An 85,223-nucleotide genomic window follows, 5' to 3' on the forward strand; every position below is an offset into this window, starting at 1 on the left:
CCGCCGTCGTCGCCGCGTGGGCGTTGGACGTCGGCTCGCCGATCTGGGCCGTTTTCGGTGGTGTCGCGGTGACTCTGGTCCTGACAGCGATCAGCGCGGCTGCCGAGAAACGACAGCCGCGCTGATCCGGACAGCTGCTACCCGCGGTAGAAGTTGCCCTGGGTCTGCACGTTCAGCTCGTCCGTGCGGAAGAACTTCGCCACGAACGTGCGCGGGTCGCGCATGTCGATGACGTCGAAGCCGCGGCCCATCTCCGAGGAGTAGATGTAGCCGTTGTACCAGTAGGTCGACCACGTGCCGCCGCCCGCCTTGTTCGGCATCGGGCCGCGCTCGAAGAAGCCGATCTCACGCGGCTTGCTCGAGTTCGTGAAGTCCCACACCGAGACGCCGCCCTGGTACCAGGACTGCACCATGATGTCCTTGCCGGGCACGGGGATCAGCGAGCCGTTGTGGGCGACGCAGTTCTCCGAGTCGGCCTGCATGCGCGGGATCTTGTAGTAGGACTTGAAGACCAGCTTGCGGTCCTTGCCCTTGCCCACGATGTCGTAGATGCCGTTGGCACCACGCGTCTGGCCGATCTTCTCGTTGCAGGTCGCGGCGCCACCGCCACCGAGCTCGTCGGTGAAGACGACCTTGGTGCCGTTGTTGTTGAAGGTGGCCGAGTGCCAGAACGCGAAGTGCGCGTCGTCCTGGACGCGGTTGATCTCCACCAGGTTCTCCCGGTTGGAGATGTCCCACAGCACGCCGTCACCCATGCACGCGCCGGCCGCGAGGTCGAGCTGCGGGTAGACGGTGATGTCGTGGCAACCGGAGGTCGCCGTGACGTAGCCGGTCTCGATGCTGCCGGTCTTGCCGGGGTTGCCGCCGTCCGGGAAGAGCACCGGAGCCTTGAGCAGCGACGCCTGCGCCGGGTTCTTCACGGGGACCTTGACGATCGAGATCTTGTCGTGCGGCGGCTGGCAGTCCGGGAACGTGGCGTTCGGCGAGTAGGACGAGATGTAGAGGTAGACGCTCTTCTTGTCCTTGGCCGGCACCAGCGTGTGGGTGTGCGAACCGCAGTCGGTCTCGACGGCGGCGACGTACTTCGGCGCCGACTTGTCGCTGATGTCGAAGACCTTGATGCCTTCCCACGACGACTTCTCGGTCGCCGGCTGGGACACGCTGTTGCACGAGTTGTCGTTGCGCGACGAGTCGGTCGACAGGAACAGCAGGTTCCCGTACACCGAGACGTCGTTCTGCGAGCCGGGACAGAGCACCGAGCTCTTGATCTTCGGGGACTTCGGGTTGCGGATGTCGTAGATGGTGAAGCCGTTGTAGTTGCCGACGAACGCGTAGTTGCCCTGGAACGCGATGTCGGTCTGCGTCTGGTCGAGCGGAGCCACCTTGTCCAGGTGCGACACCAGGACCATGTTGCGGCTGCGGCTGATCTCGTTCTCACCCGGGATGCCGTTGACCGGTTCCGCCTGGGCCTCGAGCTGAGCCTCGCTCAGTCCAGCGCCGTCGGACGGCAGGTCGGGTTCGGCGAACGCGGGCGCCGTCAACGTTGACAGCGTCAGCGCGAGCGCCCCCAGAACCGCGAACGGCGTTCTGCGCCGCCGGGCCGTTGCGCGTGAAGTCACAGCTTTACCCCCTCAGTACGGGTTGGTGGGGGGAGTATGACCCTTTCGCCTTGCTAAGGGCCAGCGTCTTTCGGAGGGTATTGTCCGGTCCATGCGATCTGGGGTTGTGGTCATCGTGGCGGCGTTCGCCCTGTTGGCGGGCTGTACATCGGAGCCTGATGCAGCGCCGATCATCGCGCCGGACACACCGGGGGGCTCGGCGCAGACGTTGTCACCGTCGGACGCTTCCCGTGCGATTCCGGCGCCGCCGAACGACGCCGACCGCAAGTACGTGGCGATGATGATCGTCCACCACGAGCAGGCGCTCGCGATGACGCGGTTCGCGCCCGACCGCGCGGAGAACGCGACCGTGAAAGGCCTGGCGGACCGCATCCGGTTCAGCCAGGAGCCCGAGATCGGTGCCATGAAGCAGTGGCAGCGGACGTTCAACGCGGCGGGTGGGCACGAAGATCACGGTTCGATGCCGGGCATGGCCACGCAGGACCAGCTCAACGCCCTCGGAGCCGCGCGCGGCAAGGACTTCGACCGGATGTTCCTGGAGCTGATGATCAAGCACCACGAGGGTGCGATCACGATGGCGACGGACGTGAAGGGCGCCGGCAGCAACGTTCAGGTCGAGGAGATGGCCGACGACGTGATCGCCGTGCAGACCGACGAGATCAACCGGATGAAGGCCCTGCTTCCCACGCTGTGAGACGGGCCTGCTCGGTGCGTTGCCGCGGCAGGACCATGTCCTCCGCGTGCGTGAACCTCTCCGGTTCATTGCCCGTGACCAGGCGTGCGATCGTGCGGTGGCCCTTGTGCGCCTCGCGGAACGCGTCGGACGCGACCCACGCGCGGAAGGCCTCTTCCGACTCGAACTCGTTGACCGAGACGTACGGCTGGTCGTCCTGCGTCGGCTTGAGCAACGTGCTGCGCAGCAGGCCGGGGACTCCGGGCAGGTGGGTGCGCATGTTGCCGCGGAAGTAGCGCTCGAACTCCTCGGACATCTCCGGGTTCACGAACATCCGGTTGGTCGCGATGAACATGCTGGCCTCCCGATCCCGACGCTCTGTCGGAAACTATTCCAACTCCCCGTCGGGAAAGCAAGGCGCGATACGATCCCGCTGTGCCGAGGATCAGCGCCGACACCGTGGCCGAGCACCGCGCCAACCGTTTGCGCGCCCTGCTGGACGCCGGGCGCGAGATCGTGGCGACCGAGGGGGCGGAGGCGCTGACGCTCGCGTCGCTCGCGAGACGCGTCGGGTTGTCGCGGCCGAGCCTCTACGAGTACTTCCGGTCCCGCGAGGAACTGGTCGCCGCGATCGTGTCGGACGCGCTGCCCGAGTGGGCGGACAAGCTGGAGGACGCGGTCAACAGCGCCGGGTCCGTGCCGGAGAAGATCGAGGCGTACCTGCGCACCGAGCTGGCGATCATCACCGACGGCAGCCACGGCGCCGTGGTGGCCCTGTCCGCGCACACGCTGCCGGACGCGTCGCGCGAGCAGATCAGGGCCGAGCACGAACGGCTGCTGGCGCCGTTGGTCGGTGTCTTCACCACGGCCGGGGTGCGGCGCGCGCACCTGCGGGCGATGCTCGTGCACGCGATGGTCGAGGCGACGTCACGGATGATCACGCCGGGGCGCAGCGAACACAACGAAGCTGTCATCCAGACGTTGCTCGACCAGGTGGTGCACGGGCTGGACCAACCCATCAGCTGAACGGCACCACCTCGCCGTGACGCACGAGCTCGCCGTAGTGCTCCGGTTCGACCGGGTCGAGGGCGAGGTCGAGCAACGCCTTCGCGGCCTGTGCGGGAGTCGGGGCGGTGCTGACGTCCCACCACAGCGCGGACGTCGGTGTGTTGATCATTCCGGGGCACGCGGAGGCGATCAGGATGCCGCGCTCCGCGTCTTCTTCGCGCCGTTGGGCCGCGAGGACGCGGACGGCGGCGACCTGGCCGATCTTGGACGGGATGTTCACGAAGCCGGGCCAGGCGCCGGTCCTGTTCTCCTTGATCTCGTCGCGCCAGCGGGCGATCTGGTCGTCGATCTCGTCCAGAGTGGACGGTGCCGTGAACCGTGTGTGGAGGACGGGCGCCAGGTGGTGGAGCGTGCCGAGCGAGCTCGCCACGACGATCAGTCTGCCGTTGTCGTTGAGCAGTGGCGCGAACTCCCGCAGGAGTCTCGTGGTGCCGAAGTTGTTGACCTGGGTGTACTCGTCCGCGATCTCGCGCGGGTCGTCGTCGGGGCCGATGCGCATCACGGCGTTGCCGAACACGATGTCGACGCCGCCGTGCCGTTGCTCCAGCTGTTTCGCCAAGTCGTGTGCGGAGTTCGGTTGTGCCACGTCGAACAGCTCGCCGCGGACCTGTGCGCTGCCCTGGATCGACTCGACCGCGGCGGTGATCCGGCCGGTGTCGCGGCCGGTGAGGTAGACGGTGTCGGTGGGCTTCAGGCGTTGCGCGAGCCCTTCTGCCAGTGCGAGGCCGAGTCCCTGCGTGGCGCCGGTGACCAGTGCGATCGTCATGACTTCGACGCTAGGACGGTTCTAAGCATGCGGGTAGCGAAAGAATGTCAACCGGGGTATGCGTAGATGTCATGGCCTTCACCGATGCGTCGCTGGTCGCTCTGCGGGTGTTCCGCGAGGTGGCCGAGCGCGGGACGTTGACCGCGGCGGCGACCGCGTTGGGCTACACGCAGTCTGCGGTGTCCCGGCAGATCGCGGCCTTGGAGCGTGCAGCGGGCGTCGTGTTGTTGGAACGGCGCCATGACGGCGTGCGGCTCACTGCGGCCGGACGGCTCGTGTTGAAGCGTGCGGCCGTTGTGGTCGATCAGGTCGATGCAGGCGCACGGGAGCTTGCAGGGCTGCCGGAAGAGGACGAGAGCACGGTCCGGCTCGGCTGGTTCGCCACGGCTGGTGCGTGGTTGGTGCCTGCCGCGCTTGTGGCGTTGAGGCGCACTCATCCATCCATCACCGTCGTCACGCGCGAGGGGAGCACACCGGCGTTGGTGCGCGCGTTGCGTGCGGGCACATTGGACATCGCGTTGATCGCGTCGTCACCGCCGTTTCGCGCTCCCGACGACGAGGTGCCCGCTTTGGAGATCGACACGCTCACGGAACGCAGTCTGCGTGTTGCTGTGCCGTCGGCGCATCCGTTGGCGCGCAACGACTTCATCGACATCGCGGACCTGCGGGACCAGCGCTGGATCTCCGGGCCGGGCGATCCGCTGGTGATGGGCGTGTGGCCGGGACTGGACGAACGGCCCGTCGTCGCGCACACCGCCCGTGACTGGCTGGCCAAGCTGCAGCTCGTCGCGGCGGGACTGGGCATCACGACCGTGTCGGCCGCGCTCGCCTCGGTCGTGCCCGCCGGGGTGCGGGTGCTGCCGGTGCGGGGCGGGCCGTCCGAGCAGCGCCGGGTGCTGATCGCGCGGGTGCCGGGGCCTGTCGCTGACCCCGTGTCGCGACTGGCGGCGGCATTGCGCGCGGCCGTGCTGGAGCATCAACCGATCGGTTGATCAGGGTGTCGCTCGTTGTTCGATGATCTGCTGTTCGTGCTCCACGATCGTGGTGGCATGGCAATCGTCGAAGTGCGCGAGCTGGGGAAGCGGTACGGGCCCCGCGTCGCGGTGGACTCGGTGTCGTTCGAGGTCGCCGAGGGGGAGATCTTCGGAATTCTGGGGCCGAACGGAGCGGGCAAGACCACGACGGTCGAGTGCGTGGCGGGGCTGCGGAAGCCGGACCGGGGGAGCGTGTCGGTGCTGGGGCGGGCACCGGGGGACGTGCGGTCCGCGATCGGGGTGCAGCTGCAGGCGTCCGAGCTGCCCGAACGGATTCGGGTGGGCGAGGCGCTGTCGCTGTTCTCGTCGTTCTACCCGTCGCCGGCCGACTGGTCGTCGCGGCTGGGGCTGTCCGGGCACCTGAAGGCGGAGTTCGGGCAGCTGTCCGGCGGGTTGAAGCAGCGGTTGTCGATCGCGCTGGCGTTGATCGGGTCGCCGCGGGTGGCGATCCTCGACGAGCTGACGACGGGACTCGATCCGCAGGCGCGGCGCGACACGTGGTCGGTGATCGAGGAGGTGCGGTCGGCCGGCGTGACGATCCTGCTGGTCACGCACTTCATGGAGGAGGCCGAACGGCTCTGCGACCGGGTCGCGGTGTTCCGCGACGGGCGCATCGCGGCGTTGGACACGCCTTCCGGGCTGGTGTCGCGTGTGGACGGTGCCACTCGGGTGCGGTTCGTGCCGTCCGCTTCGCTGGACGTCGCCCTGCTGCAGGCGCTGCCGGAGGTCACCGAGGTGTCGTCGGTGGGTTCGCAGCTCGTGGTGAGCGGGTCGGAGAACCTGCTGCACGCGGTGACTTCTTTGCTGGCGCGCAAGCAGATCGTGGCGCGGCAGCTGCGCGTCGACCAGGTCTCGCTGGACGACGCCTACGTCGAGCTGACCGGGGGTAGTCGTGCGGAAGATCATTGAGGTGGAGGCTCGGCTGTTCGTTCGCGATCGGCTGAACTCGGTGTTCGCTCTGGTGTTCCCGGCGGTGTTGCTGCTCGGGCTGGGGGCGGTTCCGGCGTTGCGGACGCCTGATCCGCAGTTCGGTGGTCTTCGGTTCATCGACAGCTACCTGTCGTCGATCGTCGTGTTCACGTTGGTGTTCATCGGGTTGCAGCGTCTGCCGACGGTCGTGGCGACGTATCGGGAGAAGGGCGTGCTGCGCCGGCTGTCCACGACGCCCATGCACCCGGCGCGGTTGCTGATCGGCCAGCTGGTGGTCAACTTCGGCGCGGCGATCTTGTCGGTGCTGCTGACTATCGTGGTGGCGTACGTCGTTTTCGGCGTCGACCTGCCCCACCATCCACTCGGCCTGGCGTGTGCCGTGGTGCTGGGAGGGGCTGGGACGTTCGCGCTGGGACTGGTGATCGCCGCACTGGCCCCGACCGCGCGGGCGGCCGGTGGCTGGGCGACGGTGGTGTTCATGCTGCTCATGTTCTTCGGCGGCGTGTACCTGCCGCGGTTCATGCTGCCCTCGGTGATTCAGACGATCGGCTCGTACTCGCCTCCCGGAGTGGAGGCGTTGCAACAGGCGTGGCTCGGCACCGCGCCGGATTGGAGGCATCTCGCGGTCATGGGGCTGGTGAGCCTCGTGGCGGGTGCTGTGGCGGCCAGGACGTTCCGCTGGGACTGACCCTGTTCGCGGCCGTACCCGCGCTCCACGGTCGGTTGCGTCGTCCGCCTGCCCGGCGGCCGGCGCGGTGCCGGCGGCGTTGCCGGACAGCGGTTTCGGCCCGGCCGGCCGTCGCAACGGCTAGGGTCCGGACATGTCGCCGATTCGGTGGCAGCTGCGCCGTTCACCGTGCTGCGCCGGTACGTCGAGCAGCAGGGCTCGCTCGATCATGACCGGCCGTCACCACCGGGCAGGGGCCCGGCGCATCAGCTCGCTGGGGGTTGCTCGTGGACATGGCCGCGTTGGACAGGTGGGAGCGCAGGCTCGCTTTCGTCGCGCACACGATCCCGTACTTCGTGCTGACGGTGACGACGGTGATGTACTCGATCTTCACCGCGCACTCGACCTCGGAGCGCTGGGTCACCTACGGCCTGGTGGCGTTCGGCTACGCGTGGATGGCGTGGTGGTTCACGCTGCACCCGCGGTGGCACGCCCGTGCGGAGCTCATGGCCGTGTTCATCGGTGGCATGGTCGTGTTCTACGCGGTGCTGGGCATGCGCGAGCACTGGTTCGGTGCGGTGTCGTACGCGGTGTACATCTACGCGAGCGAACTCCTGCGTGGCCGCTGGATGTTCTTCGTGGTGGCGCTCACCGCGGCGCTGGCGACGCTGTCGTTGTTCGGCGGCTATCCACCCGCGGAGGCCCGGCCGGCCTTCTGGTTGCTGCTGCTCGTGTTCGTGGTGGTGGCGTGCACCTTCACGTTCGTCGGCCACGTGACGACCGAGCAGGCCCGCCTGCGCAAGGATCTGCTGGAGGAGAACGAGGGCCTCCACGCCCAGCTCCTGGTGCAGGCGCACGAGGCGGGCGTGCAGGACGAGCGCCACCGCCTGGCGGGCGAGATCCACGACACGCTGGCCCAGGGCCTGACGGGCATCATCACGCAACTCTCGGCGGCCACCACCGACGACTGGGAATGCCGCGTCTCGGTGGCGGCCGACCTGGCCCGCGCGAACCTGGCCGAGGCCCGCCGTTCGGTGCACGCCCTGCGCCCGCCGGCCCTGGACTCCGCGGCCCTGCCGGAAGCGTTGGACGAGGTGGCCTCCGGCTGGTCCACGGTGTACGGCGTGCCGGTCTCGGTGACGCTGACCGGCGCCGTCCGCGTCATGCACCCGGAGGTCGAGGTCGCCCTCCTGCGCACGGCCCAGGAAGCGCTGGCGAACGTGGCCAAACACGCCTCCGCCTCCCGCGTGGGCCTGACCCTGTCGTACATGGAGGACGTGGTGACGCTGGACGTGCGCGACGACGGCGTGGGCTTCGACCTGGCACACCCGTCGGCGGGGTTCGGCCTGCCCGCGATGAGGCACCGGTTGCACCGGCTGTCGGGGGCGCTGTTCGTGGAGTCGGAGCCGGGGGCGGGGACGGCGATCTCGGCACGGGTGCCGGCGTGAGTGGCGGAGACTGGTTCCGTTGGCCGCGTGCACGTGGACAACACGAGTGCTTGGGGGCGACGTGGTTCGTGACGTGAGCGGAGCGTCGGCGGTCCGCGGCTGCCAGGCAGGGCCGGGCTCCGGCACCGCGAGGAGGCCGACGTGATCCGGCTCGTGATCGTCGACGACCACCCGGTCGTCCGCGACGGCCTGCGCGGCATGCTCGCCGCCTCCGACTTCGAGGTGGTCGGCGAGGCCGCCTCCGGTGACGAGGCGGTGGCCGTGGTCGCGGCGGTGTCGCCGGACGTCGTGCTGATGGACCTGCGGATGCCGGGTTCCGACGGGCTGTCCGCCATCGAGCGCCTGCGCACGCACCCGTGCCGCGTGCTGGTGCTCACCACCTACGACACCGATCGGGACGTGCTGCCCGCCATCAAGGCCGGCGCCACCGGTTACCTGTTGAAGGACACCCCGCGCGACGAGTTGCAGCGGGCCGTCCGGGCTGCTCACGCCGGGGAGGCCGTGCTGTCGCCCGCGGTGGCCACGAGGTTGCTGGGGCAGGTCCGGGAGCCTGCGCTGGAGCCGTTGTCGGCGCGGGAGCTCGACGTGCTGGCGCTGGTGGCGAAGGGATCCACGAACCGGGCGGTGGCGGCGGCCCTGTTCATCTCCGAGGCGACGGTGAAGACGCACCTGCTGCACGTCTACGCGAAGCTCGGCGTCTCGGACCGGGCCGCGGCGGTCGCGGTGGCGTACGAGCGCGGGCTGCTGCGAGGACGTGGACGCTGAGCTGGGTCGAGGAAACCCGGCAGCGGCGTTGATGCGGCCGGCGGCGACGTGGCGGTGCCCCGGCGGAGGTGCCCCGGCGGAGGTGCCCCGGCGGAGGTGCCCCGGCGGAGGTGCCCCGGCGGAGGTGCCCCGGCGGAGGTGCCCCGGCGGGCGGTGTCTGGCTGCGGTGCCCCGGCGGCGGGGCCACTTCGGTTGGCCCCGCCGCCTGCGGCAACTCCCCCTTGCCAAGCGGCACCCCCCGATGCCGCTCCCTCACCCCTCGCGTTGTAGGAACTCCCGCCAGTCGCCCAGATACGAGATGTCCTGAATGTCACCCGATTGGAGTAGTCCGTCCACCACGGCGTCGCGCAGCACGGTGGCCAGGGCGGCGCTGCCGTCCTCGAGCTCGATGACGCCGATCTCCAGCTCCGGGGGCTCTGCCGGGACGAGGTGGTCGCGCAGGATCTTCAGCGGCAGGTCGTAGAGCTCACCGACCACCGAGGCCGAGCCCGACTCGTGCATCGCGGGGAACTTGCCCCGCACCGAGAAGTACCGGTACTTGGCCGCACTGCGCGCCCGGCACACCATCGGCGTGCCCTGCAGCTGGGAGTGCAGCGGGCCGTCCTTCATGCCGCCGCCGTTGAGGAAGATCAGTGCCATGACTCTCCTGGGTCCGGTGGATGGGGGTCGACAGAACCGACAGCGGCAGGCCGCTGCCACCGTGCCGCACGGCCACCAGCTCGGCGGCGATCGAGACGGCGGTCTCCGCTGGGCTGCGGCCGCCGAGGTCCAGGCCGATCGGTGACCTCAAGCGCGCCAACGACGATTCGGGCACGCCCTCCGCACGGAGGCTGTCGAGGCGTTCGAGATGTGTGCGGCGCGAGCCCAACGCGCCGACGAATGCCAACGGCCTGGACAGCGCCTCACGCAGCACTGGGATGTCGAACTTCGGATCGTGCGTGAGCACCACAACGGCCGTGGAGGCATCGGTGTGTGTAGAGGCCAGATAGCGGTGCGGCCAGTCCACCACCACCGAGTGCGCTGCGGGGAAGCGCTCCGGAGTCGCGAAGATCGGCCGTGCGTCGCACACCGTCACGTGGTAGCCGAGGAAACGCCCGATCTCGGCGACCGCGGCGGCGTGGTCGATCGCGCCGAACACCAGCAGGCGCGGTGGCGGCATCCAGGACTCGGCGAACGTCCGGCCCTCGGCGCTGAGCAACACCGACACCGGATGACCGTCCACAGAGGCCTGAAGGGCCGCACGCAACGACGGGCTGTCCCGCTGCACCAGCACGTCCAGCGAACCGCCGCAGGTGAGGCCGACCGCGAACGCCGTGTCGTCGGAGTAGCCGAACGTGGCCAGCTCCGGCTCACCGGTCTCCAGCACCGTGCACGCCAGGTCGTAGACCTCGGCCTCCACGCAGCCGCCGGACACGCTGCCGATCACCTCGCCGGACGGGCCGACCGCCATCGCCGCGCCGACCGGGCGGGGCGCGCTGCCGCGCACGGCCACCACCGAGGCGACCGCGAAACGGTCCCACGACAGCAACGTCGGTGCCAGGTCACGCATCGAACCTCCCTCGGGCGGAGAGGCTCGGCCGGGTGGCCGCCCGGCCGAACCTCACCGCGTCACTTGCCGGTGATCAGATCCACGCCGAAGTACACGGCGAACATCAGGGCGAGGCCGGTCATCAGCCAGCCCGGCCAGCGGCCCTTGCAGATGCGCAGCACCACGTACGACACGAGGCCGGCGCCGATGCCGTTGGTGATCGAGTAGGTGAACGGGATGATCGCCACCGTCAGGAACACCGGGATGGTGAAGTCCGTGTCCTGCCACGGGATCCGGCGGATCTGGGTCATCATCAGCCCGCCGATCACCACCAGCGCGGGCGCCGCCGCCTGTGCGGGCACGATGGCCGCCAGCGGCGTGAAGAGCAGCGCCACCAGGAACAACCCGCCGGTCACCACCGAGGCCAGGCCGGTGCGGGCGCCTTCGCCAACGCCCGCGGCCGACTCCAGGAACACGGTGTTCGGGGCTGATCCCGTGACGCCGCCCGCGATCGCGCCGGCACCGTCGACCATCAGGATCTTGCCCATGCCCTCCACGCGACCGTCACGGGCGAGACCCGCCTCGTCGGCGACGGACGTGATCGTGCCCATGGCGTCGAAGAAACCCGACAGCACCAGCGTGAACAGGAAGATCGTCGCCGCGATCACGCCGGCCGACACGAAGCCGCCGAACAGGTCCACCCGGCCGAACAACCCGAAGTCGGGCGAGCCGACCACCGACGTCGGCAGGGAAGGCGTCACCAGGCCCCAGCCCTCGACGTGGAACACGGCGTTCACCAGCACGGCGACGACCGTGGCCACCACGATGCTGATCAGGACGGCACCGGGCACGCCGCGCGCCAGCAGGACGATCATCAGCAGCAGGCCGAGGCAGAAGATCGCGATCGGCCAGCCGCTGAGGTGGCCGTCGAGGCCCATGCGCACCGGCACCGTCGAGTGCGCCGCGTCCGGCGTGCGGGTCACGAAACCGGCGGAAACCAGTCCCACCAAAGCGATGTAGAGCCCGATGCCCACGGTGATGGCGATCTTCAACGGTCCGGGGATCGCGTTGATGATGCGTTCACGGACGCCGGACGCGGCCATGATCACGATGCACAGGCCCTCCAGCACCACCAGCCCGAAGGCCTGGGCCCACGTCATGGTCGGCGCCATCTGGAACGCCACCACGCCGTTCACGCCGAGGCCCGCCGCTATCGCCAGCGGTGCGTTGCCGACCAGTCCCATGAGGACGGTCATCACGCCCGCGGCCAGCGCGGTCGCCGTGGTGATCTCGGCGATGGTGAGCTTGGCGCCGGTGATGTCCGCGGACGCGCCGAGGATCAACGGGTTCAGCAGCACGATGTACGACATCGCGACGAACGTCGTGATGCCACCGCGCACTTCGCGGCCCAACGAGCTGCCACGTTCGGTGATGCGGAAGAACTGGTCGAGCGACGAAGACGTCGGTCGGCTCCGTAACTGGGTCATTGAAGGACGGCCTTTCCCATGCCGGTGGGCGCGTTCCATCGCCGGAACGCGTTTAGACAAGTGCAAGCTCCGGTCAGCTGAGGCTTTTGGCCGCTTTAGTAGTCGATACGAGTTGCGAGTGACATCCACGCGGTGAACGGGGCGTTGTCCTCGCCTGTGGAGATCTGGTGCACCGGCAAGTCCCACTCGCTGCGGGGCTTGCTGAAGAGTTCGTAGAACTCCCGGTCGTCGAACCCCGCCGCGGCCGCGTCGTCGCGGTCAGCGGCGTAGATCACCTTGTCCACGCGCGCCCAGAGCGCGGCGGACAGGCACAGGGGACACGGCTCGCACGAGGAGATCAGCGTGCAGCCGGTCAGACGGAAGTCACCGAGCGCCTGGCAGGCCGCGCGGATCGCGACGACCTCGGCGTGCGCGGTGGGGTCGAGCGTTGACGTCACCTGGTTGACGCCGGTGGCGATGACCTCGCCGTCACGGACGATCATCGCGCCGAACGGGCCACCTCCCGAGGCCACGTTGCGGGTGGCCAGGTCGATCGTGGCGAGCAGATGTGCGTTCACAGCAACAAACTCCAGAAACTCAGGTACCGGTGAGGTGTTCCGGGCGGACCGGGACGCGGGTGAGCGCCAGGCCGGTCGCCGCGCGGATCGCCGCCACGATCGCCGGGGTCGACGAGATGGTGGGCGGTTCGCCGACGCCGCGGATGCCGTACGGGGCGTGGGGGTCGGCGAGCTCGAGCACGTCGATGCTCATCGGCGGCATGTCGAGCACGGTCGGGATGAGGTAGTCGGTGAACGACGGGTTGCGCACCTTGCCGCCGGAGGTCTGGATCTCCTCCATCACCGCGAGGCCGAGGCCCTGGGCGGAACCGCCCTGGATCTGGCCGACCACGGCCTGCGGGTTCAGCGCCTTGCCGACGTCCTGGGCGCAGTCCAGGGCGACGACGCGCACGAGACCGAGGTCGACGTCCACGTCGACGACCGCGCGGTGAGCGGCGAAGCCGTACTGGACGTGCGCGTTGCCTTGCCCGGTAACGGGATCGATGGCCTCGGTCGCACGGTGACGCCACTCGGTGGTCTCGTCGATCACCTCGTCGCCGATGTCGGTGCGGCCGGCCAGCTTGTCGCGCACCAACGCGCAGGCGGCCTTCACCGCGCCACCGGTCACGTACGTCTGGCGCGAGGCGGAGGTCGAGCCACCGTTGCCGATCGTCGTGTCCATCGGCAGCACGGTCACGCGCTCGATGCCCAGCTCGGTCCGCACGATCTGCTGCATGATCGTCACCAGGCCCTGGCCGACCTCGCACGCAGCGGTGTGCACAGCGGCGGACAACGAACCGTTGACCATCGAAACGCGCACACGTGCGGTCGAGTAGTCGTCGTAGCCCTCGGAGAAGCAGATGTTCTTGATGCCGACGGCATATCCGACTCTGCGCACGACACCTTCGCCGTGCGTGGTGTTCGAGACACCACCGGGCAGTTCACGGATGTCCGACGACGTCCCTGCGGGCAAAGGCTTGTCCTGCACCAGCTTCAGCAGCTGCGCGACGGGCGCGGCCGAGTCGACCACCTGGCCGGTCGGCATCACGGAACCCTCGGTCATCGCGTTGCGCACCCGGACGTCCACCGGCGACATGCCCAGCGCCTCCGCCAGCTTGTCCATCTGGGACTCGTAGGCGAAACCTGCCTGCACAGCACCGAATCCGCGCATCGCACCGCACGGCGGGTTGTTCGTGTACACGCCGTACGCGTCCACGGTCACGTTGTCGACCTCGTACGGCCCAACGCCGAGCGTCGCCGCGTTGGCCACGACCGCAGGAGTCGACGACGCGTACGCGCCACCGTCCAGGTACATGCGAGTGCGGACGTAGACCAGCTTGCCCGTGTGGTCGGCGCCGTGCTCGTAGTACAGCACGGCCGGGTGCCGGTGCACGTGCCCGTAGAACGACTCCTCGCGGTTGTAGACCATCTTCACGGGCTTGCCGGTGTGCAGCGCCAGCAGACACGCGTGCACCTGCATGGACAGGTCCTCACGGCCACCGAACGCGCCACCGACACCCGAGAGCGTCAACCGGACCTGCTCCTGCGGCAGCCCGAGCGCGGCCGCGATCTGGTCGCGGTCGACGTGCAGCCACTGCGTCGCGATGTACAGGTCGACGGAACCGTCGGAAGCCGGCACCGCGAGCCCGGATTCCGGCCCGAGGAACGCCTGGTCCTGCATGCCGACCTCGTACCGGCCGGTGACCACGACCTCGGCCGTGACGTCCTGCGAGCCGCGCCGGATCGGCACGTGCCGCACCAGGTTCCCGCCGGGGTGCAACGGCGTGTCGTCCACCGCCGTTTCCATGTCCACAACGGGTTCGAGCACCTCGTACGTCACGACGATCTTCTTCATCGCCCGCAGCGCGGTCTCCGGGTGGTCGGCACCGACCAGCGCGATCGGCTCGCCCTGGTAGCGCACGACGTCCACGGCCAGCACCGGCTGGTCCTTGTGCTCCAACCCGTACAGGTTGCGGCCGGGTACGTCGTCAGCAGTCAGCACCGCGTACACGCCCGGCACCTTCAACGCCTCGGTGATGTCGACCGACGTGATGCGGGCGTACGGGTGGGGCGAGCGCAGGGTCGCGCCCCAGATCATGTCCTCGTGCCACAGGTCGGACGCGTAGGCGAACTCGCCGCGCACCTTCAGGTTGCCGTCCGGGCGTTGCGGCGACGTCCCGATGCCACCCGACACCGCGGAGGTCAGTTCGGCGGGAGTGAGGGTCATCGCGCAGCCTCCTGGAGCTTGGTGCTGGCGGCGGAGAGGTCACGCGCCAGCTCGTCGGTCGACGCCGTGAGCAGAACACCGTCCCGCACCACGACCTCACCGCCCACGATCAACAGTTTCAACGGCGGGGGAGTGCCCAGCACGAGCGCCGCCACCGGGTCCGCGATCCCCGCGTAGTCCATTCCGGACAGGTCCCACACGGCCAGGTCCGCGACCTTGCCCGGCTCGATCGAGCCCAGCGAGTCCGCCCGGCCGAGCACCTGCGCGCCGCCCATCGTGCCCATCCACAACGCCTTGCGGGCGTCCAGCGCACGTGGCCCACCGCGCTGACGGGCCTGGTACAGTGCCGAACGCAGCTCGACGACCAGTCCACCGTCCTCGTTGGACGCCGCGCCGTCGACCCCGAGCCCGACCGGTGCACCCGCGTCCAGCAGGTCCCGGACCGGCGCGATCCCGGTGCCCAGACGCCCGTTGGACGTCGGACAGTGCGCGGAACCCGTTGAGGTCGCCCCGAGGCGCTTCACCGCGTCGGCGTTGAGGTGCACGGTGTGCGCGAGCCACACGTCCGAACCCAGCCAGCCGAGCTGCTCGGCGTACTCGGTCGGCGTGCACCCGTTCTCCGCCAGGCACTGCTCTTCCTCGTCCAGCGTCTCGGCGAGGTGCGTGTGCAGCCGGACGCCGTGCCGGCGGGCCAGGGAAGCAGCTCCGGTCATCAGCTCCTTCGACACCGAGAACGGCGAGCACGGTCCGACGGCGACCCTCACCAGCGCGTCGTCCGCGGTCGAGTGGTAGTCGCCGATCGCCTGCTCGGTCGCGACCAGCGCGGCCTCGGTGTCCTCGACCAGGTTGTCCGGCGGCAGTCCGCCGTGGGACTCGCCGCGGTCCATCGACCCGCGGATCGCCTCCAGCCGGATCCCGATCCGCCGCCCCGCCGACACGAGCGCGTTGAACACGTCACCGCCGCCGGACGGGAAGACGTAGTGGTGGTCGGCGGCCAGCGTGCAGCCGGTCAACGCCAGCTTCGCGAGGCCCGCGGACGCCGCCGCGTGCGTCACGGTGTCGTCGAGCCCGCGCCACACCGGGTACAGCGTGGTCAGCCACTCGAACAGCGTCGCGTCCTGGGCGAGGCCCCGCGTCGCCCACTGGTACAGGTGGTGGTGCGTGTTGATCAGCCCCGGCGTGACCAGGCACGACGACGCGTCGACGTACGTGTGCGACTCGGACGGCCGAGGCGCGGGACCCGAACCGACGGACTGGATGCGCCCGTCGGCCACGACCACGTGACCGGACAGGTGCTCGGTCCCGGCCGAGTCCACGGTGGACACCGCACAGCGGTCGAGGACGATCATCGGCGCGACGCCGCCAATCGCACGGCGTCCAGGATCTTCTCGTAACCCGTGCAGCGGCACAGGTTCCCGGCGAGCGCCTCGCGGATCTCCGGGTCGGACGGGTTCGGCACGCGGTCGAGCAGGTCGTGCGCCTGCACCACGAGACCGGGCGTGCAGAACCCGCACTGCACCGCGCCCGCCTCGACGAACGCCTCCTGCACCGGGTCGAGCTGATCGCCCTCGGCGAGCCCCTCGACCGTGCGAACGGAACGGTCCTGCGCCTGCCCGGCCGCGACCAGGCACGCGCACACCGGCACGTTGTCCAGGTAGACCGTGCAGGAACCGCACTCGCCCTGCTCGCAGGCGTTCTTCGAACCGGGCAGCCCGAGCCGTTCACGCAACATGAACAGCAGCGACTCGCCCTCCCACACGTCGTCGGCCTGCCGCTGCTCGCCGTTGACCGTCACGTTCACGCGCATGGCCGCTCCTCGCTTCCATTCTTTTTGGCTAGAAGTTCCTGCCAGGCCCAGCCCAGCGTCCTGCGGGCCATCACGGCCAGAGCGTGCTTGCGGTAGGCCGCAGACCCGCGCACGTCGTCGATCGGTGACGCGGCCCGCGAGACCAGTTCCCCGAACTCGCGCTTCACCGAGTCCAGCAACGGCTTCGGGTTCTTGAAGTCCAGCGCCGAAGCCAGGAACTCCTCGGCCTCTGGCGCCCGGCGCGGCGTCGGAGCGGCCGACCCGACCGCGGCGCCCACCCGGTTCTCCTGCGGGAACAGCGAGATCGCGAACGAGCACACCGCGATCACCATGGCGTTGCGGGTGCCGACCTTCGAGAACTGTTGTGGCCCCTTGGCAGGCGTCAGGTGGACGGCCACGATCAGTTCGTCCGGCTCCAAGGCGTTCCGCTTGACCCCCAGGTAGAACTCGGCGGCCGGGATCATCCGCGTCCCGCGCACGGAGGCCACCTCGATGACCGCGTCCGACGCCAGCAGCACCGGGTGCGTGTCGCCCGCGGGGGAAGCCGCGCCGAGGTTGCCGCCCACCGTGCCCCGGTTGCGGATCTGCGGCGACCCGACAGTCCGCGAGGCCATGGCGAGGCCCGGCAGCTGAGCACCCAGCTCGTCGATGATCCGCACGTACGGCACGCCGGCACCGACGCGCAACCCGTCTTCCCACTGCTGGAGCTCGGGGATGCGCGTCAGGTCCAGCAGCGCGGCCGGCCTGCGGTGGTCGTAGTTCAGCTCCACCATGACGTCGGTGCCACCGGCGATCGGCACGGCGTCGGGGCGCTCGGCCTTGATCTCCAACGCCTCGGCGAGCGTTTCCGGTCGAAGGAAGTCCATCGTCAGCTACCTCGGTAGGTGGAGTAGGCGAACGGCGACAGCAGCAGCGGCACGTGGTAGTGCTGGGCCGGATCGGAGTAGTCGAAGGTGAGCACGACCTCGGGGAAGAACGGCGCCGCCTGCGAGGTGTCGAAGACCAGCCGGTACACGCCGGCCTCCAGACCGTCACCCCATCCGGTGATTCGTCCGTCGGCGTTCGTCTCGGCTTTCGCCACCTCGGTCCCGTCGCGGCGCTGCAGCGACACGGTGATGCCCGTGAACGGCCTGCCGCGTGCCGCGTCCAGCACGTGCGTGGAGATCGTCACTCGCCCTCCCATCTGGTTGTGAGCCAGTACACAGACCCGATGTGTCCCTGAGCTACGGCCGGATTACATGAATCAGCAGGCTCCTACACGTAACGAATTTGTGCTTTCCTACAAACACGAATGGACGAAAGTGACCTCCCATGTTGCTGCTGCGGACGTTGCTGCAGATGCCGGAACTGCGCCTGAGCCTGCACACCGGCTCCGACCAGCTCGACCGCACCGTCACCCGCGTGTACGGAACGGAGCTGCCCGACCCCAGCCGGTACCTGTCCGGCGGGGAGCTCGTGCTGTCCGGCCTGCTCTGGCACCACGGCCCGCAGGACTCCGAGACGTTCGTCCGCTCGCTCGCCTCCGCGAAGGTCGCGGGACTGGCCGCCAGTGAGACCGAGAACCGCGCGCTGCCCGGCGACCTGGTCGACGCTTGCGTTCGCCACCACGTGCCGTTGCTGGAGGTGCCGGTCGACCTGTCGTTCGCGACGATCACCGAGCGCGTCTCGATGGAGCTCGTCGGCCTCTCCCGGCACCGCCGCCTGCTGAACGTCGTCGCGGAGGGCTCCGGCCTGCCCGCGTTGCTGCTGGCGGGCAGCCACGAGCTGAGCGCGCAGTGCTGGGTGCTCTCCACGACCGGCAGGGTCGTCGCGGGCGGCGAACTGCCGGAGCGGGTGAGCCTGGTCAAGGAGTTCCTCCAGGCCGACCGTCTGCCGAAGACGGTCAGGGGCGTGACGCTCGTGCCCGTCTCCGAACGCGGCGGCAGCCGGCTCACCAGCTGGATCCTCGTCGTGGGCGGCGAACCGCAGCTGGAGGCCGCCGCCGAGCTCGCCTCGCTCGTCGCGCTGGAACGCCTGCGGCAGGCCCAGGGCCGTCAGATCGAGAACCGCACGGCCGCACCGCTGGTGGCCGCGGTGCTGAGCGGGTCGGCGGACCTGGAGTCACGTCTGGCGGCGGCCGGGCTGGAGGACGCCCGGCTGCGGGTGATCAGCGCCGTCACGTCCGACCAGCGCACGGAACTCGCGGCCGCCGTGCTGGAGGAAGCGCTGCCCCAAGCACTGGTGACGCCCGTCGCGGACACGGTCTGCGCCGTGGCGAAGGCCGACGACGCGGTGCCCGACGACGTGCGTGAGGCGATGCGCGTGATGGAACCGGGCCTCGGCTCGTCCCGCGTGCTCGTCGGCATCAGCTCACCGGTCGTCTCGCGTGGACTGCGTGGCGCTGCGGAGGAGGCAACGCACGCGCGCAGGCTCGGCGAACGGCGTGGAGGCCGCACGTGTGTGGTGGCGGGCGAGGAGATCGCACTGCACCAACTGCTGCTCGCGGGCGTGCCGGAGGAGTTGCGCGGTTCGTTGCGCAGGCGCCTGCTCGGCCCGGTGCTGGACTACGACGCCGAACACGGCTCCGACCTCGCCGGGACGTTGAAGGTGTTCCTGGACTGTTCGGGCTCCTGGACGACCGCCGCCGCCAAGCTGCACGTCCACGTGAACACGTTGCGGTACCGGGTGGGGCGCGTGGAGGAGCTGCTGGGCGTCGACCTGGCCGAGTTCGAGGCCCGCGTGGACCTCTTCCTGGCGTTGCAGGCGGGGTAGTTTGAAGGGGTGCCCTTCAGCCTGATGGAGGCGCTGCGCCGGCTGCGTTTTCAAAGCCCTCCCGCTCGTGTGTCCCCGCATCGGCCGATCGAACGAATCGCGGCCGACCTTCGTCGTGTGCGGCGGACACGGGCGTGCTTCGAGCCGGGGGCCTCGGCGGTCAAGAAGATCGCCGCTCGTCAGGCGTACGACGCGTTGCTCGTGCAGGCGTGCAAGGCGCTGGACGTCGACCATCGGTTGCGGGTCCTGCCTGAAGGGATGGACCGGGAGATCGAGCGGATCCGCGTCGAGGAAAGGCTGAGGGATCTCGGGTTGTCACTCTGACGGCTGATGCTGTGTGAGCCTTCAGGCTGATGTATCCGCGCCTGCTCGCTTCCTACTGTTCCCACCATGAAGACGGCCTTACTCGTGGGCCTGCTGCTGGCCGGGAGCACCGGCTGCGCGGCAGCGCCCAGCATCCGCGTGGTGGTGGACGGTTCGGGCACGACCGACCGGCTCACCTACGCCATTCCCGGTGAGGAGGAACGAGTCCTCCGCAACCCGGACATGCCGTTCGAGCGCATGAGCAAGCGCAAGGGCCGGATCGCGATCCGGCTCGAGGGCGTGCACGGCGAACTCACGTGCAAGATCATCATCAACGGACGTCAGGTGAAGTCCTCGACGTCGAACACGGGTGCCGCACTCACGTGCGATCACTCTATGGCCGTCTGACGCAAGAAGAAGAAAGCCCGTAACTTCGATGTGTTGGGGAGGTACGGGTGATGAGTGACGTACTGGCGATGACCACCACAGGGGTCATCAGGGGCAGGAACGACGTGCCGCCGCACTTCCGGCCGCCCGCGCCGCCGCGGCACTTCGTCGGCAGGGAAGCGGAACTGGCGGGCATTCGGGCCGGCGGGGTGACGGTGCTGAGCGGGGCCGGCGGGGTGGGGAAGACGGCGCTGGCGCTCAAGTGGTTGCGGGAGAGGGGATCCGGCGACCAGCTCTACTTCGATTTGGCCACGCACGACCTGGACGCGCTGCTGCGGGCGTTCCGTCTCAACCACGTGTCCGCGGACGACAGAGCCGCGCTGTTCCGCAGTCTCGTGAGCCGGCGGCAGTTCACCCTGTTGCTGGACAACGCGGACTCGGCCGACCAGGTGACGCCGCTGCTGCCCGCACAGGGGACGGTGCTGATCACCAGTCGTACCAGGCTGAATCTCCCACAGGCGGGCGAGATCGACGTCGCGCCGCTCACCGACGACGGACGCCTGCGGCAGCTCCTCGATCTGTCCTATGTGGAGCTTCCGGAACGGCAGGCGCGGCTCTACCGGCTCTGCGCGTGGCAGTCCGGTGCGTTCGACGTGCCGGTGGCGGCGGCGATCGCGGGAGAACCCGAGTGCGACGTCGAGGACGCGCTGGACGACCTGGTCGAGAAGTCGTTGCTGACCGAGGTCGGCGACTACGCGTTCAGGTTCCATGAGCTCGTGCGTGCTCATGCGCGCACGAAGAGCTAACGGCTTGAAAAGCACCAACGGCCGTTTAAGATGAAGCACTCCGCTGAACCGGAAGCGTTGGCGTTTAACGGTTATCAACACCGGGTGCTCCATTCGGGAATCTGAATTGGTCATATCCTTCTCGTCATGCCGAAGGATTTCCGCGCCACGACGCTCGAACGCGCCATCGGGCGGCAGCTGGCCGGGTGGCGCGCCGAGCGCGAGCTGAGCCTCGCCGAAGCGGGTCAGCGCGTGGGTTTCAGCGGTGCCAAGCTGTCCATGATGGAGAACGCGGTGCAGCCGTCGGCGCCCGTGGACGTCATGGCGCTCGGGTACGTCTACAAGGTGCCGACTCCGGAGTGGCAGGCCGTCGTGTTGCGCGCGCAGTACGCGGAACAGGTCCGTACGCGCGCGCTCGGCAACGCGGTGAACTTCGACCCGGCGGCGGACTTCGCGAACCTGGTGTTCGAGGCGACGCTGCTGCGGGTGTTCACGACGGATCTCGTTCCCGCGGTGTTCCAGCTCCCCGGCTACACCGACGCCGTGATGCAGACCGATGATCCGGTTCGGACCGCGCGGTTCGCGATGGTGCGGGAGGCGTGGTCCACGCGCCTGGGCGACAAGGATCCGCTCGCGGTGGAGGTGGTCTTCCCGGAGGCGGTGCTGTGGCAGGTCGTCGGCGGGCCGCGGGTGATGAAGGCGCAGCTGCTGCACCTGATGGAGGTCAGTGAGCACCCGACGGTGAGCGTTCAGGTCGTGCCGCGCACCGCCGGGGCCTATCCGGCGATGGGGTCGCCGTTCACGTTGCTGGGCTTCCCGCACCGCCAGCACAACGACGTGGCGTACCTGGAGACGTTCATCAGGGGCGAGTACGTCGAGGAGCCGGGCCTGACCGCGCAGTGCGCGCAGCGGTTCACGGGCCTGCGGGAGCTCGCGCTGGGCCCCGGCGAGTCGTTGGAGCTCATCGCCGAGGCCGCCGCCGAGCTGTGAGGGTCAGGGCGGGTCGATGCTGAAGACCACCCGGTGTCCGGTCCACTCGTTCAGGCCCCACAGGCGCCCGGACGCACGGCTGTAGGAGAGGTTCTGCGTGAGGCTGGGGGACTTGGTGAGGACGGAGGGCGCGCTGCCGGGGCGTGCGCGGTGGATGCACGAGTAGGCGCCGCGGGCGGTGGGGTCGGGGACCCAGCTCTCGGGGCACTCGCCGGACATGTAGTACCAGGTGCCGTCGGTGGCCACGCCCTGCATCTGGAAGACCGGTGTGCTGTAACCGGCCGTGGCGGAACTCGTGTTCACCGCGTCGCCGTTGTCCGCCCTGGGCATGTCGTGGGTGTCGCTCAGCGGCCAGCGGGCGATCCGGCCTCCTGCGCCTGCCGCGGAGCTGCGGTACTCGCCCGAGACCAGTGCGTGCGGGGTGGTGCTGCGGTCGAGGCTCAGCGAACCCAGGCAGATCGGTCCGCTCGCTCCCGCGCAGGCACGAGGATCGGCTGAGCGTTCTCCCGTGTGATAGCGGGCCACCAGCGGTAGCGCCCACTGGTGCCAGCGCGCTGACGAGACGCCGGCGCGGATGCCGGTTTCCTCGCGCGACGTGGTGCTCATCTTCCACAGGTACTGCAGGTCGAAGACGAGAAGTTCGCCGCCGTTGGCCACGAACAGCTTGTTGCCGTACCAGACCATGCCGTCGGCGTGGACGTTGGTCACGGGCACGAAGTTCCCGGACGTGGCGTTGCCGGTGGGCTGGACGAGCATGACGTGGCCGTAGGTGACCCGGCCGCCGGTGGACTCGGCGATGGTGACGCGCCCGAACTTGTTCTGGCCCGCGGCGGCGGTTCCGAAGAACCACGACGCCAGGTAGAGATGGTGGCCGTGGTACGACGTGCCGTCGAAGTCGTGCGAGGCCGTGAACCCCTGGGGGTGCCAGCCACCTTCCGAGGAGTAGGCGCTGGTGTTGTCGTCCCCCGAGTCCCAGCAGAAGCCGTCGTACCTGTAGGTGCCGTTCAGTCCCGTGTCGTGACACAGGGCCGACCGGCCGACGTGCTGCGCGGACTGTGCCACCTGCAACGGCGTGACCCTCGTGACCGCGCCGGACGCCTCGGCGCCCCTGATGGCCGCGCCGTAGGCACGCCAGTCCGCCGTCGGGTCGATCTTGAGCTTGAAGTCCCTGGAGGCGTTCGGCAGCACGGTCAACGCCGCCGCGGCTGAGGTCGGCTGCACCCACGTCAGCGAAGCGGCGAAAGCGATCAGCACGACCAGCAGCCGTCGACGGCCTCTTCCGGTGATCATCAACTCAGGCTAGCCACCGCTGAGCAGTGGAGATGTCGGATTCCTGAGAAAACTCCGGTTCGGCCGCTCACCTGGAGAAGGATCGAGGTGCACCCCAATCCGAGAAGGAGGCGGCATGTACCGCAGATTCGGTGTCCTGCTCGCGGCGGTCCTGGGCGTCACGCTCACCGCCGCGGCGCCGGCCACCGCAGACGGGTCCCTGCACGATCCAACAGGGCGGTTCCCGACGGAGTTCTCCCTGCCGAACGGGTGGCAACCGGAAGGTATCGCGATCAGCGGCACCACGGCCTACTTCGGGTCGCGGGCCGACGGGTCGATCTACGCGGCGGACCTGCGCACCGGCAACGGCAAGGTGCTCGCGAAGGGGTCTGGCACGCCGTCGCTCGGCATGAAGGTCGACGCACGCAAACGGCTGTGGGTCGCGGGCGGCACGGGCGGCGACGCACGCGTCTATGACACCCGCACGGGCGCATTGCTGGCGAAGTTCCAGTTCGCGACCACGGACACGTTCGTCAACGACGTCGTGCTGACCGAGAGGTCGGCGTGGTTCACCGACTCGCGCAAGGCGGTGCTCTACGAGGTGCCGCTGAGCCTGAAGCCGCACCGGACCCTCGCGTTGACCGGTGACCTCGTCATCACGCCCGGCGCGGTGAACCTCAACGGCATCGTCACCGGGCTCGACGGCGGCCTGATCGCGGTGCAGAGCAACACCGGCGTGCTGTTCAAGATCGATGCTCGGACGGGCAACACCACGAGCATCAATTTGCACGGTCAAACACTTGCGAATGGTGACGGCCTGTTGCGTGAGGGACGCCAGTTGTTCGTGGTGCAAAACAGGTTGAACAAAGTCGCGCGATACACGCTCGGCCGCGATGGCGCGACTCTTGCCGCGGAACGCACGGACCCGCGGTTCGACGTTCCCACGACCGTGGCCGCGTTCGGCAAGCGCCTCTACCTGCCGAATGCACGCTTCAGCACGCCGCCGACTCCGGAGACGACCTACACCGTTGTCTCAGTAGAGCGCCCATAGTGAAACGTGCATGAGAACTAGCCCGTACGGGGGTTCTTGCCTTGTGAGAACCCTCGTACCGGGTGTTGCTCCGCTCACTCGACTGGGTAGCCTGCCAACCGCGCACTGCGTGTGATCGCTGTCATTGGGTAACGATGATCTTTGCTTGTTACCTTATTGCAGCCGAAGGAGTGACCCAGGTTACGGAGACCGTGAGAGCGCTGTGAACGAGAAGAGCGGTTACACACCGACCAACTACCGGACCATTCGGTCCCGGCTGGCGGGTGTCGTGGTCGTTCCCAGTGTCGTTCTCCTGGTGATGTGGGCGGTTTTCTCCTCGTACACCGTTTTCGACGGTTTCTACATGCGCTCGATCGCATCCGGTGTGAAGGACGTGACGACCCCGTCCGCCGAGGCGTTCGTCGGGCTGCAGAAGGAACGCCAGCTGAGCCTCGTCCTGCTGAGCAAGGCGGGCGGTGTGGACGCGGCCGCGTTGAAGAAGCAGCAGGAGTCGACCGACGAATCCGTCCGGAAGATGAAAGACGCTTTCGCGGACCTTTCGGACAACTCGCCCCAGGACGTGGTCGACCGCATCAACGCCCTCAACTCCGTGCTGAACGAGCTGCCGCAGCAGCGCGCGCAGGTCGCGTCCGGCAACGCGAACCCGCAGGCGGTCTACGACTACTACAACAGCGTCCTCGACGCCGGTGTCGCGCTGTTCGCCCGGCAGGCGCGTCTGGTGCCGGACGCGGAGGCAGGGCAGGCGAGCGTCCACGCGGTCACGATCTTCCAGGCAGCCGACTGGTTGTCGCGCGCCGCCACGATCGGGTCGCGCGGGTTGCTCAACGGCAAGTTCACCCCGGCCGAGCGCGTCGAGTTCGCCCGGCTCGTCGGCGCCTACCACTCGGGCGTCGACTCCACGATCCCGTACGCCCTGCAGCAGTCCCGTCAGCGGTACGACGATCTGCGCGCGACCACGGAGTACCGGTCGTTGCTCGACCTCGAGGGCCGGATCATCAACGGCGACACGTCCGTCACCGAGCAGCAGTGGCGTGCCGCCGCCGGTCCGGTGCACGAGAACCTCGTCGGGATCGCGACCGGGCAGGCGCAGGCCGCGGCCGACCTCGGCCTCGACAAGGCGAACACCCGGCTCACCGCGGTGCTGATCGGCAGCCTCATCGCGTTGCTCGCCGTCGTCGTGGGCATCGTGCTCGCGCTGCGCATCTCGAACCGCCTGGTCAGCAAGGCGCTGGTCACGCGGCTCACCTCGTTGCGGGAGGACACCCTGCGGCTGGCGCAGGAACGGCTGCCGCACATCGTGGCGCGCCTGCGCGGTGGTGAGCAGGTGGACGTCCACCGCGACATGCCGCCGCTGGACTACGGCAACGACGAGATCGGCCAGGTCGCGGACGCCTTCAACACCGCCCAGTACACGGCCGTCGCGGCCGCGGTGAAGGAGACGCAGGCCCGTGAAGGCGTGAACCGGGTCTTCCTCGACATCGCGCACCGCAACCAGGGACTCGTCCACCGCCAGCTCAAGATCCTCGACAAACTCGAACGCGAGGAGGAGCACCCCGAGCAGCTCGACTCGCTCTTCCAGCTCGACCACCTGGCGACACGGGCCCGCCGCAACGCCGAGAACCTGATCATCCTCGCGGGGGAGCAGCCGGGCAGGCAGTGGCGCAAGCCGGTGCGGCTGAGCGACATCATCCGGTCCGCGGTCGCCGAGACCGAGCAGTACGTCCGGGTGAAGGTCAACCCGGTGCCGGACCGCGCCCTGGTCGGCGTCGCCGTCGCCGACACCATCCACCTGCTCGCGGAGCTCGTCGACAACGCGACGGCGTTCTCGTCGCCGCGCTCGGAGGTGATCGTCCACTCCAGCGCCGTGCCGCACGGGATCGTGATCGAGATCGAGGACCACGGTCTCGGCATGACGCAGGAGGAACGCCTCCAGGCCAACGCGAAGCTCTCCAACCCGCCGGACTTCGAGACGATGGCGTTCCGGGGCGAGTCGCGCCTCGGGCTGTTCGTCGTCGCCCGGCTCGCCGCACGCCGGGGCATCAAGGTGGAGCTGCGCGACTCGCCCTACGGCGGCACGGTCGCGTTGTGCGTGCTGCCGCCCAACATCGTCGCGCCGCACAACACCGCGGGCGACATCACCGAGACCACGCAGATGCCGGTGCGGTCGTTCCGCGACCAGCACCACGCCGCGGACCACCCGAGCTTCCCGCTGAAGGTGACCCCGGAATTCCAGGCGGCCTTGAACGCGACCGCGCCCCCAGCCGTTTCCGAAGCAGACGCATCGGTGGACGAACCAACCCCTGCGGCACCTCCGACGGACGGGAAGGCACCCCTTCCCCGCAGGAAGAAGCGGCAGAACCTCGCGCCGCAGCTCGTGCAGTCCTCGGAGGAGCCTTCGCACGCCGAGCCGGTGAGCAGCGATTGGTCGGCCGAACGGACCCGAGACGGGCTCGCCGCGTTCCAGCGCGGCACCCGTGACGCCCGGCTGACCGACGACTGGAGATCAGAAGGAGCCCCCTCGTCATGAAGGACAACACCAGCCAGCACGGCGAACTGAACTGGTTGCTGGAGGACCTGATCCAGCGCGTGGTCGGCGCCCGTCACGCGGTCGTGCTGTCGGCGGACGGACTCCTGCTCGGCCGCTCGGCCGGGCTGTCCCGCGACGACTCGGAGCACCTGTCCGCGATGGCGTCGGCGTTCCAGTCGCTCGCCCGCGGCACCGGCCGGCACTTCGGCGGCGGCGCGGTGCGGCAGACCATCGTGGAGATGGAGCACGCGTACCTGTTCGTGACGGCGGCGGGCCACGGCGCCTGCCTGGCCGTGCTGGGCGAGGAGGACGCGGACATGGGCATGATCGCGTACGAGATGAACATGCTGGTCAAGCGGGTGGGCACGTACCTCTCGTCGGCCCCGCGCACGGAAACGGCCACAGTTCCTTCGGCGCGTGAGTCGCGCTGATGACCGCGCGGGAGGACTGGTGGTACGACGAGGCCGCGGGGCCGCTGGTGCGGCCCTACGCGATGGTGCGCGGCCGCACCCGGCCGAACGCGCCTGATCTCCACCTGGTGACGCAGGTCCGCGCCTCCTCCTTTGCGTCCGACCAGACGTCGCTGACGGTCGAGCATCGCGAGATCATGGCCCTGTGCGCACGCCCGCTCTCGGTCGCCGAGGTCGCCGCCTACCTCGACGTCCCGCTCGTCGTCGTGAAGGTCCTGCTGTCGGACCTCATCGAGCGCGGTGACGTGATCGTGCAGAACTCCCCTCCCCAGATTCCCGACAGGGATCTCCTGCAGGCCGTACTGGATGGTGTTCGTGGGATCTGACGACCAGCTGACCGTGCCCACCGCGGTCAAGATCGTCATCGCAGGCGGGTTCGGCACCGGCAAGACCACGATGGTCGGGTCGGTGTCCGAGATCGCGCCGCTGAGGACCGAGGAGCTGCTCACCGAGGCGGGTGTGCACGTCGACGACCTCGCCGGCATCGAGGGCAAGGACACGACGACCGTCGCCCTGGACTTCGGGCGCATCACCATCAACACCAAGGTGGTGCTGTACCTGTTCGGGACGCCGGGCCAGAACCGGTTCTGGTTCATGTGGGACGAGCTCGCGACGGGTGCGATCGGCGCGGTGGTCCTCGTGGACACGCGGAGGCTCGACTCCTCGTTCCCGTCGATCGACTTCTTCGAGCACCGCGGCATCCCGTTCGTCGTCGCGGTGAACTGCTTCGACGGCGCGCAGCTGTACACGGTGGACGAGGTGCGGCACGCGCTGGACCTCGACGACTCGATCCCGGTGGTGCTGTGCGACGCGCGGGACCGGGAGTCGTCGAAGGCGGTGCTGGTCGGGCTGATCCAGCACTCGATGAACCGGCTCGAGGCGGCGGTTTAGGGGTTCTTGCGGACCAAGCCGGTGAACCCCGCGACGAACAACGTCGCGAACGCCCACGCCAGCAGTTGCAGGATCCACGTCGCCACGACCACGAACTGACCGGACGTCGTCGTCGTGGCGACCTGGCACCGTTGCACGGCGTCGGTCTTCACCAGGGGCGCGGCCGCGTTGAGCGCGTAGCCGATCTGTTCGACGGTCGAGCAGCGGACCGCGCCCGAGCCGAGCACCACCGCGGCCGACACGGCGAGCGTGCCGAGCAGCCACAGCAACGCGGTCGCGGGCCGGTAGCCGTAGCCGACCGTGGCGCCGGTGACGCGGTGCCACGCGCGGCTCCAGCGCGTCAGCCTGCCGCGGCGAAGGAGGTCGCGCTGCTGGGCGACGCGGATGCGCCGGACGTCGCGTTCGTGGCCCGCCGCCTGGTGCGCGGCGGCGAGCTGGGCGTAGGGCTGGGTCGCGTACTGCGGCGTCTTGTTCGCCAGCAGGTCGAGCCACTCGTCGAGGGTCGAGTCACGGGGTGAGCCCGCGTAGGTGAGCCCGTCCAGCTCCACCCGGCCGTCGGCGAAATCGGCCGGCAGGAACAGCTCCTGGCCCACCTTCACGTGTTTGACGTCCAACGCGGCCGTGGGGCCTTTCGCCGCGCCGCCGCGGAGGACCAGCTGACCGCCGATGCGGGATCCCCGGATGCGCACCGCCATGTACTGCTTCGAGGTGGCGCGGAATTCCTTTTCGAGCAGGACGCTGCCCTCGACCTGCATGTTCATGCCGTGCAGAGCGCTGTGGAGCGCGGTCAGGTCCGCGCCCTTGCAGTTGAGGTTGCCCCCGATGCGGGCACCGTCGAGGACAACTGTCGCGGACGTCTTGACGCCGCGGAGGTACAGGTCGCTGCCGGTGCGCAGTTTGGCCGCGTGGAGGGCGTTCCGGCTCTGGCTGAGCAGCTGTGCGCCGCGCAGGTTCACGTGACCGCCCACCGTCGTCTCGGCGAGGTCGAGGGCGTGGTGCTCGGTGCCGCCGTCGAGACGGGCTCGGACCAGGTAGACGTAGTGCTCGATCCGCATCCACGGCGCGATCACCGCCGGTGCGGTCAGACCGGACAGGTCGAGCGCGGACAGCTGCGCGCGGTCGAGCAGGATCGGCGCGTCCGCCGTGCAGTCCAAGAGCACCAACGGCCGTTTGGCCACCACGTCGCAGAGGTCGAGCTGTCCCTCGATGCGCGCGTTGCGGACCCTCAGGCCGCGAGGGTCGAGCTCGTCGGCGTCCACGAGCAGGTCGCGGATGGACGACGCGGAGATCGCGGCGCCTTCGAAGTCGACGAGCTCGCCCTTGGTGAGGTCCACGCCGATCACGTTAATCGTGATCTTCGCCGGAGCGGGCCGGATCGGCGCAAGCCGACCCGGCACCGGACTCACTTCGCGTAGTTGTGGAACCCGCGGCCCGACTTCTTGCCCAGCAGGCCCGCGTCCACCATGCGCAGCAGCAACGGCGGCGGCGAGTACAGCGGCTCCTTGAACTCGTCGTACATCGACTCGGCGATGGCCTTCGTGGTGTCGAGGCCGATCAGGTCGGTGAGGCGCAGCGGTCCCATCGGGTGCGCGCAGCCCAGCACCATGCCGTTGTCGATGTCGTCGGCCGAGGCGAAGCCGGACTCGAGCATGCGGATCGACGAGAGCAGGTAGGGGATCAGCAGCGCGTTGACCACGAACCCGGCGCGGTCCTGCGAGCGGATCACCTCCTTGTGGAGGGTGCCCCGGACGAACTCCTCGGCGCGGTCCTGGGTCTTCGCGCCGGTCAGCAGCGACGGCACGATCTCGACGAGCTTCAGCACCGGCACCGGGTTGAAGAAGTGCACGCCGATGACCTGCTCGGGACGGCCGGTGGCCATGCCCAGCTTCATGATCGGGATGGACGACGTGTTGGACGCGAAGATGGCGTCCTCGTCCTTCACGACCTTGTCGAGCGCGGTGAAGACCTCGGTCTTGACCTGCTCGTTCTCGGCGACGGCCTCGACCACGAACTGCCGGTCGCCGAAGTCGCCGATGTCGGTGGTGAACCGGATGCGCGCCAGGGCGGCGTCACGGTCGGCCTCACTGAGCTTGCCGGACTTCACGCCCCTGGCCAGCGAAGAGGCGATCCGCCCCTGCGCGGCCGCGGCCGCGTCCACGTTGACCTCGGCGACGATGACGTCGAGGCCGGCGCGGGCGCTCACCTCGGCGATTCCGGAGCCCATGAGGCCGGAACCGACGACTCCCACTCGTTGAATGTCACTCACGTGCCCGATCCTGCCACGACCTGCTCGAACGGGGGTCGTGGCCTCAGACCAGCTCCCGCAGCGACTCCTGCACCGTGAACGCGTAGTCGCCGACCGGGCGGTAGCCCAGCGCCAGAGCGGCGGACGTGTCGAGGACGAAGCCGCGGTGCCACGGGTGCAGGCCCGCCTCGGCGTGGTCGAGGAGGATCTCGTGCCACGACCAGTCGAGCGAGGCCGCGATGATCCGCGAGATCTCGAGGCCGTTCGGCGCGTCCGGGTCGGCGGCGTTCAGGACCCGCGCGCCGGGGTGGTGGGCGGCGGTCTCGATCAGCGCGGCCAGGTTCGCGGTGGCGGTCGGGTGGTCGACGCCCTCGCCGCGGGACGCGAGCACCACGACCCTGTGCCCCGCGAGGATCCGTTCGACGAAGTACCGCTCCAGCGGGCGCTTGTTGCCCGGTCCGTGCACTTTGGACGGTCGTAGCACGGTGACCGGCAGGCCGCTGTCGAGCAACGTCCGTTCCGCCGCGACCTTGTTCGGGCCGTACCCCTCGCGCGTGAACGGGTCGGACTCCTCGGGTTCGAGCGTCGGCTGGTCCTCGGTGACCGGGCCGTCGAACCGGGGAGGTTCGGGGGAGTTGGCGTGCCGGCCGCGGGAGTCCACGTACACGGCCTTCGCGGAGATCATCACGGTCGAGGTGGCGCGCCGGGCCAGCGGCAGCAGCAGCCGGGCGTCGGCGGCGGAGTAGCAGAGGCAGTCGACGAGCAGGTCGGCGCCGTCGCCCATCGCGGCGGCCAGCGCCTCCTGGTCGGTGCGGTCGACGTCGCGGCCCGGCGCGTCGACGGTCCAGCCCGCCGCTCGCAACCGCTTCGCCGCGGCCCGTCCGATCAGGCCGGTTCCCCCGAGGATCAACGCGCGTGGCACTCCCTCACCGTAACGGGGAGTGCCACGCGCGCGGGAGATCAGATCGAGTCGAGCTCTCGTTCGATCGCCGCCAGCTCCTCCGGCGAGCCCTGGACCTTGGGGCCCTTGAACCACTTCCGGGCGGAGACGAGCCACCAGATGCCCGCGAACCCGAGCACCACCAGCACCGCGATCGGCGTGTAGTTGAACGTCTTCGCCGTCACGGGGTACGCCTGGGGCAGCATGAACAGGATCGTGATGAACACGACCCAGGCCACCGCGACGACACCGATCGGCCTGCTCCACTTGCCGAGGTGCCACGGTCCGCGTTCGAACCGGTCGCCCTGCAGCAGGCGCAGCAGGGTGGGCAGCACGTAGGCGATGTAGAGGCCGATCACCGCGATCGACGTGACCGCCGCGTACGCCGTCGCGTTCCACAGGTACGGCAGGCCGAGCACGAACGCGCCGCCCGCGGCCAGCCAGATCGCGTTCGTGGGGGTGCGGGTGCGCTTGTTGATCTTGTGCCAGATCGAGGACGCGGGGAGCGCGCCGTCCCGCGAGAACGCGTAGATCATCCGCGAGTTCGCGGTGACCGACGACATGCCGCAGAACAGCTGGGCGCCGATCGCGATCAGCAGCAGGAGCTTGCCGCCGGTCACGCCGAGCGCGTCGATGAAGATCTGGGCCGGTGGCACGCCGGTCGCACTGCTCAGCGCGCCGTCGTAGTCGCGGATGGCGAACGTGATGCCGACCAGCAGCACCCAGCCGGCGACCAGCGACACGACGATCGACATCACGATGCCGCGCGGGCCGCTGCGGGCCGCGTCGTGCGTCTCCTCGGTCATGTGCGCCGAGGCGTCGTAGCCGGTGAACGTGTACTGCGCCAGCAACAGACCGAGCAGTCCGACGTAGAACGCCGACGACCAACCCGTGTTGTTGACGAAGTGCGTGAAGACGAACGAAGCGGACTGGTGCTCCGACGGCAACACGACCAACGCGCCGACGATGACCACCACGCCGATGATGTGCCACCACACACTGACGTCGTTCAGCAGCGCGACCAGCTTCACGCCGAACGTGTTCAGCAACCCGTGCAGCACCAGCACGATGCCGAAGATCAGGATCGTGTTCGGGGGAGTGGCCGCGAAGCCGAACTGGAGGTCGAGGAACGCGTTGATGAAGAACGCGGCACCGAAGTCGATGCCCGCCGTCACCGCGACCTGGCCGAGGAAGTTGAACCAGCCGGTGAACCACGACCAGGCGGGGCCATTGCTCGGTGCGAGCTTCGCCGCCCAGTAGTACAGCCCGCCCGCGGTCGGGAAGCTGGAGCAGACCTCCGCCATCGCGAGGCCGACGATCAGGGTCATCAGGCCGACGAACGGCCAGCCCCACACGATGAGCGCGGGCCCACCGGTGTTCATGCCGAAGCCGTAGAGCGTCAGGCAGCCGGACAGGATCGAGATGATCGTGAAGGACACGGCGAAGTTGGAGAAGCCGGACATGGTCCGGGAGAGCTCCTGGGCGTAGCCGAGCTCGTGCAGCCGCTGCTCGTCGGCTGACCGTTGCGCTGTGGGCGGACTGTCTGCTTCGTGACTCATCGGCGTCCTCCTCAATTGGACTCCGTCCAGTCCTTTAGACGGCGGTTGAGGGTGGCGCTCGTCACCCGGTGGTGTCAAGATGGTGCCGCCAATGGCTCGCAGACATACCTTTGGAGGAACGCGGGATGCTGACCGTCGAGGAGTTGCGCGAGGCCGTGGACACCGGTGAGATCGACACCGTCCTGGTGGCGATCGTGGACATGCAGGGGCGCCTGCAGGGCAAGCGGTGCGCGGCGCAGTACTTCCTCGACGAGGTCCTCGGGCACTCCGCGGAGGGCTGCAACTACCTGCTCGCCGTCGACGTCGAGATGAACCCGGTCAGCGGCTACGCGATGTCGAGCTGGGACCGAGGCTACGGCGACTTCGTGATGAAGCCGGACATCTCGACGTTGCGCCGCGTCCCGTGGCAGGAGGGCACCGCGCTGGTCATGTGCGACCTCGTCTGGGAGAACGACGAACCGGTCGTCGCCTCGCCGCGCCAGATCCTGCGCAAGCAGCTCGACCGGCTCGCCGCGCTCGGCCTGGAGGCCTACGTCGGCACCGAGCTCGAGTTCATCGTCTTCGACGACACGTACGAGCAGGCGTTCAACGCCGGCTACCGCAACCTCACGCCGTCGAACCAGTACAACGTCGACTACTCGTTGCTGGGCACCGCGCGCGTTGAACCGTTGCTGCGCGCGATCCGCAACGGCATGACGGGCGCGGGCATGGTCGTCGAGTCGGCCAAGGGGGAGTGCAACCCCGGCCAGCACGAGATCGCGTTCCGGTACACGACGGCGCTGCGAACGTGCGACCAGCACGCCATCTACAAGAACGGCGCCAAGGAGATCGCGGCGCAGCAGGGCAAGTCGCTCACGTTCATGGCGAAGTACAACGAACGCGAGGGCAACTCCTGCCACATCCACCTGAGCGTGCGGTCCAAGGACGGCGACCCGGTCTTCGCCGAGGGCCACGGCATGTCCAAGATGATGAAGCACTTCCTGGCGGGCCAACTGGCCGCGCTGCGGGAGTTCACCTACTTCCTGGCGCCGAACATCAACTCCTACAAGCGTTTCGTGAAGGGCTCGTTCGCGCCGACCGCGGTGGCGTGGGGCCGCGACAACCGCACGTGCGCGCTGCGGGTCGTCGGCCACGGGCAGTCGCTCAGGTTCGAGAACCGGGTACCCGGCGGGGACGTGAACCCGTACCTGGCGGTCGCGGCACTGATCGCGGCCGGTCTGCACGGGGTCGAGAACGAGCTGGAGCTGGAGGACGAGTTCGTCGGCAACGCCTACGCGTCCGACCGGCCGACCGTGCCGACGACGCTGCGCGAGGCGGCCGATCTGTTCGGCGCCAGCGAGATCGCGCGGGAGGCGTTCGGCAAGGACGTCGTCGACCACTACCTCAACGCGGCCAAGGTCGAGCTGGACGCGTTCGAGGCGGCGATCACGGACTGGGAGAAGGTACGCGGGTTTGAGCGCCTCTAAGCCACTCATCGGCATCAGCACGTACCTGGAGCGCACGCGCTTCGGGCACTGGGACGTGGAAGCCGCGGTGCTCTACCGCGGTTACCTCGACTGCGTGGTCAAGGCGGGCGGCAACCCGGTCATGCTGCCGCCGGTCGGCACCTGGACCGCCGAGACCATCGCGTTCCTGGACGGTCTGGTGATCGCGGGCGGCGCGGACATCGACCCCGCCGCCTACGGTGCCGAGAAGCACGAGAAGACCGGCGAACCGCGGCGCGACCGCGACGACGCCGAGTTCGCGTTGGTCGAGGCCGCGCTGAAGATCGACCTGCCGGTGCTCGGCGTGTGCCGGGGCATGCAGGTGCTCAACGTGGCGCTGGGCGGCACGCTGCACCAGCACATCGAGGGTCACAACCCGGCGCCGGGCGTCTTCGAGCACACCGAGATCGAGATCGTCGGGGACTCCCGGCTGCACGACGTCCTCGGCGACGCGACGACCGTGCAGTGCCATCACCACCAGTCGCTGGACCGGGTCGCGGACGGGCTGCGCGTCACCGCCGCGGCCCCCGACGGCACGGTCGAGGCCGTCGAACTGGAAAGCGCCCCGTTCGTCGTCGGCGTGCAGTCGCACCCCGAGCAGGACACCGAGGACCTGAGGTTGTTCGAAGCGCTGGTCGAAGCCGCAAGGAGAAGAGCGTCGTGACCTTTGACGTCATCAACCCCGCCACCGAGAAGGTCGTTCGGTCCGTACCGCACACCTCTCTCGAAGAGACGGACGCGGCGATCGTGCGCGCGCAGCAGGCGTTCCAGAGCTGGCGGAACGTCGCACCCGGCGATCGCGGACGGTTGCTGCGCAGGTTCGCGGAGCTCGTCGACTCCCACAACGAGGAGCTGGCGCGGCTGGAGGTCGAGAACTCCGGCCACACCATCGGCAACGCGCGGTGGGAAGCCGGCAACGTCCGTGACGTGCTGCACTACTACGCGGCCGCACCGGAACGGTTGTTCGGCAAGCAGATCCCGGTGCCCGGCGGCCTGGACGTGACGTTCCACGAGCCGCTCGGCGTCGTCGGCGTGATCGTGCCGTGGAACTTCCCGATGCCGATCGCGGGCTGGGGGTTCGCCCCGGCGCTCGCCGCGGGCAACACGGTCGTGCTCAAGCCCGCCGAGCTCACGCCGCTGACGGCGATCCGGCTCGGCGAGCTCGCCTTGGAGGCCGGGATCCCGGAGGGCGTGTTCCAGGTGCTGCCGGGCAAGGGCAGCGTCGTCGGCAACCGGTTCGTCACGCACCCGTTGGTGCGCAAGGTCGTCTTCACCGGCTCCACCGAGGTCGGCAAGCAGATCATGGCGGGCTGCGCGGACCAGGTGAAGCGGGTGACGCTGGAGCTGGGCGGCAAGTCGGCCAACATCGTCTTCGCGGACTCCGACCTGGAGAAGGCGGCGGCGACGGCGCCGTACGGGGTGTTCGACAACGCCGGGCAGGACTGCTGCGCCCGGTCGCGGATCCTCGTCCAGGCGAACGTCTACGACCGGTTCATGGAGCTGCTGGAGCCCGCGGTCAAGGGCGTCAAGGTCGGTGAGCCCGGCGAGGACGCGACCGAGATGGGGCCGCTCATCTCCGCGTCGCACCTCGGCAAGGTCGCGTCTTACGTACCAGACGACGCTCCCGTCGCGTTCCGGGGAAGCGCGCCGGACGGGCCGGGGTTCTGGTTCCCGCCGACGGTCCTCACGCCGCCCGCGGACCACCCGACGGTCTACGAGGAGATCTTCGGACCGGTCGTCGTGGTGTTGCCGTTCACCGACGAGGCGGACGCGATCCGGATCGCGAACGACTCCGAGTACGGGCTGTCCGGGTCGATCTGGACGAACGACGTGGGCCGCGCGATCCGGGTGTCCCGTGCCGTCGAGGCCGGAAATCTCTCTGTCAACTCACATTCGTCCGTCCGCTACTGGACGCCGTTCGGTGGCGTGAAGCAGTCCGGGCTCGGTCGCGAGCTCGGTCCGGACGCGCTGGACGCCTTCACCGAAGTCAAGAACGTCTTCATCGCTACCTGATTTCACGCAACCTGACAGGAGAAACAAGATGGTGCAGCGACTCGAGGGCCGCGTGGCCGTCGTGACGGGTGGCGGCAGCGGCATCGGACTCGCGACCGTGCGCAGGTTTGCGAGCGAGGGCGCGAAGGTCGTCGTCGCCGATCTCGACCCGGCGACCGGCAAGGCGGCCGCGGACGAGGCCGGTGGACTGTTCGTCCAGGTCGACGTGACCGACGAGGAGCAGGTCAAGGCGCTCTTCCAGACCACTGTGGACACTTACGGCAAGCTGGACATCGCGTTCAACAACGCCGGTATTTCGCCGCCCGACGACGATTCGATCCTGACGACGGGCATCGAGGCGTGGGACCGCGTCCAGAAGGTGAACCTCACGTCGGTCTACTTGTGCTGCAAGTACGCCATCCCGCACATGCAGGCCAACGGCAAGGGCTCGATCATCAACACCGCGTCGTTCGTCGCGACGATGGGCGCGGCGACGTCGCAGATCTCCTACACCGCGTCCAAGGGCGGTGTGCTGGCGATGTCACGTGAGCTCGGTGTGCAGTTCGCGCGCGAGGGCATCCGCGTGAATGCGCTTTCCCCCGGCCCGGTCAACACGCCGCTGCTGCAGGAGCTGTTCGCGAAGGACCCCGAGCGGGCCGCGCGGCGCCTGGTGCACGTACCGCTCGGCCGGTTCGCCGAACCTGAGGAAATCGCCGCGGCTGTCGCGTTCCTGGCGTCGGACGACTCGTCGTTCATGACGGCGTCGAACTTCCTCGTGGACGGTGGCATCGCCGGCGCGTACGTCACACCGCTCTAATGGTCGAACACGCGCAGGAGGCGTTGTTCCGCCCGGTACGGGCGGGCAACGCCTTCGAGGAGACCGTCGAACGGCTCATGCAGTCCATCCGGCTCGGCGTCGTCGCGCCGGGGGAGCGGCTGCCGTCCGAACGGGAGCTGGCCACCCGGCTCGGCGTGAGCAGGGTGACCGTGCGCGAGGCCATCAGAACGTTGCAGGAGAACAACTACGTCGAGTCGCGGCGCGGCCGGTACGGCGGCACGTTCGTCAACCAAGAGATCCCCAAGTCGGCACCCGGCAAGGAGTTCGGGGACATCCACGATGCGCTGACGCTGCGGAAAGTCCTGGAGACCGGTGCCGCGGAAGCCGCGGCCGGCCGGTCGCTCGGGCCGTCGGAACGACGCGGGCTGCGGACCCGGCTGGAGGAGGCGTCCACCGCGTCGCTCGCGGAGTACCGGCGCAAGGACTCGCGGCTGCACCTCGCGATCGCCGAGGCCACGGGGTCCGCGTCGCTCACCGCCGCCGTCGCCGAGGCCCGGATGCGCGCCAACGAGCTGCTGGACCACATCCCGCTGCTCGAGCCGAACCTGGCGCACTCCAACGCCCAGCACGAGCGCATCATCACCTCCATTTTGGACGGAGACCCGGCGTCGGCCCGGCAGGCGATGGCCGAGCACCTCGATGGAACGGCGTCGTTGCTGCGGGGTTTTTTGGTCTGACCGGTCAGACTCGCGCTCTGACAGGGCTGTGGAAGGGTTCTGGGCACCACCCAGGCAACGTGAAAAGGTTTTCAGGTACGGTAGTACCGTTGTCATGCACATTCCGCATGGCACAACACTTGGCGTGAGCCTTGCGGACAGTTACCGTCCGAATACCTCGGGGACTTGCAGCGGCAAGGAGCTGTTGATGCCAGGGTTGCGCAAGGTGTTTCACGACGCCATGGGCCGGGTGCACTCACTCCGCGTCTTGTCCGAGGCGGGCATGGTGAGTCTCAAGAACTTCAAGATGTCCGTGCAGGCCTTGAAAGAAGTCAAGGTCTGGGGACCGAACGTGACGGCGTTGCGCCGTTCCGTCCTGCTGAACCCGGACGGCATCGCGGTCGTCGACGAACGCGGCTCGGTCACGTACCGGCAGCTGGACCGGCGTTCCACCGCGATCGCGCAGGGCCTGCGCGCGCTGGGAGTGCAGCACACGCACATCGTGGCGCTGATGTGCCGCAACCACCGCGGCATGGTCGAGTCGCTGCTGGCGTGCGCCAAACTTGGCGTCCGCGTGCTGCTGGTGAACACGGGCTTCGGTGCTCCGGTCGTGCTGGACCTCCTGCAACGTGAACGGGCGTCGCTCGTCATTCACGACGAGGAGTTCACCCCGCTGTTCCACCAGTTGCCGCCGTCGATCCCGCGCTGGCTCGCGTGGTCGCGCGACGGACTGGACCGTCGCACGCCGACGCTCGACCAGCTGGTCGCCAAGGCGCCGCGCGGAGAGCTGGAACCGCCGCGCGAGCCCGGCGTCGTCATCCAGCTGACGTCGGGGACCACCGGCGTGCCGAAGGGAACCGCGCGCGAGATCAAGTCGGTGCTGACGGCGTCCGACTTCCTCGACCGCATCCCGATGAGGGCGAACGAGTCGACGTTCATCGCCGCGCCGATCTTCCACTCCGTCGGCTACTCGCACCTGACGCTCGCGATGTCGCTGGGCTCGCGCGCGGTGCTGCACCGCCGTTTCGACCCGCGCCGGACGCTGTGGTCGGTGCAGGGCCAGCGGTGCACGACGATCGTGCTGGTGCCGACGATGCTGCAGCGGATCATGGAGCTGGACCGCGCGGTGATCGACTCGTACGACCTGAGCCACCTGAACGTGGTGTTCTCCTCGGGCTCGACGCTCCCGCCGGACCTCGTGCACCGCACCCAGGCGGTGCTGGGACCGGTGCTCTACAACCTCTACGGCTCAACGGAAGTCGCGGTCGCCACCGTCGCGACACCGGACGACCTCGCCGCCGCGCCGTCCAGCGTCGGCCTGCCGCCGCACAACTGCATCGTGCGGCTCTACGACGAAGAAGGAAACCGCATCACGCGTTCGTTCGTGACGGGCAAGATCTACGTGCGCGGCTCTCTCACCGTCGACCTCTACACGGACGGTTCGCAGAAAGAGTCCATCGACGGGCTCGTCGCGACCGGCGACCTGGGCCACTTCGACCCCAACGGCCGGTTGTACTTCGACGGCCGTGAGGACGACATGATCGTGTCCGGCGGCGAGAACGTGTACCCGGTCGAGGTCGAGAACCTGCTCATGACGCACTACCGGGTGCGCGACGCGGCAGTGCTCGGCGTGCCGGATCCCGAGTACGGGCAACGGTTGCGCGCGTTCGTGGTGCCGGTGGCGGGTGCCCGCATCGACGTGCGGGAGCTGCGCGAGTTCGTGCGGACCAGACTGGCGCGGCACAAGGTGCCCCGCGAGGTCGTGGTCGTGCCGAAGCTGCCGCGCAACGCGACCGGGAAGGTGCTGAGGCGCCAGCTGCTGGCGATCCGGCTGGGGCCGCAGGCTTCGCAGTAGTCGTGTGGGCGGAACGCACGCCACCGCAGAACGAGGGGGACTGATCCGGCGGTGACGTGCGTTCCTGGCTGGTGGCGCGGCCCGGAACGTTGCCGAGCGAATTCGCGGTCAGACGGGTGCGTCGTGGTGCCGCCCCCGCGTCCTCATACCGGAGTCGTATGGGGGCGCGGGGGCGGTGCCGCGACGCGCCCTGCTGAGCGTGAATTCACCGCCAACGTTCCGGGGCCCGCCACCAGGAGCGCGCGACTCACGTCGTCGGGGACTCGGGCTTCAGACGGGAGTCGCGCGCTCGGTCGGGTCACCGCTCGAAGCGGTCGCCCCGGTCTCCGAACGGGCCGCGCTGCTCGAAGCCACCGCGGTCCTGGCCCCGGTCCTGGCCGCGGTCGGGTCCGCGGTCGCCGCGGTCGTACATCCGGACGTGGCCCGGCCCGCCGCGGTGGTCGAGACGGTTAGCCGCGACGGCTCCCACGATGCCTCCGCCGAGGACGAGACCCAGCAGGCCCACGGCGACCAGCTGGGTGGCGCGGTGTCCCGCGAAACGCCTCACGCGGCCAGGCCTGGCGGGTGCTGCAACCGAAGGGGTCGCTGTCGCTGGATGGGGTGCGGCCGGCGCTTCCGTCGCCGTCGCGGCTGCTGGTCTCTCCGCCGCCGGCTGGCCCGTGGCGGCTGCCGCTGGCTCGCCCGCCGCTGCCGCCGGCTGCTCGGCGGTGGGCTGCTGACCGGGCGTGGCCGGTGCCCCGGCCGGCAGCGGTGTCGTCGCCTGGTCCGGTGCAGGGGCGGCCTGCGGTTCGTTCTTCGGCGGCTCCTGCGGTGGAGGCGCCTGTCCCTGCTCGCTCATGTCCTCAACGATGCGCCGTTCGGCTGAGGCGAGGCTGACAGCCACCTGTTCGTTTCCTGAAGCCCGTTCCCGGCCGAGTTCAGCACCGGCCGCGAGCCCGCGAAGACGTGCCGCTGGTCGGCGTAGGTCGCGCCGAAGAGCTCGGCGTCGAGCACGCCGGACCACACGAAGTGCAACGTCGTGCGGGTGCCGTCACGGGCGTCGCGCCGCGCGTAGTGGTCGCGCAGGTCGGCGTACAGCAGGCGCAGTTCGTCCCGGTTGGCCTCGGTGAGGCGGACCGGGCATTCGACGACGACGTCGTGCATCTCGGTGCTCCGTTCGGCGGCGGGCCGGGCACACAGACTGCTCGCTCCACCCTCCCGGACGCATCCGAAAAACCACTCAGAAGCCGCTGCGTATGAATCGCGACCGGCGGAAACGACTTGCGTGGACCCGCTTCAATCGACCCATGGAACTCGTACCGCTGCGTCCTGAGTTCGCACCGCAGATGCTCGCGGGCGGACCGAACAACGACGAGGTCAACCGCTTCACCGGTACGCACGGCACGTTCACCCTGAAGGATTACGAGGCCTACATCGAGCGGACGCTGAACGACCCGAACCGGTACACCCGCGCGATCGTCGAGGACGGGAAGTGCATCGGCGAGGTCGTGCTGAATCCCATCGACGACGCCAACCGGAAATCGGGGCTGCGGATCGCCCTGTGGGACGGCTGGGGCAAGGGTTACGGCACCGCGGCGATCAGGCACGTCCTCGACCACGCGTTCACCGTGCGCAACCTCCACCGGGTGGACCTGGAGGTGTACGAGTTCAACGAAAGGGCGATCCACGTGTACCGGAAGTGCGGCTTCCGCGAGGAGGGCCGGCTGAGGGACGTCCTGCTCTGGGACGGCGTCTTCCACGACGCGATCGTCATGTCCATCTTGAGCACCGATAGCATCTGATCCGAAAACCACACTTCGAGCTAGGAGTCATCGTGTCCGAGTCGCGCCCAGCAGTCGCCCAGAACCCGCCGCGCGTGGTGGTTCCGGCTGGGACGACGGCGGGCACGGCCGTGCGCGAGGCAGGTCTGCCCGGCAAGGGGTCCGACGCGATCGTCGTGGTGAAGGACGCCGAGGGCCACCTGCGCGACCTGTCGTGGACCCCGCAGGTCGACGTCGAGGTCGAGGCCGTGGCCGCGGACACCGAGGACGGCCGCAGCGTCATCCGCCACTCCGCCGCGCACGTGCTGGCGCAGGCGGTGCAGCAGCAGTTCCCCCAGGCCAAGCTCGGCATCGGCCCGCCCGTGAAGGACGGCTTCTACTACGACTTCCAGGTCGAGAAGCCCTTCACCCCCGAGGACCTGCAGGCGCTGGAGAAGCGCATGAAGCAGATCATCAAGGGATCGCAGCGGTTCTCCCGCCGCGTGGTCGAGTCCGTCGACGCCGCCAAGGCCGAGCTGGCGAACGAGCCGTTCAAGCTGGAGCTCGTCGACATCAAGAGCGACGTCGACACCAGCGAGGTCATGGAGGTCGGCGGCGGCGAGCTGACGATCTACGACAACCTCGACCCGCGCTCCGGTGAGCAGGTCTGGGGCGACCTGTGCCGCGGCCCGCACGTGCCGACCACCAAGCACATCCCGGCGTTCAAGCTGACCCGCGTCGCCGCCGCGTACTGGCGGGGCAACGAGAACAACCCGCAGCTGCAGCGCATCTACGGCACCGCGTGGGAGTCCCAGGAGGCGCAGGACGCGTACCTGGAGCGCCTGGCCGAGGCCGAGCGCCGCGACCACCGCAAGCTGGGCACCGAGCTCGACCTGTTCTCGTTCCCGGACGAGATCGGCTCCGGTCTCGCGGTGTTCCACCCCAAGGGCGGCATCATCCGCAAGGCCATGGAGGACTACTCCCGGCAGCGGCACACCGAAGAGGGCTACGAGTTCGTCTACTCGCCGCACATCACCAAGGGCAACCTGTTCGAGGTCTCCGGCCACCTCGACTGGTACCGCGACGGCATGTACCCGGCGATGCACCTCGACGCCGAGCTCAACGAGGACGGCACGGTCCGCAAGCCCGGCCAGGACTACTACCTCAAGCCGATGAACTGCCCGTTCCACGACCTGATCTTCAAGTCGCGCGGGCGGTCGTACCGCGAGCTGCCGCTGCGCATGTTCGAGTTCGGCGGCGTGTACCGCTACGAGAAGTCCGGCGTGGTGCACGGCCTGACCCGAGTCCGCGGCATGACGCAGGACGACGCGCACATCTTCTGCACCAAGGACCAGATCCGCGACGAGCTGGCCTCGCTGCTGAAGTTCGTGCTCGACCTGCTGCGCGACTACGGCCTGGACGACTTCTACCTGGAGCTCTCGACCAAGAACCCCGAGAAGTACGTGGGTGACGACGAGATCTGGGAGGAGGCGACCGAGACGCTCGCCTCGGTGGCCCGCGAGTCCGGTCTGGAGCTCGTGCCGGATCCCGGTGGCGCCGCGTTCTACGGCCCGAAGATCTCGGTGCAGTGCCGTGACGCGCTCGGCCGCACCTGGCAGATGTCGACCATCCAGCTCGACTTCAACCTGCCGGAGCGGTTCGAGCTCGAGTACACCGGCCCGGACGGCTCACGCGTGCGCCCGGTCATGATCCACCGCGCGCTGTTCGGCTCGGTCGAGCGCTTCTTCGGCGTGCTGACCGAGCACTACGCGGGCGCGTTCCCGGCGTGGCTCGCGCCGGTCCAGGTCGTCGGCATCCCGGTCACCTCGGACAACGCCGACCACCTGTTCGCGGTGCGCGAGGTGCTGCGCAAGAAGGGCATCCGGGTCGACGTCGACGCGTCCGACGACCGCATGCAGAAGAAGATCCGCAACCACACCATGCAGAAGGTGCCGTTCATGCTCCTGGCCGGTGCCAAGGACGTGGAGGCGAACGCGGTGTCGTTCCGGTTCCGCGACGGCACGCAGATCAACGGCGTGCCGGTGGAGCGGGCCGTCGAGCAGATCGTCGACTGGGTGCAGCGCCGCGAGAACGCCTCGCCCACGGCGGAACTGCTCTCGTGACGCCTGAGTACTCCGAACAGGACGGTGTGGGGGTCCACGACGCGTTGCAGCGTCTGTGGACCCCGCACCGCCTGTCGTACGTGCAGGGCGCGGGCAAGGCGGAGGGCGACGAGCCCGCGGGCTGCCCGTTCTGCCGCGTGGTCACGCTGTCCGACGAGGACGGCCTGATCGTCGCGCGCGGCGCCGAGGTGTTCGCGGTGCTGAACCTGTACCCGTACAACCCCGGTCACCTGATGGTGCTGCCGTACCGGCACGTGCCGGACTACACGGACCTGACGCCGTCGGAGACCGCGGAGTTCGCCGCGTTCACGCAGAAGGCCATGCGGGTGGCGCGGCACGTGTCGTCGCCGCACGGGTTCAACGTCGGCATGAACCAGGGCGTCGTGGCCGGCGCCGGCATCGCCGCCCACCTGCACCAGCACGTGGTGCCGCGGTGGGGCGGGGACGCGAACTTCATGCCGGTCATCGGGCACACGAAGGTGTTGCCCCAGCTGCTGGGGGAGACGCGGCAGCTGCTCGCGGACGGTTGGAAGGCCGTCGACTGACTCGGTCGCGGCCGCCTTTGGGTTCGGTGTGTCTTGTATTGCCATGCGCTAAACACAGCGTTTAGCCAGGCCGGGCGTGATTGAAAGCCGTACTAATTCTTGGACAAAAGAGTGACAAAAACCACTCACGTTGTCCGCACCGGACATTCGGTGCTCTTTCCACCCGGCGCGGAATAGGTTGCATTGCAACTTTCGGGTGTTTTTGGCCGAACGATCGAGACGTAACGCCAGTACAAACCGATTCCAGGTAGGTGAGATCACCCACCTGGAGGTGTCAACTGCGAGTCAAGTCCCCGCCTATGGCCGATCGTCTCAACGTGTGCGAATGGTTACGGTGCGAACATGACCGCACCTGAGCGTTCGCGATTAGCGAGAGAACGGCTTTCGCGTGAGTTACGCCGGTTGCGCACCGAGGCGAAGATGACCGGCACGGCCACCGCCCGTGCCACCGGGATGAGCCAGTCAAAGCTGTCGAAGATCGAGAACGGCATGCTGCTCCCGTCCGTCACGGACGTGGAGCGTCTCGTAGCGGAATTGGCCGCGACGAGAGAGACGCGCATCGAACTGGTCGAACTCGCCAGGTCGCTGCACGCGGAGGCGGAAACCCGCCGAGTCGTGCTGCACCGAGGGGCGCACCGCCACCAGCAGACGGTGAGCCGCGTGGAGGCCCGAGCAGCGACATCGAGGTTCTTCCAGGTGAACCTGGTGCCCGCGTTGTTGCAGTCGGAGGCCTACCTGCGGATCGTGCTGGGGACGATGCCGCCGTCGGAGCAGGAGGCCGCGGTGGCCGCCCTGCGCATACGACGGTCCCGCATGGACGATCTGGCCAAGCAGTTCGTGTTCGTGCTCTCCGAAAGCGCGCTGCGCTGGCGGATGGGCTCGGCCGAGCTGATGGCGGAACAGGTCGAGCACCTGGCCGCGATCCAGCGCCGCCCGAACGTCCGCCTCGGCGTGGTGCCGTGGTCAGCCGACGCGAACGTGGTCGCGCTGCACGGTTTCCACATCTACGACGAGCGTGTCGTCACGGTCAGCGTGCTGACCGGCAACGCCACCATCACCGACCCGCTGGACGTGCGCGAGTACCTCGCGTTGTTCGGCAGGCTGGAGCGGCTGGCGGTGCGGGGGGAGGAGCTGCAGGCGTTGCTGAAGCGGATCGCGGAGGATCACCGCAGGCTCGGTTGAAGGGGGCCAGAGGGGGCTGGCGGTGCCTGGCGGGTGCCGTCCGCGACAGTCGCGGCCGAGGGGTCCGGAGACGGCACCGCCGAAGCACCCGAATACGCCCGGTATGAGGCCGCTTCGGCGGCGCCGTCTCCGAACCGCTCGCCCGTGACTCTCATCGAACAGCACCCACCAGGCACCGCCAGTTCGCCACTGCTCGTGGGTGCCGCCTCACCCGCGGGAAGTGCGTTTCACCAGTCCAGCTAGGCTGCGACACGCCATGCTGAACATCTTCGCTCGCGCGTCCGTCTCGCGCGTCACCGATCCGATCGGGGCGTGGCTGCTGGCGCGTGGCCTCACGCCCAACGCCGTCACCGTCGTCGGCACGGCCGGTGCCGTGGCGAGCGCGCTGTGGTTCATCCCCCGCGGGCAGCTGTTCCTGGGCTGCGCGCTGGTGACGTTCTTCGTGCTGCTCGACCTGATCGACGGCGCGATGGCCAGAGCGCAGGGACCGACGAAGTTCGGCGCCGTGCTCGACGCCACCTGCGACCGCATCGCCGACGGCGCGCTGTTCGCGGCGCTCACCTGGTACGCGTTCGACACGGGTGCGCGCTGGACGGCGGTGGCCGGCTTCATCTGCCTGGTGGCCTCGCAGGTCATCTCGTACGTGAAGGCGCGCGCCGAGGCGTCGGGGCTCTCCGCGGACGGTGGTCTGGCCGAGCGGGCGGAGCGCTTCATCGTCGCCCTGGTCGGTGCCGGTGTGCAGGGTCTCGGCGTGCCGCACCTGATGGACATCGCGTTGTGGCTGCTGGCGGTCATGACGGTCGCGACGGTGATCCAGCGGATCCTCGCCGTGGCCAAGTCGGCGCGGGAGGCCGCGTGAACCTCGCGACGCTCGGGTACACGGCCGGGTGGCGGCTCATCCGGCTGTTGCCGCAGTCGTGGGCCCACGCGCTGTTCCGCTTCGGCGCCGACTACGCCGCCAAGCGCGGTGGCGAGGGCGTCGAGCAGCTGCGCAAGAACCTGCGCCGGGTCGTGCCCCGTGCGGGTGAGGAAGAACTCGACGAGCTGGTGCGCGACTCGTTGCGGTCGTACGCGCGCTACTGGTGCGAGGCGTTCCGCCTGCCGTCGATGGACCTGCGCGCCGTGTACGAGAAGTGCAACTCGCAGGTGTCCGGCCAGGAGAACCTCGACGCGGCGTTGAGCGAGGGCAGCGGTGCGGTCGTCGCGCTTCCGCACAGCGGCAACTGGGACATGGCCGGTGTCTGGCTCGTGGGTCACTCCGGCACGTTCACGACGGTGGCCGAGCGGTTGAAGCCCGAGTCGCTGTACCGCAAGTTCGTGGAGTTCCGCGAGACCCTCGGCTTCGAGGTGCTCCCGCTCAACGGCGGCGACCGTCCACCCGCGACGGTGCTGGCCGAGCGCCTGCGGGACAACAAGGTCGTCTGCCTGCTCGCCGACCGCGACCTGACCGCGTCCGGCGTGCCCGTCACGTTCTTCGGCGAGCAGACCCTGATGCCCGCCGGCCCCGCGCACCTCGCCGCGACGACGGGGGCCGCGCTGCTCCCGGTCGGCTGCTGGTTCACCGAGGACGGCTGGCACTTCCGCATCCACCCGCCGATCAAGGTCAGCACCGTCCAGGCCGCCACCCAGGCCGTCGCGGACGTGTTCGCCGCCGACATCGCCGCGCACCCGGCCGACTGGCACATGCTCCAGAAGCTCTGGCTCGCCGACCTGCCGGAGAGCCGCCGCGCCGCCCTCGCCAGGAGGCTCTCGCGGTGAAGGTCGTGGCCAGATGAAGATCGGAATCGTCTGCCCGTACTCCTTCGACGTCCCGGGGGGAGTGCAGGCCCACGTCGTCGACCTCGCGCGCGCCCTGATCGGCCTCGGGCACTCCGTCAACGTCCTCGCGCCGGCCGACGACGACCAGGAACTGCCGCCGTTCGTCACGTCGGCGGGCCGCGCGGTCGGCATCCCGTACAACGGATCCGTGGCGCGGTTGTCCTTCGGCCCCGTCTCGTACGCACGGGTCCGCCGCTGGATCGACGAGCACCAGTTCGACGTCCTGCACCTGCACGAGCCCACGGCGCCGTCGCTGTCGTTCCTGGCGCTGATGGTCGCCGACGGCCCGATCGTCGCCACGTTCCACACCTCGACCCCGCGCTCCAAGATGCTCTCGGCGTTCCAGGGCGTGCTGCAACCGTTCCTGGAGAAGGTCACTGCCCGCATCGCCGTGTCCGCGCTGGCCAGGCGCGTGCAGGTCGAGCACCTCGGCGGCGACGCGGTGGAGATCCCCAACGGCGTCGACGTCGAGTTCTTCGCCTCGGCGTCCACTTTGGACGGCTACCCGCGCCCCGGTGGCACGATCGGCTTCGTCGGCCGCTACGACGAACCGCGCAAGGGCATGCCGATCCTGTGGGAGGCGTTCGGCCTGATCGCCGACGAGTTCCCGGACCTCAGGCTGCTGGTGGTGGGCCGCGGCGAGTCGACGTTCGACGGCCCGTTCGGGGACCGAGTGGATCTGCTCGGCCAGGTCGACGACGTCGAGAAGGCCCGGATGCTGCGTTCCGTGGACGTCTACGTCGCCCCGAACACCGGCGGCGAGTCGTTCGGCATCATCCTGACCGAGGCCATGTCCGCCGGCACCGCCGTGGTGGCGTCCGACCTCGACGCGTTCCGCCGCGTGCTGGACGACGGCAAGGCGGGCGTGCTGTTCCCGGTGGGCGACGCTGCCGCCCTGGCCGCCGCGTTGCGTTCGGTGCTGCGGGACTCGGCTTTGCGCGCCGAGTACGTCGACCTGGCGTCAGCGCGCGTGCAGACCTTCGACTGGTCCGTCGTCGCGTCGCAGGTCCTGCGCGTCTACGAAACGGCCATCGCCGCCGACCCGCGCCGGGTGAGCGAGGCATGACCACTTTCCTGGTTGTAGTGGTCTTCGCTTTGCTGCTGTCCGCGTGGGTCCTCTCGATCGCGAACCGCCTGGACCGCCTGCACGTCCGCACCGACGCCGCCTGGGCCGCCCTCGACGCGGCCCTGGCCCGCCGCGCCGTCGTGGTCCGAGCCCTCCTGGACCCGGCGTTGTCCGCCGCGGCTTCCCGCGCCGAGTCGGCATCCCGCTCCGAGCGCGAGCACGCCGAGAACGAGCTCTCGGGTTTGTTGGGCGCTCTGGACCGCTCTGCTCTGGCTCCCGCACTGGCTTTCGAACTGGCCGACGCCGAGGAACGCGTCGTGCTGGCCCGCCGCGTGCACAACGACGCCGTCCGCGACACCCTGCTCCAACGACGTCGTCGTGTGGCGCGGTGGCTTCGTCTGGCCGGCACCGCACCGCAGCCGTCGTACTTCGAGATCGCGGAGCCCTCCGCACCATCCGACGCCGTGATGCTGACGCCGCGGCCTTCTGCCCGTGTGGTGCTGACGGATGCTGCTGGGCGCGTGTTGTTGTTCCAGGGCTTCGACCCCGCGCGGCCTCAGGAGCTGTTCTGGTTCACCGTTGGTGGTGGCGTGGAGGACGGCGAGGAGCTGCGTGACGCGGCCGTTCGCGAGGCCTTCGAGGAGACCGGGCTGAAGCTCGCGCCGGACGCCTTGGTCGGGCCGGTGTGGCGGCGTCGTGCGGTGTTCAGCTTCGACGGCCAGACGTTCGATGCGGAGGAGTGGTTCTTCTACGCCTCCGTGGACGGGGATCTGGTTGTGGACACGTCGGGGTTCAACGACGTGGAGGAGACGACGATCTCCGGGTACCGGTGGTGGACGGCGGAGGAGCTGGAGTCCACTGAGGACACCGTGTACCCGGTGCAGCTGGCCGAGCTCCTGCCCGAGCTCACCGCCGACTGGGATGGCGAGACCCGCACGGTCCGCTGACCTTCAGTGCGCCGCGTCGTCGGCCTCCAGCTGCAAAGAAGTGAGTTTGGCGCGCACGTCCGAAATCAGTGGATGCTCGCGCCCGAGGATCGGCACGAAGTCATGGACACGACGGCCTCTCGCGAGTCTGCGGTCACCCACACCAGCAGCTGCACTTCCCGTGCCGCCCACGCGGGCTCGGCGTAGTCCGCGGCCAGCTGGGTCTTGCCCACCCCGCCCATGCCGGACAGCACGGTGGCCTGGACGCCGTCGGACGTCAGGATCGCCGTGTCGCCCTGGTCCAGCGTCCTCGCAAGCTGGTCCGCGGTGGAGCGTTGCTGGAAGGACCCCGCCAGCCGCGGGACCAGCCCGGCTCGCAGTGGCAGCGCCACCGCAGGACGTGCCGGCGGGGGCCTGGTGGAAGTGCACGCCGCCGGTGATCTTGCCGGCCTGCACGAACTGCCCGGACGCGTCCTCTACGGAGTTGGAGATGTCGTCGTGCGGCATCAGAGCAGTATCGGTTTGCCGCCCGCCCTTCCTGGCCGGAGCCGCGCCGAAGCACCCCGGACGGAGCAGTCAGCTCAGTTCAGCACCTCCTCGGCCACGGGAGCGCAGTGGCGCAGGATCAGCATGTCCGAGACGAAGCAGGCCACCTCGCCACTCGCCGTCCGGCCGATCCAGGTCGGGTAGGAGCCGTCGCCCCAGCCCGAGGCGTAGGCGACCAGGGTCGCTCCTGACTCGGGGTCGGGTATCACGACTGTGCGGGCCCCGATGATGTCCTCGAGGAGAGCGGCCTCGTCCGTCTCCCAGTCGAGGATGCGCTCGAACGCGGGGAGCGCGGTGGCGTCGAAGAAGGAACCTGTGCCGGCGTCGACCCCGAAGCCGTAGTACTCGTCTTGGCCGAGCAGGCGCGGATCCTCTCCTTCCTCCAGGGCCGGCTCCCACGTCGCCACGGGCTCCTCGGACACCACGAGCCTCGCCGCGGTGACGCGGACGTGGGCCGGGTCGTCGTCGAACCGGATGATCCCCAGCTCGACGGGGTAGTCGCCGGGCGGGACGGAGATCTTGAACGGATTGAGGTCCTCGCGCAGGCACGAGGGTTCGGCGGCGACGACCTGGCCGCTCGGCAGGCGGGCTGTGCCCGCCTGCACGACGTCGGTCGTGACGGTGCGATCGTTCAGCTTCCAGCGACGGCCGGGGACGAACGCGGTCTCGATGCCGTCGGCAGCCAGCGGCGTGGCAGGACGCCACGGCGGCTCGGCGAACTCCTCGGCCGGGTCCTCCAACACCAGGGCGACGCCGGGCGGCACCTCGGCGAACGTCGCCCAGTCGGGTAACCGCGGCACCTCGCTGAACAGTTCGGCCACGTCGACGGCCGGCTGGTGGTAGAACATGCCACCGCGATCGCCCGTCACCTTCGTGGCGTACTCCGACCTGCCGTCCGGCCGGTGCGACTTCGACGAGTACGCCGCGCTGTCGTCGAACTCGGCCTGGTCCGGCGTGTCGTACGTCCACTGGCGACTGTTCAGCCGGAACAACCGGTGATCGAGCACGCGGTACTCGACCACCCGCTCGCGTCTGCCCAACGCGTCGACGAACGACAGACGGGCGAAGCCCGCGGCCCAGGCGATCTCGCCGACTCTGACGACACGTCTGGATTCCGGTTCCACCAAGCAGAACGCGTACTGCTCGCCGGCGCGGTCACGCTGCTGCGCGACCGCGACCGGGAGCCGACCCACGATCCTGCGCTCGGCGGGATCCCAGCCCTCGCAGTGCACCACAGCCAGTGATTCGGTCATGGAGTGCACGTTACGGGGCCGGTCTGACAATTTTCGGAGGTGCCTAGACCGCCGGGATCACCGACGAGCCGTAGGCGTCGCGCGTCTTGTCCTTCTCGTCGTGCATCAGGTACAGCGCGAAGTTGTCGACTCCGATCTCCTTCAGCTCCTGCAACCGTTCCACGTGCGCCGACTCCGGACCGACCAGGCAGAACCGGTCCACGATCGCGTCGGGCACGAAGTCGGTCGAGCGGTTGCCCGCCTTGCCGTGGTGGGAGTAGTCGTAGCCCTCGCGGTCCTTGATGTAGTCGGTCAGGGCCTTGGGCACGACGCCCGAGTCCCCGTACCGCGCAACGAGGTCCGCCACGTGGTTGCCGACCATGCCGCCGAACCACCGCAACTGGTCCCGCTGATGGGAGAGATCAGTTCCGACGTAGGCGGGGGCCGCCACGCACATCGTGATGGCCGACGGGTCACGTCCGGCGGCGGTGGCGGCCTCGCGGACCGAGCCGATCGTCCAGCGGGCGATGTCCGGGTCGGCGGTCTGCAGGATGAAGCCGTCGGCCTGTTCGCCGACCATCTTCAGCGCCTTCGGACCGTACGCGGCCATCCACATCTCGAGCTTTCCGTTGCGCACCCACGGAATCTGCACGGGTGTGCCGTGGTGCTCCACGGAACGGCCTTCCGCCAGCTCCTTGATCACGTGCATCGCGGAACCCAAAGTGGCCAGGGAGGCCGGTTTCTGGCCGATCACGCGGCGGGCCGAGTCGCCTCGGCCGATGCCGCAGACCGTGCGGTTGCCGAACATGTCGTTCAGCGTCGCGAACAGTGATGCCGTCACCGACCAGTCGCGGGTGGACGGGTTGGTGACCATGGGGCCGATGACCAGGTCGCGGGTGGCCGCGAGGACCTGAGAGTAGATGACGAACGGTTCCTGCCACAGCACGCAGGAGTCGAACGTCCAGCCGTAGCGGAAGCCGCAGTCCTCGGCGGCGCGGAGGCCTTCCACCACGTCCCGCGCTGGCGGGTCGGTCTGCAGCACGATGCCGAAGTCCACGATCGTCCTTTCCTAGACCAGGTACTGGTTGAGGTCGCGGGGCACGAAGCGGCCGTGGCCCGTCGAGCCGTGGTAGGCGCCGTCGGCGATCACCTTGCGGCCGCGGGAGAACACGGTGTCGACCTTGCCGGTGACGTCGAAGCCCTCGTAGGCCGAGTAGTCCACGGCCATGTGGTGGGTCTCCGCCGAGATCGTCTGGGTGGCCGCGGGGTCGTAGATCACGACGTCCGCGTCCGCTCCCGGAGCGATCACGCCCTTGCGTGGGTACATGCCGAACATCCGGGCCGGGGTCGTGGAGGCGATCTCGACCCAGCGTTCGCGGGTGATCTCGCCCTTCACGACGCCCTGGTGGAGCAGGTCGACCCGGTGCTCGACGCCGGGCATGCCGTTGGGGATCTTGGAGAAGTCGCCCAGCCCCAGCTGTTTCTGGTCCTTGAAGCAGAACGGGCAGTGGTCGGTGCTCACCACCGAAAGATCGTTCGTCCGCAGACCTCGCCACAACGACGACTGGTGTTCCTTGGGGCGCAACGGAGGCGACGCCACGTACTTGGCGCCCTCGAAGCCGGGACGGGCCAGGTCCTCCAGCGACAGGTACAGGTACTGCGGGCACGTCTCCGCGAACACGTTCTGGCCCGTGTCACGAGCGGCCGTGACCGCGTCGAGTGCCTGTGCCGCGGACAAGTGCACGATGTACAACGGAGAACCGGTCACCTTCGCGAGCTGGATCGCGCGCGAGGTCGCCTCGCCCTCCAGTTCCGGCGGGCGGGTCAGCCCGTGCTGCACCGGGTCGCCGAGGCCGTTGGCGAGCGCCTGTGCGACGAGCTGGTCGATCGCGATGCCGTTCTCGGCGTGCATCATGATCGTGGCACCGGTCTCGCGCGCCTTCTGCATGGCGCGCAGGATCTCGCCGTCCGTCGCGTAGAAGACGCCGGGGTAGGCCATGAACATCTTGAAGCTGTTCACCCCGGCCGCGATGCACGACTCCATCTCCTTCAGCGACGCGTCGTTCACGTCGGAGATGATCATGTGGAAGCCGTAGTCGATCGCGCAGTTGCCGTCGGCCTTGCTGTGCCACTTGTCCAGAGTGGACAGCAACGAACTTCCCTTGGGCTGCACGGCGAAGTCCACGATCGTGGTCGTGCCGCCCCACGCCGCCGCGGTCGTGCCGGTCTCGAACGTGTCCGCGGACTGGGTGCCGCCGAACGGCATCTCCATGTGCGTGTGCACGTCGATGCCGCCGGGGATCACGTACTTCCCGGCCGCGTCGATCACCTCGTCGGCCTGCACCTCGAACCCCGGCGTGACGAGGGCGGCGATGTGCTCGCCCTCGATCAGCACGTCGGCCGCGTGCGAGCCGGTCGCGTTGATGACCAGGCCGTTGCGAATCAGGACGCTCACGGCTTCACCAGGCCCTCGTAGGTGTCGGGACGGCGGTCGCGGTAGAACGCCCACGTGTCGCGGACCTCGGTCAGCAGGTCGAGGTCCAGGTCGCGCACCACGAGCTCTTCCTCGGTGTCGGACGCCGCGTCACCGACGAGCTGGCCGCGCGGCGAGACGAAGTACGTCTGACCGTAGAACTCGTTGTCGCCCAACGGCTCCACGCCGACGCGGTTGATCGCGCCGACGAAGTACTCGTTCGCGACGGCCGCGGCGGGCTGCTCCAGCCGCCACAGGTACTCGCTCAGCGAACGAGACGTCGCGGACGGGTTGAACACGATCTTCGCGCCCGCGAGCCCCAACGCGCGCCAGCCCTCGGGGAAGTGGCGCTCGTAGCAGATGTAGACGCCGATCCGGCCCACCGCGGTGTCGAACACGGGATAACCGAGGTTGCCCGGCTTGAAGTAGAACTTCTCCCAGAAGCCCTTCACCTGCGGGATGTGGTTCTTGCGGTACTTGCCGAGGTACGTGCCGTCCGCGTCGATCACGGCCGCGGTGTTGTAGTAGACGCCCGGCTGTTCCACCTCGTACATCGGCACGATCAGCACGATGTTGTTCTGCGCCGCGACTTCCTGCATCAGCTCCGTGGTGGGGCCGTCGGGAATCGCCTCGGTGTAGGAGTAGAAGTCCGCGTCCTGAACCTGGCAGAAGTACGGTCCGTAGAAGAGCTCCTGGAGACACAACACCTGCGCGCCCTGGGAAGCGGCGCTGCGGATGTGCTCGACCGCGTTCGCGATCATCGACTCCTTGTCGCCCGTCCACTTCTGCTGGACGAGCGCCGCCCGGATGATGTTGCTCACCTGGTCGTCTCCTTTGCCGTGTTGTCCTTCAGAGCAAGGAAAACCAGGAAGCCGGCGACGAAGCCGACCACCCAGTTGTAGTCGTAGAGCGGCTTCAGGAACGGGATCAGGCCGTCCGCGGGGAACGGTCCGCCGTAGGCACCACCGACCGCGAGCACGGAGCCCACTAGGGTCGCCAGGACGGCACGCCAGTTCCAGCCGCCGTTGAACCAGTACGCGCCCCGCCCGTCCAGGTAGAGGTCGCCGAGGTGCAGCTGGGTCTTCTTGATCACCCAGTACCCGGCCACGAACACACCCGCCACCGAAGCGAGCAGACCGCCGTAGAACCCGAGCCACGCGAAGATGTAGATGCTCGGGTCGGAGATCAGCCGCCACGGCTGGATCAGGACGCCGACGACGCCCGTGATCAGACCGCCGATCGCGAACGTGATGCGCTTCGGGAACGCGTTCGAGAAGTCGTAGGACGGGCTGACGACGTTCGCCGCGAGGTTCGCCGAGATCGTGGCCAGCACCAGCGACATCAGCGCGATGAGCACCAGGATCGTGCTGTCGAAGCGGGACGCGAGGTCCGCCGGGTCCCAGATCGCCTCGCCGTACAGGGCCTGCGCGCCGGACGTGGTCAGGATCGCCACGATCGCGATGAACGACATCGTGGTCGGCAGACCGAGGATCTGCCCGGTGACCTGCTTGCGCTGCGACCCGCCGAACCGCGTGAAGTCCGGCATGTTCAACGAGAGCGTGGACCAGAACGCGATCATGCCCATCAGCGACGGGAAGAAGACCTTCCAGAAGTCGGGACCCCAGCCGAGCTTGCTGCCGGTGTGCAGGATCGGCCCGAAGCCGCCCGCCTTCACCAGCACGTAGCCCAGCAGGATCAGGAACCCGACGCTGACCAGCGGCGCCGTCCAGTTCTCGAATCGCCTGATCGCGTCCATGCCGCGCCAGATGACCAGCATCTGCACGACCCAGAAACCGAAGAAGCACAACCACAACGTCCAGGGCTGACCGCCCACGACGGAGGCCTTGGTCCACCCTTCCCCGGCCAGCCGGCCGATGATCACGTGCAGCGCCTTGCCGCCCACCCACGTCTGGATGCCGAACCAGGCACACGCGATGAACGCGCGGAGCAGCGCGACGAGGTTGGCCCCGCGGATCCCGTAGAACGCGCGGGCGAACACCGGGAACGGGATGCCGTACTTCGTGCCGGCGTGGCTGTTGAGCAGCATGGGGATCAGCACGATCAGGTTGCCCAGGGTGATCGTGAGGAACGCCTGCACCCAGTCCATGCCCAGCGCGATCAGCGACGCCGCGAGCGTGTAGCTGGGGATGTTGTGCGCCATGCCCATCCACAGCGCGAAGAAGTTGTACGTCGTCCAGGTCCGCTGCTCGATCGGCACCGGCGCGAGCTCGGGGTTGTAGAAACGGCTGTCCTTGATGGGACCCACGTCGCTCAGTTCGACGCGGCCGTCCGGTGTGACCTGGGGCGGGGAGGACTCAACTGCCATCGTTCAACCCCCTGTTACGCTGCTGAAACACGGCGAACGCGGTCGGTTCCATCGGAGAATCCTGGGTCCGGTGCCGCAGGTGTGGCAGTGTCAAAGTGTCCACGCTTGTCTTGATCCGCGCACATTCTGCGCACGTTCTGTTTCACTGAGCGGCGTGGCGATGTCGCGGCGAGCGGTCTTGATCGGTGGCGTGGGCCTGGTGGGCGCGGCGGGCACGTACGGCGCGCTGACCCCGCGCGGCCGCCGGCTCCTCGGCTGGACGGGCCCCGACGGAGTGGTGCCGAACGTGCCGCCCGTGCCCGTTCAGGCGACGCCGTGGGGCGCGTGGATGGGCACGGCCGGCCCGACCGTGCTCGTGCTGCACGGCCGCGGCGGCAGCGCGTCGTGGTGGGAGTCGCTCGGCCTGCCGCAGTTCCTGAACGGCCGCGGGTTCCGGTGTGCGGTGGTCAACGGCGGTGAGGACTACTGGGTCGGGCTGACCCCGCCGGTGCCGTTCGACGCGGCGCTGGGTGTGTCGATGGGCGGGTTCGGCGTGCTGGACATTGCCTCGCGGCGCCCGCTGAAGGCGGTGGCGGCGGTGAGCCCGGCGCTGTTCCCGACGTGGGAGGACGCAGAGCGGATCAACGGGTTCGCCTCGCGCGAGGTGTGGGAGCAGCACGAGCCGTTGCGGCACACGGCGGCCATCACGTCACCGGTCGGCGTGTGGTGCGGGCAGGAGGACCCGTTCCACGACCCGGCGCGGGACCTGGCGCGGGCGGTGGGCGCCGAGGGGGCGTTCGAGCACGGCGAACACGACGGCGGCTACTGGCGCCGCGTGTTGCCTGAGGCGCTGGGGTTCATCGAGCGCCGGCTTTGAGGTTCAGGCCAGTTCGCGGTCGAACACGTCCCGATGCAGGTGCACGAACGCGTGCTCCCGCCTGCTCCACTCGATCCGATCGGCGGGAGCAGCGCGCGACGTCCAGAACCGCACGTTGCGGGACTGCCGCTCGAGCACGCAGTCGACGAGGGCGTGCCGTTCGGAGACGTCGAGGCCGTACGCGTCGGCGATGAGCCGCACCTGCCTCGCCTGGTGGTCGAGCGGCATCGCCTGCCTGGACGAGATCGACCAGGTCCAGGCCAGGTACCCGACGTCCTCCAGGTGGCTTCCCGGTGCGGCTTCGTCGAAGTCGATGAACGCGACGGGCACGTCGTGCTGGAAGACCGCGTTGTTCGGCCCGGGATCGTGGTGGCACACCACGTCGAACCGCCCGGCCAGGTCGCTGCCCCGCGTGGCGTCGTGCATCTCCCGCAACAGCAGGGCCGCTGCCCCCACCTGCGCGTCCGACCAAGGCCGGAACCGGGGCGGAACGTGTCCCGGGACGAAGGAGAGCACGTCCGTCTCGCCGGTGCGCCGGAGAAACCGGGGAGCTCCGCGAAAGCCCCTGCTCTCCAGCAGGGTCAGCACGGACGCGGCGAAATCGGACCGGGGCCTGTGCACCTCGTTGCCCGACCGGAAGACACCGGAGGCCAGGCGGCCGCCGGTGAGCCGTTCGATCACCGGCGGGCTTTCGCCATCGGGACGCGGATCACGGCCGTGCCGGCCTTCCGGTCGTGCCACGTCCGCGTCCCGCGCAGGTCGAGCGCCTCCACCAGCGTCAGCACGAGCAGCACCAGCCCGCTCACCAGCAGCAGCGAGCCGAGCCACCCCGCAGAGGCGACCTCCAGGTGCTCGCCGATGACGACCCACGGCTGCTGCCAGCCGAGGCCCGCCATCAGCGCGGGCTCCCGCCAGCCCAGACCGGTCAGCACGAGCACCACGCCCGCGCCGGGCAGCGCGGTCGTGACGAGCGTGCGGGCCAGCACCTGTCTGAGGCTGAGGCCGGACGCGGGGCCCACGACCCTCAGGCCCACGAGGGCCTTGCCGAAGGTGTTCACGCGCAGCAGCAGTGCGTCGTACACGGCCGCACAGAGCACCACCAGCACGGGTTCGTGAACCAACGGCCACGCCACGACCAGCACCAGGAGCCAGTCGAGCAGACGGGCGATCAGCCGACGAACGAGCATGATTCACGCTATGGCGCGAAAGTCCGTCATAAGTGGTCAGTTCATGGCCAGTTACCGCACGAACTCCGCGACCCACCTGCCGTTGTCGCGCCTGACGGAACGCGAGGTCAGGCCGTCCGCCGCGAACGCCTCGATCTCGGACGGCGTGAGCGGCCAGGGCGGACCGTCGGGCACCGGGCCCTCGTCGCGGGCCACGGCGAGCACGAGCAGCTCCGACCCGGTCAGCCACGCGACGCGCTCGGTGGCCTGGGCGTGCAGGTCGACGGGCAGTGCCTGGACCGTCATGTTCTCGACGACCAGGTCGAACGCGTGGTGCCACTCCGCGGGCGGGTTGAGGAGATCGGCGACCACGTACTTCACCTTCGAGTCCGGATAGCGCGCCTGGACGGTCGCGATCCCGGTGGGGGAGATGTCGAACGCGACCACGTCGAAGCCCAGCGACGCCAGGAACTCCGAGTCGCGGCCGTAGCCACAGCCCACGACCAGGGCGCTCCGACCGGTGCCGTCGACACCGTCGGCCCACTCGACGAGGTGTGGTTGCGGGTGGGGCTGGTCCCAGGGGACGGAGGCCGTGCCGGCTTCGGCCTCCGCGTAGAGATCTTCGAACCAACCGGCCGGGTTGCTCGCCTGCAGGCGGCGGGCGTCGTCATCAGCGGACATGACGGTGTTCTACCGCGCCGGTCGCAGACCCACCCGGCGATTTTGCCGGTTCGGCAACGTCACTGCGCGGCGCGCGCCTGAGTCACGTAGTCGACCAGGCCGTCGTCGGCCGGCCACCCGATCTGCGCGCTGATCGACGCCTTGTTCTCGTCCCACGACCGCTGCGCAGCGGCCTGGATCGCCGCGTCGCCGCCCGTGAACCGGGCGCCCAGCGCGTCCCACTGCCGCGACAGCTCCACCACGCGCGGGTCGGTGGCGGGCGTGCCGTCGGCCATGTGCTGCCGCAGCTGCTTGACCAGCTCGAGCCAGGAGGCCTTCAGCGCCTCCACGGCCTCGGGGCCGAGGGCGGCGGCGCGGGACCGCAGGTCGGTGAGCTGGTCGGCGGTGAAGTAGCTCTCGTGCACGGACATCATCTCCAAAGTGGACAGAAGGGATTCGGTGGTGTGCCCGTCGAGCAGGGCGGTGAGCCGCGACCGCAGTGCCTCCACCTGCTGAGCCTGCGCGGTCAACGCGGCGAGCTGGGCCTGGAAGATCGGCCGCAGCGAGTCCGAACGCGACAGTGCCGACCGGACCTCGTCCAGCGAAAGACCGAGCTGGCGCAGCGATCTCACCTGATAGAGGCGTCGGACGTCGTCCGGGGTGTACCGACGGTGACCGGATGTCGTTCGCTCGGACGCGACGACCAGTCCGATCTCGTCGTAGTGGTGCAGCGTGCGGACGGTCAGTCCGCTCGCTTTGGCCAGGTCACCGATGCTCCAACGGGTCACACGACGACCGTAGGACCTCCCGTGGCGTGAGGTTCAAGCCCTGAACACCCGATCGAGCGGATAAATGACCGAACCGAATGCGCCGATGAAAACGAAGATCGGTCCCCAAACCAGATTGAGGAAAACTGTGTCTCGTTCCGGACTGTTCCGCGCCGCCGCCCTTCTCGCCGCCGGTGCGGCCCCGCTGCTGGCGGGCTCGGCCAACGCCGTGGAGGTGCCGCAGCTGAACGGTGGCCTCCCCGAGGTCGGCGCGGACAAGGTGATCTCCGACGCCACCGAGCACGCGAACCCGCTCGAGTCGGCGGGTGCCGTGCACCTCGGCCAGGTCAAGGCGCCCGTCGTGAACGACCTGCCCGCCGCGCCGGCCCTGCCCGAGCTGCCGGGCGCCGCGCAGGAGCGCACCGTTCCGAACCCGGTCGCGCCCGAGCTCGGCACCCTCCCGGCCCTGCCGAACGCCGAGGCCCTGGCCGGCAACGCGCACGTCGGTGACCTGAAGGCCCCGAGCCTGTCCGACCTGCCGACCAACGGTGTCGTGCCGAACCCGAACGTGCTGTCGGGCACCTTCCCGACCATCAACGGCTGAGTCGCACGCTGAAAATGGGCCCGTGCTGCCGTCACGGGCCCATTTCGTGCACCAGCAGCGCGACGTAGAGCGAGAGCACGGATTCCGGGTCCTCCAGCGACACGCCCAGGACCTGCTCGATCCGCGCCAGCTGCTGGTAGTAGGCGGTCCGGGAGAGGTGAGCAGCACCAGCCGCCGCCGACTTGTTGCCGCCGTTCTCGCACAGGCACCGCAGCAGCTCCACCAGCCGTGAGCCCTGCGCCGAGTCCCGCGCCAGCAACGGTCCGAGCTCGCGGTCCGCGAACGCCCGCACCCGCTCGTCCTCGCGCAGCAGGTGCAGCAGCCCGCGCAACCGCACGTCGTCGAGCCGGTGGTAGAGCTGCGTTCCCGGTGCCCGCAACGCCGCACCGGCCACGTGCGCGGCCTCGCCCAGCGACCGCCTGACGTCCGTCGTGGTCGTCACGGTCGTGCCCACGGCGATCACCACGGTCGACGCCGCCGTGCGGTGGATCTCGCGCGCGACTTTGCGCAGCACCCCTTCCACGCCAACGGTCATCGGCACTGAGAGCAACGCACGGACAGACGTGTCGTCCACGACGCCGACCAGCGCTGCGACCGTGACGCGTCGTCCGGCCAATGCGGTCGCTTCTGCCAGATCACGCAGTACTTCTTGTGTCGCAAGCGTTTGCCCGTGTAGTACCGATATTGGCCGCACGGCCACACCGATCAGTTGCCGCCGTTCGAGCGGCACGCCCAGCGCCGCCGCCCGCGCACCGAGGTCGGGCGACTGCGGTGACTGGCCCAACAGCTGTGCTAGCAACGTCCGGTGCGTCTGCCGTTCGAGCGATTCGCGATCACGTGCCACAAGGCGGTGCACGGCCAATGCGGACGCCGCGCGCTCGGCGACCACCACGTGCCGGTGCGGCGGCGGCTCCGGCGAGACGAGCACGAGCCGTCCCCAGTCGGCGCCGCGCGCGCCGACGATCGTGATCAGCCACCCGGACTCGGTGTCGTAGGCGGTCCGTTCGGACACCGTGACGGCACGCGACCGCGCCGCCCAGTCGTCCAGCAGCGTCACGGGATCGTGCCCCGCCGCGTCGTAGGCGAGCACGTCGTGGCCCAGCGTCTCCAGCACCACCGGCAGCCCGGACGTGCGCGCCACCTCGCGCAGCACCTCGGCGGGCTCGGCACCGGCGACCGTCAGTGCCGTGAACGTCTCGTGCACCTGCTCCGCGGCCCGCAGCTCGGCCAGCTGGGCGTCCACGATCAGCCCCACGACCGCCTCGGTGACGGCCACGTACTTCGTCTCCTCGGACAGCGTGACCAGCGGTAACCCGTGTCGTTCCGCCTCGGTCACCAGCGCGGCGGGCACGTCGTCGCGCCACCGCCGCCCCAGCTCGACGACCAGCCCGGCGCAGCCGACGGCGGCGAGCTCCTCGACGTACCGGGCGAGGCCCGACTCGGGCAGCATCACGCCGGTCGTGAGCACCAGCTCGCCGCCGCGCAGCAACGGCGCGATGTCTGCGATCTCCGCCACATGCACCCATCGGACGCGGCGGCTCAGGCCGGCTGATCCCGCGACCAAACGGGGCTTTCCCTGCCTGATCACGGGGAGAGCGACGACGTCGGCCACTGTCGGGTACATGGACACAACGTAATGCCAACCAGCCGATCCGGGTACAGGTTGTGCATGGCGGCGAACCTGGCGTCCCAGCAAACTCCAGTGCAGGAGCTGACGCCTGGAGGACGTGATGGCCCACAAGGAGCTGCTGGCACGACACCGCGCGGTGATGCCGAAGTGGCTGGCCCTCTACTACGACGAGCCCATCGAGATCGCGAGCGCCAGCGGGCGCCGGGTCACCGACCGCGAGGGCACGACCTACCTGGACTTCTTCGCGGGCATCCTGACCAACGCCATCGGCTACGACGTCGCGGAGATCAGCGACGCGATCCGGGCGCAGCTCGACACCGGCGTCCTGCACAGCTCGACGCTCTACCTGATCCGCTCGCAGGTCGAGCTGGCCGAGAAGATCGCCGAGCTGAGCGGCATCCCGGACGCCAAGGTGTTCTTCACCAACTCCGGCACCGAGGCCAACGAGACCGCGCTGATGCTCGCCACCCAGGCGCGCCGCAGCGAACAGGTGCTGGCCCTGCGCAACAGCTACCACGGCCGTGCGTTCGCCACGATCGCCATCACGGGCAACCGCGGCTGGTCGGCGTCCGCGCTGTCGCCGATCAAGGTCAGCTGGGTGCACGGCGGCTACCGCTACCGTTCGCCCTTCAGGTCGCTGTCCGACGCCGACTACATCAAGGCCTGCGTCGACGACCTGCGCGAGATCATCGAGACCACCACGTCCGGCGACGTCGCGTGCATGATCGCCGAGCCGATCCAGGGCGTCGGCGGCTTCACCTCGCCCCCCGACGGCCTGTTCCGCGCGTTCAAAGACGTCCTGGACGAGTACGGGATCCTGTTCATCTCCGACGAGGTGCAGACCGGCTGGGGCCGCACCGGGGAGCACTTCTGGGGCATCCAGGCGCACGACGTGGTGCCGGACGCGATGACGTTCGCGAAGGGTCTCGGCAACGGCCTCGCGATCGGCGGCGTGGTCGCGCGCGGCGACCTGATGGACTCGATCACCGCCAACTCGATCTCCACGTTCGGCGGCAACCCGATCTCCACGGCCGGCGCGCTCGCGACGGTGAACTACCTGCTGGAACACGACCTGCAGGCCAACGCGGCCAAGCTCGGCTCGCGGCTGCTCGGCGGCCTGCGCTCGCTGGCCGAGAAGTACCCGGTGATCGGCGACGTGCGCGGCAAGGGCCTGATGGTCGGCGTCGAGTTCGTGGGACCGGAGGGCGAGCCGAACCCCGGCGCGGCCGGTGTGGTGCTGAGCGAGGCGAAGGCGCGCGGGCTGCTGGTCGGCAAGGGCGGCCTGTACGGCAACGTGATCCGGCTGGCGCCGCCGATGACGCTGACCGAGGACGAGCTGGAAGAGGCGTTGGGAATCTTGGCGCAGGCGGTGGAGAAGGCGTGATCAAGCCCAAAATGATTCAACACTGGATCAACGGCAAGCCCTGGGACTCGGCTCCGGAACGCGCGGGTGACGTCTACGACCCGGCGACCGGCAAGGTGGCTTCGCAGGTCGCGTTCGCGTCGGTGTCCGAAGTGGACGCGGCGGTCTCGTCGGCCGCGGAAGCGTTTGCGTCGTGGCGCAACGCGTCCCTGGCGCAGCGCTCGACGGTGATGTTCAAGTTCCGGGAGCTGCTCAACGACCGCAAGGGCGAGCTGGCTCAGATCGTCAGCTCCGAGCACGGCAAGGTCGTCTCCGACGCGGGCGGCGAGATCCAGCGCGCGCTGGAGTCCGTCGAGTACGCGTGCGGGATCCCGCAGCTGCTCAAGGGCGGGTTCAGCGAGAACGCGTCGACTCGCGTGGACGTCTACTCGATCCAGCAGCCGGTCGGCGTGGTCGGCGTGATCTCGCCGTTCAACTTCCCGGCGATGGTGCCGCTGTGGTTCGTGCCGACGGCGATCGCGTGCGGCAACACCGTCGTGCTCAAACCGTCCGAAAAGGACCCGTCGGCCTCGAACTTCATCGCGTCGCTGTTCGCCGAGGCCGGGCTGCCCGACGGCGTGCTGAACGTCGTGCACGGCGACAAGGTGGCCGTGGACCGCTTGCTGGAACACCCGACCGTGAAGGCGATCTCGTTCGTCGGCTCGACCCCGATCGCCCGCTACGTCTACGAGACGGGCACCTCGCACGGCAAGCGCGTGCAGGCGCTGGGCGGCGCGAAGAACCACATGGTCGTGCTGCCCGACGCCGACCTGGACCTGGCCGCGGACGCCGCGGTGTCCGCCGGCTTCGGTTCGGCGGGGGAGCGCTGCATGGCGATCTCGGTGGTCGTCGCGGTCGGTCCCGTCGGCGACTCGCTGGTCTCGAAGATCAAGTCGCGGATCGCCGACGTGAAGGTGGGTTCGGGTCCGTCGTGCGAGATGGGGCCGCTCGTCACCGGCGTGCACCGGGACAAGGTGACGTCCTATTTGGACACGGGCGTCTCCGAGGGCGCGTCGCTCGTGGTCGACGGCCGCGAGCACCCGATCGACGGCGAGGCGAGCGGCTTCTGGCTCGGCCCGACGCTGTTCGACCACGTCGGCACGGACATGTCGATCTACACCGACGAGATCTTCGGCCCGGTGCTGTCGGTCGTGCGTTGCGAGACGTACGAAGAAGCCGTCGAGATGGTCAACACCAACCGCTACGGCAACGGCACCGCGATCTTCACCAACGACGGCGGCGCCGCACGCCGGTTCCAGAACGAGATCGAGGTGGGCATGGTCGGCGTGAACGTGCCGATCCCCGTGCCGGTCGCCTACTACTCGTTCGGCGGGTGGAAGGAATCGCTGTTCGGTGACGCACACGCGTACGGGCCGCACGGCGTGCACTTCTTCACACGGTCGAAGGTGGTCACCTCGCGGTGGCTGGACCCCTCGCACGGTGGCGTGAATTTGGGGTTCCCGCAGAACACGTAGATTGGCTCGGTGAGTACTCGCCGCTCTTACGACCGTGTGGCCGCGCGTTATGCGTCGGAACTGAGCGGCGAGCTCGCCGGGAAGCCGTTGGACCGGGCCTTGCTGGATGCCGTCGCCGAGCTGGCGGACGGTCCGGTGCTGGACGTCGGCTGCGGGCCGGGTCATGTCGGGACGTATCTGGCTGATCGGGTGTCTGTCGTCGGCGTGGATCTCTCACCGCAGATGTGCACGCACGCCGCGATACCCACTTGTGCCGGCGACATGACCGCACTGCCGTTTCGGTCGCACTCTGTCTCCGCGCTCGTCTGCCTGTACGCGGTCATCCACCTGGATGCGGACCAACGGGCGTTGGCGTACCGGGAGTTCGCACGGGTGCTGCGTCCCGGTGGGCACGCGTTGGTCGCGTTCCACGTGAGGGACGCGGAAACGCAGGCGGGGCAGGCGAAGACGCTGGCGGAGTGGTGGGGGAACGACGTCGACCTGACATTCCGGTTCCTTGATCCGGACGCGGAGACACGGGCGTTGGCGGGGGCGGGCCTCACGGTGACAGCCCGCCTCGACCGGTCCCCGCACCCGCAGGCCGAGCATCCGAGCGAGCGGTGCTATCTGTTGGCGCGCATGCCTTGACGGCGAGGAGCACGAGCCAGGCGAAGTAGGCGTAGGCGTTGATCCGCTCGAAGCCACCTGCCCACGGGGTGTCGTTCTGGTCGATCCCGCGCATCGCGAACGAGGAGGCGATGCCGAAGCCGACGACCACGATGATCGTCGCGATCGCGTAGTACCGGAACCAGCCAGGGTAGGCGATCGCCGAGAGGATCATCATCGCGACGACGAGCAGGCTGAACACGCCGGACAAGGCGATGTGCATGGTGTCGTTGAATCCCGCCGGCATGCCGCGTGAGCTCATGGCCCAGAACGTGTGTGTGGCAATGCCCACGAGGATGAAGTCCGCGATTTGAAGGATGCCGATCCACCGCACGCTTCGTTGATGGGAGATTTGCAGGACGCCGATTCCGAACGCGAGCAGCAGTGCGTTGTGGATGAGGATGACCGTCACCATCAGCGGCCGGACGGGCGATCCGAAGGCGCTGAGCTCGCTGATCGCCTGGTCCAGGAAGCTGTAGCCGTCGTACAGGGCGGCCGAGAGGGCATCTCCGGCGACGTACACCGCGACCGCTGCGATCGCGGTCAGAAGCACGCCCTTCTGCACCGTTGTCCTCGTGTGGGTGTTCATGTCCCCACCTCCGGACTTGATGGTCCGTCCGCGGACGGGCGCCGAACCAGAGCCGGAGCCTCACGACGCCGGGGACCTTCGCCCCTTCACCGCCGCACGAGGGCTCCCACCGTCCTGAACGGGCGGCGGGCTGCCCTCGTGCCTGTGCGGCTCTACTTGCTCGCGCGCGCCGCCAGCGCTTCCGGCAGCGGGTCGTAACGGGAGAAGTGACGTGTGAACGTCCCCGTGCCCGACGTCATGGCTCGCAGCTCGATCGCGTACCGCAGCAGCTCCGACGACGGCACCTCCGCGCGGATCACCGTCCGCCCGCCCTCGTCGGCCTCCGTGCCGAGCACGCGGCCGCGCCGGCCGGACAGGTCGCCCAGCACCGTGCCCATGTGCTCGTCGGGCAGGCGGATCGCGACCTCGTCCATCGGCTCCAGCAACGTCGTGCGCCCGGCGGCCGCCGCTTCCTTGAGCGCCAGTGCGCCCGCGGTCTGGAACGCCGCGTCCGACGAGTCGACCGAATGCGCCTTGCCGTCGACGAGGGTCACGCGGACGTCGACCACCGGGGTGCCGTCGTGCAGGCCCTTCTCCAGCTGCGCCCGCACGCCCTTCTCCACGGACGGGATGAACTGGTTCGGGATCGCGCCGCCGACGATCTTGTCGACGAACTGGAAGCCCGAGCCGCGGGGGAGGGGTTCGACCACGATGTCGCAGACCGCGTACTGGCCGTGGCCTCCGGACTGCTTCACGTGCCTGCCGTGGCCCTTGGCGGACCCCGCGAAGGTTTCCCTCAACGCCACGCGCACCGGTTCGGTGTCGATCTCCGCGCCACCCGCGCGCAGTCTGGCCAGCACGACGTCCGCGTGGGCCTCGCCCATGCACCACAGGACCATCTGGTGCGTCTCGGCGTTGCGGTCCAGGCGCAGCGTCGGGTCGCTCGCGACCAGGCGGTTGAGGTTGCGGGCCAGGTTGTCCTCGTCGCTGCGGGTGCGCGGCACGACCGCGACGGGCAGCAACGGTTCCGGCATGTCCCACGGCGCCATCAGCAGCGGCTTGTCCGGGGCGGACACGGTGTCGCCGGTCTCGGCGGTGGTCAGCTTGGTCAGCGCGCACAGGTCGCCGGCGACGCAATACGGGACTTCGCGCAGGGTCGCGCCCAGCGGCGAGTAGATGTGGGCCACGCGTTCGTCGGCGTCGTGGTCCTCGTGGCCGCGGTCGGACATGCCGTGGCCGGACACGTGCACGGGACGTTCCGGGCGCAGGGTGCCGGAGAAGACGCGGACCAGCGACACGCGGCCGACGTAGGAGTCCACGGCGGTGCGGACGACCTCGGCGACGAGTGGCCCGTCCGGGTCGGCGGCCATGCGGGGCTGCGGGATGCCGTCCACTGACGTCACGGACGGAAGTTCGTGCTCCAGCGGTGACGGGAACGCGCGCGCGATGCCGTCCAACAGCTCTGTGAGGCCCATGCCGGTTGCGGCGCACACGGGCATCACGGGGTGGAAGGAGCCGCGTGCGACGGCGGTCTCCAGGTCGGCGATCAACGTGTCCTGGTCGATCTCCTCGCCCGCCAGGTAGCGGTCCATGAGGGTCTCGTCCTCGCTCTCGGCGATGATTCCCTCGATCAACGCCGCCCGCTCGTCCGGGTAGTTCTCACCGGACGTCAGCAGCCCGACCAGCGAGTCGCCCTCCTGCATGTACAGCGGCACGACGCCCGCACCGAACGCCGCCTGGCACTCGATGACCTCGTTGCCGTAGTTCGCACGGTGGTGGTCTGTGCGTGTGATGACAACGGCACGTGGCATGCCGACGAGCGCACACTCCTCCCACAACGCGATGGTGGCCGCGTCGACGCCCTCGAAGGCGTTGACAACAAAAAGGGCCGCGTCCGCGGCCCGTAGTCCTGCCCTGAGCTCACCCACGAAGTCGACGTATCCGGGGGTGTCGATCAGATTGATCTTGATGTCCCCGTGCTGGATCGGGGCTACGGCGAGGCCTACCGATCGCTGTTGCCGCACAGCGGCCGGGTCGTGGTCGCAGACCGTGGTGCCCTCGGTGACCGATCCCGCGCGGTTCAGCACGCCGGTGGCGGCGAGCAGGGCCTCGGTGAGCGTCGTCTTGCCCGCACCGGACGGGCCAACGAGCACGACGTTGCGGACCTTGGCCGGGTCGTCCACAGCGACCGCGCCTGCCGGTGTCCCGTTGTCGGAGTTCTTGCTTCCCATGGCGACCTCCGTCAAGTCGTAGTGTTCGATCTCACACCCGTTCACCGTCCGGTACAAGTGCGGAGACCCGACTGGATGCCGACCGGCTCGCGAGTACGTTTCACGAACGAGCGAGTGACAGGGGTCACGACCTGCGGTTGATCGGAAAGTGGCCTTCTGGTTCCGGGCTCCAGTGGCTTGGGTGAGGTGGCCACGTCAGACGTAGGATGGGTTCACCAAGACTTCCCTCGTGAAAGGTTGCCCAGGTGAGCACTGATCAGGTCACGGGTACCGCCCGCGTCAAGCGCGGCATGGCCGAGATGCTCAAGGGTGGCGTGATCATGGACGTGGTCGACGCCACCCAGGCGAAGATCGCGGAGGACGCGGGCGCCGTCGCCGTCATGGCGCTCGAGCGCGTGCCCGCGGACATCCGCGCCCAGGGCGGCGTCGCGCGCATGAGCGACCCCGACCTGATCGACGGGATCATCAACGCCGTCTCGATCCCGGTGATGGCCAAGGCCCGCATCGGTCACTTCGTCGAGGCCCAGGTCCTCGCGTCCCTCGGCGTCGACTACATCGACGAGTCCGAGGTGCTGACCCCGGCCGACTACGCCAACCACATCGACAAGTGGGCGTTCACCGTGCCTTTCGTGTGTGGCGCGACGAACCTCGGCGAGGCCCTGCGCCGCATCACCGAGGGCGCGGCCATGATCCGCTCCAAGGGCGAGGCCGGCACCGGTGACGTCTCCAACGCCACCACGCACATGCGCAAGATCCGCCAGGAGATCCGCCGCCTGCAGAACCTCCCCGAGGACGAGCTGTACGTCGCCGCCAAGGAGCTCCAGGCGCCGTACGAGCTGGTCAAGGAGATCGCGCAGAACGGCAAGCTCCCCGTGGTGCTGTTCACCGCCGGCGGCATCGCGACCCCGGCCGACGCCGCGATGATGATGCAGCTCGGCGCCGAGGGCGTGTTCGTCGGCTCCGGCATCTTCAAGTCCGGCAACCCGGCCCAGCGCGCCGAGGCCATCGTGAAGGCCACGACCTTCTACGACGACCCGGACGTCATCGCCAAGGTCTCGCGCGGCCTGGGTGAGGCCATGGTCGGCATCAACGTCGACGAGATCCCCGAGCCGCACCGCCTGGCCGAGCGCGGCTGGTAAGGCTTCTCGAAGTGGGGCGCACCCGTCGCGGGTGCGCCCTTCGTCGTCTTCAGGTCGGCGAGAAGCAGTACGTCGTCTTGATCTCCGGGTACGCGAGCGCCAGCTTCGGGTCGCCCCCGCACGCCGCCTTGTCCACGGTGTTCGCGAGCACCTTCACCCGCACCGCCCCGAAGCTGCCGCAGTCCTTCTTCGGCGCGTTCGCCTGGAGCTGGGCCATCATGAAGTCGTAGCACTGACCGTCGGCGAACACCGGAACCAGACACACCGACAGGCTCTCCAGCACGCTGAACTTCAGGTACTGCAGGTACCCGTCTTCCGGTTCGCCACACTTGTCCTTAGTCGACGTCCCGACCTTGCTGACGGTGTAGTTGTGCTCGCCGCAGGCGACCTTCTTGTAGTCGGGCTGGATCGAGGTCCCGGTCATCAGCACGCAGTCGCCGACCTCCGCGAACGGCGGCGCCTTCGACGTCGTGGTCGGCGGGGTGGTCGTTGTCGTCGGGGCGGCGACCGTCGTCTGGGTGCCGCCGCCGAACTTGATCGTGTCCTTCGTGGACAGCCAGAAGACCAGGCCTCCCAACGCCAGCGCGAACACCGCCAGCACGGCCACGATCTTCACGCCCGCGCCGGACTCCCGGTGCGGTGCCACGGCAAGGATCGGCTCCGGCACCTCGTACACGCCGATGGGCCTGGTGGCGGACGGGTGCGGCGGCGGCTGCTGCGCCGGGGGCGGGGCGAAGGCGGAGAACGGGTCGCTGCCGGGTGGTTCGTAGAGGTCCGAGGGTCTCGGGCGCTCGGGTTCGTGCGGTGGTGTGGTCATGAGGTCCCCCAGGACTAACGGCCGTAGGTGTCGGTGAAGCAGTAGGTGGTCTTGATCTCCGGGTACGCCAGCGCCAGCGCGGGCGACTCGCCGCACGCCGCCTTGTCGACGGTGTCCGTGAGCACCTTCACCTTCACCACCTGGAGCCCGCCGCACGGCGCCGTCTGGAACTCGGCGTCGAACGAGGCGGTCGTGAAGCTGTAGCACTGGCCGTCGGTGAACACGGGGATCAGGCACAGGTTCACGCTCTTGCGGCCCGAGTAGCCGTGGTACTTCGTGTAGGAGTCACGGTCTTCGCCGCACTTCTCGCTCTGCGAGCCGAGCACCTTGCTCACCGTGTAGTTGTGCAGGCCGCCCTCGCAGGGGACCGGTTCGTACTTGATGTTGAACGACGCTCCCGACACCTTCGCGCAGTCACCGACCTTCGCCTGCGGCAGAGCCGAGGTCGTGACCGTGGGGCTCGGGGTGGTGCTGGTGGCGGTGTCGAGGCCGCCGTCCTTGGAGAACCAGTAGAGGACGAAGGACATCATCCCCAGCAGCAGCACGCCGAGCACGCTCGCGATCACCAGGCCGACGCGGGAGGCGGGCTTCGAGGGCACGGAGGGGGCGACGGGCGGTTGGGTGGGCGGGGCTGGCCACCCCGCGGGTGGCGAACCGGCCGCGTGGGTGGGCGGCTGGGCGGGCAGGCCCGTGGGTGCCGCCCACACGTTCGCCGGTTCGCCTGCCGTTTCCGGCGTGGCGAGCCTTTCCGGTTCGCCGGGCCCTTGCGGCGTGGCGGGTGGGATGGGCGGAGTCGTCACGGATGCCCCCTCGGCGTGGACGTGGATGTGATCGTCTGGCCGACGCGAGCAGTCCCCCCAGACTTCCGCCCATCCTAGGACCTCAGGTCCGCACCGTCTCCGCCAATCCGGACAACGCGGCGGGCAGCGGCTCGTGGTGCAGCACGCCGAGCCGTTGCGTGGCTCGGGTCAGTGCCACGTACAGCTCCGCCGCGCCGCGCGGGCCGTCGGCCAGGATCCGTTCCGGTGCCACGACGAGCACCGAGTCGTACTCGAGGCCCTTGCTCTCCGCGGCGGGCACCGTGCCGGGCACGCCGGGCGGGCCGATCACGACGCTCGTTCCCTCGAAGCCCGCCTCGACGAGCTCGAACTCCTCGATCGCGGCCGCCAGCTCGGACTCGGCGATCTGACGAGCCCACGGCTCGACACCGTTGGCGCGCACCGATTCCGGCGCCTGCACGTCCGGTGCGAACTCGGCCAGCACGCGGGCCGCCACGGCCATGATCTCAGCGGGCGTGCGGTAGTTGACCGTCAGCGAACGGTACTCCCAGCGGCCCTTCACGTACGGGTCCAGCATCTGGCCCCACGACGTGGCGCCCGCCGCCGCACGACGCTGCGCCAGGTCGCCCACCACCGTGAAGGAACGGCCGGGGCAGCGGCGCATCAGCACTCGCCAGTCCATTTCGGACAGTTCCTGCGCCTCGTCGACCACGACGTGCCGGTAGGTCCAGCTCCGGTCCGCGAGCGCGCGTTCGACGAGCGTGCGCTGGTCGTGCTCCTCGAAGCGCTCGGCGAGGTCGCTCTCCGTCAACATGTCCGTGGCGAAGAGGTGGTCCTCGTCGTCCATGTGATCGGCGCGGCTGACCAGGCTGTCCAGCACCTCGGCGGCGTAGCGGGCTTCTGCCTGACGTTCCGCCTCAGCCGCCTGGTCGACGGCCTGCTCGGTGCCGTCACGGCCCAGCAACTCGTGCAGCTCGTCGAGCAACGGCACGTCCGACACCGTCCAGGGCGAGCCCTCTGCGCGGTGCAGCGACGGGTCGCCGCCCGCCTCCGCCAGCCGTTCCGGCGACGCGTAGAGCTCGCCCAGCAGCTCGAACGGCGTCATGATCGGCCACAGGGAGTCGAGCGCCGCGACGAAGTTGTCGTCGTCGGCCAGGTCCCTCGTCAGGCCCGCCCGCATCTCCTCCCAGGCGTCCTTGTCGGACCGGGACATCCAGCCCTTCCCGATCCGGCCGATCGCGCGTTCGGTCAGGACGTACGTGACGATCTCGCGGAACACCTTGCGGGCCTCGTTGTGCGGCAGGCCGCTGTCGCGCGCCTCCTGCCGGGCCCACTCGGCGACGTCCGCGGTGATCGGGACGACGACGTCCTTCATCCCGATGGGAATCGGCTCGGACGGGAGCTTCTGCCGCGCGGCGACGGCGGCCTTGAGCACACCGGCCATCTTCAGCGAACCCTTGAGCCGCGCCACGTCCGGCGTGTCCTCGTCCACAGCGGACAGACCGGGCAGCAGGCTGCCGGTGGTCGAGAACACGACGTCGGACTCGCCCAGCGACGGCAGCACGCGGCCGATGTGGTTGAGGAACGCCGGGTTCGGGCCGACGACGAGCACGCCGTGCCGTTCCATGCGTTCGCGTTGCGTGTACATGAGGTACGCGACGCGGTGCAGCGCCACGACGGTCTTGCCGGTGCCGGGACCGCCCTCGATCACCAGCACGCCGGGGTGGTCGAGCCGGATGATGGCGTCCTGCTCGGCCTGGATCGTCGCCACGATGTCGCGCATGCCCTCGCCGCGCGGCGCGTTCAACGCCTCGAGCAGCGCCACGTCACCCTGCTCCTCGCCGAGCCTGCCGAACACCTCGTCGGTGAACCCGGCCACGGTGCGGCGGCGGGTGAGGAACTGGCGGCGCCTGCTCATGCCCTCGGGGTTCGCGCCGGTGGCGGTGTAGAACGGGCGCGCGGCCGGTGCCCGCCAGTCGAGCAGCACCGGCTCGAAGTCGTCGTCCTCGTCGAACAGCCCGATCCGGCCGATGTAGGACAGGTCACCGTCGACACCGTCCAGCCGGCCGAAGCACAGGCCGTAGTCGGCCACGTTCAGCCGCTTCATCTCGCGGTGACGGGCGCGCACCTCGTTGTCGCGGTCCATGGCGGTCTCGCCGGTACCACCCAGTGCTGACTGGAACGCGGCCTTCACGCGCGCGCGTTCGGCATCGAGCCGTGCGTACAGACCGGCCACGTAGTCGCGTTCGGACTGCAGTTCTTCTTCGTAACCCACGTGATCCCCAGTGCGCCTCTGTTCTGGCATGAGCGATGAGTGTGAACGATGCACGGGGTCTTGTGGCAAGGCCCCCCGTCTGCTATACGGTTATAGGGGCAGGGAACGGAGATCCGTTCCCTTTTTTCGTTTGCGGCGCAGCTCATCATGGCCACATGAACCTGCCGTACCGCTGGGACCTCGTGACGCCCGACCAGCTCGGGTCGTTGCTCGACGGCACCGCCGAGCCCGACACGTGGTACCTCGACGACCTCGCCGAGTGCTCCGGCAAGGTGTTGGCACGCAGCGGGAACGGCGACCTCGTGTTCGTCGGACGGTCACTCGACTCGATGTTCGACCTGCTCAGCGGAGCGTTGGAGGACACGGACCGCGTCCTGCGCCGGTTGCCGTTCTCGTTCGAGCGCGGGCGCGCCCTCACCTCCTCGGAGCTCACGCGCGCCCGCGAGATGCTCGCGGAGATCGGCGTCACGCCCGCCGCGCTGGCGAGGCGCGACCGGCCCGTCACGTTCGTCGACGTGGTGTACGAGGGCTCGACGTTCACGAAGCTCTTCGGGCTGCTCGACGACTGGATCACCGAGGAACGGGAGACGTGGCCCGCGATCCGGCGCAAGATCCGGTTCGTCGGCATCACCAGCCGCAAGAAGACCAGTCCGAACACGTGGCGCTGGCACCAGCACGCCGAGTGGACGCGCCGCCTGCCCGCGTCCTCCGTCGTGAACGTGTCGCTCGACGAGTTCGTCTGGTCCTACTTCGGCAACCACCAGTCCAAGCTGACGTGGCCCTACAAGCTGCACCGGTGGTGCGAGTACCTGCCGGAGGCCAAGCACGACGAGCGCACGCGCCAAGCCCTGGCCGAGGCTGTGCACCTCGTGCGTCTGGGGCGCACCAATGACGTCCGGCGGATGATCGCCCGCGCGATCGACGGCGAGCCCGCGCTCACCGAACCCTGGCTGCGCACGCTGTTCCGCGAGCTCAGCTAGTTCAGGTGCTCCGTGACCATCATCGCGGTCGTCCCCGGCTCCAGCGCCTTGCAGGTGTGCGGCACGTCCCCGGGATAGACGATGTAGTCACCTGGCCCGAGCTCGACCGGGTCGTCCGCGGGTCCCGCCAGGCACCGCCCCGACGCCACGATCATGTGCTCGACGCTGCCCGCCATGTGCGGATCGGACTCGCGGGCGCCGCCGGGTTCGAGGGTCAGCCAGTAGATGTCGTGCTTGGTGCCGGCACGGCACGCCGCGAGCAGGGTGACGGCGTAGTGCGCGCGCTCGGAGTAGATGACCGGGCCTTCGCCGGCGCGGATGACCTGGACGCGGGGCACGGCCGGCTCGACCAGGCGGCTGAACGGGACGCCCAGCGCCACGCCCAGCGCCCACAGGGTCTCCACGCTGGGGTTTCCGCTGCCGGACTCCAGCTGGGAGAGCGTCGACTTGGCGATTCCCGCCTTGCGCGCGACCTCGGTCAGCGTCATGCCGGTGCGATCCCGCTCACGGCGGAGGTTGGCCGCGATGAGGTCGAGTGGTGCGTTCGACACAGAAGTCCATCCGTTCGGCTTGACGAACACCCGTCTGGTGTTCATCGTAGTGGGTGATGCGTTCGATATGGCGAACTCTTGATGCTGTGCTCCTGCGTGACGTGGCCGCGGTGGCACTGGGTGCCGCGGTCACCGGCGCCTCCTTCGGCGCGATCTCGGTGAGCTCCGGCTTGCCGTGGTGGGTGCCGGTGCTGATGTCGGTGGCGATCTTCGCGGGTGGCTCGCAGTTCATGGCCGTGGGCATCGTCGCCGCGGGTGGCAGCCCTGCCGCCGCGGTGCTGGCCGGACTGGTCCTCAACGCGCGGCACCTGCCGTTCGGGCTCGCGATCGGGGACGTGCTCGGCAAGAGCCCCCTCGCGCGGGTCGTCGGCAGTCACCTGCTCATCGACGAGTCGACGGCCTTTGCCATGGCGCAGAAGGATCCCGCGAGAGCGCGGGCGGCCTACTGGGCGTGTGGCGTGGCGTTGTTCATCAGCTGGAACACGGGGGTGCTCGTCGGTGCGCTCGCCGGGCAGGCGATCGGCGACCCGATGACGTTCGGGCTGGACGCTGCGTTCCCCGCGGCACTGCTCGCGCTCACGTTGCCGGCCCTCAAGGACGCGGCCACGCGCAACGCGGCGCTCGTGGGCGCCGTGATCGCGCTGGCGACGACACCGTTCCTTCCTGCCGGTGTGCCCGTGCTGCTCGCGCTCGCCGGTCTGTTCGTGTTCAGGACGAAGAAGGAGGAGCCGTGCCCGTCACCGCGATCCTGATCCTCGCGGCCGGCACCTTCGCGATCCGGTTCGCCGGGCCGTTGCTGCGTGACCGCGTCACGTTGCCCGACCGGGTGCGCGAGCTGCTCTCGGCGAGCGCGACCGTGTTGCTGTTCGCGTTGGTGGCGATCTCGGCGTTGACGAGCGGCAAGCAGTTCGGTGGTTTCGCACTCGCGATCGGCGTGGTCGTCGGCGGACTCGCGGCCTGGCGCAAACTGCCGTTCGTCGCGGTCATCGTGCTGGCCGCCCTCACCACTGCCGGGTTGAGGTTTGCCGGAATTGCATAGAATTCAGTGCTTCCGCACGTGCGAAAAGAGCAGATTCGTGTGCACCTCCGTCACTTCGCGACGACTGGTGAACTTGTCCAGCACCAGTCGTTGAAGGTGACCGACGTCCGATACCGCGACGTGCACCAGGAAATCTTCCGGACCTGTCACGTGTGAGAGTGCGAGAGTTTCGGGCAATGAGAGCACGTACGACATGAACGGGTCGACGATCTCCTTGGTGTGCGGCCGGATCTTCACCGCGAGCATCGCCTGCACGTGCCGCCCGAGCGCGTTCAGGTCGACCTCGGCGTGGTAGCCGGTGATCACTCCGCGCTCGCGCAACGCCCGGTGCCGGACCACCGCCGTCGACTGCGCGACGTTCACGCGTTCGGCCAGGTCCTTGTTCTGCAGCCGCGCGTCCTTCCGCAGCTCCCGCACGATGGCCTCGTCGATCGAATCCAGCACGGCTTCTCTCCCTTCCACCGAATCGGCTGCGGTTCATCGACCGCCCTGCCGAGGAAGTCTCCACCATTCGGGCCATGACGCGCATCGAGACCATCGCAGTGCACGGCGGCCGCGACGACCTCGCGGAGCTCGGCGTGCACGCACCTCCCATCGACCTGTCCACCACCTACCCCGTGCCTGACCAGGCGCTCGGCGGGGAGGCACTGGGTGAGTGGGCGACCGGCGCGGCACGGGCCGCCTCGCCCGTGTACGCGCGGCTGCACAACCCGACGGTCGCGCGGTTCGAGCAGGCGCTCGCGTCTCTCGAGCACACCGAGGCCGCCGTCGCGTTCGGCAGCGGCATGGCCGCGGTGACCGCCGTGATCCAGGCAGCGTGCGTGATGGCCGGAAAGCCGCACGTCGTAGCCGTGCGGCCGCTTTACGGCGGTACGGACCACCTGCTGTCGTCCGGTCTCCTGGGCGTCTCCACCACGTACGTCGAAGCAGGCCTGGTGTCCTCCGCGATCCGGCCGGACACCGGGTTGATCGTCGTCGAGACGCCGGCGAACCCGAACCTGGACCTGGTCGACATCGACCACGTCGTGCGCCAGGCCGGTTCGGTGCCGGTGATGGTCGACAACACCTTCGCGACCCCGGTCCTGCAGAACCCGGTCCTGCACGGGGCCTCCTACGTGCTGCACTCCGGCACCAAGTACCTCGGCGGGCACGGGGACGTGCTCGGCGGCGTCGTGGCCTGCTCCGAGGACCGCGCGGCGGCGTTGCGGCAGGTCAGGATCATCACGGGCGCCGTGCTGCACCCGCTGGGCGGCTACCTGCTGCACCGCGGGCTCGCGACGCTGCCCCTGCGCGTCGAGGCGGCTTCGCGGTCGGCGCAGATCCTGGCTCTGCGGCTCGCCGAGCACGACGCCGTCGAGTTCGTGCGCTACCCGACCGCGTCGCCGCAGATGCGGGGGACCGGCGCGATGATCGCGTTCGGCGTGCACGGCGACCCGACCGAGGTCGTGCGGCGGCTCGGTCTGATCACCCCGGCGGTGTCGCTCGGTTCGGTCGACACGCTGATCGAGCACCCGTGGGCGCTCACCCACCGGCTCGTGCCGGGAGAAGATTTGCGGGCCTCGGGCGTTCCGGAGAATTTGCTGCGCATTTCAGTTGGACTTGAGCATGTCGAAGACATTTGGGACGACCTAAACGCGGCTCTGTGTGACGTCGATTACGTTAAGCCTTCCCCAAATGATTACTTGGCGCTGAGCGCGGCTCACTAAGGTCCCAACGCATCAGCGCGTCGGGGCGCGGGAGGTTCCGACGCGAGCATTTTTCCGTTTCGGAAGGAACCTCTTCGTGAGTTCTGTGGAAACTGATGCGGACGGCTACACCAAGGCGTTGAGCAAGCGCCAGGTGCAGATGATCGCGATCGGTGGCGCGATCGGCGTCGGCCTCTTCCTGGGTGCGGGCGGACGCCTCGCCACAGCGGGGCCGTCGCTGATCCTGTCCTACGCGTTGTGCGGTCTCGCGGCGTTCTTCGTCATGCGCGCGTTGGGCGAGCTCGTGCTGCACCGCCCAGTTGCCGGCAGCTTCGTGGAGTACGCCCGCGAGTTCATCGGCCCGTGGGCGGGCTTCACGTCCGGCTGGATGTACTGGGTGAACTGGGCGATGACCGGCATCGCCGAGATCACCGCCGTCGCGATCTACATGCACAAGTGGTTCCCGGACCTGCCGCAGTGGATCACCGCGCTGGTCGCACTCGTCGTGCTGGTCGCGATCAACATGTTGTCGGTCAAGCTCTTCGGTGAGCTGGAGTTCTGGTTCTCCGTCATCAAGGTGACCGCGATCGTGGTCTTCCTGGTCGTCGGCACGAGCCTGGTGATCGGCAACGCCGACGTCGGCGGCACCACCGCGTCGGTGTCGAACACCCTCGGCCACGGCGGCCTGTTCCCGGCGGGCTTCGGCGTCGCGCTGATGACGTTGCAGGCGGTCGTGTTCGCCTACTCCGCCATCGAACTGGTCGGCATCGCCGCGGGTGAGACCAAGGACCCCGAGAAGATCATGCCGCGCGCCATCAACGGCGTGGTGTACCGGATCGCCATCTTCTACGTCGGTTCCGTGCTGCTGCTGACGATGCTTCTGCCGTGGGACCACTTCACCGGCACCGAGTCGCCGTTCGTGACCGTGTTCTCCGCGCTGGGCATCCCGGCGGTCGGCGACATCATGAACGCCGTGGTGCTGACGGCGGCGCTCTCGTCGTGCAACTCGGGTCTGTACTCGACCGGCCGCATCCTGAGGTCGTTGGCGCAGAAGGGTGAGGCGCCCGCGTTCACCGGTCGCATGAACTCCCGGCACGTGCCGTACGGCGGCATCCTCTTCACCGGTGCGGCTTACCTCTTCGGCGTGGTGCTCAACTACACCGTGCCCAAGGAGGCGTTCGACATCGCGATCGCGGTGGCGTCGCTGGGCGTGGTGTCGACGTGGGCCACGCTGATCATCTGCCAGATGCGGTTGCGCAAGAAGGCACTCGCGGGTGAGGTCGCGCGGCCGTCGTACCGGATGCCGGGCGCGCCGTACACGTCGTGGGGGACGCTCGCGTTCCTCGCGCTGGTGATCGGGCAGATGGCGTTCGCGGGCACGGCGGAGAAGATCGCGTTCTGGTCGATTCCGGTGCTGGCGCTGGTGTTGTTCCTCGGCTGGAGGTTCGTGAAGTCGCGCGAGCAGGCCGCGGCACAGCAGAAGCAGCTGGTCTCGGTCGACTGATCGCAGTGCCTCGGGAGAGCCCCCTCGACTACCGTTGCGGCGGTGGACGAGGGGGTTCTTTCCTGGCTGCTGGACTCGGATCCGGCGATTCGGTGGCAGGTGCTGCGCGATCTCCGCGACGCACCCGCGGCCGAGTGGGAGGCCGAGCGCGCCCGGATCGCCGTGGAGGGGTGGGGCGCTTCGTTGCTGTCCCATCGGGACGCGAGTGGTCGCTGGACACCGAAGCTGTACGGCGAGAAGTGGATTTCCACCACCTACGCGCTGTTGGAGTTGCGGCAGTACGGACTGCCCGGAGACGTCGTCCGTGACTCGTGCGCGTTGTTCCTGAGCGACGACGTCTGGCGCAAGGACATGTGCATCGCGGGGTTCGCGCTGACGTTGCTGCGCTGGGCATCGCTGCCGCACGACGAGGTGCTCGACTTCGTGCTGGCCGGTCAGCTCGCCGACGGCGGGTGGAACTGTGAGTCCGACCGGCACAGCTCGTTCCACACGACGATCAACGTGCTGGAGGGCATGCCGAGCGGTGACGCGGCTGCGCGCGCACGTGAGTTTCTGCTCGTGCACAAGCTGTACCGGTCGCACCGCACGGGCAAGGTGGTGAAGCCGGAGTTCCTGCGTCCCGTGTTCCCGCCGCGTTGGCGGTATGACGTCTTGCGCGCGTTGGACCACTTCTGGTCAGTAGGCGAGCTACAGGACGAACGCCTGGAAGACGCGCTGACCGTGCTGCGGTCGAAACCGTGGAACGTGACGGCACCGCACCCCGGCAAGGTCTGGTTCGAACTGGAACCGCGTGGAGCCCCCAGCAGGTGGAACACGCTGCGCGCCCTGCGGGTGCTCAGAGCACGCAACGCCCGGTCTTGTTGAGCACGCGGGGCCCTTTCGTTCGCTCAGAGTGCACGAAAGCTCCCCGCGTGCACTCACGAAGCGGGGTAGAACTGCTCGTACCAGCGGCGTAGCGCCTTGATCCCGCGCTCGTGCTGGAGCAGCACCGGACGGGCCTGGTGGACCTTGTGGTCCCAGATGCGGACCTCCTCCCGCACCTCGGCCAGAGCCTGCGTGCGGAAGACGAGCTTGAGCGCGGGCGCGAGGAACGGCAGCCCGGTCGGCTTGCGGACGTGGTAGAGCATCCGCAGCTCGCTCGTGCGGTCGTCGATCGGCGTGGTGAGGGCGATGGCCGTCAGCGAGAGCATGCTGCCGAACACCCGCACCACCATGACGCCGGGCCCGTACATGAACACGTCGAAGGTGTTGTCGACCTCCCAGGCCAGCACCTTGCGTGCGAAGCGGCCGCGGACCTCGGCGAACGGCCCGTCCACGACGAGGTTCTGCACCGGCGGCTCGCTCTGCCCGTGGATGAAGTGGAAGTGGGACTCGTCGACGATGTTCTCGCGCATCTCCTGGATGTGGATGCGCGCGGTCTGGATGTCGTCGATCGGGCTCGCGAACTCCGCGGCCGTGGCCTCCGGGATCTCCGGCACCTCCCAGGTCGGGTCCGGCCCGACGTGCACGAAGATCAGCCCGCTGTGCTCTCTCACCTCGAACCCGCCGATCGACACCTTCGGCGGCCGGGCGGCGAACGGCGCGTGGGTGCACCGGCCGTCCGCGCCGAACCGCCAGCCGTGGAACGGGCACTCGACCTCCCCGTTCACCACCTTCCCGCCGACGCCGAGGTGTGCGCCGTAGTGCGGGCAGTGGGCGTCGCGCACCGCGGGCCGTCCGTCGGGGCCGCGGAACGCGATGAGCGCCCGCCCGAAGTAGTGCAGGGGCACGACCTTCCCGCGAGGGAGCTGGACACTGCGCAGGACCGCGTACCAGCCGTGCGGCACGAACGGCATCGGGTACTCATCAGCGCGTGGATCGCGGGGCAGGGTGGTCATGTGGTCATCGATGCTGGACACGTCAACGAGTTAACGTCGTTAACTCGACAGGATCGACACCCGTCGGGAGGAAAGACGATCACCGCGCGCTGGGCTGAAACGCCCAGGGGCAACCACTGCCAACGGCCCCCGGCGCGTCAAATATGCTGGTGGGCATGGTTGTCGCTGCCCCACCCGTCATCGGAGTGCTCGCCCTTCAGGGTGACGTCCAGGAGCACTTGGTCTCGCTGGCCAAGTGCGACGTCACCGCACGCCCCATCCGCCGTCCGGAGGAGCTCGACGAGCTGGACGGCATCGTCATCCCCGGCGGCGAGTCGACGACCATCAGCAAGCTGCTCGACAACTTCGAGCTGCTGGAGCCCCTGCGCGCGAAGATCAAGGCCGGCCTCCCCGCCTACGGGTCGTGCGCGGGCATGATCCTGCTGGCGAACAACGTCCTGGACGGCCGCGAGGACCAGCACCAGCTCGGTGGGCTCGACGTCACGGTCCGGCGCAACGCGTTCGGACGGCAGATCGACTCCTTCGAGACCGACCTCGATCTCGCGGGCGAGACCGTTCACGCCGTGTTCATCCGGGCACCCTGGGTGGAGGCGGTGGGCGGCGACGTCGAGGTGCTCGCTACGGTGCCTGTGACGGCTGAAGCGGGGGACGCCGCCGGTAGGATCGTCGCGGTCAGGCAGGGCAACGTGCTGGCGACGGCGTTCCACCCGGAGCTCACGGGCGACGAGCGCGTTCACCGCCTGTTCGTTGACATGGTCCGAGGTTCGACGGAGGAGAAATGAGCGGCCACTCAAAGTGGGCGACCACCAAGCACAAGAAGGCCGCTATTGACGCCAAGCGCGGCAAGCTCTTCGCGCGGCTGATCAAGAACATCGAGGTCGCGGCCCGCACCGGCGGCGGCGACCCCGACGGCAACCCGACGCTCTTCGACGCGATCCAGAAGGCCCGCAAGAACTCGGTCCCGCTGGACAACATCGAGCGCGCCCGCAAGCGCGGCGGCGGCGAGGAAGCCGGCGGCGCCGACTGGCAGACCATCATGTACGAGGGCTACGGCCCGAACGGCGTCGCGGTGCTCATCGAGTGCCTCACCGACAACCGCAACCGCGCCGCCACCGAGGTCCGCACGGCCATGACCCGCAACGGCGGCTCGATGGCCGACCCCGGCTCGGTGTCGTACATGTTCAGCCGCAAGGGCGTCGTGATCGTGCCGAAGGCGGGCACGTCCGAGGACGACGTCATGCTGGCCGTGCTCGAGGCCGGTGCCGAGGAGGTCAACGACCTGGGAGAGGCCTTCGAGGTCGTCTCCGAGGCGGGCGACCTGATCCCGGTCCGCAAGGCTCTCCAGGAGGCCGGCATCGACTACGAGTCGGCCGAGTCGAGCTTCCTGCCGTCGGTCTCGGTGCAGCTCGAGGCCGAGGGTGCCAAGAAGATCTTCAAGTTGATCGACGCGCTGGAGGACTGCGACGACGTGCAGAACGTCTTCGCGAACTTCGACGTGTCGGACGAGGTCATGGCCGAGGTCGGCTGAGACCAGCACGCGACGAACGCCGGTCCTGCGGGGCCGGCGTTTTTGCTTGCCCCTAGGGGATCTTCCCGGATGTTCCGGCGACTTCCCGGCCCTAGTCTCGCCTCTGGTGCCGACGCTTCCGCCAGGCCGGCCGTTCCCACCGCGAACCGCGCTGCCACGGAGGCCCTGCGATGAAGGCGATCGTCCAGGACAGATACGGCTCTCACGAGACGCTCAGACTTGCCGAGGTCGACCGGCCGACGCCTGCGAACGGCGAGGTGCTGGTGCGGGTGTGCGCGGCCTCGGTCAACGCCGCCGACTGGCACATCATGCGGGGCGATCCCCGTCTGGCGAGGCTCGCGATGCCTGTCGCGTTCGGGTGGTCCGGTCCCAAGAAGAAGATCCGCGGCCGGGACTTCGCGGGCGTGGTCGAAGCGGTGGGTCCGGGAGTCACGCGGTTCCGGCCCGGTGACGAGGTGTTCGGCGACCTCGGCTTCTCCGACGGCGCGTTCGCCGAGTACGTGTGCGCTGGGGAAGACCTGGTGGCGGCCAAGCCCGCGGGCCTCACGTTCGAGCAGGCCGCGGCGATCCCGCTGGCGGGCAACACGGCGCTGACGGGCGTGCGCGACGTGGCAGAGGCGAAACCGGGACAGCGCTTCCTGGTCAACGGCGCGTCCGGCGGCGTCGGCACGTTCGCCGTGCAGCTCGCGAAGTCGTTCGGCGCGGAGGTCACCGCCGTCTGCAGCGCACGCAACGCCGACCTGGTCCGGTCCATCGGCGCCGACCACGTGATCGACTACGCCGTGGACGACTTCACCGCGAACGGCCGCCGCTACGACGTCGTGCTGGACCTGGTGGCGAACCGCTCGCTGGCCGACCTCCGGCGGGCGCTGACGCCCGACGGGACTCTCGTGCTGTCCGGTGGAGGCGTGTCCGACGGCGGCAGCCTCGTCGGGCCGATGGGCCTGACGATCGCCGGCGGGCTGATCTCCCGCTTCGTCCGCCACCGCGTGCGGCAGCTCAACGTGGCGCCGAGCGCGGCGAACCTGGAGACGCTGGCCGGACTCGCCGAGTCCGGCACCGTGGTCCCCGTGATCGACAGGACCTACCCGCTGCCCGAGGCGCCGGAGGCGATCCGGTACCTCGAACTGGACCACGCACGGGCGAAGGTCGTCGTCACGGTCGAACACGCGGCCTAACGACTTCTACAGGCCGGGCCAGGCCAGCTTCAGGCGCGCGAACGCCGCGGCCAGTGCGGCGGGCGGGTCGGGCTCGGTGCCCGCCAGGTCGGGGACCTCCAGGACGTAGCGGGCGAGCTGCCGCACCGAGAAGTCGTCGCTCCCGGTCTCCTCCGCGATCACCTGCGCGAGCGTGGTCTCGCAGCCCGTCCACAACGACCGCGCGTACGTGCGCAACGCAGGGGTGGCGACCACGAGGTCGGCGAGGCGCGTGTCCTGCCGGGTGGAGTCCGGGTCGAACGGGCCGCGCGTCGCCAGGAAGTCGTGCAGCGCCTGGAGGATCGTGACGCCCTCAGGACGTTCGCGCACCGCGGCGGTCAGCGACTGCTCCCGTTCGCTGCGGTCGCCCAGGACGAGCGCCTCCTTGCCGCCGGGGAAGTGCGCGAAGAGCGTCGACACCGCCGTGTCGGCTTCGTCGGCGATCTCGGCGACGGTGACCTGGTCGAACCCGCGTTCCAGGAACAACCGTCGAGCCGCGCCGGCCAGCGCTTCCCTGGTGGCGGCCTTCTTGCGTTCGCGGCGACCTGTCGGAGTCATACCGAAATCATAGTCACTTCGATTATGGTGTGGCTATGACTACACGCTGGAACGTTCACCGCCTGCCGCGCGCCGAGGGGAAGACCTTCCTGGTCACCGGTGCCAACGCGGGCATCGGCTACCACGTCGCCGAGCAGCTCGCGGGCACCGGCGCGACCATCGTGCTGGGGAGTCGGAACGCTGAGAAGGCCGACGCGGCGATGGCGTCCATCCGGTCCGTGGTGCCTGGTGCGCGCGTGCGGCACCTACAGCTGGACCTCGCCGACCTCGACTCGGTGAAGGCCGCCGCTCACGAGCTGGACAGCCTCGACGCGGTCGTCTGCAACGGCGGCGTCATGATCGACGACGCCGAGCTCATGTACGCCACCAACCACCTCGGGCACTTCGCGCTGGTCGGCTGGCTGATGCCGCTGCTCGCGGGTGGGCGCGTCGTCACCACCGGCAGCCTCAGGGGCAAGAAGGTGAAGGCGGGGGACGACTACGCCAGGTCGAAGCAGGCGCAGATGCTGTTCGGGTTCGAGCTCGACCGGCGGCAGGGAGCCGTCACCAGCATCGTGAACCACCCCGGCGGCGCACTCGACTCGATCACGTTTCCCGCCTCCCTCCTGTTGCAGGGCAAGGACGCCGGCGCGTGGCCCGCCGTCAGGGCCGTCCTGGATCCGGACGTGCGCGGAGGCGAGATGGTGGGGCCGCGCGTGTTCGGGTTGCGCGGCGAGCCTCAGCTCGAGCCCGTGCGCAGTCAGCTGGCGGACGAGGCGCTCGCCGCCCGCGTGTGGGAGGAGAGCGTCGAACTCACTGGTGTCGAGCCAGTTTGACGAACGCCGCCCAGGCTTCGCGGGAGACGGGCAGGTGGGTGGCGGGCGCCTTGCTGTCCCGGATGCCGACGCCGCGCCCGATCTCCACGCAGTCAGCACCGCTACCGCTGTAGCTGCTCTTGCGCCAGATGGTCATCAGTGGCCCTCCAAGATGCTGTCGATCACCGCCCTCGATTGTTCCTCAGTGTGTCACGAACGCTGAAAGGGGTTTGACAGGTAGGAGAACTCTTTGAGGCGGTGCTGCGTAGAAGATGAAGGTTGTTGGCCCTTCGGAGTCGCCCTACGGGGGGTGGCTTCAAACCGCCCACTGCTGCGTTAGCTGAAGACTGTCGTGGTGAGCGTGTGGGAAAAGGCATCCGTTGGAGGTGTCAGGTGGGGATCAGGAAGGCGTTGTGTCATAGCCTGCGAAGTGTCGAAACAATCGTGGTTGACATCAGAACCGGGGCGTTGAGGATAACCCGGGATGAGCCTGGCGGGTGCCCGTTTATTGGCCAGGTGGTGTCCGGCATGAAGGCGGCGCGAGCCTGATCTGCGGCTTCTGCGTGGAACGTGAGAAAGCGTGCCCCGACACCGCTGCCCAGGTTGAGGCAGCGAGAGGGAGCGCCTGGGGCGGCTGAAACCGCTCGGGTTGAGTACCGTCGCGGGGCGCGCTGGCGGACCGGTTCGTAGTAGCGAGGAAGCTCCTGCTTGATGCGGTGGGAGTGGAGCGAAGGGGCCGGGTCATTCGTGGCTGTTGTTCGTCCGATCAACCGGGCCGCGGCCCGGGAGGAGTTGTGTGGACCAGCTGAAATTGCCGGGCAAGTCGTTTGAGATTTCGAAGTGGGAAGTGCAGGAGGCGTGGGAGAAGGTCAGGGCCAATAAAGGAGCGCCGGGGGTGGACGGGCAGACGCTGGCGGAGTTCGAGAAGGATCTGAAAGGCAATCTGTACAAGATCTGGAACCGGATGTCGTCA

The 85,223-nt window shown here is 69.0% G+C and carries 88 protein-coding genes (1 of these 88 running past the window's edge); 48 read left to right on the forward strand and 40 right to left on the reverse strand.

The features are described 5' to 3' along the window. On the forward strand, positions 1–125 hold the 3' end of the coding sequence (locus AOM45_RS19500) for an MFS transporter (protein WP_201780015.1). 1,036 nt of this gene lie to the left of the window's left edge; 125 of the gene's 1,161 nt are visible here — the last part of the coding sequence; the start codon falls outside the window, past its left edge; it ends in the stop codon at positions 123–125. 12 nt (positions 126–137) lie between these two features. On the opposite strand, the gene AOM45_RS19505 is transcribed toward AOM45_RS19500, so the two are convergent. Then, positions 138–1,619 (reverse strand): LVIVD repeat-containing protein, encoded by a 1,482-nt coding sequence (locus tag AOM45_RS19505; protein WP_030466250.1) that lies wholly within the window; start codon positions 1,617–1,619, stop codon positions 138–140. 91 nt (positions 1,620–1,710) lie between these two features. On the opposite strand from AOM45_RS19505, the gene AOM45_RS19510 reads away from it, so the two are divergent. Next, on the forward strand, positions 1,711–2,313 hold the full coding sequence (locus tag AOM45_RS19510; RefSeq protein ID WP_030466249.1) for a DUF305 domain-containing protein: 603 nt from the start codon (positions 1,711–1,713) through the stop codon (positions 2,311–2,313). Here AOM45_RS19510 and AOM45_RS19515 read toward each other — a convergent pair. Continuing rightward, positions 2,279–2,647 carry an antibiotic biosynthesis monooxygenase family protein gene (locus AOM45_RS19515; RefSeq protein WP_063756984.1) on the reverse strand — a complete coding sequence of 123 codons (369 nt, stop codon included), beginning with the start codon at positions 2,645–2,647 and terminating at the stop codon, positions 2,279–2,281. The two genes, AOM45_RS19510 and AOM45_RS19515, sit on opposite strands and share 35 nt — an antisense overlap. Positions 2,648–2,727: 80 nt before the next feature. Between AOM45_RS19515 and AOM45_RS19520 the strand changes: the two genes are divergently transcribed. Beyond that, positions 2,728–3,318: a TetR/AcrR family transcriptional regulator gene (locus AOM45_RS19520; RefSeq protein ID WP_030466247.1), complete on the forward strand. Its 591-nt coding sequence runs from the start codon at positions 2,728–2,730 to the stop codon at positions 3,316–3,318. Here AOM45_RS19520 and AOM45_RS19525 read toward each other — a convergent pair. Continuing rightward, positions 3,311–4,126, reverse strand: coding sequence for an SDR family NAD(P)-dependent oxidoreductase (locus AOM45_RS19525; RefSeq protein ID WP_030466246.1), 816 nt, complete (start codon positions 4,124–4,126; stop codon positions 3,311–3,313). The genes AOM45_RS19520 and AOM45_RS19525 overlap by 8 nt on opposite strands. A gap of 71 nt (positions 4,127–4,197) precedes the next feature. On the opposite strand from AOM45_RS19525, the gene AOM45_RS19530 reads away from it, so the two are divergent. The 5 genes from AOM45_RS19530 (at position 4,198) to AOM45_RS19550 (ending at position 8,970) form a co-directional block, all read left to right on the forward strand. Beyond that, on the forward strand, positions 4,198–5,118 hold the full coding sequence (locus AOM45_RS19530; RefSeq protein ID WP_030466245.1) for a LysR family transcriptional regulator: 921 nt from the start codon (positions 4,198–4,200) through the stop codon (positions 5,116–5,118). Positions 5,119–5,175: 57 nt separating this feature from the next. Further along, positions 5,176–6,069, forward strand: a complete 894-nt coding sequence (locus tag AOM45_RS19535; protein WP_030466244.1) for an ABC transporter ATP-binding protein — start codon at positions 5,176–5,178, stop codon at positions 6,067–6,069. Next, positions 6,053–6,778, forward strand: coding sequence for an ABC transporter permease (locus tag AOM45_RS19540; RefSeq protein WP_030466243.1), 726 nt, complete (start codon positions 6,053–6,055; stop codon positions 6,776–6,778). Before AOM45_RS19535 ends, AOM45_RS19540 begins: the two co-directional genes overlap by 17 nt. Before the next feature lie 272 nt (positions 6,779–7,050). Further along, positions 7,051–8,205: a sensor histidine kinase gene (locus AOM45_RS19545; RefSeq protein ID WP_030466242.1), complete on the forward strand. Its 1,155-nt coding sequence runs from the start codon at positions 7,051–7,053 to the stop codon at positions 8,203–8,205. 141 nt (positions 8,206–8,346) lie between these two features. After that, positions 8,347–8,970 (forward strand): response regulator, encoded by a 624-nt coding sequence (locus tag AOM45_RS19550; RefSeq protein ID WP_030466241.1) that lies wholly within the window; start codon positions 8,347–8,349, stop codon positions 8,968–8,970. 252 nt (positions 8,971–9,222) lie between these two features. On the opposite strand, the gene AOM45_RS51815 is transcribed toward AOM45_RS19550, so the two are convergent. From AOM45_RS51815 to uraH, 9 genes are all read right to left on the reverse strand, one after another. Then, positions 9,223–9,552: an allophanate hydrolase-related protein gene (locus tag AOM45_RS51815; RefSeq protein ID WP_372497407.1), complete on the reverse strand. Its 330-nt coding sequence runs from the start codon at positions 9,550–9,552 to the stop codon at positions 9,223–9,225. Beyond that, the gene (locus AOM45_RS49630; RefSeq protein ID WP_081901923.1) at positions 9,437–10,519 is read right to left on the reverse strand and encodes an XdhC family protein; all 1,083 of its coding nucleotides are present in this window, start codon (positions 10,517–10,519) and stop codon (positions 9,437–9,439) included. The genes AOM45_RS51815 and AOM45_RS49630 overlap by 116 nt, the downstream gene beginning before the upstream one ends. Before the next feature lie 59 nt (positions 10,520–10,578). Continuing rightward, complete coding sequence (locus tag AOM45_RS19565) at positions 10,579–11,985, reverse strand: NCS2 family permease (RefSeq protein ID WP_030466238.1); 1,407 nt, start codon at positions 11,983–11,985, stop codon at positions 10,579–10,581. A 95-nt stretch (positions 11,986–12,080) separates the two neighbouring features. Next, positions 12,081–12,542 carry a nucleoside deaminase gene (locus AOM45_RS19570; RefSeq protein WP_030466237.1) on the reverse strand — a complete coding sequence of 154 codons (462 nt, stop codon included), beginning with the start codon at positions 12,540–12,542 and terminating at the stop codon, positions 12,081–12,083. A 19-nt stretch (positions 12,543–12,561) separates the two neighbouring features. Then, positions 12,562–14,748 carry a molybdopterin cofactor-binding domain-containing protein gene (locus tag AOM45_RS19575; RefSeq protein WP_030466236.1) on the reverse strand — a complete coding sequence of 729 codons (2,187 nt, stop codon included), beginning with the start codon at positions 14,746–14,748 and terminating at the stop codon, positions 12,562–12,564. Next, positions 14,745–16,097, reverse strand: a complete 1,353-nt coding sequence (locus AOM45_RS19580; protein ID WP_030466235.1) for an 8-oxoguanine deaminase — start codon at positions 16,095–16,097, stop codon at positions 14,745–14,747. Before AOM45_RS19580 ends, AOM45_RS19575 begins: the two co-directional genes overlap by 4 nt. Continuing rightward, positions 16,094–16,555 (reverse strand): (2Fe-2S)-binding protein, encoded by a 462-nt coding sequence (locus AOM45_RS19585; protein WP_030466234.1) that lies wholly within the window; start codon positions 16,553–16,555, stop codon positions 16,094–16,096. The genes AOM45_RS19580 and AOM45_RS19585 overlap by 4 nt, the downstream gene beginning before the upstream one ends. Further along, complete coding sequence (locus AOM45_RS19590) at positions 16,546–17,421, reverse strand: FAD binding domain-containing protein (protein ID WP_030466233.1); 876 nt, start codon at positions 17,419–17,421, stop codon at positions 16,546–16,548. The genes AOM45_RS19585 and AOM45_RS19590 overlap by 10 nt, the downstream gene beginning before the upstream one ends. A gap of 2 nt (positions 17,422–17,423) precedes the next feature. Next, positions 17,424–17,738, reverse strand: coding sequence for a hydroxyisourate hydrolase (gene uraH, locus AOM45_RS19595; RefSeq protein WP_035909505.1), 315 nt, complete (start codon positions 17,736–17,738; stop codon positions 17,424–17,426). 128 nt (positions 17,739–17,866) lie between these two features. On the opposite strand from uraH, the gene AOM45_RS19600 reads away from it, so the two are divergent. The 5 genes from AOM45_RS19600 to AOM45_RS19620 all read left to right on the forward strand — a co-directional run bounded on the left by AOM45_RS19600 (position 17,867) and on the right by AOM45_RS19620 (position 21,771). Further along, positions 17,867–19,306 (forward strand): PucR family transcriptional regulator, encoded by a 1,440-nt coding sequence (locus AOM45_RS19600; protein ID WP_030466231.1) that lies wholly within the window; start codon positions 17,867–17,869, stop codon positions 19,304–19,306. Between the two features lie 9 nt (positions 19,307–19,315). Further along, positions 19,316–19,630 (forward strand): hypothetical protein, encoded by a 315-nt coding sequence (locus tag AOM45_RS19605; protein ID WP_156093661.1) that lies wholly within the window; start codon positions 19,316–19,318, stop codon positions 19,628–19,630. 66 nt (positions 19,631–19,696) lie between these two features. After that, positions 19,697–20,017 (forward strand): hypothetical protein, encoded by a 321-nt coding sequence (locus tag AOM45_RS19610; protein WP_156093660.1) that lies wholly within the window; start codon positions 19,697–19,699, stop codon positions 20,015–20,017. 50 nt (positions 20,018–20,067) lie between these two features. Further along, positions 20,068–20,802: an ATP-binding protein gene (locus AOM45_RS19615; RefSeq protein ID WP_030466228.1), complete on the forward strand. Its 735-nt coding sequence runs from the start codon at positions 20,068–20,070 to the stop codon at positions 20,800–20,802. Positions 20,803–20,928: 126 nt separating this feature from the next. After that, on the forward strand, positions 20,929–21,771 hold the full coding sequence (locus AOM45_RS19620; RefSeq protein WP_030466227.1) for a helix-turn-helix domain-containing protein: 843 nt from the start codon (positions 20,929–20,931) through the stop codon (positions 21,769–21,771). A gap of 3 nt (positions 21,772–21,774) precedes the next feature. On the opposite strand, the gene AOM45_RS19625 is transcribed toward AOM45_RS19620, so the two are convergent. Then, positions 21,775–23,061, reverse strand: a complete 1,287-nt coding sequence (locus AOM45_RS19625; protein ID WP_059362602.1) for a hypothetical protein — start codon at positions 23,059–23,061, stop codon at positions 21,775–21,777. A gap of 115 nt (positions 23,062–23,176) precedes the next feature. Between AOM45_RS19625 and AOM45_RS19630 the strand changes: the two genes are divergently transcribed. From AOM45_RS19630 to AOM45_RS19650, 5 genes are all read left to right on the forward strand, one after another. Continuing rightward, positions 23,177–24,091, forward strand: a complete 915-nt coding sequence (locus AOM45_RS19630) for an NHL repeat-containing protein (protein WP_030466225.1) — start codon at positions 23,177–23,179, stop codon at positions 24,089–24,091. 202 nt (positions 24,092–24,293) lie between these two features. Continuing rightward, positions 24,294–26,618: a sensor histidine kinase gene (locus tag AOM45_RS19635; RefSeq protein WP_030466224.1), complete on the forward strand. Its 2,325-nt coding sequence runs from the start codon at positions 24,294–24,296 to the stop codon at positions 26,616–26,618. Further along, a complete protein-coding gene (locus AOM45_RS19640; RefSeq protein ID WP_030466223.1) occupies positions 26,615–27,049 on the forward strand; it encodes a roadblock/LC7 domain-containing protein in 435 nt (144 codons plus the stop codon). The genes AOM45_RS19635 and AOM45_RS19640 overlap by 4 nt, the downstream gene beginning before the upstream one ends. After that, positions 27,049–27,414, forward strand: coding sequence for a DUF742 domain-containing protein (locus AOM45_RS19645; RefSeq protein ID WP_030466222.1), 366 nt, complete (start codon positions 27,049–27,051; stop codon positions 27,412–27,414). The genes AOM45_RS19640 and AOM45_RS19645 overlap by 1 nt, the downstream gene beginning before the upstream one ends. After that, the gene (locus AOM45_RS19650; RefSeq protein ID WP_030466221.1) at positions 27,395–27,979 is read left to right on the forward strand and encodes a GTP-binding protein; all 585 of its coding nucleotides are present in this window, start codon (positions 27,395–27,397) and stop codon (positions 27,977–27,979) included. Before AOM45_RS19645 ends, AOM45_RS19650 begins: the two co-directional genes overlap by 20 nt. Here AOM45_RS19650 and AOM45_RS19655 read toward each other — a convergent pair. The 4 genes from AOM45_RS19655 to AOM45_RS19670 form a co-directional block, all read right to left on the reverse strand. Beyond that, positions 27,976–29,313, reverse strand: a complete 1,338-nt coding sequence (locus AOM45_RS19655) for a hypothetical protein (RefSeq protein WP_156093659.1) — start codon at positions 29,311–29,313, stop codon at positions 27,976–27,978. The genes AOM45_RS19650 and AOM45_RS19655 overlap by 4 nt on opposite strands. A 68-nt stretch (positions 29,314–29,381) precedes the next feature. After that, positions 29,382–30,245, reverse strand: a complete 864-nt coding sequence (locus AOM45_RS19660; protein WP_030466219.1) for a 3-hydroxybutyryl-CoA dehydrogenase — start codon at positions 30,243–30,245, stop codon at positions 29,382–29,384. Positions 30,246–30,288: 43 nt separating this feature from the next. After that, the gene (locus tag AOM45_RS19665; RefSeq protein WP_035909500.1) at positions 30,289–31,146 is read right to left on the reverse strand and encodes an NAD-dependent epimerase/dehydratase family protein; all 858 of its coding nucleotides are present in this window, start codon (positions 31,144–31,146) and stop codon (positions 30,289–30,291) included. 38 nt (positions 31,147–31,184) lie between these two features. After that, entirely contained in the window at positions 31,185–32,723 is a 1,539-nt protein-coding gene (locus AOM45_RS19670; RefSeq protein ID WP_051782933.1) for an amino acid permease, read from the reverse strand. A gap of 125 nt (positions 32,724–32,848) precedes the next feature. On the opposite strand from AOM45_RS19670, the gene AOM45_RS19675 reads away from it, so the two are divergent. From AOM45_RS19675 to AOM45_RS19700, 6 genes are all read left to right on the forward strand, one after another. Continuing rightward, a complete protein-coding gene (locus tag AOM45_RS19675; protein WP_030466216.1) occupies positions 32,849–34,189 on the forward strand; it encodes a glutamine synthetase family protein in 1,341 nt (446 codons plus the stop codon). Further along, positions 34,176–34,871: a gamma-glutamyl-gamma-aminobutyrate hydrolase family protein gene (locus AOM45_RS19680; protein WP_030466215.1), complete on the forward strand. Its 696-nt coding sequence runs from the start codon at positions 34,176–34,178 to the stop codon at positions 34,869–34,871. The genes AOM45_RS19675 and AOM45_RS19680 overlap by 14 nt, the downstream gene beginning before the upstream one ends. Beyond that, the gene (locus tag AOM45_RS19685) at positions 34,868–36,220 is read left to right on the forward strand and encodes an aldehyde dehydrogenase family protein (protein WP_030466214.1); all 1,353 of its coding nucleotides are present in this window, start codon (positions 34,868–34,870) and stop codon (positions 36,218–36,220) included. Before AOM45_RS19680 ends, AOM45_RS19685 begins: the two co-directional genes overlap by 4 nt. A gap of 28 nt (positions 36,221–36,248) precedes the next feature. Beyond that, positions 36,249–37,016 carry a 3-oxoacyl-ACP reductase gene (locus AOM45_RS19690; protein ID WP_030466213.1) on the forward strand — a complete coding sequence of 256 codons (768 nt, stop codon included), beginning with the start codon at positions 36,249–36,251 and terminating at the stop codon, positions 37,014–37,016. Then, positions 37,016–37,714: a FadR/GntR family transcriptional regulator gene (locus tag AOM45_RS19695; RefSeq protein WP_030466212.1), complete on the forward strand. Its 699-nt coding sequence runs from the start codon at positions 37,016–37,018 to the stop codon at positions 37,712–37,714. Before AOM45_RS19690 ends, AOM45_RS19695 begins: the two co-directional genes overlap by 1 nt. A 187-nt stretch (positions 37,715–37,901) precedes the next feature. Beyond that, complete coding sequence (locus tag AOM45_RS19700; protein ID WP_051782932.1) at positions 37,902–39,548, forward strand: AMP-binding protein; 1,647 nt, start codon at positions 37,902–37,904, stop codon at positions 39,546–39,548. A gap of 298 nt (positions 39,549–39,846) precedes the next feature. Here AOM45_RS19700 and AOM45_RS50970 read toward each other — a convergent pair whose 3' ends face one another. Both AOM45_RS50970 and AOM45_RS19710 read right to left on the reverse strand, forming a co-directional pair. After that, entirely contained in the window at positions 39,847–40,386 is a 540-nt protein-coding gene (locus tag AOM45_RS50970) for a hypothetical protein (protein WP_156093658.1), read from the reverse strand. After that, entirely contained in the window at positions 40,383–40,691 is a 309-nt protein-coding gene (locus AOM45_RS19710) for a hypothetical protein (protein ID WP_030466209.1), read from the reverse strand. Before AOM45_RS19710 ends, AOM45_RS50970 begins: the two co-directional genes overlap by 4 nt. Before the next feature lie 143 nt (positions 40,692–40,834). Between AOM45_RS19710 and AOM45_RS19715 the strand changes: the two genes are divergently transcribed. The 8 genes from AOM45_RS19715 (at position 40,835) to AOM45_RS19750 (ending at position 48,968) form a co-directional block, all read left to right on the forward strand. Beyond that, entirely contained in the window at positions 40,835–41,329 is a 495-nt protein-coding gene (locus AOM45_RS19715) for a GNAT family N-acetyltransferase (RefSeq protein WP_030466208.1), read from the forward strand. Between the two features lie 32 nt (positions 41,330–41,361). Then, entirely contained in the window at positions 41,362–43,410 is a 2,049-nt protein-coding gene (gene thrS, locus AOM45_RS19720) for a threonine--tRNA ligase (protein WP_236703756.1), read from the forward strand. Further along, positions 43,407–43,955, forward strand: coding sequence for an HIT family protein (locus AOM45_RS19725; protein ID WP_030466206.1), 549 nt, complete (start codon positions 43,407–43,409; stop codon positions 43,953–43,955). Before thrS ends, AOM45_RS19725 begins: the two co-directional genes overlap by 4 nt. Positions 43,956–44,297: 342 nt before the next feature. Further along, the gene (locus AOM45_RS19730) at positions 44,298–45,137 is read left to right on the forward strand and encodes a helix-turn-helix domain-containing protein (protein WP_030466205.1); all 840 of its coding nucleotides are present in this window, start codon (positions 44,298–44,300) and stop codon (positions 45,135–45,137) included. A gap of 256 nt (positions 45,138–45,393) precedes the next feature. Further along, entirely contained in the window at positions 45,394–45,996 is a 603-nt protein-coding gene (pgsA, locus tag AOM45_RS19735) for a phosphatidylinositol phosphate synthase (RefSeq protein WP_030466204.1), read from the forward strand. Continuing rightward, a complete protein-coding gene (locus AOM45_RS19740) occupies positions 45,993–46,895 on the forward strand; it encodes a phosphatidylinositol mannoside acyltransferase (RefSeq protein WP_030466203.1) in 903 nt (300 codons plus the stop codon). The genes pgsA and AOM45_RS19740 overlap by 4 nt, the downstream gene beginning before the upstream one ends. A 13-nt stretch (positions 46,896–46,908) precedes the next feature. Beyond that, positions 46,909–48,021 (forward strand): glycosyltransferase family 4 protein, encoded by a 1,113-nt coding sequence (locus AOM45_RS19745; protein WP_030466202.1) that lies wholly within the window; start codon positions 46,909–46,911, stop codon positions 48,019–48,021. Then, positions 48,018–48,968: an NUDIX hydrolase gene (locus AOM45_RS19750; RefSeq protein WP_030466201.1), complete on the forward strand. Its 951-nt coding sequence runs from the start codon at positions 48,018–48,020 to the stop codon at positions 48,966–48,968. The genes AOM45_RS19745 and AOM45_RS19750 overlap by 4 nt, the downstream gene beginning before the upstream one ends. Positions 48,969–49,033: 65 nt before the next feature. Here the strand turns inward: AOM45_RS19750 and AOM45_RS19755 are convergent, their stop codons facing one another. The 6 genes from AOM45_RS19755 to AOM45_RS19780 form a co-directional block, all read right to left on the reverse strand. Then, the gene (locus tag AOM45_RS19755) at positions 49,034–49,339 is read right to left on the reverse strand and encodes a hypothetical protein (protein ID WP_030466200.1); all 306 of its coding nucleotides are present in this window, start codon (positions 49,337–49,339) and stop codon (positions 49,034–49,036) included. A gap of 189 nt (positions 49,340–49,528) precedes the next feature. After that, positions 49,529–50,746: a DUF4241 domain-containing protein gene (locus tag AOM45_RS19760; RefSeq protein ID WP_051782929.1), complete on the reverse strand. Its 1,218-nt coding sequence runs from the start codon at positions 50,744–50,746 to the stop codon at positions 49,529–49,531. A gap of 43 nt (positions 50,747–50,789) precedes the next feature. Next, the gene (locus tag AOM45_RS19765) at positions 50,790–51,782 is read right to left on the reverse strand and encodes a TIGR03842 family LLM class F420-dependent oxidoreductase (RefSeq protein ID WP_030466198.1); all 993 of its coding nucleotides are present in this window, start codon (positions 51,780–51,782) and stop codon (positions 50,790–50,792) included. Positions 51,783–51,794: 12 nt separating this feature from the next. After that, positions 51,795–53,180, reverse strand: coding sequence for a dihydropyrimidinase (gene hydA / locus AOM45_RS19770; RefSeq protein WP_030466197.1), 1,386 nt, complete (start codon positions 53,178–53,180; stop codon positions 51,795–51,797). Continuing rightward, the gene (locus tag AOM45_RS19775; RefSeq protein ID WP_030466196.1) at positions 53,177–54,019 is read right to left on the reverse strand and encodes a nitrilase-related carbon-nitrogen hydrolase; all 843 of its coding nucleotides are present in this window, start codon (positions 54,017–54,019) and stop codon (positions 53,177–53,179) included. The genes hydA and AOM45_RS19775 overlap by 4 nt, the downstream gene beginning before the upstream one ends. Then, the gene (locus tag AOM45_RS19780) at positions 54,016–55,524 is read right to left on the reverse strand and encodes an NCS1 family nucleobase:cation symporter-1 (RefSeq protein WP_035909495.1); all 1,509 of its coding nucleotides are present in this window, start codon (positions 55,522–55,524) and stop codon (positions 54,016–54,018) included. Before AOM45_RS19780 ends, AOM45_RS19775 begins: the two co-directional genes overlap by 4 nt. Before the next feature lie 154 nt (positions 55,525–55,678). On the opposite strand from AOM45_RS19780, the gene AOM45_RS19785 reads away from it, so the two are divergent. After that, positions 55,679–56,380, forward strand: coding sequence for an alpha/beta hydrolase (locus AOM45_RS19785; protein WP_051782928.1), 702 nt, complete (start codon positions 55,679–55,681; stop codon positions 56,378–56,380). A 3-nt stretch (positions 56,381–56,383) separates the two neighbouring features. Here the strand turns inward: AOM45_RS19785 and AOM45_RS19790 are convergent, their stop codons facing one another. The 4 genes from AOM45_RS19790 to AOM45_RS19805 are packed head-to-tail and all read right to left on the reverse strand — an operon-like array spanning position 56,384 to position 58,994. Further along, positions 56,384–57,061 carry a phosphotransferase gene (locus tag AOM45_RS19790; protein ID WP_030466193.1) on the reverse strand — a complete coding sequence of 226 codons (678 nt, stop codon included), beginning with the start codon at positions 57,059–57,061 and terminating at the stop codon, positions 56,384–56,386. After that, on the reverse strand, positions 57,058–57,567 hold the full coding sequence (locus tag AOM45_RS19795) for an RDD family protein (RefSeq protein WP_030466192.1): 510 nt from the start codon (positions 57,565–57,567) through the stop codon (positions 57,058–57,060). Before AOM45_RS19795 ends, AOM45_RS19790 begins: the two co-directional genes overlap by 4 nt. A gap of 51 nt (positions 57,568–57,618) precedes the next feature. After that, positions 57,619–58,227: a class I SAM-dependent methyltransferase gene (locus AOM45_RS19800; RefSeq protein ID WP_030466191.1), complete on the reverse strand. Its 609-nt coding sequence runs from the start codon at positions 58,225–58,227 to the stop codon at positions 57,619–57,621. A gap of 59 nt (positions 58,228–58,286) precedes the next feature. Next, on the reverse strand, positions 58,287–58,994 hold the full coding sequence (locus tag AOM45_RS19805) for a MerR family transcriptional regulator (protein WP_030466190.1): 708 nt from the start codon (positions 58,992–58,994) through the stop codon (positions 58,287–58,289). Between the two features lie 127 nt (positions 58,995–59,121). Between AOM45_RS19805 and AOM45_RS19810 the strand changes: the two genes are divergently transcribed. Beyond that, positions 59,122–59,577, forward strand: a complete 456-nt coding sequence (locus AOM45_RS19810; RefSeq protein WP_030466189.1) for a hypothetical protein — start codon at positions 59,122–59,124, stop codon at positions 59,575–59,577. 31 nt (positions 59,578–59,608) lie between these two features. Here the strand turns inward: AOM45_RS19810 and AOM45_RS19815 are convergent, their stop codons facing one another. Further along, complete coding sequence (locus AOM45_RS19815) at positions 59,609–61,201, reverse strand: PucR family transcriptional regulator (protein ID WP_030466188.1); 1,593 nt, start codon at positions 61,199–61,201, stop codon at positions 59,609–59,611. Between the two features lie 106 nt (positions 61,202–61,307). Between AOM45_RS19815 and AOM45_RS19820 the strand changes: the two genes are divergently transcribed. From AOM45_RS19820 to AOM45_RS49635, 3 genes are read left to right on the forward strand one after another with little or no spacing between them, the layout of a single operon-like run. After that, positions 61,308–62,591, forward strand: a complete 1,284-nt coding sequence (locus AOM45_RS19820; protein WP_030466187.1) for an aspartate aminotransferase family protein — start codon at positions 61,308–61,310, stop codon at positions 62,589–62,591. 11 nt (positions 62,592–62,602) lie between these two features. Next, the gene (locus tag AOM45_RS19825) at positions 62,603–64,084 is read left to right on the forward strand and encodes a CoA-acylating methylmalonate-semialdehyde dehydrogenase (RefSeq protein WP_030466186.1); all 1,482 of its coding nucleotides are present in this window, start codon (positions 62,603–62,605) and stop codon (positions 64,082–64,084) included. Positions 64,085–64,093: 9 nt separating this feature from the next. Next, positions 64,094–64,711 carry a class I SAM-dependent methyltransferase gene (locus tag AOM45_RS49635; protein ID WP_201780016.1) on the forward strand — a complete coding sequence of 206 codons (618 nt, stop codon included), beginning with the start codon at positions 64,094–64,096 and terminating at the stop codon, positions 64,709–64,711. Here AOM45_RS49635 and AOM45_RS19830 read toward each other — a convergent pair. Further along, positions 64,623–65,318: a DUF998 domain-containing protein gene (locus AOM45_RS19830; protein WP_030466185.1), complete on the reverse strand. Its 696-nt coding sequence runs from the start codon at positions 65,316–65,318 to the stop codon at positions 64,623–64,625. The two genes, AOM45_RS49635 and AOM45_RS19830, sit on opposite strands and share 89 nt — an antisense overlap. A gap of 152 nt (positions 65,319–65,470) precedes the next feature. Beyond that, positions 65,471–67,528, reverse strand: a complete 2,058-nt coding sequence (locus tag AOM45_RS19835) for an elongation factor G-like protein EF-G2 (RefSeq protein WP_030466184.1) — start codon at positions 67,526–67,528, stop codon at positions 65,471–65,473. A 245-nt stretch (positions 67,529–67,773) separates the two neighbouring features. Between AOM45_RS19835 and pdxS the strand changes: the two genes are divergently transcribed. Then, positions 67,774–68,667, forward strand: coding sequence for a pyridoxal 5'-phosphate synthase lyase subunit PdxS (pdxS, locus tag AOM45_RS19840; RefSeq protein ID WP_030466183.1), 894 nt, complete (start codon positions 67,774–67,776; stop codon positions 68,665–68,667). Positions 68,668–68,716: 49 nt separating this feature from the next. Here the strand turns inward: pdxS and AOM45_RS19845 are convergent, their stop codons facing one another. From AOM45_RS19845 to helR, 3 genes are all read right to left on the reverse strand, one after another. Continuing rightward, positions 68,717–69,484, reverse strand: coding sequence for an LppU/SCO3897 family protein (locus AOM45_RS19845; protein ID WP_030466182.1), 768 nt, complete (start codon positions 69,482–69,484; stop codon positions 68,717–68,719). Between the two features lie 14 nt (positions 69,485–69,498). Continuing rightward, the gene (locus AOM45_RS19850) at positions 69,499–70,284 is read right to left on the reverse strand and encodes an LppU/SCO3897 family protein (protein ID WP_156093657.1); all 786 of its coding nucleotides are present in this window, start codon (positions 70,282–70,284) and stop codon (positions 69,499–69,501) included. Positions 70,285–70,366: 82 nt separating this feature from the next. Next, a complete protein-coding gene (gene helR, locus AOM45_RS19855) occupies positions 70,367–72,538 on the reverse strand; it encodes an RNA polymerase recycling motor ATPase HelR (RefSeq protein ID WP_372497405.1) in 2,172 nt (723 codons plus the stop codon). 155 nt (positions 72,539–72,693) lie between these two features. Between helR and AOM45_RS52370 the strand changes: the two genes are divergently transcribed. Further along, entirely contained in the window at positions 72,694–73,518 is an 825-nt protein-coding gene (locus AOM45_RS52370) for a hypothetical protein (protein ID WP_201780017.1), read from the forward strand. Here the strand turns inward: AOM45_RS52370 and AOM45_RS19865 are convergent. Further along, positions 73,515–74,114 (reverse strand): helix-turn-helix domain-containing protein, encoded by a 600-nt coding sequence (locus AOM45_RS19865; RefSeq protein WP_051782927.1) that lies wholly within the window; start codon positions 74,112–74,114, stop codon positions 73,515–73,517. The genes AOM45_RS52370 and AOM45_RS19865 overlap by 4 nt on opposite strands. Positions 74,115–74,125: 11 nt before the next feature. On the opposite strand from AOM45_RS19865, the gene AOM45_RS19870 reads away from it, so the two are divergent. Next, on the forward strand, positions 74,126–74,821 hold the full coding sequence (locus tag AOM45_RS19870) for an AzlC family ABC transporter permease (RefSeq protein ID WP_030466177.1): 696 nt from the start codon (positions 74,126–74,128) through the stop codon (positions 74,819–74,821). Continuing rightward, the gene (locus tag AOM45_RS19875) at positions 74,800–75,108 is read left to right on the forward strand and encodes an AzlD domain-containing protein (protein ID WP_030466176.1); all 309 of its coding nucleotides are present in this window, start codon (positions 74,800–74,802) and stop codon (positions 75,106–75,108) included. Before AOM45_RS19870 ends, AOM45_RS19875 begins: the two co-directional genes overlap by 22 nt. Positions 75,109–75,111: 3 nt before the next feature. On the opposite strand, the gene AOM45_RS19880 is transcribed toward AOM45_RS19875, so the two are convergent. Continuing rightward, positions 75,112–75,552, reverse strand: a complete 441-nt coding sequence (locus tag AOM45_RS19880) for an Lrp/AsnC family transcriptional regulator (RefSeq protein ID WP_030466175.1) — start codon at positions 75,550–75,552, stop codon at positions 75,112–75,114. A gap of 74 nt (positions 75,553–75,626) precedes the next feature. Between AOM45_RS19880 and AOM45_RS19885 the strand changes: the two genes are divergently transcribed. The 3 genes from AOM45_RS19885 (at position 75,627) to AOM45_RS19895 (ending at position 79,161) form a co-directional block, all read left to right on the forward strand. Continuing rightward, positions 75,627–76,814 carry a trans-sulfuration enzyme family protein gene (locus AOM45_RS19885; RefSeq protein ID WP_030466174.1) on the forward strand — a complete coding sequence of 396 codons (1,188 nt, stop codon included), beginning with the start codon at positions 75,627–75,629 and terminating at the stop codon, positions 76,812–76,814. A 139-nt stretch (positions 76,815–76,953) separates the two neighbouring features. Beyond that, a complete protein-coding gene (locus AOM45_RS19890) occupies positions 76,954–78,297 on the forward strand; it encodes an amino acid permease (RefSeq protein ID WP_081901945.1) in 1,344 nt (447 codons plus the stop codon). Positions 78,298–78,339: 42 nt separating this feature from the next. Continuing rightward, positions 78,340–79,161: a hypothetical protein gene (locus AOM45_RS19895; RefSeq protein ID WP_030466172.1), complete on the forward strand. Its 822-nt coding sequence runs from the start codon at positions 78,340–78,342 to the stop codon at positions 79,159–79,161. 53 nt (positions 79,162–79,214) lie between these two features. Here AOM45_RS19895 and AOM45_RS19900 read toward each other — a convergent pair whose 3' ends face one another. Next, positions 79,215–80,195 (reverse strand): Rieske 2Fe-2S domain-containing protein, encoded by a 981-nt coding sequence (locus AOM45_RS19900; RefSeq protein WP_236703757.1) that lies wholly within the window; start codon positions 80,193–80,195, stop codon positions 79,215–79,217. A 134-nt stretch (positions 80,196–80,329) separates the two neighbouring features. Between AOM45_RS19900 and pdxT the strand changes: the two genes are divergently transcribed. The 3 genes from pdxT (at position 80,330) to AOM45_RS19915 (ending at position 82,880) form a co-directional block, all read left to right on the forward strand. Next, positions 80,330–80,956 (forward strand): pyridoxal 5'-phosphate synthase glutaminase subunit PdxT, encoded by a 627-nt coding sequence (gene pdxT, locus AOM45_RS19905; protein ID WP_030466170.1) that lies wholly within the window; start codon positions 80,330–80,332, stop codon positions 80,954–80,956. Further along, positions 80,953–81,702: a YebC/PmpR family DNA-binding transcriptional regulator gene (locus AOM45_RS19910; RefSeq protein ID WP_030466169.1), complete on the forward strand. Its 750-nt coding sequence runs from the start codon at positions 80,953–80,955 to the stop codon at positions 81,700–81,702. The genes pdxT and AOM45_RS19910 overlap by 4 nt, the downstream gene beginning before the upstream one ends. A 170-nt stretch (positions 81,703–81,872) precedes the next feature. After that, on the forward strand, positions 81,873–82,880 hold the full coding sequence (locus AOM45_RS19915) for an NAD(P)-dependent alcohol dehydrogenase (protein WP_030466168.1): 1,008 nt from the start codon (positions 81,873–81,875) through the stop codon (positions 82,878–82,880). Positions 82,881–82,886: 6 nt separating this feature from the next. Here AOM45_RS19915 and AOM45_RS19920 read toward each other — a convergent pair whose 3' ends face one another. After that, positions 82,887–83,456 (reverse strand): TetR/AcrR family transcriptional regulator, encoded by a 570-nt coding sequence (locus AOM45_RS19920; RefSeq protein WP_030466167.1) that lies wholly within the window; start codon positions 83,454–83,456, stop codon positions 82,887–82,889. A 35-nt stretch (positions 83,457–83,491) separates the two neighbouring features. On the opposite strand from AOM45_RS19920, the gene AOM45_RS19925 reads away from it, so the two are divergent. Further along, positions 83,492–84,271: an SDR family NAD(P)-dependent oxidoreductase gene (locus AOM45_RS19925; RefSeq protein WP_035909487.1), complete on the forward strand. Its 780-nt coding sequence runs from the start codon at positions 83,492–83,494 to the stop codon at positions 84,269–84,271. Here the strand turns inward: AOM45_RS19925 and AOM45_RS49640 are convergent. Continuing rightward, positions 84,249–84,407 carry a DUF397 domain-containing protein gene (locus AOM45_RS49640; RefSeq protein ID WP_081901920.1) on the reverse strand — a complete coding sequence of 53 codons (159 nt, stop codon included), beginning with the start codon at positions 84,405–84,407 and terminating at the stop codon, positions 84,249–84,251. The two genes, AOM45_RS19925 and AOM45_RS49640, sit on opposite strands and share 23 nt — an antisense overlap. Positions 84,408–85,223: the final 816 nt, after the last annotated feature.

The organism is Lentzea aerocolonigenes (genome assembly GCF_000974445.1).
Classification (GTDB): Bacteria; Actinomycetota; Actinomycetes; order Mycobacteriales; family Pseudonocardiaceae; genus Lentzea; species Lentzea aerocolonigenes.

Excerpts from the sequence above, each read along its gene's own strand:
- AOM45_RS19510 (WP_030466249.1), top strand. The coding sequence starts at position 1,711 with ATGCGATCTGGGGTTGTGGTCATCGTGGCGGCGTTCGCCCTGTTGGCG.
- AOM45_RS19515 (WP_063756984.1), bottom strand. The coding sequence starts at position 2,647 with ATGTTCATCGCGACCAACCGGATGTTCGTGAACCCGGAGATGTCCGAG.
- AOM45_RS19525 (WP_030466246.1), bottom strand. The coding sequence starts at position 4,126 with ATGACGATCGCACTGGTCACCGGCGCCACGCAGGGACTCGGCCTCGCA.
- AOM45_RS19530 (WP_030466245.1), top strand. The coding sequence starts at position 4,198 with ATGGCCTTCACCGATGCGTCGCTGGTCGCTCTGCGGGTGTTCCGCGAG.
- AOM45_RS19535 (WP_030466244.1), top strand. The coding sequence starts at position 5,176 with ATGGCAATCGTCGAAGTGCGCGAGCTGGGGAAGCGGTACGGGCCCCGC.
- AOM45_RS19545 (WP_030466242.1), top strand. The coding sequence starts at position 7,051 with ATGGCCGCGTTGGACAGGTGGGAGCGCAGGCTCGCTTTCGTCGCGCAC.
- AOM45_RS49630 (WP_081901923.1), bottom strand. The coding sequence starts at position 10,519 with ATGCGTGACCTGGCACCGACGTTGCTGTCGTGGGACCGTTTCGCGGTC.
- AOM45_RS19565 (WP_030466238.1), bottom strand. The coding sequence starts at position 11,985 with ATGACCCAGTTACGGAGCCGACCGACGTCTTCGTCGCTCGACCAGTTC.
- AOM45_RS19575 (WP_030466236.1), bottom strand. The coding sequence starts at position 14,748 with ATGACCCTCACTCCCGCCGAACTGACCTCCGCGGTGTCGGGTGGCATC.
- AOM45_RS19580 (WP_030466235.1), bottom strand. The coding sequence starts at position 16,097 with ATGATCGTCCTCGACCGCTGTGCGGTGTCCACCGTGGACTCGGCCGGG.
- AOM45_RS19585 (WP_030466234.1), bottom strand. The coding sequence starts at position 16,555 with ATGCGCGTGAACGTGACGGTCAACGGCGAGCAGCGGCAGGCCGACGAC.
- AOM45_RS19590 (WP_030466233.1), bottom strand. The coding sequence starts at position 17,421 with ATGGACTTCCTTCGACCGGAAACGCTCGCCGAGGCGTTGGAGATCAAG.
- uraH (WP_035909505.1), bottom strand. The coding sequence starts at position 17,738 with ATGGGAGGGCGAGTGACGATCTCCACGCACGTGCTGGACGCGGCACGC.
- AOM45_RS19600 (WP_030466231.1), top strand. The coding sequence starts at position 17,867 with ATGTTGCTGCTGCGGACGTTGCTGCAGATGCCGGAACTGCGCCTGAGC.
- AOM45_RS19610 (WP_156093660.1), top strand. The coding sequence starts at position 19,697 with ATGAAGACGGCCTTACTCGTGGGCCTGCTGCTGGCCGGGAGCACCGGC.
- AOM45_RS19615 (WP_030466228.1), top strand. The coding sequence starts at position 20,068 with ATGAGTGACGTACTGGCGATGACCACCACAGGGGTCATCAGGGGCAGG.
- AOM45_RS19620 (WP_030466227.1), top strand. The coding sequence starts at position 20,929 with ATGCCGAAGGATTTCCGCGCCACGACGCTCGAACGCGCCATCGGGCGG.
- AOM45_RS19625 (WP_059362602.1), bottom strand. The coding sequence starts at position 23,061 with ATGATCACCGGAAGAGGCCGTCGACGGCTGCTGGTCGTGCTGATCGCT.
- AOM45_RS19630 (WP_030466225.1), top strand. The coding sequence starts at position 23,177 with ATGTACCGCAGATTCGGTGTCCTGCTCGCGGCGGTCCTGGGCGTCACG.
- AOM45_RS19640 (WP_030466223.1), top strand. The coding sequence starts at position 26,615 with ATGAAGGACAACACCAGCCAGCACGGCGAACTGAACTGGTTGCTGGAG.
- AOM45_RS19645 (WP_030466222.1), top strand. The coding sequence starts at position 27,049 with ATGACCGCGCGGGAGGACTGGTGGTACGACGAGGCCGCGGGGCCGCTG.
- AOM45_RS19650 (WP_030466221.1), top strand. The coding sequence starts at position 27,395 with ATGGTGTTCGTGGGATCTGACGACCAGCTGACCGTGCCCACCGCGGTC.
- AOM45_RS19670 (WP_051782933.1), bottom strand. The coding sequence starts at position 32,723 with ATGAGTCACGAAGCAGACAGTCCGCCCACAGCGCAACGGTCAGCCGAC.
- AOM45_RS19675 (WP_030466216.1), top strand. The coding sequence starts at position 32,849 with ATGCTGACCGTCGAGGAGTTGCGCGAGGCCGTGGACACCGGTGAGATC.
- AOM45_RS19690 (WP_030466213.1), top strand. The coding sequence starts at position 36,249 with ATGGTGCAGCGACTCGAGGGCCGCGTGGCCGTCGTGACGGGTGGCGGC.
- AOM45_RS19695 (WP_030466212.1), top strand. The coding sequence starts at position 37,016 with ATGGTCGAACACGCGCAGGAGGCGTTGTTCCGCCCGGTACGGGCGGGC.
- AOM45_RS19700 (WP_051782932.1), top strand. The coding sequence starts at position 37,902 with ATGCCAGGGTTGCGCAAGGTGTTTCACGACGCCATGGGCCGGGTGCAC.
- AOM45_RS50970 (WP_156093658.1), bottom strand. The coding sequence starts at position 40,386 with ATGAGCGAGCAGGGACAGGCGCCTCCACCGCAGGAGCCGCCGAAGAAC.
- AOM45_RS19710 (WP_030466209.1), bottom strand. The coding sequence starts at position 40,691 with ATGCACGACGTCGTCGTCGAATGCCCGGTCCGCCTCACCGAGGCCAAC.
- AOM45_RS19715 (WP_030466208.1), top strand. The coding sequence starts at position 40,835 with ATGGAACTCGTACCGCTGCGTCCTGAGTTCGCACCGCAGATGCTCGCG.
- AOM45_RS19730 (WP_030466205.1), top strand. The coding sequence starts at position 44,298 with ATGACCGCACCTGAGCGTTCGCGATTAGCGAGAGAACGGCTTTCGCGT.
- pgsA (WP_030466204.1), top strand. The coding sequence starts at position 45,394 with ATGCTGAACATCTTCGCTCGCGCGTCCGTCTCGCGCGTCACCGATCCG.
- AOM45_RS19745 (WP_030466202.1), top strand. The coding sequence starts at position 46,909 with ATGAAGATCGGAATCGTCTGCCCGTACTCCTTCGACGTCCCGGGGGGA.
- AOM45_RS19750 (WP_030466201.1), top strand. The coding sequence starts at position 48,018 with ATGACCACTTTCCTGGTTGTAGTGGTCTTCGCTTTGCTGCTGTCCGCG.
- AOM45_RS19760 (WP_051782929.1), bottom strand. The coding sequence starts at position 50,746 with ATGACCGAATCACTGGCTGTGGTGCACTGCGAGGGCTGGGATCCCGCC.
- AOM45_RS19780 (WP_035909495.1), bottom strand. The coding sequence starts at position 55,524 with ATGGCAGTTGAGTCCTCCCCGCCCCAGGTCACACCGGACGGCCGCGTC.
- AOM45_RS19795 (WP_030466192.1), bottom strand. The coding sequence starts at position 57,567 with ATGCTCGTTCGTCGGCTGATCGCCCGTCTGCTCGACTGGCTCCTGGTG.
- AOM45_RS19800 (WP_030466191.1), bottom strand. The coding sequence starts at position 58,227 with ATGTCCGCTGATGACGACGCCCGCCGCCTGCAGGCGAGCAACCCGGCC.
- AOM45_RS19815 (WP_030466188.1), bottom strand. The coding sequence starts at position 61,201 with ATGTACCCGACAGTGGCCGACGTCGTCGCTCTCCCCGTGATCAGGCAG.
- AOM45_RS19820 (WP_030466187.1), top strand. The coding sequence starts at position 61,308 with ATGGCCCACAAGGAGCTGCTGGCACGACACCGCGCGGTGATGCCGAAG.
- AOM45_RS19825 (WP_030466186.1), top strand. The coding sequence starts at position 62,603 with ATGATTCAACACTGGATCAACGGCAAGCCCTGGGACTCGGCTCCGGAA.
- AOM45_RS19830 (WP_030466185.1), bottom strand. The coding sequence starts at position 65,318 with ATGAACACCCACACGAGGACAACGGTGCAGAAGGGCGTGCTTCTGACC.
- AOM45_RS19835 (WP_030466184.1), bottom strand. The coding sequence starts at position 67,528 with ATGGGAAGCAAGAACTCCGACAACGGGACACCGGCAGGCGCGGTCGCT.
- AOM45_RS19845 (WP_030466182.1), bottom strand. The coding sequence starts at position 69,484 with ATGACCACACCACCGCACGAACCCGAGCGCCCGAGACCCTCGGACCTC.
- AOM45_RS52370 (WP_201780017.1), top strand. The coding sequence starts at position 72,694 with ATGAACCTGCCGTACCGCTGGGACCTCGTGACGCCCGACCAGCTCGGG.
- AOM45_RS19865 (WP_051782927.1), bottom strand. The coding sequence starts at position 74,114 with ATGAACACCAGACGGGTGTTCGTCAAGCCGAACGGATGGACTTCTGTG.
- AOM45_RS19870 (WP_030466177.1), top strand. The coding sequence starts at position 74,126 with ATGCGTTCGATATGGCGAACTCTTGATGCTGTGCTCCTGCGTGACGTG.
- AOM45_RS19885 (WP_030466174.1), top strand. The coding sequence starts at position 75,627 with ATGACGCGCATCGAGACCATCGCAGTGCACGGCGGCCGCGACGACCTC.
- AOM45_RS19890 (WP_081901945.1), top strand. The coding sequence starts at position 76,954 with ATGATCGCGATCGGTGGCGCGATCGGCGTCGGCCTCTTCCTGGGTGCG.
- pdxT (WP_030466170.1), top strand. The coding sequence starts at position 80,330 with ATGGTTGTCGCTGCCCCACCCGTCATCGGAGTGCTCGCCCTTCAGGGT.
- AOM45_RS19910 (WP_030466169.1), top strand. The coding sequence starts at position 80,953 with ATGAGCGGCCACTCAAAGTGGGCGACCACCAAGCACAAGAAGGCCGCT.
- AOM45_RS19915 (WP_030466168.1), top strand. The coding sequence starts at position 81,873 with ATGAAGGCGATCGTCCAGGACAGATACGGCTCTCACGAGACGCTCAGA.
- AOM45_RS19920 (WP_030466167.1), bottom strand. The coding sequence starts at position 83,456 with ATGACTCCGACAGGTCGCCGCGAACGCAAGAAGGCCGCCACCAGGGAA.
- AOM45_RS19925 (WP_035909487.1), top strand. The coding sequence starts at position 83,492 with ATGACTACACGCTGGAACGTTCACCGCCTGCCGCGCGCCGAGGGGAAG.
- AOM45_RS49640 (WP_081901920.1), bottom strand. The coding sequence starts at position 84,407 with ATGACCATCTGGCGCAAGAGCAGCTACAGCGGTAGCGGTGCTGACTGC.